This window comes from Emticicia agri, assembly GCF_004168285.1.
GTDB classification, from domain to species: domain Bacteria; phylum Bacteroidota; class Bacteroidia; order Cytophagales; family Spirosomataceae; genus Emticicia; species Emticicia agri.
On sequence record NZ_SEWF01000013.1, the window covers coordinates 1 to 115,343 of the forward strand.

Here is a 115,343-nt window from a genome sequence, read left to right on the forward strand (position 1 = left end):
ACATGAGTCATCCCGAATTTTGGGTAATACTTAAATGAATTAATGCATTCAAACAATTGGAGATGGCTAATCTCAATCTGTAAATCGGTATCGAAGCATTTCGGTACCGATTTCCTGTTCTATGACACCAGTTTTTGAGCAGGATAGGGATAAAACTACTCCAGTTTCTGAGCATCGATAGTAAGAAGTCATAGACAAGTGTCACAATGGCCATTAATTTGAGTCTATTTTCCCAAAACCAAAGTCTGGGTGATTCTAACCCCAATTCTGCTTTCCCTACTCTGAAAGTCTGTTCTATGTTCCATCGATGCATATAAGAATGGAGCATCTGCCAGGCATCTTTGTTGGATAAAACAATACAACAAGTAAGCAGATACATAGGTGCTTGCCGTCCTTTTTTGTCTCTTACTACAATCAGGTAAAGTTCTTTATCAGGGAATTCAGGATGAATCACTGCACAGAAAGCAATACCGATGTGTTTAGTAATTTTACGTTGGGTATCCAATACTACTTTTCTGGCAGAAGATTTTAAATACCGAGCAATCTGATGCGTCTGTTTAGTACCTTTTTGTGGATGAATGAGCAAAATATTCTTTTTCCAACGAACCAGAAAATCCTGTTCAAAGTGCATCATCCATTCAATAGTCCATGCAGAAGCATAGCCTCTGTCAAGTACATGTAAAACCTTTACGATGAGTGACTTGTTGAGTTTTTTGAGCATTCGGAACATGATATTCGAAGCCAATTCCTTGTATTTACCTCTACTGGTCCACCAACTCATTTGACACACCGAGGGGATTTCTCCCAAAGCTGATACCATCGTAGCTGTCCAATGAAAACCTGGTACACAAATCCGACTGGCTGGTGGATGGTAAAAACCTTTCTTGATTTTGGTTAATCGTTTCCCTTTGCTACTTTCTACACTACATAAGCCCTCCATGAACCAAGACTCTGGTTTTTCTATCCGACTATCATCCCACAATAACAGTGGACGAAGACCTCTTGCCTGTAAATCTCTGATGCGTTCTTTGGCCTTTGCAAACAAAAAATTGTCAACTAATTTACTTTCCCATTTCTTACTCCGAAGTAGATTACTGATGCGTTTGGTGCCTGCTGGGGCATGGGCAAAACCACAGATGTAAGCCCCTAACTCGCTTAATAATAAACCCATTTTCTGATTGCGGAAAACCAGTATGGCCATAAATAAATCAAAAAATGTACGGCTTAGACGCTTATCTATTTGAGAATCAAGTTTTGTGAGAATACTTTGAAGATATTGACTGGATTGACTTAGAAGAAAAGCACCTGTCTTATTGTGTGTTTGCTTAGTTTTTGATAATATTGTAAACATAAAAAGGCCTCCTGATTGATTTGTGTTTGTAGTGATTCACAAATTTAACCAGAAGGTTCTTTTTTTTTATTTACCAGTCCCAAAATTCGGGATGACTCATGTTTGTTTTATTTACAGGTATATATATACGTAGTTTCTTCTTTCTGTGTTTCGCCGCCCGATTTTCGCATAGCTGTCATTTTCGATGGAAAACCCTCGGCCGTATAGCCGTAATCATAGGTAGTGGTGACTTCCTCTCCCTGAAAAAATGAAAATGCACTATCACTCAACACATTATTTGTATTAAACAATGAAGTGGTATTTACTCCAAAAAGTGCTCCGATAATTATATGTGGAATATGCGCTTTCGATAAATTGGTGTTCAGAAACGCATTTGATTTATTATCAAATTTTAGATTCTGTACTAATGTATATTTATCCTCTCCATCGTCAAATATTATTTTTGTTATATTGTTATTGGCATCATATTCAAAAAAAAAGTCAAGTGCACCATCTTCTCCTATTGCTTGTACTTTAGTCACCTGACCTTTTGCATTAGTGGTCAGTAAATATTCACTGATATCTATTTCTAATACTCCGCCTTCTGCAAAATATTTTATTTTAGACATATTCCCTTTACTGTCATATTCATACGTAAAAGTTTCAATGCCTGGCGAGTTAAGATTCATTTTAGTGATACGATTGTTGGCATCGTATTCAAAAGATGTTTTGCCGTCTGTTTCATCTCTGCTTTCAAGTAGGTTTTTTGAATTGTAAGTAAATTTTGTCACATAAGACGTGCCATCTTCTGTATTCTTTATTTCACTTACATAACATTTTGGCGTAGTATTAGGATTATTGGGGTTATTCGGATTGCCCGGGTTTCCATTTGGGTCGGAAGAATTAATACCAGCAGGGTTAGCCAACATTCCTCCTTCATCATCACACGATAATAAGGCAAATGTTGATAAAGTTGCAATAATCACAGACAGTAAAGTTTTTTTCATAAGACAATATTCAGTGTTAATTAAATTTCTGACAAAATTACAAAAAAAAATAATCATAGCAACTTTCATTATCACACCCGAAAGATTTGACTATCAACTATTTATTAGTTTATTTACCTTTAAAAACAGCTTTTCTTTTCTGCAAAAATGCCATTACGCCTTCTACAAAATCGTGTGTTCTGCCTAATAAATCCTGATGAACAGCTTCCTGTTCTAATACTTCATTAAGATTACTATTAAGCGACTGGTTCAATACTTTTTTCATGAACCCAATCGATTTGGTTGCCGAGGTTTTATAAATTGCTACCAATTCATCTACTGCCGCATCAAGTGCTTCATAAGCTACTGATTTATTCACAAGACCTAAACTTACGGCTTCTTCCATATATACTTTCCGACCTGTGCTACATAATTCAAAGGCTTTTTGTACCCCGACTATACGTGGCAGAAAAAATAGAGAACCTGCATCAGGCATCAGGCCTATGCCTACAAATAATTCGCTCATATAGGCCTCTTTGTTAGCAATAATTATATCACAAGCCAATGCCAGAGACATACCCGCGCCTGCGGCTATACCATTTAACCGACAGATAACAGGCTTCTCAGCATTTCTGATTGCCTGAATCATAGGGTTGTAGTTTTCTCTGAGCGAATCTCCCAAGGAGGTAAACCCTTTATCTAATCCGGCTTTCAGGTCAGCTCCAGAACAAAATGCCTTATCCCCTACACCAGTCAACACAATTACTCTGATAGTCTCGTCCTGATTTGCCGTTTCAACAGCCTGCGTTATTTCTTTTATTAATTCACTACTTAGCGCATTAAACACTTGAGGCCGATTAAGTGTTATCGTTACAGCACCTTCTGAAACCTGATAGATAATATGAGCATACATAATTGATAGTCAAGTTTTTATTAATTGATAAAATTTATTCGGTCTAAAAATTGTTATATTATTTATAAAATAGACACACAAAATTGACAACTAATGTGACTTTACAAAACATTTTTATTGAATATTTATAGTAATTCACATTGATGCAATATATTTGCAAACTTTTTTTTAAATTTTCTTCAAATGGAAGTGAATCAACCGTTAAACGGTAATGGTAGTGGTCATCACCACCACAATCTCGACAAAATTTCTGCTGCAGGACTTCTTATCGCATTAGGTATTGTTTTCGGTGACATTGGTACATCTCCTCTATACGTATTAAAAGCTATTGCAGGCACAGAAGTAGTAGATGAAGAAATTATCCTCGGCTCACTATCTTGTGTATTCTGGACATTGACCCTTCAAACTACTTTTAAATATGTAGTGCTGATTTTAAAAGCAGACAACCGTGGTGAAGGAGGTATTTTTTCTTTATATACATTGGTACGTCGTCATGCTAAATGGCTAACTATTCCGGCTATTATCGGAGGGAGTACTATGTTGGCCGATAGTGTGATTACCCCACCCATTTCGGTATCGTCTGCTGTTGAAGGTCTTACAAAATTATATCCTGATATTAAGACTGTTCCTATTGTTATCGTTATTTTATCGATTCTATTTTTAGTACAGGCTTTAGGTACCAATGTAGTGGGTAAGGCTTTTGGCCCTATTATGTTGATATGGTTTTTAATGCTGGGTACTTTTGGAATTATAAATGTTGTAAAAGATTTTGAGGTACTAAGAGCCATTAACCCTATGTACGGCCTGAGATTGCTAACACATCATCCGGGTGGGTTTTTCTTGTTAGGCTCGGTTTTCTTATGTACAACAGGAGCAGAAGCCTTGTATTCTGATATGGGACACGTTGGGCGTGCCAATATCCGTATCATGTGGGTTTTTGTTAAAATATGTTTATTACTGAATTACTTCGGGCAAGGTGTATATGTGATGAGCCTAAAAGGCCAGACTATTGATACCCGTAATCCGTTTTACGATATTATGCCTGAGTGGTTTTTACCTTTTGGCATTGGTATTGCCACAATGGCGGCTATTATTGCCAGCCAGGCTATGCTCACAGGTGTATTTACCTTGATTTCAGAAGCCATTCGTTTGAACTTATGGCCTAAAATCAAGATTAACTTCCCATCAGACCAGAAAGGGCAAATCTATGTACCAAGCTTAAATGTATTGTTGTATATAGGTTGTGTAGGCGTAGTATTATATTTTCAGAAATCGTCTTTAATGGAGGCCGCCTATGGTTTAGCTATCGTTCTGACGATGATGATGACTACCTTCCTGTTTAGTTATTATCTCTATGCCAAGAAGGTAAATATGTGGATTATTCTGGGCTATTTCTGTTTATTTATATTTATTGAAAGTTGTTTCCTTATTGCTAATTTACAGAAATTCACCCATGGTGGCTGGGTATCAATGCTCATCGCAACCATTATGATATCAGTAATGTATATCTGGCTGAGTGCTTCTAAAATCAAAGCACGTCTGACTGAATATGAGAAACTGGATAAATATGTAGAGTCTTTGCAGGAACTTAGTAAAGATATAACTGTACCGAAGTATTCAACGCACTTGGTCTTTTTGAGCAATGCTTCACGTGCATCTGAAATTGAAAATAAGATCATCTATTCCATTTTCCAGAAGCGACCTAAACGTGCTGATGTGTACTGGTTTGTGCACGTAGATACTTTAGATGACCCATACACGATGGAATATAAAGTAAAAACCATTGCCCCTGACGATGTTTATAAAGTCAATTTCCGTTTAGGTTTCCGTGTTCCAAATAAAGTAAATCTTTATTTCAAGAAGGTATTGGAAGATATGGTGAAATGTGGAGAGGTGGACATCAGAAGCCGCTATGAGTCTTTGAATAAACACAATGTAATAGGTGATTTCCGCTTTGTTGTATTAGAGAAATTCCTTTCCTATGATAACCAGCTTTCTTTCTTTGAAAACCTGATTATGAAGGCTTATTTCTTCATTAAAGGCTTTACACCATCAGAAGATAAATGGTTTGGATTAGATAGTAGCTCAGTAAAAGTAGAAAAAGTACCTTTAGTAATCCGTCAGGCCGAAAACGTTAATCTAAAGCGTATTCCCTGGCAGAACAACGGTTAATACATTCATAAAACCTCAGATATGCGTATTTTAATCACAGGAGGAGCCGGATTTGTAGGCTCTTCTTTAGCTATTGCGTTAAAACAAAATTATCCTTCTTACGAAATCTTCTGTTTAGATAATCTTAAAAGAAAAGGGTCAGAACTCAACGTAGCCCGTCTGGGCAAACAAGGCATTACTTTTATTCATGGCGATATTCGCAGCAAAGAAGATTTTGATGCTTTACCCAATGTTGACTCTGTGATTGAAGCCTCTGCCGAGCCGTCAGTACTGGCAGGATTAAATGGCTCACCTGATTATCTGATAAATACCAATCTGTTTGGTACAGTAAACTGTCTGAACTATGCCGTGAAATGTAAAGCTAATTTTATCTTTCTTTCCACGAGCCGTATTTATCCGATAAAGACTATTGAAACCTTAGATTTTGTTGAATCTGAAACACGTTTTGAATTAACTAATAATCAGAAAGTAAAAGGAGTTTCATCAAGAGGTATTGCTGAAGATTTCCCTTTAGATAGCGCAAGGTCTTTGTATGGAACCACCAAATTAGCTTCAGAATTAATCATTCAGGAATACAATGAGTTCTATAACCTGAAAACGGTTATCAACCGTTGTGGAGTTTTGACAGGCCCGTGGCAGATGGGAAAAGTTGACCAGGGAGTAATGGTACTCTGGATTGCCAAACATTTTTTTGAACAACAATTGGCTTACATTGGCTATGGTGGCACAGGTAAACAAACCCGTGATATATTGCACGTAGCTGATTTGTACCGTTTGATTGACTGGCAATTACATAATATAGATAAAGTAAATGGCGAGATTCTGAACGCAGGGGGTGGGGTAGAAGTAAGTGTATCGTTGCAGGAGTTGACTAAAATTTGCCAGAAAATAACTGGTAAAACAATCCCTATCAATACAGTTGCTGAAAATCGTCCGGCAGATATTCGCTTATATATCACCGACAATTCTAAAGTAACTGCCTTGACAGGCTGGAAACCGGAAATCGGTGTAGAGCAGATTGTAGAAGAAATTCATGCCTGGCTGGCAGAAAACAGAGAAGCCTTAGAGCCAATTCTTAAATAAGTCTTATCAAGTAGCTAATAAAAAGGGAAAGCCTTTCATATTGTCCTGAAAGGCTTTCCCTTTTTATGCGGAGTAAGTTTTAACCGCCTCAAAGAAACACTTTACTTTCTCAGGGTCTGTATCAGGGTAAACCCCGTGTCCCAGATTGGCTATGTAGTGTTGTGTTCCGAATGCTTTGAGCATTTTCTTGGTTTCCTTTTCAATATCTTTGAATGATGAGTATAAAACACAAGGGTCTAGATTACCTTGCAAGGTTTTATTAGGAATCATCTTTCTGGATTCTTTAATATCCATGTTCCAGTCTAAGCCGACTACATTGCAATTCAACTTAGCCATGTCTTTTCGGGCAAAGAATGCACCTTTGGCAAAAACCGTAACCGGAACTTCATTAATGGCATTACAAATCTGGGCGATATAAGGTAACGAGAACTTTCTGTATTGCTCGGGTGATAAGATGCCTGCCCATGAGTCGAAAATCTGCAATAAATCGGCTCCGTGGCGTGCCTGTGCTTTCAGATAGCTAATTGTACTATCGGTTATCTTTTGAAGCAGCAGATGGGCTAATTTGGGCTGTGAGTACAACATCTTCTTGGCCGCTGAAAAAGTCTTTGAACCTTTGCCCTCAACCATGTAGCAAAAAATAGTAAACGGTGCCCCTGCAAAACCTATCAATGGTACTCTGCCGTTTAGCTCTTTCTTTACTATATCAATAGCCGACAATACATACCCTAAGTCAGTTTCAGGGTCGCTTATCTTTAATAAATCAATGTCTTTTTTTGATTGGATTACTTTTGGGAAGATTGGGCCTTTGGCTTCTATCATTTCGTAGGGTAGTCCCATTGCCTCAGGTACTACTAAAATATCAGAGAAAATAATAGCCGCATCTGTTTTCAGAATATCTACCGGCTGAATGGTTACTTCGGCTGCCAACTCGGGGGTAGTAGCTAATTTAATAAAACTTCCTGCCTGTGCTCTTACGGCACGGTATTCAGGTAAAATTCTACCTGCCTGACGCATCATCCAGACTGGCACACGTTCTACGTGCTCACCCTTTGCCGCACGTAAAAGCAAATCGTTCTGTAATTTCATGCCGCAAAGATAAACACGAAAGGTCGATTCTCCAATGGATACTCCATACATAAAAAAAGCCATGAGTTAAGCTCATGGCAGGTAATCAACCGAAAATTGTTCTTTTTACTAAGGTGTTTTTCGATTCTAATTGTTTACAGCATCTGACGTTATAAAATCCTTTCCTGTGCGGGATTTATTTTTTTCCAGTTCTTTCTTTAAATAGTAGGCCGGAAAAAAGCCTTTATATCTGTTTATGTATTTATTCTTCGAATCTAACAAAACCAGAGTAGGATAAGCATCAATATTATACCTGTCTGCAATATCCATTCCGTCAAAGGTATCAATATTTACCTTATATACCAAGAAGTTTTTGTTAATATATGCGGCAAAATCGGGGTCTGCAAAAGTTTCTTTTTCCATTTTGCGGCAGGGAATACACCAGGTTGCCCAGAAGTCTAAGATGATTGGCTTTTTCAGCTTTTTCGATTCCCGTAGAAGTTCGTCATAAGAGCCATCGTAAAATCTTACTTCACCTGACTCAATTTTTTTATCATTTTTGTAGGAAGCTAACGTAAACAGCGCTATTCCTAAAAGACTCAGCACTTTAAGTTTCATTATTTTATGGGTTTTATTAATAAATGGGGTCTGAAAACACGTGAAAGACCCGAAAACTGATATTTTTTATCAATTACAAATATTAAGCCATTTTTTTCCTGACTTTTGTAAAGTGCTTTATTAACGATTAATTACGATGTGTCATTATGAAAATTTCAGTGATTGGTGCAGGGAATGTAGCCTGGCATTTGAGCATTGCTTTTGAAAATCATCATCATCAGGTTTGTGAAATCTATAGCCGTCAGCTTTCGAAAGCTAAGGCAATTACTTCTATGTTGTATCAGGCTGAGGCTACAACCAGCCTGGACTTTTCTGAAAGCAAAGCCGAACTTTTTATATTGGCAGTTTCTGACGATGCCATTGCTGAAGTTTGTTCAAAATTAGTTTTACCAGAAAATGCTATACTTGCGCATACATCCGGTACCAGGAGTTTAAATGAATTACAGCAATTGATGGTGTCTTATCATGATCTACCTATCAGATGTGCTGTATTCTACCCATTGATGACTTTCAGCATTCAGAAAAGAATACAAATGAAAGAAGTACCATTCTGTATTGAAGCCGATGAAGAAATGGCCGAAAATCAACTGGTAAAATTAGCGCAGGGATTAAGCAAAACTGTTTATCTGATAAGTTCACAAGAGAGAAAAGTGTTGCATGTAGCGGCGGTTTTTGCCTGCAACTTTACCAATCATTTATTAGCCTTAGCCAAAGAAATTACCATTGAAGAAGAGTTAGAGTTTGATTTATTAAAACCTTTAATCAAAGAAACTTTTCAAAAAGCTATGGCTGCCGAACACCCTGCCGATGTGCAGACAGGCCCGGCTGTAAGAGGGGATAACTCAACAATGAATAATCATCTGATTTACCTAAAAGACCGAACAGACTTATTTGAGATATATGAGATTATGAGCGAGAGTATTCAGCAATGGCATGCCTGATAAAATAAAGAAGCCATCAGAGTTTATACTGATGGCTTCCCTATAATTCTTATTGAACAGTTCTTAATAAAGACCTTCGCAACGGTTGATACAATCTAAATCTTCAAAGGCAACTTTCAAACGGCTAATCATGCTTTCTTCACCTTTACGTAACCATACACGTGGATCGTAGTATTTTTTGTTTGGTGAGTCAGCACCTTCAGGGTTTCCTAATTGGCCTTGTAAGTATCCTTCTTTATCTTTATAGTATTTCAGGATACCTTCCCAGGTTGCCCATTGTACGTCTGTATCAATATTCATTTTTACAGCGCCATATTTAATGGCTTCTCTGATTTCTTCACGAGAAGAACCTGAACCACCGTGGAATACAAAGTTTACCGGCAACTCGCCTGTTCCGAAATGTTGTTGGATATAATCCTGAGAATTTTTCAGAATGATTGGCTGTAACTTTACGTTACCCGGTTTATAAACACCGTGTACGTTACCAAACGCAGCCGCAATGGTAAAGTTCGGAGAAATTTTCAATAGCTCTTCGTAAGCAAAAGCTACTTCTGAGGGTTGCGTATATAGTTTTGAACTATCTACGTCTGAATTATCAACCCCATCTTCTTCACCACCTGTTACACCTAATTCAATTTCGAGTGTCATGCCTATTTTAGCCATTCTCTCAAAATATTTTGCACAGATTTCAATATTCTCTTCGATAGGCTCTTCTGATAGGTCGAGCATGTGTGAACTGAATAATGGTTTGCCATGTTGCGCAAAATATTTTTCACCTGCATCTAATAAACCGTCAATCCAGGGTAATAATTTTTTTGCACAGTGATCGGTATGTAAAACTACCGGAATGCCATACATTTCGGCAATCTGGTGTACGTGTATTGCTCCAGAAATGGCTCCCGCAATTGATGCTTCCTGATTTTTGTTTGGTAAAGATTTACCTGCATAAAAAGAGGCACCACCGTTTGAGAATTGTATAATCACTGGTGAGTTAACAGCTTTAGCGGCTTCCATTACACCATTTACTGAATTAGTTCCTACAACATTAACAGCGGGTAGGGCATAATCATTTTCGTTAGCGTGACGTAACAAAGCAGCAAGTGCTTCACCTGTAACTACGCCCGGCTTAATCAAAGATTGACTCATGGTAAGTATTTTGAATTTTAAAAAGAAAAAATATTGTTATAACTGTCAATGAAGTCTGATAATGAATTTTTATGCAAATTAGCTATTTTTGAAGATATTGATATAGAAAGTGCTGAAAATTTGCACCAACGTATATAGTTTTAATCTATTCTGATAATACTGTTACTATAACCTATTCTTACTTTTTCTCATACAAAGCCTTAATGTCTGCCGGCATTTCTACTTCCTTTAAGGTTGTTTTCTTGTTATCTGTTATTCTCCAACGATGTATCCACGGGAAACCTCCTTTAGTGACTACCGTATCTTTGTGTTTATACACTTCATCCTGTAGGGCTTCATCTAAACTGATAAAACTGAATCCTTTATCTGTCATTACTTTACATAGCTCATCAAAATAGTCAGCATTGAGAGCATTGGCATGGCACAGAAAAATATGCTTGATAGGTCGGCCTATTATTTCCTGTGTTAATTTCAGATAATAGTCAAAATAATCACTATTGTGCTTGAGGTACTTTTCTGCAATGGTTTTCATTAAGTCTTTGTTACCTGCCCTCATGGCATCCATATACACTTTATTAAAATACCAGTCGTCAGCTTCTATTGTTACAGGTGCGTTGATATAATTTTGTTCGGCCAGTATTTTTTCAAAGCCGAATTTTTTCAGACTATCCGGCCCTGTATGTAAAAATGGGTAGCGGAAATATTTTTTAGTTTCTCTATATTTTGCGTTGAGTTCTGAAGTGATTACTTCTCCTTTCAATAACTCAGTTTTAAAATCTTCAAGGCTTGTGGTATTGAGGGAAGGGTGGGAGAAGGTATGATTTCCTAACTGATTACCATTGAATAGCCATCTTTCTAACATAGCCACTCTATTATCAATTTCTCCGAGTCTTACTACCGACTTTTCGTTGACAAAACCTACCGCCCGTATATTGTTTTTCTTGATTTTAGCTAATAATTTATCTGTTGACTCCTCTGCATGTTTGAGAGAGAGTTCCTGAACAAAAGGCAGGTCGTCTATTGTAATGGCTATCTGATTTTGCGCATTCGCATTTAATACCAAGAAAAAAGCGAAATTTAAAGTAGTAATTTTTAGTTTTCTCATCATAAAAAGAGCCACCGTTAACTCAGTGGCTAGTCAATTTTGTTATTTTACAATTGCTTTTAATATAAAGTCAGCTACCATCTGATTCCCTGTCTCATTCAGGTGAACACGGTCGGTTGTTAAGATGCCTGACTCTTTATTCTGCGGGTTATTTTTTACATTGTAAGCCACAAATTCTTTTCTTAAATCAACCAATGGACAATCAAATTTTGAGGCAATACCTCTGATAAGATTTGAGTAGTGATTTAAGTCACCATCTTGTGAGTTGCTATTGTCGTTGCGTTCTCCAATAACTGCTGGCGTACAGCAGATTACCTTTATGCCTTTTGATTGTAGTTTCTTAATGATAGCCGTGTAGAAACCTACAAACTTATCAGCATCTGTACCTGTTCCATGACTTGACTTATGCCACACGTCATTTACTCCGATATAGATTACTACTACATCAGGGTTCTGATTCAGCACATCGTCTTCCATACGTAGGAATAAATCATAAACTTTATTTCCACCGATACCTGCACCAATCAATTGATATTTTTCTTTGATGCCTTGTTTTTCGAGTGTTTCCTTCATTTTAGTGATATAGCCTGTAGGGCCAACACCTGCCTGTGTGATAGAATCACCAAATAAAATAACTTTGGTTGGTTTGTCTTGGGTTAGAGAGAACATAAGGACAGAAAGCAAAATAAGGGTAAGCGTTTTCAGGGTGTTTTTCATGTATTTTAAGGTTGAATTGGTTGAAATAAAACAGTCGTTTAAAATTAGTTTTTTTGGTTGTATTGTCAAAATAACATAGGGTAGAGGAGATATTTTTTAATTTGTCAGCAAAAAATCAGACATCAAAAAAATAAAATCCTATTTTTGGGTTTGATATATTTCATCTATAGACTTTTGTATGCTAACAGTCATTGCTAAAATTTTAGTTAAAGCAGATAAGGTAGAAGAAGCCAAGAGTGGTTTATTGGATTTAATCGCACCTACCTTAAAAGAACACGGTTGTATAGATTATGTTTTGCACCAAAGCAACGACAATCCTCAACTGTTTTTCTTCTATGAAAACTGGACAGATAGAGAAAGTTTAGAGAACCATCTGGCTAATGAACACGTAGCAGCCTTTTCGGCAAAAGCTGAAGATTTGTTAGCAGAACCTGCGGAATTGTTTTTTCTTTCGAAAGTTTAATGCTTTTTATATCAACTGCTTCCAGGTACTCTTTATATAATTGTATTTAAGTGTACTTGGTAGTGCTTTCCAGAAGTATTTGTTGATTTCTACAGCAAAAGAAGGTTGCATGTAGCAATTAATTACACAACCTTCGCATTCTTTGAGTTTTCCTTCCAAGGCTACTATTTTCTGTACTTCGGCTGATTGGTATAAATTGTAAAGATTATTGTTGATAGTAAAGCTCTTGGTACCTAAATGATAGCATGGGAGTACCAATTTGTTTTCAGGAGAGATAACTAAAGTGGTAGAAGCAGCTTTGCAAACGGGGTTATCCACATGGTTTCCACCATTCTGTCTAAGGCTGATGAAGGCTTCGTTCAGATAAACATTCTTTTGTTTACCCCACCATAGTAACTGATTAAGCGATTGTTCAGAAAGACTTCCGCCTGTTTGTACACTATTATAGTCGAATACAGGATTGAGTATCAAAACGAGGCCATTGGGTTGCGTAATTTCTTTCCACACCCGTTCTACCTTATCCACATTTTGTTCAAAAACTGTGAATAACACATCCGGTCTTTCACCTAATTTTCTGGCAATGGCTATTGATTCCATCACCTTATCAAAGCATTTTACCCCCCGTGAAAGGTTATGTTCTTCTTCATCAGGTGAATCTAAAGAGAAATGAAGCATATCCACTTTGTCTTTCAGTCGCTCGGCATATTTGGGGTAGAGTAAACAATTAGTCGTAACTGTGGTTATCATACCTGCCTTTTTTGCTTCAGCCAGTAGTATATCTAATTCACGATGCAGGAGAGGTTCGCCTCCGGTAAAGTCAATAACCTTTACCCCTAATTTTTTCAGGTCTCTGAGGTTTTCTCTGAAATTCTGGAGGGTAATATAAGGTGAGGGTTTCTCCCATATATCACAAAAACTACACGTAGCATTGCAGCGATACGTAACATAGTAATTGCATAATACAGGATGCTTGATAAGTCTCATACTTGCTTTATTGGTGATTGATAAGTATGATTTACCCTACTGCTGCTGATAGAAATTAAGCCAGCATTTTTAAAAGACTTGCTAATTTATCTTTTAAATCCTTTCTATCGACAATGAAATCAAGGAAGCCATGCTCTAAGATAAACTCTGCTGTCTGAAAACCTTTTGGCAATTCTTTACCGATGGTTTCTTTAATGACACGCGGCCCTGCAAATCCGATTAATGCCTGTGGTTCAGAGATATTAAAATCGCCTAACATAGCATAAGAAGCGGTTACACCTCCGGTTGTAGGGTCAGTCAATAATGATACATAAGGAATACCTGCTTCGGCTAATTGTGCTAATCGGGCAGAAGTTTTTGCCATCTGCATCAATGAAAAACCTGCTTCCATCATTCTGGCACCTCCCGAACGTGAAATCATCAGGAAAGGAACTTTGTTTTTCAGGGCATATTCTATGGCTCTCGCTATTTTTTCTCCTACTACCGAACCCATAGACCCACCTATAAAACCAAAATCCATACAGGTAATTACAATATTAATATCTGACATTTTTCCGTATGCCGACCGGGCAGCATCTTTTAAACCTGATTTTTTCTCGGTAGAACGTATTCTATCCGGATATGGTTTTGTATCGACAAAATGCAAGGGGTCGCCCGAACGCAGATTAGCGTCTAATTCAGTAAATTTTCCTTCATCGAATAATATAGTAAAATAGGCTTCAGAGCCGATTTTTTCGTGGTAGTTACAATGAATACATGTATAAGCATTATTTTTATGCTCACGCGTATGCATTGCTTTTTTACAGTTCGGACATTGATACCATAAACCATCTGGAGCTTCACGCTTCATTTCGGTTGGTGTCTGAATTCCTTTGACAGTGCGCTTAAACCAAGACATATCAGAAAAAAATCATTTTGAGGGGTCAAAGGTAAATATCTTACGGTCTGATTGACAAGTTTTTTCTTAATTTTTTACAAATCTGATGCTAACCCGATAAAAAAAGCTGAGATTTGTTTATCTCAGCTTTTCAGATTTGTTTTAAAACGTATTGATAATTCGTCCACTGGCATCCCGATAAGTCTTTCTTTCTATGTCATTATCGAAATACGTTTCTTCTTTTCGTCCATCCGGGTACAATCGTAGGGCCCTTCCAGTTTTCTTATTATTTTCTACTTTTACAACCAGGCGCATATTATTATTGTAAATAAAATAACCTCTTTCATCGTTCATCATTCCATTTCTATACCTACCCACATACTTATCACCATTTTTGAAATAGTATGTTCCATTACCCTGATACTTGCCATTCTCAAAATTACCTACGTATTTTTTCTCCCCATCAGCATAATATTCAACTCCTCTGCCGTCACGTTTACCATTTTTCCACTCACCTTCATATCTTTCCTGTGTTCTTGTATTAATCATTTTTCCGAAACCATTTCCACAATCTCCTTCAAGACAAGCCGGATTACGTGAACTTACAGCAGAGTTATCCACAGTATTCGGGTCTATTCTGCCAACTTCAGGTGCTCCACTCATATTCCCATCGGTTCTTCTGATAGGATCAATAGGATTATTCACATTTTTATCCACATTATCCACAATCACTGGTCTTGTTTCAGGTCTTTGTTGTGGTTGTGGTGGATATTGTACCTCAGGTAATTGTTTAGTTGGCGTTGAAGTAATCACACTTCCGTCGTTTTTCTTCACATTCGGGTATAACTCCTGCGCATTTCTGTATCCTTTCTCAATAGATGCTAAACGTCTGGTTCTTGGTGGGTGGGTACCTCCATCATAATCTGAAGTCAGTTTACTGATAGCAGCTTGTGCTTCTTTTAATGAGGCTCCCATCTGATACATCACAAATCCTGAAAATTCATCTGCTTCCAGTTCTTTTTGCGGGTCACTACCCCCTTCAATAATGGTATGTCCTTGTAAATGATGTCCTATTTCGTGGGCAAGTATGCTTAGTGCACCCCAGTCTGTTTTAGAAATATTATTGGCTTTTTGCATAAATGCTCCATCATATACAATTAAACGGGTTTGTCCGTTTACTGCGGCAAAGCAGTTATCTGTATTAGGGCATTCCATCACATAAAAATTCCTTTTTAATCCACTTCTGCGTACTATCTCATCTACTGCTTTCTCTGCTACTTCTTTAGAGCGAAAACTCACCATGTTACAGATAGCCTTTTCGTTGATACGCTGACCATAGTAATTATAGCCAAAAGTTCTTGTTTGTTCAGATTGAGCATTTGCCACATAGGTCAATGTGCATAACATTGTGGACAATGTGAATAACCTACCTTTCATGGTTTGATTTTTTGTTTAGCTTATATAGAAGAATAACGAGGAAAGTTCTTTTCAATAGGTATGTTGAGGTTGACTTAACAATACTTTAACAAATAAGTCTCATAAGCCGGTGGTTATGAGACTTATTCACAGTATTAATGTGGAAAACCCTTAATTTATTGTATCGCCACGTAGATTTCTGAATCTTTTTCTGGCGTCGGCACTGTAGATGCTTCCAGGGAAATTCTGCAGGATTTGTCGGTACAAATCCATTGCTTTATCTTTCTGGCCTAATTTCTCCTGATATATCTTTGCTTCGAGGTATAAAGCATCATCGGCCAGTATATCAAAGTTATAGTTTTTGCGTAATGCCTCTAAATCGTCTAAAGCCTTGTTAGGCTGGTTAATCTTAACATAGGTATTGGCACGTAACCAGAGGATTTCATCCGCTAAACTATGACTTTTGTATTTCTGGAAAGCACTTTCCAGCGCAGCTATTGCTTCCTGGTTTTTATTCTGAAATAGTAATAAATCAATACTGGCATACTCGCGCATAGCGGCTTCAGATGTATCCAGGCCAATGTTATCCTGAATGAGTAAACTTAGTTGCATGGCATCGTTGGCTATTTCACGGGTAGTAGCCTTTTTCAGAATATCCAGTACTTCTTTCGATAAGTCGAAATCACCGTTGTAGTAATGAAGCTTTGCATTTTTCAGTTTAGCTTCTTGTCCGAGCATGTCTTCTTTCTGAGACTTTTCCACTTGCGAATACAATAGGGTTGCCTCCCATGGCTCGTTTCTCAGAATATAAATATCTCCTAAATCAAGTTTACATTTATCTCTGAAATTGCCATCTCCTCCGGCAATACTGATGGCTTTTTCAAGCACGGCAATGGCTGTATCTCTTTCGTTCAGATAAAAAGCATAGAGCTGTGCTGTATTGCGCATAGCTTCCATTGTTTTCTGATTCTGACCTAAATCTATGAAGAGGTTCTGGTAGTCTTTGATAAGCGTTCTGATAGAGGCTAAATCAACGGGATATGTGGTCTTAATGACTTCTTCTTTGCAGAAGATGGCATTACGCCTGGCATAAGGGTAATACTGGCCTTGTGGATACTCTTTCATCACATATTCATACATCTGAATAGCGTTCTTGTAATCCTTATTCACCAGTGCAGTTTGCGCCAATTCAAAAACCCGTTGTCCTTCCAGTTTATATCTTCTGTCTAAAGCCCGGGTTTGCACAAAAGCCTTGTAAAACTCTTTCTGCTGAATCAAATGCCAGATAAGTATATCAGCATAGTATTGCTCGTTCGGAAACTTCTGTACCTTGCTGTAAAGCGTCTTTTCGAGCATATCTATTTCAGCATCGGTTTTCAGATTATCCTGAAATGTTGCTTTTACGTAATCTGTGTTCCCTTCGGTCAGTCCATACTTCAGCATTTCATCAATCATCGGTTCTTTCTGGCCGTTATACAGATAAGCCCGAGCAAAGAAGATGGCGTATTTATTATCGTCTTTGGCATTCTCTCTGCCTTTTTTCAATAACTGAATCACCTGCTCTGTTTTACTATTCCGATACAGAAAATCCTGCATTTCATAAAGTGTCCCATCCGATTTTGCTGCAAGGTCAATCACATTGTTGAATTCTTTCTGAGCTTCGTCAACTTTTCCGGTCATTTCCAACAATAGTGCATAGTCTGCCTTATAAGTAATGATATTATCATTGGCTTTGATTTCACGTTTCAGAAATTTTTCGGCCTCGTCCCAGTTCTTTAATTTATAAAGCGTTTGCAGGTAATTAGTATGCACCAGCCTGACCGTATTTTTATCTTTCGACAACTTCACATAAATCTCTCTGGCTTTTTCATATTCTCCTTGTTTAAAATATTCATTGGCCAATTCAAGGTCTTGCGCCTTTAGACTTACTCCGATGAAAGTCATCACCACAAGTAATAGATACCTCTTCATGTCTTATAAAAAAAATAAAAATTAATTAATGTTTTATTGTTGTTTTAAATTGTTAGCCCTGTGGAAATGTGAATAAATATAACCTGTGGATAATGGGTTTCCAAGTATTCACATAAATAATCTGTTTTTCCACAGTTTTAGTATACTCATCCACACTTATTTTATTGATAATCAATTCTGATACCACTTATTTACATTGGTTAAAAAATATTTGTGTTGATAGCTTTATCTGTTATTCACACCATGTTTCCACGTTAATCCACTTGGTGTGAATTGAGGAAAAAGGCATAGTTTTGAGGTTATTCCACAGTTCTACTATTCTTTCCACGTACCCTGTTGTTTTCTCCACAAGCCATTCCACGTGGTAGTTCACATTCTACCTATCTTATCCACCTATTTGTCCACAGAAATTTTTGGATATTTTTTATTTTGAATTGACCTTTTACTTTTTGTTGAAAGAACATATCCTCTGTGATTTTAATTATGATTCTAATGAGGTATTAGTATGGATGGATGCGTAAAGAAAATGAGGTTTTTAAATGTGTATATTGTATAATTTAGCTTGTAGGTTTGAAAGTATTTGTTTGTCTAAATTACATTAATAGAGGAGTAAAGATTTTATAACCTTATATAAGGCTTAAGAAGTGGATACCCAACTTATGCAATGGTATTCAAAAATTCAGATTGGTTATAATAGTAACGATTAATGGAAGTAGCGTAATTATTAAAAAACGAGTGGCAGTAATATTAGATTAACAAGCGTAAGCAAATGTTATTAGTAATTTGCCTTCCTTTTTCCATCTTAGCCAACCATTGTATTGAGCGTTTTGCGAAAAGCCACAGATAGCTTTTGATTCAATGTAAATCCAATCTCCTTTTATTTCGGTTGCAACAAAAAATAATTCCTCTTCCGAATTTTCGTAACCTAAACTTTTACTGTCTTCAATGGGTGAAACTCTGATAATGTCTTTTTTCGTATGAAAGTCTATCATTGTCCCGACTATGTGTTCTTTCCAGTTTTCAACCTTGAACAAAGTAGTGTCCAGAGATAGTTTTTTTGTAATAGATTTTGCTTCATCAATATAGATTTCAATAAAGTTGTCTTTAGATTGGAGATATTCAAACTGAAAGATATGGTAGTCAGGCCAGAAGCCTTTAGGAGAAAAGTGATGCTTTTGGAAGAATTGTTTACTTTTATCAAAGTCTGACAGTCTGAATTCTTTATTTTGGAAATTTATTGAATCATTAAAAGGCACTATCTTCATAAAATCAGAACCATCACCATTAAAGATTTTAAACCCTTTTCTGATATTATCATCTGTATTTATAAAAGTAACCACTCCATTCGATTGAAAAAATTGACTCAAGGAATCCTTACTTAATATCAGAGCAGTATCTGATTTTAGATTGTCACCAGATAATTGTTGCTGGTTACATGAAACAATAATAACATTCATTAAAATCAGTAGATAGGAGAGTTTCATCTTTAATTGATTTATAACTTATACTTGTCATTTATCAGATATAGGAACTTTAATTCCTCTTAGCTCGAAATTAGCTTTGACCCTTATTACTTCTTCTGAAAAATACACCTTCTCAGGTTCTATATCTTTTTCAACATTTCCATAATCCCATTGGCCATTACCGTTGGTATCTACAATAATTCTGAATAGGTATGCTCCGGGCCTCACATTGATAAAATTGAATTTGTTATCTTTTGTTTTTTGCTCTACTTCTATTGTGTAATTTTCATCTACTAACTGAACGATTTTATTCTCCTGATTTCCGTCAATCACGCCCTCAACAATTCCATAGTCCTCAGGTTTCAGAATTGGATTTCTTAAAACCATTGTCTCGCTTGAATCACCTTTAATATCCATAAATGCCCCTGTAAGAAATTCTAATTTTATTTCTCTTGTGGCCGAAATGTCTTTAATGATTTTTAGTTGGGTTTTATAGGTGTTCCACATGAGTGCTTTGTCGTCTAATGGTTCGTTCTTTATTGTATCACTTAATAATCTGATTTTAGTAAAATCGGTTTTCTCAATAGGTGTATCGAAGTATAAATCAAGAACAAGATTTTTTTCTACTGCTTCTCTCGTTTTAGGGTCTGTCTGAAAAGAGAAGTTATTAGACTTAGTTCTTCGTGTTGTGCGCCTTTCCTGATCTCTGAATTTGATTTTCTGCAAATGGGTCAACTCATTGTTGGCAGAGTCTCTTACAGTGATATTTACTTTAACCGTATCTGTTTTCAGTGGGATGTTGTAGAATTTAATCTCATTTCTTTGTGCCGAGTACGGAAGACTATCAGCAGGATTCACGAAAGAAATTTCATAAGTCTTGATATTTTTATCATAAATTACAGTAAAGTCTTCTACCCGTTGTAAGGTCTTCTGATTCTTCGGTTTATCATTGTTAGCCATATATAAGGCCATGTTAATATTTGATATATTTGAGTCCAGTTTAATCGTATCTTTTATGAAAGCAATCATTTCTGATTTACTATCAAATCGTAGATTACTATTCTTATCTGTATAGGCATATAATCTATACTTTCCCTTTTTGAGGTTTTCGAATTTAAAGTTGCCACTTGAATCAGATTTCAGGAAGTAGTTAGGTTTAGACTTTTTAAGGTCTAAAGAATCTCTTACTTCGTATAAGGAAACCTGAGCATCTAAGATAGGTTGATTGGTGAACAGATTTTTTATATTTCCTTGTAATTCTAATGAATCAATTTTTGGCCCTGTACTAAAGGCTAATTTAAGGTTTTGAACTTCATTACGCTCGTTTAGGTCTTTTACACCTTTTTTAAAGTTGAGTGTATAAGTGGTACTATCTTTAAACGGTTTGTCAAACTTCAGTACTACACTATTGGATTTTGGTTTCACATCAAAATATCCATCCTGTTCAGGAATAACCACTAATTCCTGTCTTAGGCTTGTAACATCTATCAGTTCATCAAAATAGAGTTCTATCTGATTTCCTTTAAAATTGGTCTGCTTGTTGGCCGGAATAGATCTTACCAACTTCGGTGCAATCTCATCTTTCTTCCCTCCGGTTGGTGGTACAAACTGTGCACAACTCAATAATAAATTACAGGTAACTAAAAACGCTACTATTCGATATAGATTTTTCTTTAACATGCTTGTTTGCTTTGAACTTCAAAAATAAAACCCCCAAATAACATTTGAGGGTAATTAAGAAAATTTAATATTTCTTATCGTCCGAGGTGTACCATCAGTACTGATATATCGGCGGGAGAAACTCCACTTATTCGTGAAGCTTGTCCTAATGTCTGCGGTTTCATCTTCTTTAATTTTTGTCTGGCTTCAATAGAAATTGAGGTGAGTTTGTCGTAATCAATAGTAGATACTATATTGAGGTTTTCCAGCTTCGCCATTTTCTCTGCCATTAATAATTCTTTCTCAATATAACTTTCGTATTTCACATGTATTACCGCTTGCTCCAATACCTCCTCATCATAACTATCCATATAGGTTTTTATTTCATCGCTAAGGTTTTTTATATCACCTAATTCTATTTCCGGTCTTTTCAAAATACTGTAATAGGATGATTTTTCTCTTAATCCGGCCGATTCTATTGATTCAAGAAAACCATTCGCCTGGTCTGGAGATATTTTCATTTCTTTCAATGCCTTTACCAGTTTTTCTGACTCCTCTCTTTTCTGAATCATTCTATCTAAACGACCCTGAGAAGCCAAGCCTAAATCATATCCTTTTTGGGTAAGGCGTATATCGGCATTGTCTTGTCTTAGAAGTGTTCGAAACTCTGCTCTTGAAGTAAACATACGATAAGGCTCTTCTGTACCTTTATTTACCAAGTCGTCTATTAGTACGCCGATATATGCTTCATTACGTTTCAAGATAAAAGCCTCTTTTTCTTTTACTTTATTATGTGCATTGATACCTGCTACCAATCCTTGACAAGCCGCCTCTTCATATCCCGTTGTTCCGTTGATTTGTCCGGCAAAGAAAAGGTTTTCAATCAGATGCGTTTCTAAAGTCAGTTTAAGTTGGGTTGGAGGAAAAAAGTCGTATTCTATGGCATATCCCGGTCTGAACATCTTGGCATTTTTAAAGCCTGGTATTAACCGTAATGCTTCATACTGAATATCTTCAGGCAAAGAGGTTGAGAAACCATTGATGTACATTTCAACGGTATTCCACCCTTCTGGTTCCACAAATATCTGGTGACGGTCTTTGTCGGCAAATCGGTTAATTTTATCTTCTACTGATGGGCAGTAACGAGGCCCTAAGCCTTTGATTCTGCCACTAAACATCGGAGACCTGTCAAAGCCTTTTCTGAGTGTTTGGTGTACCTGTTCATTGGTATAGGTTACATAACAACTTCTTTGTTTAGTTAATCTTGGGGTATCTGTATAAGAGAACTTTTCAGGATTTTCATCTCCTTTTTGTTCTTCCATTTCATTCCAGTCTAACGACCTTCCATCTACTCTTGGCGGTGTTCCGGTTTTCATCCTCCCGGATTCGAATCCTAACTCTATCAGTTGTTCGGTGATTCCATAGGCTGCTTTCTCCCCTGTTCTACCACCGCCAAAGGTTTTCTCTCCTATATGTATCTTCCCGTTCAGGAATGTACCATTGGTTAACACTACTGCCTTGCCTTTGATTTCAACGCCCATTGATGTTTTCACACCTATTACCCTTTTATCTTCTACAAGCACGCCAGTAGCCATATCTTGCCAAATATCAAGATTTGGGATACTTTCCAACGTATCTCTCCATTCTTGTGCAAATAGCATTCTATCACTTTGGCATCTTGGGCTCCACATGGCAGGTCCTTTTGAGCGATTTAACATTCTGAACTGAATCATAGTCTTGTCACTAATGATTCCTGAATGGCCGCCTAAAGCGTCTATTTCACGAACTATTTGTCCTTTTGCTACGCCCCCCATTGCCGGGTTACACGACATCTGCGCAATGGTTTGCATATTCATTGTTATCAATAGTGTAGATGAGCCCATAGTGGCTGCTGCAGATGCTGCTTCGCATCCGGCGTGTCCTGCCCCTACTACTATGACATCATATTCTGGAAACATTGTTTAAAATTGTTTATGGTTCCACGTGAAACTTTTGGTTTGTGAAAATTGATTGTGTTCCACGTGAAACAGAAATTTGTTATAAACTTTCGGATAAAAATCTTCCAAACTCAGGCATCGTAAAAAATATAAAACGATGAAAACTGAAAGAAGGTTCTCTGATAAAATAAAAAAAGGACGCTCATTAGAACGCCCTTACAAATTTACGAATAAATACAGTTACTTAATTTTTCTGAAATAATTATCAGTTTGTTTCTTATAGAATGGAGTATAATTAGGCGGAACTGTTCTAATTAACTCCACTTGTTTCACTTTCTCCTGTAAGAATTTCTCCATAGATGGCGGAGCCTGACGATTAAACTGCTGTGCTGTACGAGACTGACGTGTTGGGTCTTCTTCCTGTTGTTTAATAGCTTTCTCTGCTTCGAGCAAACGAGTCTGCAATTCTTTTGTGCGTTTCATCAGCTCAGGATTTACACGTTTGTTCACAAGGTCGGTTTCATTCTCATCCATTTTCTTTTCCAACTCTTTCAGTTCATTGCCCAACTTCTTGCCTGCTTCAGTACCTTTTAAGTCTTCCTGCAATTGCTGAATCATCTTGCGGAGTTTCGCTTGTTCCTGTGCTAATCGAGCAGCTTCTTCCGACATCTGTCTGCCCGACTTATTCCCCTGCCCCATTTTCTCCATGCCTTCATTCAGTTTCTGTTGCATTTCACCTAAAGGCATTTCAGAAGGTTTTTTGCCTTTCTTTCCTTTTTTGCCACTACCCGGCATAGCATTCGCCATCATTTGTTGCATCTGGTTAAAAGTGTCGCTCAACATCAAAGCAAGGTTATTAATGGAGGTCATGGCAAATTGCTGTTTAGCTGAGGCTACATTCAATTTTCTTTCTTTAATAAACTTCACACTTTCGTCCATTGAGTTACGCATAGAAGTAACTTCTTTCGTAATAAACGATTGTATCTGTAATACACGTTTAGCCAACGAATAAAGACTATCCTCGATGATTTTAGCATCATCCTGTAGCTTTAACTGGTCTTGCGAAAGTTTCACGAATCTTGGGTCTGAAACCGTCATATTTCTGAAGTCTTTCATTAAGCCCTCCTGGTCGAAAGAAAGTTTCACAAGGTTCTCTAAAATAGCCCTTAAAGCATCAATATCCTCATCCATTTCTTTCATCTCCTGGCTCTGCATAGATTCAGACATTTGTTGAGCCATCTGCTTCATTTTATTAGCCGCTTTCTTTTGGCTTTTAGAGGCCGAATTCTTCTGGTTCTGGTCTAATTGTTTCTCTGCATTCTTCTGCTCTTTCGAAATCTCTTCCTGATCTTCTTTCTGAGGGTCTAAGTCTTTCTTGAGGTCTTTACTCAATTGCTCAATATCTTTCATTTTCTCCTTCATCTCCTCAAACTCCTTTGTAAGCTTTTCCTGCTCTTTCTTCAGTTCGTCACTCTTCTCTTTATTACCCTCCTGATTCTGGTCTTTATTATCCTTGGAATCGTCTTTTTTACCGTCCTTAGAGTCTTCTTTCTTACCATCTTTAGATTCATCCTTTTTACCGTCTTTAGAGTCGTCTTTTTTGCCATCTTTATTCTGATCTTTATTTTCATCAGATTTATCCTTTTCCTTACCAGCCTGCTCTTTTTCTTTCTCTTGCTCTTTATCCTTGTTGGCAGGGTCCTTTTCTTTCTCTTTATTCAACTGTTCTTGTTTTTGAGTTTCATCGCCTAACTTATCTTGTTTTTCGGCCAGTTTCTCCAATTCTTTTGCAGTCTTTTCTACCTTTTGTTGCAATTGTAATTGTTTAAAGAGTTTCAACGTACGGTCAATCTCTTTGTCCATGTTACGCTCTTTGTTTTTCAACTTCTCTAATTGTTCAATGGTCTTTTCATCCATATCCTTATCAAGGAGTTTTTTCAACTCTTCATACATCTTATTGGTTTCATCGTTCATCAACTCATTCATCAGTTTTTTCAACTGTTGCATTTTCTCCTGCAACTCGGGGCTTTGTTGCTGGAAACGATTAGCCTTCTCCTGCATCTGGTCGAACTGCTCTTGTAAGGTCTTTAGTTCATTATTCAATTCGTCACGTTTGCGAATTAATTCTTCCAATTGTTTCTTCTCCTGAAAATCTAAATCCTTTTTACTCTTTAGACGGTTTTCAATATTATTCAGTTCTGTTTTTAACTTTTTCGATTTCTCATTCAGTTTCTCCAGCATATCTTCTGTTTTCTCAGTCGCTTTTTCAATTTCAGCATCATACATTCGGGCTGATGGCAATGCAAGCGTCATAGTAGGCGTTTTGGTGCTTTTCGAGCCATTTACGCCATCATTGTCCCACAGTTGCAGATAATACTCTACTTTATCGCCCGGATTCAACTGTAAGTCTGCTAAAGGCATCTGATAATAAAAGCTTTGAGATACCTGTGAACGATTAAAGGCTACATCAGCAGAAGCAAATGGCTGATTCTGATTATTGTCTCTGATAGCCTTATAGAAAAGCTTGAATTGAGACAAGCCATAATCATCAGTAATATTTCCACCTAATACTATGTAGTTAAACAAGGTAGAGTCTTTTAATTGCTCTAACAGAATTTGTGGGTAGCGGTCAGGGATTACATTGATATAAAAATCAACGTTTTCACGGTTACTGCTAAATTCATTTTTAAGATGTATCTGGTAAGAAGAAGAATTTTTAAGACGTTTGGCATAAGAAAAATTATCTCCGAATCCATCTTTGGCTAATACTTTACCTTCATTATCAAAACTTAGATACAAAGAGTCAGTATTAACAGCCTTGAAATTCCATTGAACAGTTGTTCCTTCAGGTACTACAAGGTTACCCACATTGTTAAATGCTTCGTTAGCTTTATTCAGGTAAGAAGGATAGTTTAAGCCTACATCAAAAGAAAGTAAGTTAGGGCGACTGATTAACTCCAGTTCAAAAGCATTAGATGTAAAGCCAGAAGCTAAAAAATGAAAATCAACGGCATTCTGCACTTTTGAGAAAGTGAAAGAATAAGTCTTGTTATCAGCCGAATTCATCTTGAACTTCCTGTCATTGGCTACCAAATATACTGCTTCCGGTACAGCATTACCAATGAGTTTAAGATTGAGTATAAAATCTTCATTTTTTACTGCTTTTAGCTCTTCATTAGTAATCTGAAATTTAAAAGGAGCTTCTTCAGCGAAGTCTTTCTGGAAGTACACGATTCTTTCAGTACTGTTTTTGAAAAACTTCGGTGAAACCGCCGCAATCAATAATACTAATACCAAAGGAGGTATAGCGTATTTCAGGTACTTCTTGTTTTCACTGAATTTAATGGCATCAGCAAAACGAACAAATTTTAAATCCTGTGATTTCTGGTTGATACTTGCCTGTAACAAGGCATTTTCTTTTTCAGAGAACTGGGCTAATTGAAGCGTGTTTAATAGCCTGTCCCCTACCTCTGGAAAAAATTTTCCAATTTCGTTTGCTGCTTTTTCATAAGTAAGTGGTTCATTAAAATGCAAAAGGTATAGGATAGGTTTAATCACCCAGAAAACAAGTGAGTAAAGCACTACGCCTATAAATGCAAAAAGTAAAGTACCTCTGATAACAGAGCTAAAACGGCCAAAATACTCAATGGTGTTGAGTAAAAGAAAAGATGATAATAATAAAGCCAAAGTAAACAAAGAACCTTTGATAAGCAGGTTTTTGTAGTACTGACGTTTGTATTCGTCAATCTTCTCAAAAAGAGCTTTAACTGAACTTGACATGATTTTATAAAAGATTAAGGATTTTCAAAGGAAAAAACCTGGTAAGAAATAGTTTAAGTGAAACATTATAAATTAAAAACACCTTCTTTCTGCTATAGTAAATAGAAACATATGGCTGTGGAACACTATTGAAAATTTACGTTTGAGTAAACTTTAAAAACTTATCCGGTAGAAACCTATTCTACCGATAACTCATAAGCCTTTATAGAATACTATTCTAAATTTAACAGAAAGACATTATAATTACTGAAACAACTCGTTATAATCATTTATTTTATCGACCAAAACTCGCAATCAGACTTAGTTCTTTGGTTTTTAAGCAAACTCCAGACAAAGTTCTATCGGACAGTGGTCAGAGAAATATACTTCCGGATAAATGGCGGCACTCTTTAAATGAAGTTGTAATGATTTAGAAGCAAAATGGTAATCGATACGCCAGCCTAAGTTCTTTGCACGAGCTCCCAATCTTAACGACCACCAGGTATAATGATGAGGAGTTTGATTAAAAAACCTGAAAGTATCAATATATCCACTATCAAGAAACCTGCCAACCCATGCCCTTTCTTCGGGTAAAAAGCCTGACGATTTTGCATTTGCCTTCGGGTTATGGATATCTATCTCCTGATGACAGATGTTTACATCACCACTCAATACAAGGTTGGGTATGGTTTTACTGAGTTTTTCAATATAAACGAAAAAATCTTCAACGAATTTCATTTTAATACCCTGACGTTCGTCACCTGACGTACCTGAGGGAAAATAAGTACAAACAAGGGAAAATTTCTCAAAATCGGCACGTATCATTCTTCCCTCAAAATCATATTCTTTAATTCCCATACCATATGCTACATGCAAAGGTTTTACTTTACTGAGAATTGCCACCCCACTATATCCACGCTTCTGGGCGGGGTACCAATAACAGTGATAACCCATTTCTTCAAATTTATGACTCACTAATTCGGTTTCAGAAAGTTTAATTTCCTGAAGACAGATAGCATCAGGCTGGTGGGTTTCAAGCCAGGTTAATAGCCCTTTATTGATGGCGGCACGAATGCCATTTACATTGTAGCTGATAATTTTCATATATGTAGTCCGACTTCTTTTCTGAAATATTCTATAACAAAGTGTTTCAATAGTTTTTCCTGTGATAATAGATCAAAGTTAGGTAAAGGGTTAATCATTTTCCAATGAGGCCAGCCTTCTTCATCTTTACCTTCTAACTCATAATAACCACCATAACTCAGCACCTTGCAGATAGCAATGTGCATTAAATCCTGTTTTTCTTCTTTTGAGAAAAACTTCTTCCCCTGCCCCAATTCCTGTACGCCAATAATGAATAATACACCATTCAGATCCACAGGTTTCTTTCCGAGATTTTGTTTCAGAAACAGTAATAATGTTTGCCAGTTTTCTTTTAATTTGTCTTCTTCTACCATTAGCTGTTTTAATATCTATATACAAACTTAATGAAAGCATATGAAATGGTTTAATCATTTAATAGATATAATCTATCCGAAAACGTGCGAAGCCTGTAGAGAACCACTTTTAGGAGGAGAAAAACTGATTTGTACGCAATGCCTCATTAGTTTACCGAGAACAAATACGCACCTGAATCCTGATGAACTAATACAAAGAAGATTCTGGGGTAAAATTGCTGTTTCACATACATTAGCTTATCTCAGGTTTTCAAAGAAAAGCAAGGTACAACATTTGTTACATCAGCTAAAATATAAAAATAAACCAGAGTTGGGCAGCTTTTTAGGCGAGTTATATGGAACAGATTTAAAGGCAACAGGTTTCGATAAAAAGATAGATTTAATTATCGGCGTACCGCTTCACAGGCAGAAAGAAAAACAAAGAGGTTATAATCAGGCTAATTGTATTGCCGAAGGGCTTTCAAAGGCATTAGAAGTGCCTTACGACCCTACTCTTGTCAAGAAAGTACTCAATACTGCAACACAGACCCGAAAGAGTCGTTTTGAACGCTTTATGAATGTGAAAGACGCTTTTGAAATAGTTGACAAAGAAAAAATAAAAGGTAAGCGTATAGCTATTGTAGATGATGTTTTAACCACAGGCGCAACCATTGAAGCATTTGCCGGAACTTTATTAGAAAATGGCTGTACAGATGTTTCTGTGATAACCATTGCTATTGCAGATTGATGGTCAGAGAATTATCTGCTTGCCAAAAATGTGAAACTCTTTATCAAACAAAAAACCCTCTCAACTGAAAGGGTCTTTCTATAAACTAAGATTTTATATACCTTATAGTTTACGTTTACCTTTAGGCCCAATGGCAATCATGGCACAACGGAAACCGATAGTTGCTGTTGCCGAATCCTGGTCTAAGTAACGACGAGTACCAGGTGATAACCAGTAAGCTACATCATTCCATGAACCACCTTTGTAAACACGTAGTTTATTGTCTATTAAAGAGTTAAACCCTTTTTTATCGTATAAACTTTCTTCATCCAAATAATCGCTGCGACGAATCGGGTTCAAATCGTTTACGTCCTGAAATGAATTCGGACGATATACGTCCCAAACCCACTCATTTACGTTTCCAGCCATATTATAAAGACCAAAGTCATTAGCAGGAAACTCATACACTTCCATAGTAATAATACCACCGTCGTTCTGATGTCCGGCAATACCGGCGAAGTCACCACGACCACGTTTGAAGTTAGCTAACATCGTTCCTTTTTGTCCACCTTTAGGTTTACGCATAGAAGAACCATCCCAAGGATAAATACGCTGACTTGACTGATTTTCATCCATATATTGTGTACCAATCATGGCTTTAGCAGCATATTCCCATTCAGCTTCTGTTGGAAGACGATATCCGGGTAATACATTACCTGTTTCGATAGCTAAACGACCCCCGGTTTTAGCTTGTGGTGCTTCGGTAGTCGGTGCACTTCTGTCTTTTTTAGACGTTTTAGCTTTAGGACCAAAACGAACAGCCATTTCACCATTAACAGCGGCAGTTCTCCATTTACAGTAATCTGATGCCTGTACCCATGAAACACCAACTACAGGATACATCCTGAAACCAGGGTAGCGAAGGTATTGCTCAGTAAACTGGTCATTAAATGATAGTTTATTTACCCAAACCAAAGTGTCTGGTAGTGCTGATTCATAAAATTCTTGCGACGAATCCTTTTGAATACCATGTAAATACTCGAGCCAGTGTAGATTAGTAATTTCCGTTTCATCCATATAGAACGAAGAAACAGTTACAGTTCTTTCAAGGTTATCACGTGAATAGGTTACATCCTCTTCCACAGTTCCCATTGTAAAACGTCCACCCTCAATATATACAAGGTTTGGACCAGCCGGCTGACCTTTAAAGGCGTTTACCTGAAAACCATCAGCTTGTGCAGCTTGTCCTTTTTTAGGTTTTTTACCTTTATTGTCTTTAGAATAGGCAATTCCGGTAGCAGTACTATTGCGACCCGGATCGATACTCGTTCTTTTTTTGCTCGAACAGCCACTCAGGATAAGCGCAAAAGCCAACGCACCCGTAATCGAACTAAAAAGTAATCTTTTCATTTTCGGAATGATTTTTGTTAATAGAATTCGTTTTGCAAAAATAGGTTATTTGATGTAAATATCTTAATGTACTAAGAATCAATAATTTAAGAAAGACTATCTTTCCCGACAAATCCACTCAATAATTTATCTAAATCGTCAATGCTTTGTAAATTTTCTACAGTAAGAAGAAGTTTAGATTTAATTTCCTTTAGCGAGCATCTTTTTGGATTATTTTTAATATAATCAAGAATTCTGCCAAACTTATCTGCCTGAAAATATTCTGTTTTCTCTGAAGAAACGAAAAAGCATTTTAGGATATTGTTTTTTAAAGTTAATTTTTCAAAACCTAATTGTTCTGCTTTCCATCTGATTCTCACCATTTTAACTAAATTTTCTACTTCTTGCGGCATTGGGCCAAATCGGTCGATGATAGATTTCTGAAACTCTTGTAGTTCTGCTTCTTTCTCTATATTATCTAACTGATTATACAACGAGAGCCTTTCTGAAATATTACTGACATAGTTTTCAGGAATAATAATCTGCAAATCAGTTTCAATCTGGCAGTCAGGCAGGTGTAAATCTATGGCAGCTGCCGTCATTTCTTTCATAAATAAGTCCTTAAACTCATTTTCTTTCAGTTCCTGTACTGCCTCATCTAAAATCTTATGATAAGTTTCATACCCTAAGTCATTAATAAAGCCACTTTGCTCTGAACCTAAAAGGTTTCCAGCCCCTCTGATGTCAAGGTCTCTCATGGATACCTTGAAGCCATCGCCCAAATCAGAAAACTCTTCTAAGGTTTGTAAACGCTTACGCCCATCGCTTGATAAAACAGAAGTTGGTGGTGTAAGCAGATAACAGAATGCTTTACGATTTGAACGGCCTACCCTACCACGCATCTGGTGTAAATCAGACATGCCAAAGTTTTGTGCCTGATTAATAATAATAGTATTGGCATTAGGTATATCAAGCCCTGACTCAATAATGTTCGTTGAAACCAATACATCATAATCACCTTCAATAAATTTCATCATTACTTTCTCTAACCTGTCACCCTCCATTTGTCCATGTGCAATACCTATCTTTGCATCTGGTACCAACCTTAATATAATATTGGCAATTGACTCAATGTCGTTTACCCGATTATGCACAAAATACACCTGACCGCCTCGCTTTAATTCGTAGCTGATAGCATCTCTGATGAACTCTTCTTTAAATATGTGTACTTCAGTCGTAACAGGTTGGCGATTGGGTGGAGGTGTAGAAATAACAGATAAATCGCGCGCACCCATCAGCGAGAAATGTAATGTTCGTGGAATCGGGGTAGCTGTCAATGTCAGTACATCTACATTCAGCTTCATTTCTTTCAATCGGTCTTTAGCCTTTACCCCAAACTTCTGCTCTTCGTCAATAATCAACAACCCTAAATCCTTAAACTCAATGTCTTTATTTAATATACGATGTGTACCTATCAGTATATCTATTCTGCCCTCTTTCAGTTTCTTTAGCGTTTCATTAATCTCTTTGGTGCTTCTGAAGCGGCTTATCTCATCCACATTAACCGGGAGTTTAGATAATCGTTCGGCAAAAGTTTTATGATGTTGCATAGCCAGAATAGTGGTAGGTACCAAAACGGCTACCTGCTTACTATCTGCTACTGCTTTAAAAGCTGCCCGAATGGCTACCTCCGTTTTTCCAAAACCTACATCGCCACATACCAGTCTGTCCATAGGGTACGCTTTTTCCATATCATCTTTTACATCGTTGGTAGCTTTAGCCTGGTCGGGGGTATCTTCATAAAAGAAAGAGGACTCCAATTCGGCCTGCATAAAACCATCTCTTGAAAAAGCAAAGCCAGGAGCCATACGGCGTTTGGCATACAAACCAATCAGTTCTTTGGCAATGTCTTTTACTTGTCGCTTGACCCTTGATTTTTTATTCTCCCACTCGGCTGAACCTAACTTACTCATCACCGGAGGTGCGCCCTCTTTACCTGAGTATTTGGCTATCTTATGTAAGGAGTGAATATTCACCAATAGAATGTCATTGTCCCGATAAATTAATCTTACGGCTTCTTGTTCTTTATCACCAACCATTACTTTTTCCAACCCTGCAAAACGCCCGATACCATAATCGATATGTGTTACAAAATCACCTGTCTGTAAGGCTCTCAACTCTTTCATGGTTAAGGCTTTCGACTTGCTGAATTTGTCTCTGACCTTGAAACGATGGTAACGGTCAAATATCTGATGGTCGGTATAAAAAGCTACTTTGGTTTGCTCATCAATAAATCCTCCACGCAAAGACATTTGTAAAGAATTGAATTTGGTGAAAGGGTCAATCTCTTCAAAGATAGCATTGAGGCGGCTCAACTGCTTAACCGACTCAGCCGAGATAATGGTAGTAAAATGCTTCGACTGGTTTTCTTTAATATTATCAATCAGCCGTTTGAAGTCTTTATTAAATGACGGTTGACTTTTACTTTGAAAGATTACTTTTTCGGAATCTTTGTAATAATTTTTTGTGCCGAATTCGATGATTTTAAATTTCTTGAGTTCGTTCTGAAAACCCCTACGTGTTTCAAAAAGCGCATCTGGCGATTCAATGACCTGAATGCCTCCACTTCTACTAACTATCTGCTGGAAATGTTGCTCAACAACGTTAAAACATTCCTCTATAACCTCAAAACAGAAAGATGCGTCTTTTATCCATATATTACTCGTATTGCGAATAAAATTAAAAAAAGTCTCACGTCTTTCCTCTATTAATTTGTTCTGAACGTCGGGTATAATGTTAATTTGGTTAACCGTTTGCATAGATAACTGCGACTCTGGGTTAAACAAACGTATACTGTCTATCTCATCGCCGAAAAGTTCTATACGATACGGATATTCCGAAGCATAAGAGAAGATATCGACGATACCCCCACGAATAGAAAATTGTCCGGGCTCGTAAACAAAGTCAGCTTTTTCAAAATCATAGCCAATGAGCAACTCTGAAATAAAATTGATGTCGAAGTTCTCGCCGACCTTTACCTGAAGAGTATTGGCAATGAGTGATTTCTTGTTAATCACCTTTTCTGATAATGCCTCCGGATAAGTTACAATCATCAGATTGGCCTTATCATTATTCAATTGATTAAGGATTTCTGCCCTCTGAAGCACATTTGCATTATCAATTTCCTCATATTGATAAGGTTTTTTATAAGACATCGGAAAAAGAAATACATTTTCTTCTCCTAAGAGATTCTGCAAGTCGTTGTAAAAATAGGCAGCGTCTTCCTTATCGTTTAATATAAAAAGATTATGCTGTGGATTAATCTGATAGTTGACACTCGCAAAAATGGCATCTAAACTTCCGCTGAATCCTTTGAGTTGTATGGCTGTATTTGCCTTTACGCTCTCAATAGCTGCACAAACAAAGCTATCTTCACTGTAAATTTTTAATAAGTCTTTTACTTCCACCTTTCAGAATTTTATAAATAAGAAAGGGACGCAGAATGATATCCTGCGTCCTGAATTTTACTACAAATTTAAAAAATAAACCCGAATTTGATTTTTCGGGGTATTAATACTTTGTTAATTTACCTCTAAAAGTCAATTTTTAGGGTATCTTATATCGTATTTTGTTAAATATTAGATTTTATAGCGAATATTTAAATTATTGCGATTCAATGATGCTAATTAGGTTTTTAAGCTCTGTATGCCGCTCCGGCGTTGATTCCGGGTAACTCATATTTAACATTTTAAGCTCATGTACAATGGCCTTCGCTACTATCAGCCGCATATTTTTCTTATCATCAGCCGGAATAATATACCAAGGACACTTATGGGTTGAGGTAGCATTAATCAAATCTTCATAGGCCTGTTGGTAGTCATTCCAGAAGCCTCTTTCCTTTACATCCTGCTCATCAAACTTCCAGTTTTTAGTTGAGTCTTGTATCCGCTCTATCAATCTTTCGGCCTGTTCTTCCTTCGAAACATTCAGAAAAAACTTCACCACTCTGATTCCGTTCCGATGCAAATAAGTTTCTAAATTGGTAATATCTTCATATCGATTCTTCCAGAGTTTATCCATATCGTCGGTCAACTCTACCGGAAGCCGCTGGTTTTGCGTGACAATTTCGGGGTGAACTTTTACCACCAGTACCTCTTCATAATACGAACGATTGAAAACGGTAATGGCTCCTCTTTGTGGTAGTTGTAACACCGTGCGCCAGAGAAAATCATGCTCTAATTCTATTTCAGTTGGCCGCTTAAAAGAATACACACTTAGTCCTTGTGGGTTCACACCAGAGAATACCGCTTTCAGAGTACCATCTTTTCCGGCTGCATCCATTGCCTGAAAAATCACTAAAAGACCATATCGGTTATGCGCATACATCATACTTTGAAGTTCGTCCATCTGATTGTTCAGATCGGCTAAAGAATTTTCATACTCTTCTTTGTCTTCATACAAATCTTTAATTTTGGTTTTGGTATCACTAATAGAAAATTTCCCGCTTCCGTCAAATTTGAAATCTTCGATGTCAATTTTTTTCATAAGGTGTTTAAATTTTAAGGCAAGGAATTAAAAATGTAAAGAGTGTAAGTCTGCTATAGATGTCTGATATTTTATATAGAAACAATTTTTGTGAATCATAGTTTTCATTAATCCATTAAATATTCACACCAAGCCCTGCTTTCACTTTGTCCATTACTACATGGGTATAAAATTGTTTTACATCCGGGTTATCCATCAGATACTTTTTAGAGAAATTCTCATAGTGCTTCATGTCTTTGGTATTAACAATAATTACAAAATCATAAGCTCCGGTTACATAATAGCATTGGGTAACTTCATGGCAGTCTGAAATAAGAGATTTAAAAGTGTCAACTACTTTTGAACTTCCTACATGTAATGTTACATCAACAATGCAGGTAATACTGATTCCGACAGCATGTGGAGAAATAACAGAGATGTCGGCCTCTATTACTTTTTCTTCCCTCAACTTCTTTAGTCTTCTTTGCACAGCACTCGTACTAAGGTTTATCATCTGCCCTAATTCCTCGGCTGTTATTCTGTTATTTTTCTGAAGCTGACTCAGAATTTTTTTGTCGCACTCATCCAGCTCTTGCATAATTTACCTGTTTAACGTTTTAAATGTAATTAATTTGTGCGTTCAGGTAATGAAATTTAATCAAAAAATATACCTGACAAGCCTTAATTTTGCAGCGTGTAATAAAAGTACTTGCTATTTTTTACACGTATAATTATGTAAAGCTATTTTAAAATTAAAAGAAAAATGAAAACGCTAATTACAATTATTGCGCTGTGCGCAAGTACTGCCTATGCCCAGCAGGCAACCTCTCAGGCTAATACTTCTACGGTTGAGACCGCAACAAAATCATTAGATAATTTTATAGAGGATAAAGTAAAAGAGTCTGGTATGGTTGGACTTGGAGCGGCTATTATAGTCAATAAAGAAGTAGTATGGATGAAAGGTTATGGGTATGCTGATAAGGAAAGCAATAAGCCTTTTACAACAAATACAATCATGAACATTGGCTCTATCAGCAAAACTTTTACAGGAGTAGCACTGATGCGTGCCGTTGAAGAAAAGAAACTTTCGCTCGATGAAGACATTAATCAATACTTGCCTTTCAAAGTAATTAATCCATATTGCCCAAATGAGAAAATTACTTTAAGACATCTGGCTACACACACATCCGGCATTGCAGATGCTTATCCTACTTACGATAGTGTCTATCATTATGGCGGCGACTCTCCTGTACAATTGGGTAGTTTCTTAAAAAGCTATTTCGAGCCGGGTGGCAAGTTTTATTCAAAAGAAAATTTTCTGAACCATAAGCCAGGTACATACAGAGAATACTCGAATATTGGTGCAGGTCTTGCCGGATATATTGTTGAAATTGTAACAGGTAAAAAATTGAATGTATATACCAAACAGCATATTTTCAAACCGCTGAAAATGAATAATACTGGTTGGTTTTTCTCCGAGATAAACCTGGCTAATCATTCAAAATTATATGACAAAACAACAGATAAACTTAAGCCAATAGAATTGTATGGAGAAATCACTTACCCCGATGGTAGTGTTCGTACATCGGTTTCAGAGTTGTCAAAGTTCTTTATTGCCTTACTTAATGAAGGGCAGTACAAAGGAGTAAGGCTTTTAAAGAAAGCATCAGTAGATGAAATGTTAAGATTCCATTACACGATAGATAATAAACCGGAGAACATAGAATTGAATGAAAAGAATGCCGGAATATTCTGGTCTACCAAGATGAATACAACACGAATTGGCCATGGAGGTTCTGACCCCGGAGTAAAAACCGAAATGCTTGCAGACTTATCGAAAGAAGTAGCCGTTATTATATTTACGAATACGGCATTACCAAATAAAGAGATGGGAAAATACTTTTACGGTATTTATGATGAACTTCATAAGACGGGTGAGAAAATAAAAGACGCACTCACAAAACCTTAATAGTTTCGGGAACTCAATTTTGTTAGAAGATTAAACGATGCTTAAACAACAAATGAGTTGTGAATGAATAGATTTGAATATGGTTGATAAGTAGTATGTTTGTATTTACAAAAAGCTATTTATTGACCATCTTTTATTTAAGCAAACTCAAACCGTTAATAATTCGTTTATTCAATAAAACGTTCAATCAAGAAACTTTGTTAAACAAATGAAGATACAATCAATTATTTTAATGGGAATAGCTATTGGAGTTATTACCTTATCAGGATACAAATTCAACAAAAAAGAAACGATAATGAATCAAGAAACAGAACAAGATAAAGCTGTTGCCACATTCGGGGCAGGGTGCTTCTGGTGTGTAGAAGCAGTGTTCCAAAGATTAGAAGGGGTTACTAAAGTGGAGTCGGGATATATGGGTGGCGCGAGTAAGAACCCAACCTATAAAGAAGTATGTACAGGAATGACCGGGCATGTAGAAGTTGCACAAATTACGTATAACCCTCAGAAAATATCTTTTGAAGAATTACTCGAAGTTTTCTGGAAAACCCATGACCCTACCACTTTGAACCGTCAGGGTAATGATGTAGGAACACAATACCGCTCGGTGGTTTTCTACCATGACGATAAACAAAAAGCATTAGCAGAAAAATATAAAGGCGAGTTAAACACAGCAGGAATTTTCAACTCCCCTATTGTAACAGCCATTGAGCCTGCTCAGACATTTTACAAAGCTGAAAACTACCACCAGGATTATTACAATCTGAACGGCTCACAACCTTATTGCCAGTTGGTAGTAAGACCTAAAGTAGAAAAATTTGAAAAAGTATTTAAAGATAAATTGGCGAAGAAGAATCAATAGTCTTTCTTGAGACTGATATTTAAGAACTCTTCCTGTCTTTGATGATGGGAAGAGTTTTTTGTTTTAATAATCAATTAGGTTTCTTTATTTTCTTCTTGACTGGTGACTTTAACCATCAGCAGTTACTCAGATTTTCATAAATCATAAGAGTAAATAGTTTTACACTTTATAAATAGTAATGGCTCATTGCTTGTAAAATCCTATTGGATTTTGGCGAAGTACAACTTCGCCCCACAGACTAATTTAGGCATTCAATAACTTCAAAAGACTAACAATTGCGAAAACAACAGAAATAAATGGTATTTTTCTTAGAAAGAAGCTAATTTTGCACCCGAATTTTAGTGATAAGTACTTAGCTATCAATATCAAAGCTAAAACTTAGGGCTAAAAGATAAACAATTTTATACTTTTCATTTCAAAAAATCATGTCTGCATTAGTTGAAACAGCGAACCTACTCGCTGACAGAATCAATGCGTTGGAAGAATCAGCCACGCTTGGTATGTCGAAAAAATCGCGCGAATTAGCCGCGCAGGGGCACAAAGTCATTAACTTATCTGTTGGAGAGCCAGATTTTAAAACTCCAAAGCATATTTGTGATGCTGCCAAGGCAGCTATCGACAACGGTTTCCACCACTACACACCAGTAGCCGGTATTCCAGAACTCCGCAAGGCAATTGCAGACAAGCTCAAGCGCGAAAATAATCTGGATTGGAAGCCTGAAAATATTGTTGTTTCTACAGGAGCAAAACATTCATTAGCAAACGTAATACAATGTTTAGTAAATCCGGGCGACGAGGTAGTAATTCTTGCGCCCTACTGGGTGAGCTACTCTGAAATGGTAAAGTTGGCAGAAGGTAAATCTGTAATTGTTGAGGGTTCTTTTGAAAATGATTTCAAAGTAACACCTGAGCAATTAGAAGCAGCTATTACAGACCGCACCAAAGTAGTAATGTATGCCTCACCAAACAACCCGACCGGGTCGGTATATAGTGAAGCAGAACTAAGAGCTTTAGCCAAAGTAATCGGGTATCACGAAAACGTTTTTGTATTGGCTGATGAAATCTACGAATACATTAACTTTACAGAGGAAGGACATTTCAGTATCGGCTCTATTCCTGAAATTAAAGACAGAGTAATTACAGTGAATGGTTTTGCTAAAGGCTTTGCCATGACAGGCTGGCGTTTAGGTTTCATTGCTGCTGCCAAATGGATAGCTGACGGTGTAGAGAAACTACAAGGCCAGGTAACTTCTGGTACAAGCTCTATATCGCAACGTGGGGCAGTAGTGGCATGGGAAGACATGTCGGCACCTGAAATGATGAAGTTAGCTTACCTGCGCCGTAGAGATTTAGTGATTAAATTATTAAGAGATATTCCGGGCGTGAAAGTAAATGTACCTGATGGCGCATTCTATGCTTTTCCTGATATTAGTTTTTACTTCGGAAAATCAGATGGGAATGTAATTATCAAAGATGCAGACCAACTATGTATGTGGTTATTAGAAACCGCACATGTAGCTATGGTAGGTGGTGGTTCTTTCGGAGCACCAAACTGTTTGAGAATTTCAACGGCTGCTTCTGACGAAGCATTAATAGAAGCAATGAACCGAGTAAAAGCAGCTTTGGCTACGCTTAATTAATATTCCTCAATGAGCTGAAAATAGCACCTTTATGCCGGGTGCTATTTTCTTTTATTTTTCATTGAAAAGTATAATACTTTTTAAAAGTAAATTTTTACTCAATAAAATTAATCTAAATAGTTTCTTATTTCCGGAACTCAAAAACCACTCCGAAAGTCCATCTGAAATCATTGTTTTTGCGACCGCTTACTACTACACTTTCATAGGAATTTTCAATAGTGCTTCTGATACCAGTACGTTTGGTAATCTGGTACCGGACACTCAAATTACCATTCCATCGGAAATTTTTCTCTGTGATAGCTGGTTGAAGAAATAAGATATGCGATATATAAAGTTTGCCCTCGTTGAGTGTATACTCTCCAAAGAAGCGGGTAGAGTTACGCCATAGGTTTTTATCAGGAAGATCTGTATTATTAATAAAGTCAGTCCATTCATATAAAAGCACATTCGTAATAGACAAATAGTAAACGCCCTTATCTATCAATTTGTAACCGACCCCTCCTGCTGCTATTAAACGGTTTCCTATTTTTCGAAGGTTACTTCTTTCAAAAGAACCAAAGGCCAGATAGTAAAATCTGTTCTCGGGTAAAACAGTCGTTCGGAAATCAGCAAAAATCTCCCGTTCATTTAATAGCTTATTTTGCTGACCATAAATAAAAGATGGACTACTCGAAAATTTCAGAACCTTACTTAAATTCCAGTCGATACCTGAAGCTAATTGCATAAAGGCTCGATTGATGTTACCCGAAGTATAAGTTCCATCGGCCGATAACCTGAACTTGAATTTAGCGGGTGAATCATCTTTTGGTTCTTCTTCCTTTTTTTCCTCTTCTTCACCTTCCTGTTCTTCTTCCGTAGTACTACTGTCAGGAGACATCTGAACAGGCGGAAGATTTTCAGGCTTAAGGGTATCCGGGTCTGTAGTCTGGGCTTTCACGGTTACGCTTAATAAAGAAAAAAATAAGATTAGCAATTTTAGTTTCATAGGTGTTCGCTTATTTATAAATTTCGCAAAAATTGCATTATCTTTTTGATTTTGCTAAACAAGCAGTCAATTAAAGTGTTAATGCAAATATGGAATCCATACAAAACGCTGATAAGTAATTATCAAAAAATAAAAATAAACAATGGAGGTGGCTAAGTATCTTTCAGTAATTTTTGCAAGCATGATAAAATTTTTCGGCGGGCCTTTAACAGGTCTGGCTCTGAAAATTACATGGGTAGAAACTGCCATTTGCTCGGTAGTAGGCATGATGATAACCGTGGCGTTGATTACGTTTTTTGGCAATTATATTCAAACGTTTTTTACGAGGATTTTTCAACGGGGCAGCGAACCTAAGAAAAAGAAAAAATTTACCCGCTCTAACAGATTAGCTGTAAGAGTAAGAAGAAAGTTTGGCCTGATGGGTATTTCTTTCTTAACGCCGATACTCTTTAGCCCTATAGGCGGAGCAATTTTAGCTTTAGCATTCAGGTATCATAAAAGAGATATTATGTTAAATATGCTTTTAAGTGCCTGTGTATGGGGCATTATCCAAAGTCTGTTTCTTTACTATGCAAAAGACTTTTTTTTCTAAGCAACCATACATGGTTGAAAGTCGTAATTGTACAGACAGTAAAATCCTGAGTTATGTATATAAGACTATTATTTTTCCGGCTCATCTTATAGCTTCACAACCCGAATCCTTTTCAAGACAGTACCTGCTTTGTTGATTTCTAAAATGTAACTTCCGGCTATAATATTAGTATTGCTTAAATTAATATAAGCTACATTATTGATCAGTTTAATACGTTCTTTATTGATAGGTATTTTCTTCCCTCCATTCGTGTGCATCACAAATTCAAGCGCATTAAAATCTTCTTCTAAAGGTAATCTGACATTACAGATATTTTCAAAAGGGTTTGGATAGACTACCCAGTCAGTAATAATATTTTGTGATGAATCGGTAGAGTATTTAACTGTAAACTGAACTGTTTTAAAAGTAATCAAAGTATCTCTCTGATAAGCATTTGCTTTTAGGGTATAAGTACCCACAGGGAACTCTAACCCTCTGCCCTCTCCGAATAAATTATAAGGGGGGCGGTCAGAAATACGTTTGAATTGATAGGGGCCTGTCAGTTCAAAATGAAAGTTCACCGAATCTAAATTACAGCGGGCAAGTACATTCAGTTTTTCTGGCAGGTCTTTTAAGTACAATGTCCGGTTATTGGTTAATAACCCCCACCCTTCTATCGGTACATCAAAGTAATCGGCCTTAATGAGTTCAAAATCAATAGCCGGAGGAATACTCTCTATATACATTTGCGATTCAAGACTCGCTCCTTTATTATCATAAATTTTTAGTTTGATTCTGGTTTTTCCGAGCGACGGTGCTTTACCATAAAAACTAAATTCAAACTTATTAAAGTTTACCCAGTTAGGTGCTTCAGTTATTTCAATGTAAGCAATGTATCCATCGGGGTCTATATAAAGGTTTTCGGGTATTCTGAAAATAAAAGGTTGGTTCACAACTATCTGCTGTGTAAAGTCTTTGAAGTTTTCAATCGGTACTTCGTTAGGCCCTGCCTGTACAGGCGGTTTCGGTGGGTCCGGAACTACCGGGCCTGGTCCGGGACCCGGGTCAGGGTCCGGTCCGGGGTCAGGAATATCGGGCAATGGATTATCGATTACCTGCTTATCATGTACCAGATCTTCATCGTAGATAATCTTTATTTTCTTCTTCCCATTTTCCGACCTTATCCGCCAGTCTTCCACTACTGCTTCTCGGTTATCAATCAACTGCGAAAGGCGGTATTTCATCGAGTCTGCAAATACTATCGGGGGGGTGGGTTTATCCATCCAGTAAACACCCTCCTGCACTGCAGGTAATATTTTCTCAACATCTTTGCCGTTGTCGTAATCAGTATAAAGCAGCACTACCTCACACCCATATTCAATGGCACGGTCTACGTAGTTTCTTAATGCTTCAGGCGTAGAGAGGTCGAAGTGGGCAATCTCGGTATAATATTTTTGCCCTGGTCTTAGGTTACTGATTACTAAATCAGCCTGAATCCCATCTCCTTGAAAAGCATCTACAGAGGTCTTGATAATATCTGCTTTTTCTGTCAGGTTCTTAAACGCAAAAGTCCCTCTTTGTAAAGATAGGTTATCGGCTATTCCGCCAAACTCACAAGCCACTTTATACGATGGGTCAACAGACTTCACGGCATCGGTCATCTGGTCGATATGGCTTTTGAGCAACTGATGTCTGAATAAATACCAGTCTTTTCCCCGCAGCCCTCTGAAAGAGTCTTTAGGGTTAAACCAGTTTACATAGGGTTCTATATCTAAAAACTGCTTATAATTGGTTCCCCAATAACTGTTTAGGGTACGTATGGTCTGATACTTGGTTCTTCCCCATTCTTTCCATTTAATCATCGACCATTTAGAGTGGTCGAAAACGGCAAAATAAGACGGATTGGGATACTGCTGATTTTCATAGGCATAGCCTAACTCTTGTTGTGGCGTATTTACAACCGATATAAAAAGTATCTGCCCACGTGCCTGTAAGTCCTTGTATCGTTGGCATACCTCCTTTACAAAACCAGCCGCTTTGGCAATAGAAGGCTGGTGTGCAAAGCTGAAATGGTTGTTATCATAATAATGCGTCAGGGGTTTTCCCTTAAAATCTGTTACGGCCTCTTCTAAAGCCCAGAAGCCCGGCGTAAAGGCAATATGCCTACCTAAATGTATTCTTATAACAAGCTTTACTTTAAGGTTATTTACAACATGATTTATCTGGTTATCTATCTGTGCCCAATCACCTTTCGAATCAGCCTTGGGGTATATTCTGTCCCACATAACGGTCAAGGCTACCGCATTACACCCGGCTCCTACCATTTTGTTCATGGCACTGATGCCATGATTCATGGTTGCCTCTAAATTTAAAACACCATGAACAATATATCTTTTAGGAGGGGTCTGTGCAAATGAAGAGACCGATAAGTTAAATACTAAGAAAGCCAGTAAACAAAAGTAATGTGAAAGTCTGTTCATAAGTTTTATTTCATTTCGTAGTACACTTGTTCCAACTCAAATTCCTGGGTATATCCGGCACGACCTCTAACAATTTCCTGAATATTGATAGATTTTACACCCTTATTTCTGACAGAAGTAGAATCAAAGAATTGTTTTACATCTTGTACATTATCTATTTTAGAATTAATGATTAAGCCTTTTTCCAATAAAATAGATACACTATTGTAAGACGCCTTTTTTCCGTCTTCCGTTGTAATTGTTACAGCAAAATGGGGAGGTTGAAAAAACAAATTTAATAGTTTACCGAACCAGGTACGTGAAGTTTTTATTTTTAATACCATTAGTGTATTAACTGAACTATCCGCAGGAATGTTATAATCTTGTCCGAATCGTAATTTTTTGCGCTCGCTTTTGATGGGTTTCAGTGTTTTTGTTACGGGTTGTTTGGCTAATAATAAACGGTTATCCCAAATCTTTACAGGTTTATAATGCTGCAAAAGTGCCAGCAATGTCTGCGTTTCATCGCCCCAGGCATATTTATTATCCGTACTTTCAACCCCATAAATTACAAAATCAGGCGCACTGGCTGAAAGATATTTCTCCCGGTTTTTATTATCTAAAAACTCATTATAGGCCTGATAAGACTGAAGCGTAGGGCGAGGATTGTAATTAAGCCTGTTGAAATAAATTTCTGAAATTTCGTTCGGTACAATATCTACACTTTTATTGCCTATAGTATTAATCACATCATTCGGGTATGTTCTTTGAGGTTTATAATCAGGCTTGTAGGTGGAGAAGGCATCTCTAAAGTATTGAGGAAAAATATAAGTTTTTGTGCGTAGGTTATCAGGTATTGAAAAAGTAACCTTTCCAAAGATGGGTTGATAAAATATAAGATAAAAAACAATATTCAAGGCTACCAACACCCAACCGCCAACTCTGAGCCATAAGTTAGTAGCAAAAAAAGGTAAGAGTAAAAGGGGAAGGTTGGCCAGTTTAACAAAAGCCGTAATATGCCCATCATCAGCCCGGACAAAAGCGTATTTAACGAGAATGAAAGCTATGATTACACTACAACCCCATACAAAAAGATTATCGACCAATGGTAAACTCAACTTTCTGTACTGCATAAGATTTTTGACTGCGTATATTATTCCTAACGCAACCAATATAGCCCAGATAACAAAGGCAGCAATTACCAACCGGAGCCTGCTGTCGGGGAAAAGAGACTGTGCCTCGTTATAGCCACTGATTACTTTGATACTTGAATAAAAATATTGCAACAAATCTGTTTTAAGCAGTAGCGACAAAACCCATAAGACAAGCGCACTACTGATAATGTATAAGAGAAACTCTGTAAGCGAAAGACGTTTGGTAAAAAATGAATAAACAGTTAAGACCCCCACAAAGCCCAAACCAATGATGCCATAATTTGCCTTCACAAAAAAAGTAATAATACCCGCTAAAACAGCATAAGAGAGTAGCCAGTGGTTTTTTATTTGCAGAAATCGTATGCCCAAAAAGATAGACGAATAAAACAAAAGAAAATGCACCCACTCACCATACATGGAAGATACAAAAAAGAACACCACAAAATGAGCCACTAACTGATAAAGCCTGAGAGGTTTAGGCAATAATAGAAATAATAAAAGACCTATATTAGCGAAAAAGAAGAGGTCGAACAGGAAAAGTTCAAAGGGGTGCGTAATGATGGCAAACCGTTGTGTTAAGGTACCTAAAGGGCCATAAGTATAAATAATATCCTTCCCGAATGTCAGTCTTTTTTCTTTGGCTAATTCAAGGGCAATTCTCCACGAATTATCAATACCACCTGCCGGATTTTCATAAATCCGATAATAAGGAAATACTAAAATAATCAGCAATAAGACATACAAAAATTTTAACCAGAAACTGTGGATTTCCCACTTCAGAAATTTTACCATTACATTTTATACTTCAAGCCAATTGAAAGGATAGTTACGGGTAAAGAGAGCCTATAGTACAACAAAGGTAGATACACAACGCTAAAAAAAAAGGCTTTCAACCAAGGGTTGAAAGCCTCTATATAGATTAGTATCTATTTACATATCATTTAACTTGCTTTTATTGCGGCTATAAATGAAATAAACAACAAAGCCCAGTAACATCCAGCCAATAGCAAATTTTTGTGCCTTGCTATCAAGTAATGCCATCAAAGCAAAGTTGGTAACGATGCCTAATGGCCCGATAACATATACCATAGGGGTTTTAAATGGTCTTTCACGGTTTGGTTCTCTGTAACGCAAAATCAATACAGCTAAACATACCATAGCAAACGCAAACAGCGTACCAAAGCTCGTCATATCGCTTAATATACCGATAGGTGTGAACGAGGCTACTAAAGAAACTACTAAACCTACTAAAATTGTGCTTTTCCACGGTGTTTGCCATGTCTGATGAACTTCTTTAAAGAAATTAGGTAATAAACCATCTTTCGCCATTCCTAAGAATACACGGGTTTGGCCTAACATCATCACTAGCATTACCGAAATCAGACCGGCGGTTGCAGCAGCAGTAATAATAAATACAGCCCAGGGCTGGCCAACTTTATCAAAAGCCATGGCAACAGGTGCTTTCAGTGCATCACCGGTAATATCTTTATAATTCATCATACCCGTTAGTACCAACGATACAAGAATGTACAGAATAGTACAAATTAAAAGAGAGGCAATGATAGCAAATGGAATATCTTTTTTAGGATTAATGGCTTCGCCGGCAGAGGTAGAAACCACATCAAAACCAATATAAGCGAAGAAGATTGCAGCCGCACCACTAAAAATACCTTTCCAGCCGTAGGCTTCTTTGGCAATACCATCTTCATGCACTACCATTTCCGGTTGAGGGATAAAAGGCTCCCAGTTACTATAATTAACAAAGAAAGCACCTACAATAATCACAAATATAACGGCAGCTACTTTTAGAATCACAATAAGGTTATTGGTGTTAGCTGCTTCTTTAATACCTTTTACCAGAATCCAGGTTACTAACCAGGTGATAAGAAAAGCAGGCAAGTTAAGGGCAAATGAAGGTGCATCAAGCCCATTGGCTTGGGCATAAGTAGTAGCCGACCAAGGGTCGTTGCGTAGGTAAAAAGGAATATCTACACCAAATAAATGAACTAACTTATTGAAATAACCCGACCAACTCACAGCAACCGTCATAGCTCCCATCGCATATTCGAGAATCAAACCCCAACCAATAATCCATGCAAAAAGCTCACCGATTGTACCGTAAGCATAGGCATAAGCCGAGCCTTCAACCGGAAGCATAGAGGCAAACTCAGAATAGCAAAGGGCAGCAAATACACAGCCTATACCTGCTATAATAAATGAAAGTGCTAACGCCGGACCGGCATGGTAGTGAGCAGCAGTACCTGTTAATACAAATATACCCCCTCCGATAATACCACCAATCCCGATAGCGGTAAGACTCCACTTACCCATTATCCTTTTGAGTTGGTTATTCTTAATATCTGCTTCGTAAGCAGACATTGGCTTCTTACGCCAAATACTGTTTTCCATACGTCTTTTTAGAGTTGTTTTTGGTTTGTTTCGAATTATATTGCAATATACTGTAAAAAACACTTGATTTACCAAACCATTTAATCAAAAAACGAAATATTCTTTTATTTTTTGTCTTTTTACTTCAAAAAAGTAGTACGTATATTTATATATATGAAATATTATTTACCGGACTCATCTACCTTTCTATCTTTGTTCTTCATCAGGTCGAATATATAGCTCACTCATGATACCCTGATTAACAGTATCTTTTACCGGAATATGCGGTAAAACACATCATTAAATAAAATTTATTTTAATATAAGTTCTGAACTCCTTTAATTTGCTCCGGTTTAATGTTTTTATTGATTCAGGCATATACAAGTACATTCAATAAACTATTATCAATCACTTTTATCTTATCATTATTACAACACTACTAAGGCTCGCATGACCAAAAAGCAAATTAACTGGGTAGGATTTTTAGTTGGAATTTTACTGTTCAGTATCAGTTTATTCCGTGAAACTTTGTTTATTAATTCTTACTTCGGAATTTATACATTACTATTTCTGAAATCTGCTTCTATATTAGTTTTAGGCTACTTCTTTGCCAGAATCATTGGTGTCAGACCCATCAGGTTTTTAATAGTAGGTATCTGTTTTGAAGCCTTCATACGATTGACAATGCCATTCGCTGGCCCAATCAACGATAGGGTTAAGAAAATATATAAATACCCGACTTTAAAAAATATCATTTTCCCGATAACCGATTATGCCCAGAATATAGCCCGTAATATTGGCTCAGATATGGGCTCGGTTCAGTACTTTGAAACAGGGAGCAGATATGACGAAGAACTCTTTTATACCTTTGAGCCAAGCCAGTTCAGCTTTAAACATATTAATTTCGATAATGAATACAGCATTAATTCAAAAGGTGCAAGAGACGACGAAGCCTCATTGCAGAAGCCGGAGATAATTTTTATTGGTGATTCATTTACTACCGGAATAGGTGTAAATCAGGACGAAACTTTTTCGAGTAAAGTAGAAAAAGCATTGCAGAAGAAAACCCTTAATATTGGAGTACCTTCTTATGGCACAGCAAGAGAGTCATTGTTTCTGAAAAGATTCGATTTAGACTCTTGTAAATATATAGTATTGCAATATTGCAACAATGATGATAATGAGAATAAGGCCTTTGTTGATAATAATTTCAAACTCAATAAAAGGTCTGAAAAAGACTACAAAGACGCCCAGATTTATAATGAATTGGTTTTACATTATTATCCTTTCAGATATACCTATTCATTATTCGCCAAGAAGTTGCTCTATACCTTAGCAGATTTGATGGCTAAAAAAACGACCAGCCAACCGCAGGCAAAAGCAGTGACTAATGACCCAGTTATAAACTTCTTTAAGATTCTTCAAGGCATACAAGCTACTTACCCTGAGAAAAAAATTATCGTTTTTGAATTGGGTTTATTTGCTACGTCAGAAGAGTTTTACAAGGAACTAAAAAAACTGGTAGAAACTCATCAACTTAAGAATGTTGAACTGATAGACACCTCAAAATTCATCAATTGCGATGGATGCTATTATAGCCTTGATTTTCATATCAAACCCAAGGGGCACCAGCTAATGGCTGATACATTGGTGAATTACCTGAAAAAATAAAAAGCCTGATTGTCGGTCAGGCTTTTCAGATATATTTCTAAATCAGAATTTAGGACAAGATAACTCCTTCTTCATTCTTCTGCTTCTTGACCTTTTCTTTTCAATCGGGTCAAACTGATAAGCTATTGAGATTTCGTGCGAACCACCTGTTGAAAACCCTAAGCTTGAAACAGTAATATCGTAGCTATAACCAATAGAAAAATTATCCTGCCGTACCCCAACTAAAAAAATAAGCGCATCATGATTGGTACGTGTAATGTCTTTTTTCTTAATCGGGATACCTCTGTACCAAAGCCCCAGAGTAAGTGGTGAATAAGTAGCATAAAAACCCAAATCCAATTGGTCGAACTTACCTTGTCTTTTATATAAGAATGCAGGCGATACCGAAAACTCTCTATCTACATTAGCTGCATTTGAATACGGATTATTTAATGGGATTCTTAAACCTCCGCTTACGCTTATTTTCATGGGTACAAATGATTGCTCTCCGCCAAGTGCCGAATTGAAAGTAAAAGAAGGCTGAGTCAGATGATGGGTAGATACCCCCAACCAGGATTTACTGTTATAAAATAAGGCTCCGGCACTATAATCTATGTATTGGATGGGTCTGATATTTCTCGGGTCTCTTATCAGAGGGTCATCAGTCGGAAGACCCGTATAGCCTGAATTGGTGTATTGGTCGCCAAAAGTAAGTCCCAAATAATTAAGTGTTTTATTGGCATAAGTTCCTTGTACTCCCAGGCGTAAGAAGTTTTCTTCGTTGATTCTTACCTGATAAGAGTAAATAGCACTGAATTCTGTACTTTTTATTCTGGCCGGACCCTGAGAGTCGTTAGTCGCTAAAATACCGATACCACTATTCAATTTTTCTATATAATGATCAAACGAAAAAGAAGCAGTAACAAAGTTGGCGTCAATAGAAGGCCACTGGTTGCGGTAGTTGGCAATCAATCGGGGTGCATAGGCTCCTCCTGCAAAGGCAGGATTCTGGTATAAAGGGGCTGCATAAAACTGCGAAAACTGGGGGTCTTGTGCCAGGCTATTCAAGCAAACTGTACACAAAAGGACAATTCGTAAATAAAGTTTTTCCATTGCCTATGTTTGATAGGAGATATGATGTTTTTCTAAAGCAAATTTCATTCCAAAGCACGGTTTTAAGTTTTATGAAAAGGTTTTTATACGAAAATACTGTTTTTTGTAACATTTATCTACAAAATAACGTCATAGATATAGTTTTGGTGTAAATCAACTAAAAAATGTAGATTGTTGACCAATAACGAAATGTTTAAGCTCGAATATCAAATATTTTTCTTTTAAATCTCGTTAAAATTTTTAGAAGCAAAGTCTTACAATTTTGATTTATTTTTAATAAGTTTAGTATTTATAATATTTAACGAACTATGTGGGGTGGTATTGGTACTAATCTAAGGATTTTTTTTATTGCAGCCACATTATCTTCTACTTCTATTTTATCCTTTTGTCAGGAGTTCTATGTAGGTGGTAAAAAATGTATAAGTGTTCCTGCTACGCCACCAGGGCCGGGTGGAGGTACTGGTGGGCAGGCGCAGAGTGCAGACTGTAATGAGCCAACCGTTTTTTTTGACACAAATCCGAATACAACCGCCTGGCTATGGGATTTTGGCGACGGTAGTGCTACTGCTACTACCCGTAACCCACAACATAGTTATGCAGCGGTTGGTACTTATACCGTTACATTAACCCGTACAATAGGTGCTGTTGTGCAGCCCCCGGTTACAGAAACCGTAACCATCAGCCAGCCGCCTGTGCAACCCATGTTCTTCAAAAAAATCAGTGCCGATACTACTGTTTGCGATGGCAAGACCGTCACATTAAATCCTTATAAAGATTCAGGCCCTCCGGCAGGTGTAACCTACCTGTGGTTTCCGAAAGGACAAACAACGCCAACCATTGATGTTGATTCGGCAGGCTGTTATTCAGTAGAAGTGTTTGACCCCTCTGGTCAGTGTTCACGCATAGCAAAAATCAATGTAAAATTCTGTTTACAGGAAACCAGTAGCGGAGGCGGTGAAAAATGGTATTTTGGCAAAGGTGCTACGCTTGAGTTTGGGTTAAATCCTGCATCAGTGCTTCCGCCTGATACATTGGCCAATAGTGGAGACCTTTTTGAAGACCCTGAAGAAGAAGACCCGACGTATATACCTGTAGAACCAAGTTCCAGCAATGCGCTTGATACACCCGAGGGCGCTGCTATGGTATATGGTCCTAAAGGCAGTCTGTTGTTCTATACCGATGGGGTAACAATATATGGTAGCAACGATCAGCCATTGGCGTTTGTGCCTCCGCTTACTGATAGTAATTTAGGCGGAACTAATACATCAACGCAATCTTCGCTCATTATTCCAAAGAATTCCTGTAATGAGTGCCCGCATCATCTTTACTATGTTTATACTTTAAATAAGACAACGGGGCTTTTATCTTACAGTGTAGTTGATTTACGCAGAGATGATGGTAAGGGAGCCGTTGTAGAAAAAGATATTCCGGTGAGTTTTACAACCAGCCCGCAGATTGCCACCAGAGTAGCATTTGATGATAGTGGGAATGAGGTAGGCTACTACATCTATTCGCACGATAGTAAAACAAACGAGTTCAGAATACTGAAAGTTGATTCTACGGGTACAACAGAAAAAGTGCAGACCTTAGGAATGATTCCCTCAGATACAACAGGCTATATGCGCATTTCTCCGTCGGGGGACAAGTTAGCAATGGCCATCGTAAAAAATGGGAAAAACTATATTGAAGTATATGATATAAATACCGAGACCGGAGATCTGACACTAAGCCTGACTATTGACCTGAAAACTACTGCGCCCCCCATGGTGTATGGCCTGGAGTTTTCGCAGGATGGTGAGAAACTATATACTACCCTGAGAGGAGACCCCTCTAAAGGCAAGAAATCTTATTTATATCAACTGAATCTGAATCGTAGAGATCCGGTTGTTATCAATAATACAAAAATCAGAATAGATTCGTCAGCAACCGATATTTTTGGTGCCATACAAATGGGGCCTACCAATGCAGGTGGTGGAGGAGCTATCTATATGGCGGTAGATGGTAGCGATAGAGTGCCTTATATTTCGCAGCCCGAAGTAGTGGGTAATGCAAGTGAAGTGGGCTATGTGCCACTTACCGGAGGCTTTGGCGCAGAAGTAAAAGGTACCAGTCGTTACGGATTTCCGAATGTGGTTCATGCCAAACCTATACAGGACGGCGAAGGGTTAAGTGCTACATTTGAAGGTACCTGTCAGGGTCAGCCAACAATATTTAAAACCCAAGGAATATGTAGTCCAATGAAAAACAAAGTCTCTTGGGACTTTGGTGATGGGGCAACCGGCAATGGCACAGAGGTTTCTCATACCTATGAGAAAGAAGGTAGGTATATTATTAAAATGACCGTTGACGTTTTCTCGGAAACCTTCATCAGTAAGAATGTTAATATTCCGATTGTAAGTAATCTTTTAGGTAATGCGCTCAGAGAGAATTGCAATACATTTACGGTAATAGATACCGTTTATATTAAACCTACTCCGGTGATTAACCTCCCTGATTCGGCCTTTGTCTGTGTACTCAAAGGGGCAACTTTACTCTTAGACCCTAAAGCCCAGAGAACCTTTGACCCTCAGTATCTCTGGAGACCGACTTCTGAAACTACTCCAACCATTACCGTCAGTGCTTTGGCAACCTATAGTGTTGAGGTAGCCAATAAGTTTGCTTCAAGAAGTGGTAATGTTTTCTGTCCGGCAAAAGATGAGGTAATAGTAAAAGAGGGGTGTGAACCACTATTATTTGTACCGGAAGCATTTACACCTAATGGAGATGGTATTAATGACAGGTTTGAATTACCCAATGAATTTATCAAAGACTTTGACCTGAAAATTTATAACCGCTGGGGTGAAATAATTTTTGAATCTTTCGATACCGAAAAACTGTGGGACGGTACCTATAAGGGTAAACTAATGGCTCCCATGCTTTATGCCTTTGTGGTGAGTTATAAAAGTCTGTATTTTCCTTACCGACCGAAAATAACCAAAACCGGAGGTATTCTATTAATAAAATAAGATTTCTTCAAAAATACATAGTAGGTCATTTCCTCTGTAAAACCTTTGACAAGATAGTTCAATTAAAATATCAGATACTGATACTTTAAATGGTTTTTCTATAGAAAACACCGAAAATATCGTATATTTGATAAATAAAAAAGAGAGATTTCTCACCGATTTCATGCGACAAGATTATATAAAAGGAGATAGCGAAGGACTCTCACCGATAGAAAAAGAAATAGAAAAAGCCCTGCGACCTCTTTCGTTTGACGACTTTACAGGACAGGATAAAATTCTTGAAAATCTGAAAATCTTTGTTCTGGCTGCTAAACAAAGAAAAGAAGCACTTGACCATGTACTTTTGCATGGCCCTCCGGGTTTAGGCAAAACCACGCTTTCGCATATCATTTCTAACGAGTTAGGTACTAACATTAAAATAACTTCGGGTCCGGTTTTAGACAAGCCCAGCGATCTGGCAGGTTTACTAACCAACCTTGATTCTTTTGATGTTCTTTTTATTGACGAGATTCATCGGCTGAATCCTATTGTGGAAGAGTATCTTTACTCGGCGATGGAAGATTATAAGATAGATATTATGCTTGATTCTGGCCCTAATGCCCGAAGTGTGCAGATTAGCCTGAATCCGTTTACCTTGATTGGAGCTACCACCCGTGCAGGATTATTAACCTCACCCCTCCGTGCCAGGTTCGGTATCAATTCCCGGCTTGAGTATTATGATGCTGAATTGCTGTCTAAAATTATCAAACGCTCTTCTTATATATTAAATACGCCCATCAGCGATGAGGGTGCTTATGAAATTGCCCGACGTAGCCGTGGTACACCCCGTATTGCTAATAACCTACTCAGACGTACCCGGGATTTTGCACAGGTAAAAGGGAACGGAAAAATTACTTTAGAAATTGCAGAAATAGCCCTGACAGCCCTTGATGTTGACCAGGACGGCTTAGACGAAATGGATAACCGTATTCTGCAAACCATTATCGAAAAATTCAAAGGTGGCCCGGTAGGATTATCAACCATTGCTACAGCAGTAGGAGAGGAAGCCGAAACCATTGAAGAGGTTTATGAGCCATTCCTGATTCAGGAAGGGTATCTGAAACGTACCTCACGAGGAAGAGAAGCTACTGAAAAAGCTTACAAGCACCTGAATATTTTGCCTAAGTACCGGATGGGCGAGTTGTTTTAGAAGAATACATCTTCAAATTGCCGGATTTCAAAATTCTGCCCGACAATAATAGCAATAATATCGAAACGTATTTTGCCTCGCCAGTCTTTCTGATAAACATAGTTTTCGGCTGTTTTCATGAGAAGGCTGGCTTTGGCTTTTGAGATTGTCTGTTCAGGAAAACCATAAATGACTTCGGTGCGGGCTCTTACTTCTACAAAAATCAGCCAGTTATCTTTTTCGGCAATAATATCTATTTCTCCTTTGCCAAATACATAGTTTCGTTGAAGAATCTTATATCCTTTTTGTAGCAGAAAATTGACTGCCATTTCTTCTGCTTTATTTCCGGTCTCATTATGTTGTGCCATCGGTTGAGAAATTTGTGGGGCGAACCTTTGGTTCGGCAAAATTCGGCAGGATTTTATAAGCCTTTCCATGCCCCGGTTGTGCAGAGAAATAATATTACCAAACGAACTTTTAAAAGCTATTCAGATAACTAAGCTAACTCCGCAATGACAGTCTCACCACCCACAGGACGGTCATCAATATTTACTAAGATTTTAGCATCAAGCGGTAAGAAAATATCAATTCTTGAACCGAATTTTATAAAACCAAATTCAGTACCTTGCTCTACTTTTTGCCCTTCTTTTACATACCAGCATAAACGACGAGCCAAAGCCCCTGCTATCTGTCTGAAAAGTACTTCTGTACCATTGGCATGTTTTACTACAATGGTTGTTCTTTCGTTATCAGTACTCGATTTCGGATGCCACGCAACCAGGTATTTTCCGGCATGATATTTAAAGTAAGAAACAATACCCGAAATAGGATTGAAATTGATATGCACATTGATAGGCGACATAAAGATAGATACTTGTCGGCGCGGTTCTTTGAAATACTCCGTTTCTACTACTTCCTCAATCACAACCACCTTTCCGTCGGCAGGAGCAATTACGTGCTTTGAATTTACCGTGGTAGTGCGGGTAGGCTTGCGGAAGAATTGAAGAATAATAAACAAAAAAACAATACTGACACCAATGAGTACATTATGCACAAGAGTATTGTCCGGTACGAAGTAGCGCACTAACCCGTTAAGAATTACTAATGCAATAATTGTTAGAGAAATGGTTCCTGTACCCTCTTTATGTAGTGTCATTTTTAATCTGCTGGTTTTTTGAACCACAAATATAATCAACGCAAAGATTTTGCGTTATCTTCACGGCTCAAATATTTATCATATTGTGTGAATAACCTGTGGATAAGTGGGTGTTTCACGTGGAAAACTTTCTAATCTTCTATGTATCAATTGTTTTTTTGGCAGAACTGGTCTAAAACAGAGAAACTCATAAGCGTATGTATTTTACTGATTCTGCTGTTTTCATTGGTGTTTTTAGGCTTCTATTGGTATCATGGTCTTGATAGTGTTATTCACTGGGACGTCTTGAGTGAATTAGATGAAATACCTACAGTTACCAATAGTTTTTCAGACGGGCAATTGAAATACACCATTAACGGAAATGCCTATCTGGTAAAAGAGCGTTTTTTAGCCTCAAAAATGGAAACCAATGTGGGGGCAACTTATATATTCTTAGGTTTATTTGTCATAGGGATTAATCTTTTACTATCGGCCTTTTCGGCTTTGCCCCGCTATTGGTTTTTAGGGGGTATGGTAGCTTTAGCTGGCGTATTCATTACATTCAGATTAGAAAATGTTTTTAATATTACTAATCAGGCAGGCTTTCTGGTGGCGTTTGCAGGCTTTGCAGGGTTAGCTTTTTATTTGAATAATTTTGCCACTAAAGCCAGTTTCATTAAAAGATTTACAGGTTTTCTGCTACTGACTATTATTGCTTTCTGGGTTATTCAGTCTTTCTCAAAAATAAGTCATCCATTCTTAGCACTTGCCTCGTATGGCTTATTGTCTGCTATCGTTTTTACCGTGCTGTTTGTGCTGCTCATCGCGCACGAAATTGTAGCTTCTTTGGTTTGGGTGGTTTCAAATTCAGGTATTAAGGGCAAAAGTTCACTAAATCAGTTCCTGATTGTTTCGAGTATTTACTTATTAAATATCCTGCTGATATTCTTAGAAAGACACCAGTACATTGACTGGAATATTCTTGCTCTCAGCCCCATGGTATTATATATTATTTCAACAGTTCTGGGTATATGGGGTTTCAGAAATGTAAGCGAAGAATCTGATAGTTTCAATTTCAGAACCATCGGTGCCTGGTTATATCTGGGGCTGGCAATTATAGCTACGGCAACTATCAGTTTAGCATTTGCCACAGGTAATGACCCTCTGATTGATGCTTTTCAAAGTTTTATTATAGGTGTACATCTGGTAATGGGTTTTGCCTTTTTCTTGTATGTGATACTTAATTTTATACAAGCCATGCAGAAGGGTTTACCCATACATAGAATACTGTACAGACCACAATTTTTAGAACTGTCTCTCTTTCGTTTAGGGGCATTGGTGGGTATTGTTACATTGTTTTCGCTGAAGAATTTTTATATATACTATCAGGCAAATGCCGGGTACTATAACACGATTGCTGATTTTTATAAGGCAAGTAATGATTTATCTTATGCCGAAGCCTTTTACAAAGAAGCTACCCATAACGATATTCGCAATCATAAGTCAAACTATGCTTTGGCTACTTTGGCTATGGAAGGAAACGATAAAAACAATACAGGAGCATTTCTGAAAAACGCTTTAGAGAAAAACCCAAGCCCTTATGCTTACGCAGGATTAAGTAAGGTTCTGCAGGAAAAGGATATGTTTTTTGATGCCTTGTTTACGCTACAAGAAGGTGTTCGGAAATTCCCGGCTAATCAACAGCTATTAACTAATTTAGCCTGGCTATATGAAAAAACTAAAGTAACAGACTCGACCTTATTTTATCTTAATAAAGCCAAAGAAAACTGTACAGATTGCGATTTGGCTGATGCCAATCTGTTGGCTTATCGTCTGAAATATGCTAAAGCTGATACGCTGAAAAACCAAGCAGAAGAAAAAAACAGTATATCTATTACCCTTTTAGCTAATCAATCAGCTAAAAGGATAAATGAGATAAGTACGGCAACACTAAAATTGGGAAGTGATTCGGCATTGAACGTGAGTCAATTTGCGTTGATTTATAACCATACTACAGCAGCCACCGAAAAGTCGCTTTTGTCGGGCAAAGATTTACAGAAAATTCAACAAAAATCAGCCAATCAGGGCTTTTATGAAGATTTAGAGTTTGCCATTGCTTCTCAGAATTATTACAGAGAAAATAAAATAGAAGGATTGAAGCAGTTAACGATACTTGCCAACGATTCAACCAGAAAAAAGCAATTATACAATCAGGTTGTGGGTATGTGGTATTTGCAACAGGGGGTATTTGATAAAGCCATCGTACACCTGACAAGAGCAGGTGATAAAGCCTCTGCCGAGGTCTTGCAGAAACAGGATTATGTGATTTCTATCCCAGAGTACCAACAGGCACAGGCAGAAGAGTTGTTAAAAAATGCCAGAACCAAAGCGGATTTTGATAAGGCACTTAGCAGAAGCCCTTTGAATCCTGTGCTCATCAGTAAAACATTAGATTTTTATAATACAAAATTGAACAAGCCTAATGAGGCATACAATCTTGTTTTCAATGCCTTGCAGGTAAACGATAACAGTGTTGAACTCTGGAAATTGTATGTATTACAATCTTTAAAAGTCGGGGTAGAAAATTATGCCGAAGAGGGGCTTGAAAAAATTCGTTTACTGGCAAGCGCTACCGATTACCAAGCGTTTCTTTCCACCTATCAAGCCCAAAAAGCATTGATGGAAAAAAGCAAGGTTGGTTTTGAATGATGAAATATATTTGAACTTGAAATAATGAGGCAGTACCTAAATGCCTCATACACTCATGTACTCACTCATTAAGAATTACTAATGAAAATAATTGAGACTACCAATATTTCTAAGCGCTACATTATGGGTAGCGAAATAATTGATGCTTTAAAGTCAGTTACCATTTCAGTCAACAAGGGAGAATACGTGGCATTCATGGGGCCGTCTGGTTCAGGAAAATCTACACTGATGAACATCATCGGTTGTCTGGATTCTCCGACGGGAGGACGTTATGTATTGAATAACCAGGACGTGAGTAGTATGAGTGAGAATGAATTAGCCGAAGTAAGAAATAAAGAAATTGGTTTCGTTTTTCAGACTTTCAATCTTTTGCCTCGTCAATCTGCTTTAGAAAATGTAGCACTACCACTTATTTATGCAGGCTACACCAAATCTCAACGCACCGAGAAAGCCATGCAGACGCTTAAAAACGTAGGTCTGGAAAACAGAGCCCATCACAAACCAAATGAATTATCAGGTGGACAGCGTCAACGTGTGGCTATTGCCAGAGCCTTGGTGAACGACCCCAGTATATTACTGGCCGATGAACCTACTGGTAACCTGGATACAAAAACCTCTTACGAAATCATGGAGTTGTTTGATCAGCTATACTCAAAAGGTAATACGATTGTAATGGTAACGCACGAAGAAGATATAGCCCGGTATTCGCACAGAATTGTTCGGTTACGCGATGGTCTGGTAGAGTCTGATAAGGTGAATGCTACGCCAACTAACCCCCGGGAGATGGCAAAATTGTTTGCTGAAAAGACCAAAGAATAATTTTTAGAGACGTCTTAAACTAATCGGCATTTTTTTTCGTTAATAATCATATATCAAATACCATAACTAATTTAACTTATTACTATGAAAAAAACAGTATTACTACTCTCATTTTTATTCTCAATTACTTCTTTAGTTTTTGCACAAAAAGCGAGTCCACATGTAACTGCTGAAAGCAAAAATGTAAAAGTAACTTATGGACAACCCTCTAAAAAAGGACGTGTAATTTTCGGAGGCTTAGAAAAGTTCGGAACAGTGTGGAGAACGGGAGCAGATGAAGCAACAGAAATTACTTTTGCCAAAGATGTAAAATTTGGTGGTAAAGCAGTAAAAGCAGGTACTTATACACTTTTCTCTAAATTAGGAGAGAAAGAGTGGACAATCATATTAAACAGTGAGTTGAAACAATGGGGTGCTTACGGCTACGAAAAAATCAAAGACAAAAACGTAGCAGAAGTAACAGTACCTGTAAAAACATTGTCAACGCCAGTTGAAAAGCTAACAATCACTACTGATGATAAGGTTTTAACCATCGCCTGGGATACCACTCAAGTGAGTGTTCCCATGGAGTTTTAGGGTTTAGGTAAGTGTAGTGATAAAAAGCAGAGGCATGTGCTTCTGCTTTTTTTGTTGCCTGCTTATATTAATATGGCACGAAACATGTTATTTTTACATAAATTCCAGATGTCAGAAAAAAGAGTAAAATTTTTTTAGACATTGGTCGTTTGTATAGAGAAGTAAAATGGCGTTTAACAAAAATGAGAGTTCTACCAATAATCATCTTAGGAACAGGCCTTTTAACAGGTATTCATGCTGTGGCACAAACCCCGACACCAAGTTCGGTTCCGACTGCTAAGAAAAGAAAGGCAAAAGATATATTAAAAGATGCCGTTGAAATAGGCGGTGGTCCTAAGGTATCGGCTGGTGCTTCTGCGTCCGGAGGTGTTTCTTCTTCTGCTTTGGGCTCTAAAGATGGGTCTGTAGCCTCACCTAACCTGAATATTTCAAGTGTAGATGATGCCAAGAAATTTGCCACAGAAACCTTACCGGATTTGGGATTAAAGATTTCAAAGAGCTTCAAGAAGGTAAAGAAAGAACTGAAAAGTCTTAAAAAAGAATTTAACGGCCGAGATTATGAGGGTTTGAAAGTAGAAAAACAGATTCTGCGGCAGGGAAGCGGTAGCCGACTAACCTATAGTGAGTTTTATACGCTGAAAGAATACAAACAACCCGATTTATACAGCCGTCATTTATTCTGGTTCGATCATAAAGCTAATAGAATAGTAGAAGGTATAGGACGAGACAAAGAAAGAAATGACCTGATGCACGGGCCCTATAAAAAATATTTAGGTGATCTATTGGTAGAAGAGGGGTGGTATTATATGGGTACAAAACACGGCCGCTGGGAGCTATATGATAAAAACAATAACCTGCTTAATAAAGAATATTTTGAGAAAGGCTTCTCTCGTGACGCCACTATCAGTTACTATGATGAGTCAAAACATAAAATCAAAGAAGTGATTCCTAAAAACTATGATAAGGTAACCGGTGAATACTTTCTGTTTAACGAAAGTGGCACACTGGCCGAACAGGGAATGATGGATGATAGTGTGAAAATAGGCCAGTGGGTAGAGTATTATCCTACCGGAAACAGACGTAAAAAAGAAGTTCAGTATGGCAAAGATTGTTTTGATACTACCTTTGAATCATACATAATCAGAGAATATGACGAGCGCGGGAAGATGGTTTTTGAGTCTCCGAAAGTGAAGAAAAATTAAATAATTTGATAGAAGCAAAAGGCTTTTTTCTTAGTTTTTCTCATTTTTTTTCTTATCTTTGTTAGTGCTCTTGCAACGCAAAGAAATGACTACACTATCCGCTGATGATTTAATTTACGGCTATATAAATGGTATTTTTCCGATGGCCGATTCTGATGGAACACTTTATTGGTACTCTCCGGACCCCCGTGCCATTATACCCATAGATACCTACAGACCCCCCAAATCTCTGAAACCAATCATTAATAAAAATTTATTTGAAGTCCGTATCGACTACGATTTTCGGGCGGTAATGGAAGCATGTTCCAAACCACGCAGAGACTCAGAAGATACCTGGATTTCGGAAGAAATTATAGATGCCTATACAAGGCTTCATCAGATTGGATTTGCTCACAGTATAGAGGCTTATCTGGATAATCGTTTAGTAGGCGGGCTCTATGGCGTATCTATAGGGTCGGCGTTTTTTGGTGAGTCTATGTTTTATACCGAACCCAATGCCTCAAAAGTAGCCTTTAATTACCTGATGGAATTGCTCAAAAAACAAAAGTTTGAGCTATTAGACACACAATTCATCAATGACAACGTAAAACGTTTTGGAGCCATAGAAATCAGTAAGGCAGAGTACATGAAAAAACTCAAAAGAGCTACCAGCCGCAAAGCCAGATTTACTGAGGTCGAAGTTGAACATCTGTTTAATCCGCTTACTTCTTGAAATTATTAATTCCTTCGTCTAAGAATTTAATAAAATCTTCTGTTGAACTATAACCAATGGCTTGTTTCACAATCAGCTTGCCATTTGTATCTTCAATGACATAATAAGGCTGTGCATTATTATTATACTTGGTAATTTCAAGATCCATGTTTTTATCGCCAATGGTTTCTTTCAATTCCTCGTCGTATTTCGAGATATATTGTTTTTCTTTTGGTAATGCCTTTTTATCATCCACGTACAACGAAGCAATCACAAACTCGTTTTTAAGTCTTTCTAACACTTCCGGTTTAGGCCATACATTCTCTTCCATCTTGCGGCAATTAGCACAGGCATAACCAGTGAAATCGATAAATATAGGCTTGTTTACTTCTTTGGCATAAGCCAGCGCATCGTCATAGTCATAAAAGCCCTGTAAATCGTGCGGCAAGGCTCTGAGCTTAGAACCATCTGCTACTGTCGTGTTCAGGGCTTTAGGAGGCAATAAACCCGATAAAAGGCTTAATTCTCTGCCTTTAACAAAACCGGAAGCCATATAGGCTGTAAATGCAAAGAAGATAAACGCAAAAACCACACGTTGTACACTGTACTTGGTAACCTTATTGTCTTTAGGCAAACGGATAATTCCTAAAATATATAAGCCAATAGCTGCAAAAATAACAATCCAGATACCCAAGAAAAGATTACGGGAAATCAGGTTGAAATGGTAAGTTAAATCAATATTACTCAGAAATTTCAAAGCTAAAGCAAACTCTAAAATTCCGAAAACGGCTTTCATTTCATTCATCCATCCACCCGATTTCGGCAGGCTTTTCAACCATTGCGGGAACATTGCTAAAGAGGTGAAAACTACGGCAAATGGTAATCCAAAAGCAAGCATTCCCCATAAAGGTCTCCAAACTTCACCTTTAGCCGCTAAAATCAATAAAGAACCTACAAACGGAGCTGTACATGAGAAAGAGACTACTACTAAGGTAAGAGCCATGAAGAATATACCTAAAAAGCCACCTTTTTCTGACATTCTATCAATATTATTCACCATGTTATGTGGCAACACAATCTCAAACGCCCCTAAAAGCGAGATTCCGAAAACGACAAAGATAACAAAGAATATAAGGTTAGGAATCCAGTGTGTGCTGATGAAATTAAGGAAAGGTGCGCCAAAAAGTGTAGCAACCAAACCTATAATAGCAAAGACAAACATAATAGACAAACCATAAAATGTAGCTTTGCTTGTACCTTGTGACTGTTTCGTAAAGAAACTAACCGTCATTGGCATAATCGGATAAATACAAGGCATGAAAATAGAGGCAAAACCCGCTAAAAAAGCAGTCAGTAGAAATCCAATCAGTGTATTACTTTCTTGCATAGAGTAGTTTGTGTTGATGAACTTGTCTAAATTTCACCGACTGAAGTCGGCGGCTAAAATAACAAAGGTCTTTTTCTTACATAAGCGGACTTAAGTCCGCTTTAAATACTAAAATTATTCCTTTGTTTTCTTAGACAGCGAATTCATTCGCTGTATCATATAGAGACAAGTTCAATACCGTTATTAACATTAAACAAAAAACTGCCTGAAAAATTTCATCTCAGGCAGCTTTTAACAAAACTTTTACAAATATTATGCCTCTGTTTCAGTAATGTTGATTTTTTGAATTTTATCTCCCTGACGGATAGCATCAACAATATCAAGACCTTCTACTACTTTCCCGAAACAAGTATGGTTACGGTCAAGGTGAGCCGTATTAGAGCGGTTATGGCAGATAAAGAACTGTGAACCCCCTGTATTACGACCTCTATGAGCCATAGATAGCACGCCTTTATCATGATATTGATTATTACCTGTTAACTCGCAAGGAATAGTATAGCCTGGGCCACCTGCACCTGTTCCGGTTGGGTCTCCACCCTGAATCATGAAGTCAGGAATGACACGGTGGAATTTTAAACCATCGTAAAATCCTTTTTTAGCAAGTGTTACAAAATTATTAACTGCAATCGGAGCATCTTGTTCGTAGAATTCGATAAGCATTGTACCCTTATCGGTAATCATCTCAGCTTTTAACATGTGTTTGGTTTCGTTGCGGCGACCCGTTTGAAAATTTAGAATTATATGGAATAAATTTTAAAACATATTTTTAACCACCAATGGTAGTCATAGATTCAGAAACCAGATTTTTTCGGTTTCTTTCAGCCTCAAAACCATCTAAAGCACGGCTTTGGAGTGCTTCGCTAATCAATAACTTAATTTCATCATCAGAAAGTTTCTGACGCATCATATCACGGATATTAAAAACACCATCATCATATAAACAGGTTTTAAAAACGCCTGTAGGCGTTACCCTGAGACGATTACAAGTACCACAAAAAGTACGGCTGAAAGCAGCAATAACGCCAATGCTTCCTTTAAAGTTCGGAATCTGATAATTATAAGAAGTAGAATTAGGCTCATCTTGTAGACGGTATATTTCAGGATAAGCCGAACGTATTAAATCCATTATCCGGCCATAACTCCAGAAATTCTGTATCTGGTCAGGTCGAAGCCCGGCCCCATTAAACGGCATTTCTTCGATAAACCTTACTGATACGTTCTGGTCTCTTGCCAGTTCTACCATTGATAGAATATCTTCATCATTTTTCCCTGACATTACTACTGTATTAATTTTCACAGGAATATCATGTGCTAAGAGTGTCTCTAATGTCTCCCATACTTTTGGAAATTCATCCCGGCGGGTTATTTCATAAAAGCGTTGGCGGTCGAGAGAGTCTAAACTCAGATTTACTGAATTGACACCTAATTTTTTCAACTCAGGCACGAGCGGAGCGGTCAATACCCCATTAGTTGTAATATTGATTTTATTAATCCCCTCAATCTCTGATAGTTTCCACAGAAACGGCATTATATCTCTTCTCAGAAACGGCTCACCTCCGGTAATACGTACCTTGCTGATACCCATTTCGGCCAATATGGTTACTAATCGAATCATTTCTTCATAGCTCAACAAATGAGGTTTGGGCAGATACTGAATGCCTTCTTCTGGCATACAGTAAAAGCATCGCAGATTACAACGGTCTGTAACTGCTAACCTCAAATAATTGATTGGTCTGCCATGATTGTCTATGAGCATAATGAGCTATTGAGTGATTTTGTGATTTAGTGAATGAGTGATTAGGCTGCTTCGCAGTAATTGTTTTAATTATGAATTGTGAATGGCGAATTAGCGAATAGACTATAATAACTGAATTTATTCGCATAAAGTGCCACAATATATATTTGTAACATAATTATTCACTAATTCGCCATTCACGATTCGCAATTAAAAAGTAATCACTCAATCGCTCATTCACTAAATTCCCCCTAAAATTACTCACAATCCCACAAAAAACAAAAGAGGCATGGAAACCCATGCCTCTTTTAAAGATATGATATAAAATTATGCTACTGCCTCGGCAAGTACCAGAATTTTGTTTTTTACTACTTCTACCACGCCACCATCTACCACAAATGTTTGTTTTTTGCCATTTGCTTCGATCACCAAATCACCTTTGGCAAGTGTACTGACAATAGGAGCATGGTCTTTCAGAACCTGAAAACGACCTTCGCTACCAGGGAAAGAAACTGAGTTTACTTCGCCAGTATAGACTTTTTTATCGGGGGTAATTATCTCTAAATTCATGATTATTGTTTGTTCGCTTCTGCAATCAGTTTTTCTCCTTTCTCAACCGCAGCCTCAATAGTTCCAACAAGGTTGAAAGCTGCTTCAGGAAGACGGTCATGCAAGCCATCCATGATTTCGTTAAAGCCTTTGATTGTGTCGTTAATATCAACCAAAACCCCTTTCAAACCTGTAAACTGTTCAGCTACGAAGAATGGTTGAGACAAGAAACGTTGTACACGACGTGCACGAGACACGATTAATTTATCTTCTTCTGACAACTCTTCCAAACCAAGGATAGCGATAATATCCTGTAACTCTTTGTAACGTTGTAAGATATTTTTTACACGTTGTGCGGTGTTGTAGTGAGCATCGCCCAATACAGCAGCAGAAAGAATACGTGAAGATGAATCAAGAGGGTCCACCGCAGGATAGATACCCAACTCAGAGATTTTTCGGCTCAATACCGTAGTAGCATCTAAGTGGGTAAAGGTTGTTGCAGGAGCAGGGTCGGTTAAGTCATCGGCAGGTACATATACCGCTTGTACCGATGTGATTGAACCACGTTTGGTTGACGCGATACGCTCTTGCATATTACCCATTTCAGTTGCCAATGTTGGTTGGTAACCTACGGCAGATGGCATACGACCTAATAGAGCGGATACCTCAGAACCAGCTTGTGTAAAGCGGAAGATATTATCGATAAAGAAAAGAATATCACGACCTTTGCCTTCGCCATCACCGTCACGGAAGTGTTCCGCAACTGTAAGACCTGATAAGGCTACACGAGCACGTGCTCCCGGAGGCTCATTCATCTGACCGAAGATAAAGGTTGCTTGTGATTCTTTCAAAGCTTCTTTATCTACTACGCTCAAATCCCAGCCACCTTCTTCCATTGAGTGTTTGAATGCGTCACCGTATTTCACGATACCAGACTCAATCATCTCACGAAGTAAGTCATTACCTTCACGTGTACGTTCACCTACACCGGCAAATACCGAAAGACCTGCGTAAGCTTTTGCAATATTGTTAATCAACTCCTGAATCAATACGGTTTTACCTACACCCGCACCACCAAACAAACCGATTTTACCACCTTTTACATAAGGGGCCAAAAGGTCAATTACTTTAATACCGGTAAAAAGAACTTCAGTTGAAGTTGCTAATTCTTCAAATTTCGGTGCCGCGCGGTGGATAGACATACCCGGAGTAGTAACTTGCTCCAATCCGTCAATTGCCTCACCAACTACGTTGAACAAACGACCTTTGATAGCATCGCCTGTTGGCATAGTAATAGGTGATCCTAAGTGTGTAACGTTCATACCACGTTGTAAACCTTCAGTACCGTCCATCGCAATAGTACGTACACGGTCTTCGCCAAGGTGTTGTTGTACTTCTAAGACAACCTTTTGACCATTTGCCTTTTCTACTGACAACGCATCAAGAATAGGGGGGATAAACGAACCTTTGCCCTCAAAACTCACGTCAACCACGGGTCCGATAATCTGTGAGATTTTACCAATATTAGCCATTTATGGAGTATTTTAAAATTTAGATAGATTAAAACGAAATAAAGCCTGAAATAGCAACACCTCGTTTTGGGACGCAAAATTAATACTTCTACTTTGCAAAAGCAAAATCTTACGCAAGGATTTTGTATTTTTTTTAGATAGCTCCCCCGTTTTAGGACATTATTATTAATAAAAGCAAAATATGATTTTGGTAAAAAATTGAGAAATTCTCGTATAAACTGTCGATGAATGCTATAGAAATGTCTTTTGAGCCGTTGAATAAAAAAGTATTAAAGCCGAATTAAAATATGACGTAAAAAAGTTGGAGGTTTCAGAATTAATCGGTTTTCCACTTTTCTTCAATGTCTTGCATTCCCTACTTGATTACCTCAAAGTCTCCTTTTTAAGTATAGGCCTTACAAATAGCAACTATCAAGACAATAGAATGGGGCCTTTCAGCTTGTTGATTTATAAAGTGAAGCCAGAATTAAACACTAATCTTCAGTACCATATAAAGATTTTTGGAGTTCAGCATCCCACCAGGTTTTAAAATAATGAGTTTCATCCTTATAAACAGTTAATACAGCTTTATTCCATTTAGTATATGTAGTATCTTGGATTTCTTTAAGTATTTCCAACATTCCTAATTTTGACATATTAATAGGGTAAAACTCTCCATTAGAAGCTATCTGTAAGCAACATGAACCATTTCCAGGTTCTTTAATGTAATATTCTATAATAAAAGTGGCCACATCCCAATTTTTTTCAGAGTTAATCCGGCTTTTACACTTTTCTACAAGTGTATTTACAATTTCTTCCATTTTATGAAAATTAAATAAATTATCAAAACCTTTATTGACAGGGAAGCTCCTTCTATAGTGTAAGTTCGCTCAAACTTAATAGGTCTTCTACTATTACCAGTTGCAGGACTATATATATGGTGACAGAGCCCTCTCGCTTTGAGCAAACGTATAATACAGGCGAGAGACTATTGGGTCAATAATTAAAATAAACGCAGAAAAACTTATAACCTCTCTAATTAGCTATGCTTCCACTTTTCTTCAATGTCTTCCAGACTCATGCCTTTGGTTTCAAAAACAATAAATCTGGCAAAAAGTAGCCCTAATACTACTACTATAGCGTAGATTCCGAATATACCACCGTTAGTGCCCAAAGAAGTAGCCGCCATAATTGGGAAGGTATAAGCCACGCAAAAATCAAATACCCAGTGATTGAAACTGCCCATACTCGAAGCAAATCCCCTGATTTTTAATGGATAAATCTCCGAAATCAATAACCATCCTAATGGCCCTAAGCTGATGGCAAAGAAAATAATATAGACATAAACCCCACCAACTAACATAATTTGTTGTAATTGAGGATTCAGAGAATCTTTTAGAAAAAATGCTAAACCTACGCTTGATAAACAGATAGCTGTACCAATAAGTCCGGTATAGAGTAATGGTTTACGTCCCCATTTATCCAGAAACATAATGGCAAAAATAGTTGCTAATGAATTGGTAACTCCAACTCCAACCGTAGCTAAAGCGGCCGTGTTACCCTCAGGGAATACGTTTTTGAAAATATCAGTCGAGAAATAGATAATGGCATTAATACCCGAAAACTGTTGAATAAAGAAAATGCCAACAGCAATAAATAGAGGGATACGCAGGCGCTTGCTGAATAGCATTTTCCAACTTGCCTTGTTATGTTTCTCGCTGTCTATCACTCTTTTAGTATTGGCCAGTTCCTGTTGAGCCTGTTCAGGTTCACGTAAGCGATTTAATACTTCTAATGCTTCGGTCTCTCGTCCTTTACTGATTAACCATCTTGGACTTTCAGGTACAAACAACATACCTAAAAACAGAATAGCTGCCGGAACAAAACCCGCCCAGAACATACTTCTCCAACCGTCTTCATGCTCGGCAAAGAAATAGCCTACTACATAAGAAAGCAGAATACCTAAGGTTATAGCTAACTGGAAGAAAGTTACCAGTTGTCCACGCATATTGGTTGGAGCAATTTCTGCCAGATAAAGCGGAACAGTAGATGCCACAATACCAATGGCCAAACCTAAAAATAAGCGACCAATAATGAGAAAAGCGATACTTGGCGCAATGGCAGTAATAATTGAACCCACCACAAAAACTAAAGAAGCCACAATATTAATTTTCTTTCTGCCCAGCACGTCTGTCAATGGTCCACTGATGAATGGCCCGAGCATGCCACCTGCCAATACTGCCCCTACAATCCAGCCTTCTGTTTCAGGGCTTGGATTAAAACGAGCTCTTAGAGAAGGGAGTGCCACATTAATAACGCCTGTATCAAAACCAAATAGAAGTCCGCCGGTAGCAGCTACGGCAGCAATGAAATAAAGAAGGGTATTCTTGTTCATAAATGCATAGGTTAAGTTAAAGTAAGAGTACAAATAAAGTAAAAATTTGCGAAAAATTTCGTAAATTCGTATCACGGATTATTAAGGGGACGCCTAATCTCCGTGGCGTTAAATATTGGTCATTGAAACTTGCAGAATGTTTTTAGAAAAAATCTCTCTCTCTAATTTTAAAAATTACCAGGAAGCCTCCTATACTTTCTCTTCACAAGTAAATTGTATTGTTGGTGAGAATGGTAGTGGAAAAACCAATCTGCTCGATGCCATCTACTTTCTTGCCCTCAGCAAAAGCTCTATTCACCATCAGGATGCGCATAATATTAATCATGACTCAGAGTTCATGCTGATTGACGGGGTTTTCAAGAAAAATAACCGAACACATCAGATTACCTGCTCTATTCAAAGAGGTCAGCGTAAAATATTGATGCACGAAAAGAAACCCTATGAGAAAATTTCAGACCACATAGGACAGTTTCCGGTAGTATTAATTGCCCCGGACGATACAGAACTGATTAAGGAAGGCAGTGATGAGAGAAGACGTTTTTTTGATGGCGTACTATCGCAGATGGACAATGAATATTTGAACGACTATCAGCAATACAATCGGATTTTAGAACAAAGAAACAGCCTGCTGAAAATATTTGCCGACCGGAATTTTGTAGATCAGGATTTATTAGATACTTATTCTGACCCTTTGGTAAAATTAGCTTTACGCATCTATAAACAGAGAAGAAACTTTATAGACAGTTTTCTGCCTATTTTTAAAAAACACTATGCCATTATCAGTGAAGGCCGGGAAGAAGTAGAGATTATTTATGAGTCTGAAGTAGGAAGTGGAGAGTTTCCACAGGAATTCCGGTTAAACAGACAAACCGATGTGCGGGCACAACGCACAACCAAGGGTATCCACAAAGATGATTATATATTTGAAATTGGTACCTATCCCATCAAAAAATTCGGTTCACAAGGGCAACAAAAATCATTTGTGATGGCGCTTCGCCTGGCTCAATTTGAAATGATTGAAACGCTGAAAGAAGCAAAGCCTATGCTGCTATTAGATGATATTTTCGATAAATTAGACGATAGAAGAATCCATAGTCTGGTGGAAAGTATCAACAATCATACCTTCGGGCAGGTATTTATTACAGATGCCCGTCCTGAACGTACCCAGAAGATTTTAGAAGAGGTAAAGGCTGAGGTAAAGTATTTTACGATTACTCCTGAGCATAAGACTGTAAACTCGTAAAAGTGTAGCTATTCCCTTTTCCTTTCTCCGTACTACTTTCTCCAATTTTTATCTCACTTTTTCCATTCTCCGTTCTCCTTTTTCCAAAATTTTTCCCTACCTTTGCACCCGCGTTGAAAAAATCGGCGCATTTTTCGCCCCTTTTCTGAAGCAAATGGTTCTTTCGGAGGGGTTCATCTAAAAATCTTTGAACCAATGTCACAAAAAATCAGAATCAAATTAAAGTCATTTGACCACAACTTGGTGGACAAATCGGCTGAGAGAATTGTGAAGGCTGTAAAATCTACAGGAGCCGTTGTAAGCGGACCAATTCCGTTGCCTACTCGCAAAGAAATCTTCACTGTATTACGTTCTCCGCACGTTAACAAAAAATCACGTGAGCAGTTCCAGTTATGTACTTACAAACGTCTGATCGACATTTACTCGGCAAGCCCGAAAACTGTTGATGCGTTGATGAAACTGGAATTACCAAGTGGTGTTGACGTAGAGATTAAAGTATAGTTATCTCTTAATACTGATGTGAGAGGCCTCTGGATTTGTTCAGAGGCTTTTTTTATGCACACAAAGGCTACCTCAGAGAGTGAAGACAAACAAATGAAATTTGAGCGAAAAAATTCAGAGATGAAATTCTTATTGAATACCTTTCAGCATTTTAAAAAAAGAATCAAGATAGGTCTCACTAATGGGGATAACCTGATTAGCAATCCAGATTCTGTTTTTTTCAATATGGTCTATTTTATCAATAGCAACCAGAAAAGAACGATGCACCCGGGCAAAATCCTTTGAAGGCAGCAATTCTTCCAGTCTGGCAAAATTCAGTAGAGTCATGATTTTTTCCTCAGTGGTATGAATCCGCAGGTAGTCTTTCATCCCCTCTACAAAAAGAATATTACGGATAGCCACTTTCTGAATGCGATGCCCTACTTTCAGAAATATGTACTCCTGTTCATGCTTTGCTTCTGCTTTAACTTCTTTCTTTTCAGGCTGTTTAGGGCTCTGTTCCTGATATAGTCTCAGAACTCCTTTATAAAATCTTTCAAATGAAAAAGGTTTCATCAGATAATCCTTCACTTCCAGTTCAAAGGCTTTCAGAGCATACTGGTCATAGGCCGTAGTCAGAATAATCATAGGTTTAGGATTCAGCATCGGTATAAAACTAAGGCCATCAAGGTCTGGCATATTGATGTCCAGAAACAGAAGGTCGGGTTTGTCCTTTTCCAGAGAACCTGCGGCTTCCAGTGGGCTCATAAAACTACCTTTCAATTCCAGAAAAGAAACCTTTGAGATATACGCTTCCAGTATCTCCTGCGCCAGTGGCTCATCATCAATAATATAGCAGGTAAGCTTATCTTTCATGAGGCTGCAATTGAGTACTGTAAATTTTGAGAACGACAGAAAACGTTTCAACTACATTATGGATTTCCAGCGTGTGCTGACCCGGATAGAGCAAAGTTAGCCTTTTCCGGACATTGGGCAAGCCAATACCACTTGGTTCATCAAGTGTATGAGCCGGATTCTTGCCAATGGGGTTCTGCACACTAAAGGTAAGAACAACATCCTTTATCACTACACTCACCTTTATATCGCCGGGATTTAGCCGTGCCGGACTATGTTTATAGGCATTTTCAAGGAGATGAATAAACAGCAATGGGGCAATATGACAGTTTTCAGTTGCTCCTTCTATTTTCAAGTCCACCACCGGATTCTGTTTATACCGGAGTTGCTGCAAATGGATGTAATCCTGTAAATACTCAATCTCTCTTGTCAGCGGCACAGTAGGGGCGTTCGACTCATATATCATATAACGCATCAGAGAAGCCAGCTGCATCACAGCATCAGGAGCAGCCGGAGCTTGTTTATACACCAACGTATGGATATTATGAAGAGTGTTAAATAGAAAATGCGGGTTAATCTGTGATTTGAGATAATAGAGTTCAGATTCTACAGCCTGTTTCTCTAATTGCTCTTTTCTGATGGTATTAAGTACCAGATTTTCTGTAATCCTTGCCAACCAGCTAAGCAAAATAAAAATCGGCACAATAGATAGCAGAGCCATCATATAGTTATTAATGAAAAGATTCCAGCTATTCTGCTTGAGGTAATGGAAATACGAAAAAAGAAAAGGCCCTGTCAATAAAATTCCTGCCAGCCTGCGCCAATATGCTGTCTTCTTTTTTTTATCTGAATAGTAAGTCAGAAGAAAAAAATGCGTGTAAAAAACATACAAACAGGTCAGGGTAAACCCTATGGTTGTGTTTAACCAGTTAGCATCGCCCTCACCTCCCAGTTGGAGAGCAACCAACAAGGTGAATAGCGTCCAGAGAACAATATGGACTACTGAGAATATGTTTTTAACCCGATTCATCAAACAAAGATAGTCTTTCCTGACATTCTCTAATCATCTTATCGACCGGAGCCTTATAGCAATCTATGAAAGGTCAAATCAGGTCTACCGACATTTTGGCGGAAGCAAATCAGCAACTGGTCGATTCCTTTACTGAATCAGCATATCGCTTTTCGCTTTCTATTCCGGTAATGATTGCTTTGTACTGAGAAAGTATCCTTAAAAGTGCTTCTATCCGAAAGATTAACCGATTAATTCAGAACAAAATTATGAAAAACCAATCCTTTCACTTGTCCATTCGCCATGTCTCCAAAACTTACGCCAACGGAGTTCAGGCATTGAATAATGTATCGCTCGATATTCCTCCGGGCATGTTCGGGCTGTTAGGCCCGAATGGTGCAGGGAAATCAACCCTTATGCGCACGCTTGCTACTCTGCAAGAGCCGGATGAAGGGGAAATATTTTTAGGAAACATTGATGTAGTGAATCAGAAAGAGGAATTGCGTAAGACACTGGGCTACCTTCCGCAAGAGTTTGGCGTTTACCCCAAAGCGAGTGCAGAAGAACTGCTTGACCACTTTGCGGTAATGAAAGGGATTATGAATAGAACTGTGCGAAGGGAAGTTACAGAAAATTTACTCAAACAAACCAATCTCTGGGACAAGCGTAAGCAGAAATTAGGTGGCTATTCAGGTGGTATGCGGCAACGCTTTGGTGTGGCTGTAGCACTACTGAATAACCCCAGACTACTAATAGTAGATGAGCCAACAGCCGGACTTGACCCGGCCGAACGGGTGCGTTTTCTGAATCTTTTAAGCGAATTAGGAGAAAACAGTGTCGTAATTCTTTCTACGCATATCGTGGAAGATGTATCAGAATTATGTACAAATATGGCCATCATCAATAAGGGCCAGATTCTGTTAGAAGCACAGACCTCAGAGGCGGTTGCTGCTCTTAAAGGTTATATCTGGCGCAAACTAATAGATAAAAATACACTGCCTGCCTTAGAACAGGAATACAAGGTTATTTCTGCCAAAATGTTGGGGAGCCGTACTATGGTACACATTTACAGTCAGGAAATACCTGGCAACGGTTTTGAGTCGGTGGAGCCTGATTTAGAAGATTTATATTTTAGTACCATGACAGGCAATTATGTTCAACCCCATGTATCGAAGAAGGAGGGTAAAAAATGAAATTCCTTAAAGTTTTTCGCTTTGAGTTCATCTATCAGTTACGCAATATTGCTACGTGGCTTTACTTTGTAGTTGTATTATGCTTTGCTTTCTTGGTTGTAACAGAGAATTATAGTTATGATGCAAGAGCAGGATATTTCTTACTCAATGCGCCTATTGTCATTGCTACCGTTTCGGTCTTATGTATCGTTCACTGGCTTCCGGTAGGTGCATCTGTGGCGGGAGATGCAGCAGCCCGTGATATACAGACACGCATGCACGCTCTCACTTATACCGTTCCCGTCAGCAAAGCAGAATATCTGGGAGGGCGATTTTTGGCTGCTCTCACACTCAATGTGCTTACTATGCTGGCCATACCTTTGGGCATTCTGTTTGCTATGTATCTCTCTGGCATAGAAACAGAAATTCTGGGCCCATTCCGGTTGGCATCGTATCTCACAGCCTTTTTCTACATCATAGTACCAAACGTTTTTATCGCAACGGCTATTCAGTGCTCGCTGGGGGTACTCACTCGCCGGGCTATGGGAGCTTATCTGGGTGGGGTGGCTCTCTTCGTAACAGCCTACTTATTCGGGATGGTATTTCAGAATAAAGGAGAATGGGTGGATTTGATAGATCCTATGAGTTTCAACCCTATTATGAGGCATCTGAATGATTGGAGTCCAATAGAGAGAAATACCCGCTTGTTTGTATTAGAAGGCTCATTTTTAATAAATCGTCTCCTGTGGATTGGGGTATCAATAGGTATGCTAATGTTCACGTATTTCCGGTTTCGGTTCGTCTTACCGGAAACAAGTGGAAAGCGAAAATCTGTTAAACCCCTAAAACCAGAGGTAGTAACCAGAGAAAAGCTGAACTGGGGAACAGCGTATGCCTTGCCGCAGGTCAGGGGCATTTATGGATTTGCTACGCATGGGTACCAGTTACGCCTTCTTACCTGGAAAGCCTTTCTACAAATTACCAAAAGCGGCGTCGGTCTTCCTCTTTTGGCTGCTTTAGCTTTGATGATGGGATTGGCTGCCCCAGGAAATGGAAATCTAAAGACAAGAGGCGTGCCTTTCATACCCCGAACCGACCAGGTTCTGCATTACCTGACGTCTCCCTTGACAGAACCGAAGTTTTTCTGGATTATTATCGCCTTGCTAACTATTTACTATGCCGGAGAACTGGTGTGGCGAGAACGGGAAACCGGACTAAGCGAGATTGCCAATGCGTCTCCGGTACTGGAATGGACTTTTTTCCTGAGCAATTTTCTGGGGCTAAGTCTGATATTGGTAACGTGGTTGGTTTTTGTAATGATAGCCGGAATAGTAGTGCAAGTGGGTATAGGCGGTGCCAGTGTTGAGATAGGGCTATATTGGCAAGTCCTTTTCGGGTTCCAATTGGTAGATTGCCTGCTTTTCGCTCTATTAGCTCTTTTTGCGCATGTAGTGGTCAATCAGAAATTCGTGGGACATCTATTCGCAATGCTGGTCTATGGTTTCATTGTTTTTGCTGCTAATCTGGGCATTGAGCATAAACTTCTCATTTTCGGCGCCAGCCCGTCATGGGTTTATACAGATATGGGTGGTTTTGGTAATTCTCTTGCACCTTGGCTATGGTTCAAATTATATTGGGTTTCATGGGCATCACTATTAGCTGTGTTGGCAAGGCTGCTTTGGGTGCGGAGCCGTGAGGTAAGTTTTGCTTCAAGACTCCACCTGGCTCGTCGTCGCTTCAAATCTTCTACTATGTTAATTGCTACTATTTCGGTTGGAAGCATCCTGTTATCAGGTGGTTTTATTTTCTACAATACCAATGTGCTGAATGACTATACTACCGCTTCAGATACAATGGAGAAAAGGGCTATGTACGAACAGCACTATGCGAAATACAAGAACCGACCACAACCCCGGTTAACAAAAACTAATCTGAATGTTGAGATTTATCCGAAGCAACGGGAGACAGAAATAAGAGGTATGTATTATTTGTTAAACAATAGTACAGCATCTATCGATTCTATCTACCTATCCATCGCTGAAACAGTTCAGACTACTGATATTGCTTTTGACCGACCAGCAAAGCAGGTACTCGCTGATGAAAATTTAGGTTACCAGATTTATACACTTACTGAACCCCTTCAGCCCGGCGACTCACTACAACTCAGTTTTGAAGTGCGTTATAAAGCCCGAGGCTTTACAAACAGCGGAGCAGAGAACTTTGTAATGGCTAATGGCACCAACTTCCGCAATTATGAATGGTTGCCTGCTATTGGGTATCAATCATACAGAGAACTCAATGATATTGGTCAGAGAAAACAATATAAGCTTTCTTCACGGCCTGAGACTCCCTCACTTTATAACATTGACGCACGCAAAGATGCACCTTTCAGGGAACAAATCTCTTTCGAAGCAGTTGTAGGAACAGATAGTAGCCAGACCGCAGTTGCGCCAGGTTTGTTGCGCCGGACATGGACCAAAGGTGGTCGCCGATATTTCCACTATGCTACCGATGCCCCCATCAGGAACGAATATAATTTCTTTTCGGCTAATTATGCAGTGTATGAAAAGCGATGGAATGATGAGGCTATACAAATCTATTATGACCCGGGTCAAACCGAGAATATAGAACGCATGGCACTGAGTGTACAAGCCTCATTGGCATATTATACCCAACAATTCGGCCCGTACCCACATCGGCTGATTCGGTTTGTTTCGTATCCCGGATACAGCATTAGTAACCACTCGACACCTGCTACTATTACGGCAGAAGAGGGTTTCTTTCTACTGAATCCGAAGGATGACCCACGAGGACTTGATTTGGTAACGGCAGTGATAGCACACGAAATGGCGCATCAGTGGTGGGGAGGTCAGTTAACACCTGCTCGGGTAGAGGGTGCAGGTTTACTCTCAGAAAGCCTGGCTTGGTACTCTGCTTTGGGGGTTGTAGAGGATAAATACGGTGCTGTACATCTCAGGCGCCTCCTGAATTTTTTACGTGAAGAAAATGAAAATCCACGTACCCGTGCCGCTTTACCACTTCTACAGGCTAACGACTGGTATCAGTACTACCGCAAAGGCCCTTTTGCACTGTATGCGCTAAGCCAGTATATTGGTAGAGACAGAGTAAATGGGGCACTTAAAAAATTACTATCCAAACACAGTGCAGGCATACCTCCTTTACCTACTTCGCTGAATCTATACCAAGAATTGAAAGCGGCAACTCCTGATTCGCTCCAGTATATGCTACACGACCTATTTGAGAAGAATACTTTCTGGAAACTGGAGGCAAAGGAAGCTAAAGTAAAGAAAATCAAAACAGGTTTATGGCAGGTAACGATTAATGTACAGGCAAACAAGCATGTAATAGATAGCATCGGAAAAGAAACTAAACTGCCGATGAAAGACTGGGTAGAAATCGGGGTTTTTGCACAGCCCGAGGAGGGAAAAGAAACAGGCAGGCTGCTTTATCTGCAAAAACACTACATCAATTCCAGTGAGCAAACCATTATTGTAACAGTATCGCAAAAACCTGCCCGAGCAGCAATAGACCCTAATTATTTACTGATAGACTGGGAGATAAACGATAATAGTATAGAGGTGAAACCAGATAATTAGTTTCTTAAAAAACAATTAAGTATAGGTTACTGTATCTAAGCAGTACTATTAATGTTTCTATGGTATTGCCATATTTGGGTGGTATTGTAGATTTCTGCTTAGCTTAAAGTAAAAATATTTCTATGTATATTTTAAAAAAAGTGCGATTAAAGGTAACTTTGCCAAGGAAATGAAATCTTTTGATATTATATAAGTTTAGATTTGTTTTACTTATGTTGTACCAATAGATTTGTATTTTATTAAAAAAATGCTTCAAAAGCATAAAAAATAGTGAAAATACAGAGGGTAAATTCAGATACTGAATTTGTTGTCTGCTAAGCAAAATAACATTTTAAATTTTAAGCAAAATAGATTCAGATGGCAGCTACGAAAGAAAAAGCACCAAAGGTAAAATACAGTAAAGAAACATATATGTATTGGTACGAGTCTATGTTTCTTCAAAGAAAATTTGAAGAAAAAGCCGGACAATTATACGGGCAGCAAAAGATTCGTGGGTTTTGTCACTTATATATCGGGCAAGAGGCCTGTTCTTCGGGCGCTGTTTCTGCCTTAACTAAAGACGACAAGTGGATTACAGCTTATAGAGACCACGGCCATCCATTAGCCTTAGGAACAGACCCTAACAAGATTATGGCTGAACTATATGGTAAAGAAACAGGTACAACCAAAGGTAAAGGTGGTTCGATGCACATTTTTGATAAAGAAAAAAACTTTATTGGTGGGCATGGGATTGTAGGGGCGCAGATTCCTTTAGGTGCAGGTATTGCTTTCGCTGAAAAATATAAAGGCACACAAAACCTTTGTATGTGTTATTTTGGCGATGGTGCTGTGCGTCAGGGAGCGTTACACGAAGCCTTCAACATGGCTATGACCTGGAAATTGCCTGTGGTTTTTGTTGTAGAAAATAACGGCTATGCTATGGGTACTTCGGTAGCCCGTACCTCAAACGTAAGAGAACTCTATACTATCGGTGAGTCTTATGATATGCCAGCAGAACCAGTTGATGCCATGGATGTTGAAATGGTACACGAAGCCGTAAAACGTGCCGCAGACCGTGCAAGAGCAGGCGAAGGCCCAACTTTCCTGGAATTTAAAACTTACCGTTTCCGTGGGCACTCAATGTCTGACCCACAAAAATACCGTACGAAAGACGAAGTAGAAGAATGGAAAATGCGTGACCCGGTAGAGTTAATTCGCCACCGTATTTTAACTAACGGCATTGCAACAGAAGCAGAATTGGAAGAAATAGATAACCGTGTAAAAGGAAAAGTAGAAGAAGCAGTGAAATTTGCTGAAGAATCTCCATTTCCTAAACCGGAAACAGCATTCGAAGATATCTATGTGCAATCAGATTATCCTTTCTTGAGAGAGTAACTATATACTCGGGTCACCGAATGGAATTCGTCGGACCGCCGAAGCGGTGGCTAAAACAACAATGGAATAAATTACATATTTGAGCCGGACTTAAAGTCCGGCAATGTATATAGAAAATACCCGCGCGGCGGCCGCTTTGTTATCTTAGGCGGCGAATTTTATTCGCTGTCACTCTCGAAAAATATAGACAAAAGCCAGCTAAAACTGGCTTTTGTCATTTACAATTATATATCCCCCCTTTGCGGACGCATCACAATCTCCTCAATCACAGCACTATCTGATAAATGATAAGCCATCCAGATAGTTTTAGCTACGTCGTCAGCGCTCATAAACCGCTCTGTCGGAATATCCACGCCTGCCCAACTATCAGTCAATACCGCTCCCGGCATAATGGAAGTTACCTTGATATTAAAAGGTTTCATTTCTTCCCGAAGGCATTTGCTAAACCCCAATAAAGCAAATTTAGAAATACTATAAGAGCCTCCATTCGGGTAAGCCATCAGACTTGCTACCGAACACATATTAAATATATGTCCGCTTTTTTGGGCAATCATACCTTTTACTAAACCTCGGGTGAGATGATAAGCACTATACAGATTGGTTTCAATAAGATTTTCTAATACACCATCTTCTTCCTCATAGATATTTCCGGGAATAAAGTTTCCTGCATTGTTAACTAAAATATCAACAGGTCGGTTAAGTGATTCAATAAAACCGGCCAAGCCCATTACCTGTTCTTTCTTAGCTAAATCAGCGGCATAAGTAAAACATTTAACTTTATATTCGGTGTTGATAAAATTTTGCAATTCATTCAAATCTTTTCTTTTTCGGGCTGATGCGACTACATCAAAGCCATTTTTGGCAAATATTTCAATAATTGCTCTGCCAATTCCTCTGGTACCTCCGGTAACAACTATTAATTTCTGGCTCATTTTCTGATTAATTAAGTATTTTTTGTGATTGGATTGGTTTTTGAATATAAATTCACCAACTAAAATGCGTTATTAAACAATTGTTTATCTTTGCAAATATCGTTAAAAACTTAGCTTAAAATTATGTTATCTGTTGTAGGAAGGTATTTAATATTTCTGGGAAAGCTATTTACCAGACGAGAAACATTCAAAGTATATTGGAATAGGTTTTTAGACGAGTGCTTAAATGTGGGTACCAGCTCTATTTTTATTGTGGCTATAGTGGCAGTCTTTATCGGTGCCGTAACCTGTGTACAAACCCGGGCCAACCTGGTAAGTCCATTAGTACCAGTATATATAGTAAGTAATATCGTGCGGGATATGACACTTCTTGAACTTTCTTCAACCTTTATGTGTGTAGTATTGGCCGGAAAAGTAGGGTCTAATATTGCAGGGGAGTTAGGAACCATGAAAATAACCGAGCAGATTGATGCGCTGGAAGTAATGGGTATTAATTCGGCTTCTTATTTAGTATTACCTAAACTATTAGCTTCGATTTTCACTTTTCCTTTATTGGCCATTATCTCTGGGTTCTTAGGTATTTTAGGAGGATATTTAGCAGGTACTTTAACAGGTATTATCACCCCTGAAGATTATATTTATGGTATCCGATACTCTTTTATTCCGTTCAACGTTTTTATTGCTATTATCAAAGCCTTTGTATTCGGGTTTCTTATTTCTACTATCTCGGCGTTTAAAGGATATTACACAAGTGGTGGAGCATTAGAAGTAGGGCAGGCGAGTACCTCTGCTGTAACCAATAGTTGTATAGCTGTTTTAATAGCCGATTATTTATTGGCAGAGTTATTAACATAGAAAAAAGGTTTTCTGATAAGTAAATCACAAAAAGTAGCTTCAATTCCTTACAGCCTGCATACAGGATTAAGAAAATATGATAGAAATTAAACACATTTCGAAATCTTTCAACGACCGTAAAATATTAGATAATGTTAGTGGCGTATTTAAAAAAGGTCAGACAAGCCTTGTAATCGGCGCAAGTGGTACCGGAAAAAGTGTACTTTTAAAATGTATGCTTGATTTGGTACGTCCCGAACATGGAGCTACCCTCTACGATGGTCGTGATTTTTATATAGGCGAAGAAGAAGAAAAGAAAACTATCCGCCGTGAAATGGGTGTATTATTTCAGGGAGGAGCCTTATTTGACTCGCAGACGGTACATCAGAATGTGCAGTTTCCGTTGGATATGCTCACCGAAATGCCGGAAAGTGAAAAACGAGACCGGGTAGAATTCTGTTTGCAACGTGTAGGGTTGGAAGGAACAGGCAACCGGATGCCTTCTGAAATATCGGGCGGGATGAAAAAACGGGTAGGTATTGCAAGGGCTATTGTGATGAACCCTAAATACCTGTTTTGTGATGAGCCAAACTCCGGCCTCGACCCGCTTACCTCTATTAAAATCGACGAATTGATTAAAGAAATTACAGAAGAATATAGCACTACTACTGTCATTATTACGCATGATATGAACTCAGTGCTCTCAATTGGTGATTATATCATGTTTCTGTACAAAGGTAAGAAAGTATGGGAAGGCAATAGCCAGACAATTCTGGATACTAATGTGCCTGAATTAGAAGAGTTTGTTTTTTCCAATAAAGCGCTAATGAAAATGAGAGGCGAAAAACGCTAACCATGCCATGCTTCGGGTTCCATCTTCCATAAGTTCTAATGAATTTGAATCATTAAAGATTCAGGATATGACATTCGTGGCCTATCGAAACAATGTCTATCCGTCTCGCAACGAAATCTTTTTTGAAGAACACGCCATTGTTTATGTATTAGAAGGGGAGAAAAAATTTATCTCTCCAACACAAGATATTCATGTACAAAAAGGTCAGATTCTTTTCTTTCAGCGGGGTTGTTATTCGATGAATGAATCGATTGATACCAATTACCGAAGCCTTGTTTTTTTCTTCCCCGAAAGCCTTTTAAAAGAATTTGTTGCCCAGAACCTCTCTCTATTTGAAGATTCAAACGAAGGTGCTTTTGAACAGATATTAAGTTTAGAAAGCACCGAAAATTTTGACAAATTCGTCGATTCTTTGATTCCTTTCTTTAGTGCCAGAACTAACCTGATGAATCAGTTTCTAAAACTGAAATTCACAGAATTAATGCTGCATCTACTCGAACTTGACCGCAGCAATCAGTTCAAAAGAACATTATTCAAGATATATCAAGGGCAAAAAATAGATTTAGGGTATCTTTTAGAAACCTATTACCTGAAACCATTATCTATTGAAGAATTAGCCCGTATCTCTGGCAGAAGTCTTTCTGTATTCAAAAGAGATTTCGAACAGCAATTTCATGCCTCTCCTGCGTCATGGATAAAAAACAAACGGCTGGAATATGCCTCTTTTCTCCTACAAAACACGTCTAAAAACGTCTCTGAAATCAGCCTTGAAATAGGCTACGAGAGCGTTTCTCACTTCATCAAAGCATTTAAAGAAAAATACGGTTTTACGCCCAAGAAAAACAAATGAACTAAAAACACTATTTTTTGGGCGTATTTCGTTAATCCTTATTGAGATATTCTATTCAATTTTGTATTGTTCAATTCCTTATAAGCAAAGAGAAAATATTAATTGTTATTAATATTTTAAACCACGGAGTTGCACAAAGCGACCGACGCTCGGTTAAATTCAGGGAGTTTCACAGAGTTTTTAGTAGAATCCACCGTGAAACTCCGTGCAAAACTCAGTGAAACTCTGTGGTAAAATATTATTATTACTTACTTATAAGAATGGAATAATGAATTAAAAGAAAAAAACGCTTAAATATAAAATGTCAACACCAAAATCACTATTCGACAAAGTATGGGACTCGCACGTTGTTCGTAAAATCGAAGACGGCCCGGATGTGTTATTTATTGACCGTCACTTTATTCATGAAGTAACCAGCCCCGTAGCTTTTCTTGGCCTCGAAACCAGAGGAATCAATGTATTGTTCCCTGAACGTACATTTGCTACAGCCGATCATAATACACCTACAATTAACCAACACCTTCCGGTAGCAGACCCGCTTTCAGCTAACCAGTTAAAAGCATTGGAAACAAACACCGCAAAATACGGTATTTCTCACTGGGGTTTAGGGCATGCAAAAAACGGTATTGTACACGTAGTAGGGCCAGAAAACGGTATTACGCAACCGGGTATGACAATCGTATGTGGCGACTCTCATACGTCAACACATGGTGCTTTTGGTGCGATTGCCTTTGGTATTGGTACATCAGAGGTAGAAATGGTACTTTCGTCGCAATGTATCATGCAGCCTAAACCTAAGAAAATGCGTGTAACCATCAATGGCAAATTAGGTGCGGCCGTGATGCCGAAAGACGTAACGCTCTATATTATTTCTCAGCTATCTGCTGCAGGTGCAACAGGATACTTTGTAGAATATGCTGGAGAGGTTTTCAGAAATATGTCAATGGAAGGTCGCATGACGGTTTGTAATATGTCTATCGAAATGGGTGCCAGAGGCGGTATGATTGCTCCTGACGAAACGACTTTCGCTTATCTGAAAGGTAGAGAGTTAGCACCAAAAGGTGAGGCTTGGGACAAAGCAGTCGCTTACTGGAAAACCTTACCAACCGAAGAAGGAGCAACATTTGATATAGAATATACATTTGATGCAGCTGATATTGAGCCCCAAATTACTTATGGTACAAACCCGGGTTTAGGCACAGGTATTTCTCAGAATATTCCTTTGGCTAATCAGGTAAAAGATGGTGAAGCGAGCTACAAAAAATCGTTGGGTTATATGGGCTTTACAGAAAACGAGCAGATAGTGGGTAAACCAATCGACTACGTTTTCTTAGGAAGCTGTACCAATGGTCGTATCGAAGATTTCCGTGCTTTTGCTTCTATTGTAAAAGGACGTAAAAAGGCAGCTAACGTAACGGCATGGTTAGTGCCGGGTTCGCACATCGTAGAATCGCAAATCAAAGAAGAAGGTATTTTGGATATTCTGAACGATGCCGGATTTGAATTACGTCAGCCGGGTTGCTCAGCTTGTTTGGCCATGAATGACGACAAGATTCCTGCAGGTAAATATGCAGTATCTACCTCAAACCGTAACTTCGAAGGCCGTCAGGGGCCGGGCGCACGTACGCTTTTGGCAAGTCCATTAGTGGCTGCCGCGGCTGCTGTAACAGGTAAAGTAACCGACCCAAGAGATTTAATCTAACATTAACACCCATTCGCTCAAGACAGAGTGCAAAGCAAACTTTGCCTTGAGCTCAAAAATATTACGACAAATGGCTTACGATAAATTTACAGTGCTTACAAGCACAGCAGTACCTATGCCTATCGAAAACGTAGATACTGACCAGATTATCCCTGCACGTTTCTTGAAAGCAACCAAACGTGAAGGCTTTGGCGATAACTTATTCAGAGACTGGCGTTATAATGGTGACGATACGCCAAAACAGGATTTCGTATTAAATAATCCTATTTATTCAGGTAAAATATTGGTAGGTGGCCGTAACTTCGGAAGTGGTTCAAGCCGTGAGCATGCTGCCTGGGCAATCTACGACTACGGTTTCCGTTGTGTGGTATCCAGTTTCTTTGCTGATATTTTTAAAGGAAATTCTATTAACATTGGTTTATTGCCTGTGCAGGTAAGTCCTGAGTTTCTGGACAAAATCTTCAAGGCCATAGAAGCTGACCCTAAAGCAGAATTGGAAGTAAGTTTACCGGAGCAAACCATTACTATCCTGGCAACAGGCGAAAAAGAAAGCTTTGCTATCAACGGGTACAAAAAGCATAATATGATGAATGGCTTTGATGATATTGATTATCTGCAAGCCATGAAAAGCGAGATAAAAACATTTGCTGAGGAAAGTCTCTATTAATCAGCTAACGATAAAAGAGACAACAAAACCACTGCTTTAAGCACCAGCAAAATGAGATATATAGAAATAATGGATACAACACTCCGTGATGGCGAACAGACCAGCGGAGTGTCTTTTTCTTCCAGTGAGAAACTGACCATTGCGCAGATATTGCTGACAGAAGTAAAAGTTGACCGATTGGAGGTGGCTTCTGCAAGGGTATCTGACGGTGAGTTTCAGGCGGTGAAAAAAATTACTTCATGGGCAGCGGAAAATGGACTATTGGATAAAATAGAAGTACTCACTTTTGTTGATGGAGATACTTCTGTAAAATGGATGCTGGAAGCAGGGGCGAAAGTGATGAACCTGCTTACCAAAGGCTCTTTGAATCATTTGACCCATCAGTTAAAAAAAACGCCCGAACAGCATTTTGAAGAAATTACTCAGGTAATTGCTTTGGCTCAATCAAACGATATACAATGTAATGTTTACCTGGAAGATTGGAGCAATGGCATGAGAAATTCGTCTGACTATGTATTTCAATACCTTGATTTTCTTACCCAACAGCCTGTTAAACGTGTACTTTTACCTGATACGCTGGGTGTATTGACGCCAAAAGAATCTTACGATTTTATACATGCGATTGTTCAGCGTTACCCCAATACGCATTTTGATTTTCATGCACATAACGACTATGATTTAAGCGTAGCCAATGTAATGGAAGCCATTAAAGCAGGTGCAAAAGGATTACATCTGACTGTCAATGGGATGGGCGAAAGAGCGGGCAATGCGCCTTTAGCCAGTACGATTGCTGTACTGAATGACTTTTTCCCTGAGATAAAAACCTCTGTGGTTGAAGAATCGCTGTATTCAATCAGTAAAATTGTAGAGACTTTTTCTGGTTTTGGTGTGCCTGTCAATAAACCGGTAGTAGGGGAGAACGTATTTACTCAAACGGCTGGTATTCATGCAGATGGAGACAACAAAAACAATCTCTACTTCAATGATTTGATGCCTGAACGTTTCGGGCGTAAGCGTAAATATGCTTTAGGTAAAACTTCGGGTAAAGCTAATATTGAAAAGAATCTGCAGGAATTAGGTATTATACTCTCTCAGGCCGACTTAAAGAAAGTTACGCAACGCATTATTGAATTAGGAGATAGAAAAGAGGTAGTTACCAAAGAAGACTTACCTTATATTATATCCGATGTCTTAGATTCTAATGCTATTGAAGAGAGGGTAGAAGTACTTAATTATGTATTGACTCACTCAAAAAATCTTCGTCCATCTACTACTTTAATGGTTAAAATTGATGGGCATATTTTTGAGGAAAATGCACAGGGTGATGGGCAATATGATGCTTTTATGAATGCACTAAAGAAGATTTATGCTAAAAAGAAAGTAATTCTCCCGATGCTGACCGATTATGCCGTACGGATTCCGCCCGGTGGTAAGACAGATGCGCTTTGTGAAACAATCATTACGTGGGCACATAATAATAAAGAGTTCAAAACCCGGGGCTTAGATTCAGACCAGACGGTTTCAGCCATCAAAGCGACCCAAAAAATGCTCAATTTGATTCAGTTTTAAAATAGAGTTTTAACCACGGAGTTTCACTAAGTATGGCACTGAGTTACACGGAGTTGAATGATTTATCGGGTAAGATATTAAAAGCATCTTACGAGGTTCATACTGCTTTGGGACCTGGGCTTTTGGAAAGTGCTTATAAAGAATGCTTGTTTTATAAGTTATTTCAATCAGGTATTATAGCCGAAAAAGAGAAGCCAATGCCATTGATTTTTGAGGAAGTGAAATTAGAATGTGGGTATAGAATTGATATTTTAGTTGAAAGTCAAATTGTATTAGAAATAAAATCAGTAGAAGCTATTAGTGATATTCACCGAGCACAGGTTTTAACCTATATGAGGTTAGGTAAGTATAAGTTAGGCTATCTGATGAATTTTAACACAGTAAGTTTAAAAGAAGGAATAAAAAGATTCGTATTATAAACTCCGTGAAACATCGTGCAAAACTCGGTGTTACTCCGTGGTTAAATTCAATAAACCAAAATAAATGAAAAAACATATCTTAGTTGTTCCCGGAGACGGTATTGGGCAGGAAGTAACAGCCGTTGGAAAAAAAGTAGTAGAAAAAATCGCTGAAAAATTCGGTCATGAATTTACGTATGACGAAGCCCTGATTGGTCATGTAGCCATCGAAGCGACAGGAAGCCCACTACCGGAAGAAACCTTAGTGAAAATGCGTGCTTCTGACGCCGTACTTTTTGGCGCCGTCGGCCACCCGAAATATGACAATGACCCAACTGCTAAAGTTCGTCCGGAACAAGGTTTGTTAAAAATGCGTAAAGAATTAGGCTTGTATGCCAATCTACGCCCGATTAAATTATTTGATGAGCTTTTAGGTGCTTCAAGTATTAAACCTGAAATTCTGAAAGGGTCAGATATTCTGTTTTTCCGTGAACTGACAGGGGATATATATTTTGGCGAAAAAGGTCGTAAAAACGACGGAGATACCGCCTATGATATTGCAGAATATAGCCGCTACGAAGTAGAACGCATTGCCCGCAAAGCCTTTGATGCCGCTATGACCCGTGGTAAAAAAGTAATGTCGGTAGATAAAGCAAACGTATTGGAAACCAGCCGTTTGTGGAGAGAAACCGTACAGAAAGTAGCCAAAGAATATCCGGAAGTAACGGTTGAGCATCAGTTTGTTGATTCAGCAGCGATGTTACTAATCAAAAATCCAAGACAATTTGATGTAGTAGTTACGGCTAACCTTTTTGGTGACATATTAACAGATGAGGCTTCTCAGATTGCCGGGTCAATGGGTATGTTAGCTTCAGCATCAATAGGCGATAGCACAGGCGTTTATGAACCTATTCATGGTTCTGCACATGATATTACAGGCAAAGGCTTAGCTAATCCGATGGCATCGATTTTGTCGGCCGCTTTGATGTTAGATATTTCATTTGGCTTGAAAGCTGAAAGCGAAGCCATCATTTCGGCCGTTGAACAAACGTTAAAAGCAGGTTTCCGTACCGGAGATATTGCAGATGCTTCTACACCAAAAGACATGATTCTGGGTACAGATGCTATCGGCGAAGAGATTTTGAAGAGAATCTAAACATTACTATAGTTTTCTTATTTATCAGACACGCCGGATACTTGTATAAGGCGTGTTCTTTTTTTCATCAGATTTATTAGTTAATTTTGATAAAAAATTATTTAAACACCCCCAATGAAAAAGGTACTTCTTGTTTTAATCGTCGCTCTTATTAGTCAGCTTTCATTTGCTCAGGCTCCTAAATTCGGTTATGTATATGACGATTATGTCATGATAAATCTGAAAGAAATAAAAGATTTACAGAATGAAATAACTACTAAAAGAGAAGAACTAACCAAGCAATTGGAGGCGAAAGGTCAAGTGTATCAGGAAAAATATGCGCTCTATCAGCAGTCGCTAAAAAATATAGCAAACGTAACTACTGAGTCATTAAATGCCGCTTTGAAAGAGGTACAAGATCTGAAAAAAGAAGCGGACGAGTTTCAGGCTAATGCCGATGTAGAGTTACAGACTCTTATAAGAAACAAATATAATGACATTCGTGCTAAAGTAGATGATGCTACCAAAAAAGTAGCGGCCGAAAAGGGGTATAAGTTTGTTTTCAGAAGAAATGCAGATGCCAATAACAGAGAATCGACCCCCATATTATTATACGCCAATGATAACGGTAGAGATAACCTGTCTGATGCTATTATAATAAAAATGGGTAGCACACCACCAAAACCCCAAACTCCGGCTCCTGCTGCATCAACTCCGGCAGCAAAGAAACCTGCGCCTAAAAAATCATAGGTATTGAGTCATGTATAAATAAAAATGGGTGATTGAATTCTCTATCAATCACCCATTTTCAGTTCTATTTCTTCCAGATTTCATCAAAGGCTTCCTGTAGTACTTCTTTATCGTCAAAATGATGTTTTACGCCTTTGATTTCCTGATAGGTTTCATGTCCCTTGCCAGCTACTAATATAATGTCTTGCGGACGGGCTATTTTTACCGCTTCAAATATCGCTTCATGTCTGTCTTCAATGGTTTGTACTTTATTCATGTAAATAGAAGAGACACCTGCTTCCATTTGTCCGAGAATAACCATCGGGTCTTCGTTCCTTGGGTTATCAGAGGTCAAAAATACACGATTGCTGAATTTACAGGCAATCTCTGCCATAATCGGGCGTTTAGTCGCATCTCTGTTGCCACCACAACCCACTACGGTTATAATCTGCTGGTTTCCTTCCTGTAAATCTACGATGGTTTCCAGTACATTTTTTAGTGCATCAGGCGTATGGGCATAATCTACAATACCTACAATATGGTTTTGTGAAACTACCTGCTCAAATCTGCCTGCCGGAGGTTGAATATCAGACAACTGCATCAGTACTTCGTCAGGGTTTTCGCCTAAAAGAACAGCCGCACCATATACACCCAGAAGATTATAGGCATTAAAAGCACCAATGAGTTTAAACCAAACCTCACGGTTATCAATATCCATCTGTAAGCCAAATAAGCCACAAGCCAGTATTTTACCCTTAAAACTGCCAATATTTCTTAATGAATACGATTCTTTTCGGGCAGCGGTATTCTGAATCATGATTTTACCGTTTTTATCGTCGGTATTTACAAGGGCAAATGCTGAGGCCGGTAACTGGTCGAAAAAGCCTTTTTTGGCTCTGATATAATTATCAAAGGTTTCGTGGAAATCGAGGTGATCGTGGGTAATATTGGTAAATATACCTCCTGCAAAATGAAGCCCTGCAATCCGTTCCTGTACAACCGAATGAGAACTTACCTCCATAAAACAGTAAGTAGCACCCTTCTGAACCATTTCATGCAATAATTCATTGATTTTTACCGAGTCTGGTGTGGTATGGGTAGAAGGAATAATTTCGTCATCAATCTGATTCTGTACGGTAGAAAGTAGCCCGCAGCGATACCCTAATTTACGGAATAAACGGAATAGGAGGGTAACTGATGAGGTTTTGCCATTAGTACCTGTTACGCCCACCAATTTTAATTTTTTTGATGGATTTCCATAAAAATTAGCTGCCAGTAAACCCATTGTCCGGGCCGAATTTTCTACTTGCAGATAGGTTATGTTTTCCTGTAATACTTCCGGTAATCGTTCGCAAAGAATAGTTTTTGCCCCCAGCTCTATCGCTTTTTCAATAAAATTATGCCCATCTACCTGGGTGCCACCAATGGCTACAAACAGACTTCCGTTTTTTACCTGACGGGAATCAAAAACAATATTCTCTATTTCAATATCGGTTATGCCCGAAACGGCCTGCAAAGGAACTTTATATAAAATGTCGCTTAGAATCATAGAATTTGTTTGAATAATTTTGTTGGTAATTGCCAACAAATATATTACATATAAAATTTATCTTCTTGCCTATCAATAATATTTCTATTCCACCGAAAATGTATAATTTCCGCTTAAAACCTCAAAAATGGCCTTATTATTCTCAATTTTTACAAAAGTAATACCGGGTATTTTGGCTTTAGAGGCTTTATTGCCTGATAAAATCAACTTTTCAGATTCCTTAACAATAGCATTAGTTTTACCTGATAAAGGCAATTGAATCTGGGCAGAGGCATTGGCAGGGATACTTACCTTTAATACAAACTTTGCGCCTTGCCAATTCCAACCTGAGGCAATAGGGCCATAGCTTGATTCATATTTACTTTCTACCCATTTCAAATCTCCCACAGGCATTGGCGCAATCATAAAATGCTTGAATCCGGCACTTAACGGGTCAAGTTTAATACCTCCTAAATAAGAATAAAACCACTCACCGATAGAGCCATAAGCAAAATGATTACGGGAATTCATACCCTCCGGCTTTTCGGTGTCAGAGTTCCACAACTCCCACATGGTAGTGGCACCTTTTTCAATCATATAGCCCCAGCTTGGGTAGGTTTTTTGTATAGCTACTTTATAGGCTAATTCATGTTCTCCGGCATCACTCAGGGCTGGTAAAAGCATTGCTGTAGAGAGAAATCCGGTGGTTAAGTGGTCGTTTTTAGCTCTTACATTGGCTGCTACATTCTGCGCTACTGCCAAACGATCGGCAGGTTTTGTAATTCCCAGACTCAAAGGTATCAGGTTTGCGCCTTGTGTATTGCCTTCATAGCTTTTGCCTTGTGGGTCAAAATATACCTCATTATATTTATCGGCCACTTTCTGAGCTACATCTGTATATTTCTGAGAATCAGCAGTTTTACCAATTACTTTTGCCATTTCGGCCAATAATTTATTTGAATAAAACTGATAGCTGCCACCAATAGGTTTAGTAGGAGAGTTTTCTACGGGTACCCAGTCGCCATAGCCATAAAAATCGCCTGCCTGAAAATAATAGATGCCGTCTATCTTAGTATTCGGGTGATTGTTCATGTATTCAACCCAGTTTTTCATGGCTTCATAATTCTCTTCAATGATGCGTTTATCGCCATAAAACTGATACATGCGGTAAGGTACAATCACTATGGCATCGCCCCAGGCAGGTTTCGAAGGCCCACCTACCACAATTTTAGGATTTACATCATATACATAGCCCGAAGAATGTTGTGAATCGGCAATGTCTCTCACCCATTTAGCAAAGAATCCATTCATCTGCATGATATAAGAAGCAGTAGGAGCAAATATCTGTGCATCGCCCATCCAACCTAAACGCTCATCTCTTTGTGGGCAGTCTGTAGGTACACTGTGCATATTGCCATGTTGCCCCCAGGTAATATTTTTGTAAATACTATTCAGCAAATCGTTAGAAGTAGTAAAACTTCCTGAAAATGGCACGTTGTTATGAATCACTTTGGCTACCAATGTATTTTCATCCGGTTTTTTAGGTAAACCCTCTACTTCTAAATACCGGAAACCATGATAAGTAAATTTAGGCTCCCATTCTTCTACGCCATAACCTTTCAGAATATATTTGTCAGTAGGTCTGATACTTCGCAGATTGGCCTGGTCGGCTAAACCTTTATCTGTTAGCAACTCGGCAAATTTCATTTCTACTTCCTTGCCTGCTTTACCCTCTACTTTTAAATGCGTGAATCCAACGAGATTCTGACCAAAATCAAAAACATAATGCCCTTTACGTGGCTCGGTGATTTTAACAGCTTTTAATTCCTGCATCACCTGAATCTGTGGTACTACAGATGCAATCAATTTTGTATTTTTTGTGCTGAATGTCTCTGCCTCATCATTACGGTTATCTTCGGGTTTCGGACCAAATAAAGTAGTTTTGTTTTCAGCGTCATCTAATATCGTTGCATTCTCCCAGTCTTTCCCATATTCCAATCGCCCGTCATATACCTCACCATTGTACAGTGAATTAGAAACAATGGGTGAAAGGCGGGTTTTCCAGGTCTCATCTGAGATAACAGTTTGGCGAGAGCCATCATAAAACTCTAATTCCATCTGAAACAACAAACGACAAGGGCCTTCACTGTAAGCAAATTTACCCCCACCCCAGCCTAAGCCACTACTCCACCAACCATTACCCAAAGTAGCCGTAATAAAATTGGTGCCAATCGTCAGGTCTTCGCCATCAATTTCGTAGGTCTGATAATGAATCGTTTTCAGGTAATGCGTCCAACCGGGAGTTAAAATATCTTGTCCGACTTTTTTACCATTAAATATTAAATGATAAGCTCCTAAACCCGTTACATATATTCTTGCCCTTACGGCTCTTTTGGCTAATGAGAATTCCTTTTGTAATTCAACAGCTTTAGGAGGCTTGCCCTCTGTTCCTTTTTTGCCAATCCAATGTGCCGACCAATCGCTTGGCTGTAAAAGTCCCATTTCCCACCACGATGTAGGGCTGTAGGCAGTAGGTTTGTTTTTGTCATTCCAGACTTTTACTTTCCAGAAATATCTCTTGCGAGACTCCAAAGCCTTACCGGCATAGGTAATCCATAAAGACTGGTCTGATTTTACCATACCCGAATTCCACACATTGCCATTATCTTTTTTCAGGTTTTCTTCGGTATCAGCTACTAATATCTGGTAGGCCGTTTGTTTGGCACCACGTGTACCCGAAACCATTTGCCAGGATAAACGGGGTTTCTGGGTATCAAGCCCTAACGGATTATCGAAGTATTCACATCGGAGTTTTTCAATGGTCTGGGCATAAGTAAGGTTAACAACAAGAATAGCAAAAAGGGAAAAAACAAGTTTTTTCATGGGTATAATAATAGGAGTGTATAGTATTGGAAATTGTTAAAATCTAAATCGACTTTTGAAATCATCCAGACATCTGAATACTTCAAAGGTGAGGTCATAATCATTGGCAGTCAGCACAAAATTGTCTGGCAAGTTACAGAATTTCATAAAGTCTTTTAATTGCTGACCCTTCAATTTGGTTACATAAGATACATATTCAGCACTATACCGGTATTCGACTAACAATTTACGGAGGTCTTCCTGTTGCATGGCTTCCAGTTTGCGTCGGGTTTTGCCTTCCTTGCTAAATAGCTGATATAAGCCATCTATTGAGATACCAATGCCACCGCCGGGCGAAGAAGTATTGGTATTAATCAGGTTAGAAATATCTTTCCATTTAAGTTTGGTAGAGGCTTCGGGTGCTGCTAATAAATCATCAATCTGTTGTCTGATTACCTCTAAACGTTTGTCTTTTACAGTAAATTCAGGTAATACAATGGCATCTTGTGGGAGTTCAAGAACAGGCTCTTTATTCATGCCATCCCATTCTATACCTGCATTTTTATAGCCAATTGAAGAAATCTTGATAGAGTCACCTTTGGAGGCTTTTACTAAAAAATTCCCGTTTTCGCTTGTTTTGGTAATCTGCTTGGTGTTTTTGTTAACCACTGTTGCAGAGGCAATAGGCTGTTTGGTAGTTTTATCAATGGCTCGCCCTAATACATAAGATTGTTGAGCAAAAACAGTTGTGTTGGCTAATAGGAAGGATAAAGCGAAAATTGTAATATATTTAAAAGATCCTGTCTCTAACTCTCTCCTAATAGGAGCAACTGTGTACTCAAAAGTTTGTCTTGAGCAATTTCTCCTCCTTAAAAAGGAGGAGTACCCTAAAATAGCCGATTTTTTATCGGTTATTTTAGGGGGAGGTGGTTGTAAAAGGCTGTAAAATAGGTTCAAAAATACTTCATAGATTTTTAACCACCCCGTCAATTTCCTGACTGCGTCAGAGAAATTGCCACCCCTCCTTAAAAAAGGAGGGGAAGTTTGAGAACCAAAACTTGTGGGTATATATTTATCAACCCTATTATTTAATTTGTCCATTCAGAATTACATATTTAACTTCGTTGCCTTTTGTCAACACAAAGTTTGCTTTTTCATCGAGATTTAATTCTTTGTCTTGAATAGCTTCTTTCGATAACGCATACTTCTTTACTAACTCGGGAAAATCGGCTAGGGGCTTTACCTGTAGTCCGGTAGCATCAATTTCCTTGATGCCCCAGAAAGTAGAAAGGTCGCCCATATCTTCAATAACGCTCTTGATTGTAAAACCCGTGGCACTTTTATTGTTTTTTTCAATCAGGTCAATGGCGATGTCTTTAACCACAGCTTTTCCATGATAATTAAACTCGGCATTACGTATTAACAGGTCATACAGATAGCGGTCATTATTAGGCAAGGCTTCATAAGTAGCCAATTGGTAATGCGTATATGATTGCTCTGCTATGGCTTGTAAACCTGTCAGAATAGCCACAAAATTCAGTTTACGGATAAACTGTTTTTCAACATCATCTTTATAACCGCCCGATTCAATCAGTATCAGACTACTGCCCCATTTGGCTATGTTGTCTCCAAAAGCACGGGGTTCATGTTCATCATTCCAACGCCCTAAATGACCGGGAATAAAACTTTGCAAAGCCTCGCTCATGCCGCATATTACCTGCATAGCCTTTGTGCGGGCAGGGTTCCAGTTCCTGTCAAAATCATAAGACGTAGCTAAGAAAGAAACAGTGGCTTGCTTACCACTTTTTCCTGCACTATAACGGGTATTTTTATCATGAAGGTTAAACGAAAACTCCGGTTTTAACTCATCCTGCAATTTCTTTAATAAGGCTCCTTCAGGTGTCTGAAATCGCAGGGCATCACGGTTCATGTCTATTTCGGTAGCCGTGCGTCTTTGGTAACGTTCTGCGCCATCAGGGTTCAGCATCGGTACAAAATAGAGTGTGGTATTAGATAAAATGGTTTGTCTTAATTCATCAAAACCATCATTTTTGGCCTGAAAGAAACGAAAAATATCAAGCAATGCCATAGTTGCGGTAGGCTCATCGCCGTGCATCTGCGACCACAGCAAGACTTTGGTGTTTCCTGTACCTAACTTTATCTGGTAAAGTGCTCTTTCTTCAAACGACTTTCCTGCTACCTGTTTTTCAAAAGGTAATTTCTCAATTAATGGAATCAGGTCTTTGTGTTTGAAACGACGATGAGTGATAGCCTTTTCCTTATAATTTTCGTATTGAGCAAATAAAGCTTTCGAAAAATCCTGTGTTTGTGCAAAACCAGACATACTACATGAAATAAAATAAGCGATAATGACAAAGGTAAGGCGTTTGTGAAGAAGAACCATACAATTGGAATTTTATTGAGTGTAAAGACAAAAATAGACTTATTTTGGTAAGAGTAGGTTTAAATTTTGTTTTTCTGACCGAAAGAATATATTCTAAACATATTCTCATATTCTTACCTTAAAATAAATAGAGCCATTAAAATTAATATCTCACTTTGAAGAGTCGTGTTGTATGCCTATTTTTGCAATTAACACTAAAACAGACCCTATATAACCGACCTCTACCTTTTTTGAAATTTGCCGTTCAAATAGCATTAAGCTTTTTAATGATATTCTTTTGCTTTGACTCTCAAGCACAAGATGTTGCTATTAAAGTTCTTCAACAAGGAATCTCCTATTCAGATTCTTCCTACTATGATATTATCCCTGTAGAAGACAAGTTCTGGATTGGCGGGAAATATGGTACCCTGAAATCTATTGATACTGAGGGAAATCTTACCAATATATCTTATCCAAGTCAGCAGTTAGATATTTATAAATTGGATAAATTTGACGAACAGACCATAATTGCTTGTGGGGACAGGGGGATTATCTATAAACACAACCTACAAACAAAAAACTGGCAAACCATTAAAGTAAAAGGCTATGAAAATGCCTGTTTCTACAATATGGTGGTGGTAAGCGAGTCAGAAATTTATATCTGCGGAGGTTGCTCGGCCATAGCTCATTCAAAAAAGACTGTTCCGAATGGCTTTATACTAAAATCGATTGACGGAGGGATTACCTGGAAAAAAATCTACTCTAATCCGTTCAAAATGGTCTGGTGTGTCAAATACAACCCTTTCAATAAAAAGGTATATGCCTTGATGTACACGCTTAATAAAACGCATTTGTATGAATTAGACGGAGAAAAATGGAAGCCTAAAAACAAGATTGGTAATAGTATCTTTCATGAAATTCAGTTTGTAGATGCCGACAATTATGTAGTAACAGGTGGCTGGATGGGCAAAATGGGCAGAATTTATAGCAATAGCGAGAAAAAAATATTACCAACCTCAGGGCTTATCTGGGGACGTGTAGAAGGCAATAAGTATGATATTTATTCGGCAGGAAACGGGCAGATAGTGGTTGACGATAAGTCAGGTAATTATCAGGTGCATGGCGTAAAACTCAATAAAGCCTTTAATATCTACGAAACAGTTTTTACCTCTGATAATACCGCCATTGCCATTGGCAGTGCACGTACTGTTCTATTGATTAAAATAGCTGACAGAACTAAACTGGTTATGAATCATCTCTGATTATCTCAATTGCGCATACTTCTGAAAGGCCAATGCTACCAATGCCGTTGTATAAGCATCAGAAGTAAAAAAAAGTGTTTTTCGTACCACCGTTCCTCCTGAAAAGAATACACCTCCCTGCCAGTAAGTTTCTTGATTATCAAAACTTCTCTGAGAACGCAGATAATTAATTGATTGATGAATTAATGCTGACGGCACATTCATACCCGCCTCTTTCAGATAAAGTAAACTTAATACCCCATAAGCCGTAGATTGTATCCGGTCGTGCTGATTTACCTTTTTATCACTTTTATAACTGCCGTCTGTTTGTTGGGTTTTAGTCAGGTTATCAAGCAGATATTTTCCTGTTCCGGCTAAAGCAGTATCTCCTGCAGCAAAAGCCCGACTTACAGCATAATGAAAATGAAAGCGATTAGGATAATAAATGCCCATGCGTGCCCATCTGCCACGTCTGGCGTGTTTTTCTATAAATTGGTGTGCTGCATTACTGCCTTTGCTTGCCTGAGTGATTCCACTCTTAGCAAGGTAAGTCAGTACGTTGGCATTTACTACTACATCTACATCATTTGTTCCCCAGGGAATATAAGGTTTATAAGCCTGCGGAAAGCATATACTATACGGAATATAAAAAACCAGATTATGCCACACAGCTTTGGTAATATTCCAGTTATCAAACTGTTCTTCTTCCCCTAACCAGGTCAGGTAAGCACCTGATTTTTTGAAACCATGATAGAGGTAATTGTACCAATGTCTGTTTTTACGGTTTTTATCAATATACCTGTCGAACAAAGCAGGCTTTATGGTTTTTAAGGAATCAATACCAAATATCTTTTGCTGATACCAGATAGCCAGATTGCCCATAGATGTATCGTCGGCATCATTTTCTACATTGGCAGCTTTATTAATAAATCGTTGCTTCAATGGGAAATTAGTAGGTCGCCTGACTAAAGGTACAGGATTCGGCTCCGCTCCCCACAACAAATCCCGGTTAGGAGGTAATTGTTTCCAGAAATTAAATCTTTGGTCGGTAGCATAACTCAACACTTCTGGAAAAACCTTTCTGAGCATAGGCAGAATTTCTTTTCGGGAAGTATCAGCCAGATACATTTCAGCCAGTATATTATGAATCCCGGCCATTGTAAAGCAGTTTGAATCCCGGTAATTACTCTTGCCGCCTAATAATAAGATAAAACCCTCCATACGCATTCGGGCTTCCCATTCGCCTGCATATTGTTTTCCTGCAATGGTTTGTGTGCATTGCTTGGCACTCAGGTATTGTAAACTTGCATCAATATCTGCCTGTATAGAATCAGCCGGAATAGTTTGAGAGAATACATGAAAATGAATAAAAAACAGAAGAAAGGATACTTTATAACGCATACAATTCGGGCAGCTAAGAACAGATAACAAAAGTAGGCATTTTAAAATTGTATAACGATTTTTCAAATCGTTAAAATTCGACAGAATTTCATTAGCCCACTTTCAATGCAGAAGATGAACTCATTCCTGAAATTTACTAAGAGACGATTTAAAAAATCGTGATACAGCCTTCCAACCCCTTTACAGAAAAAAGTATCCTTTATTTAAAGCACACATTTACTAATATCAATTATGAAAAATATTCAATGGTTATTGAGCCTTATATTGCTAATAGGCATGGTTTCTTGCAAACCAAAAGATACTGAGCCAACACCTGATGGCAAAGAAGTAGCATTTGAAGTAAGTGCGACAGAATATGATAGATTGATTGCCGCACGTACCACCCAAACCCGGCATTTTGAAATAAAAGATATCAAACGGGAGAGTGATATACTAAAAATATGGGTAAAAGGCGGTTGCGATAAAAGTAATTATAAAGTAGTATGGGACGGTATTATGCGTAAATCGTACCCCCTGACTGTTTTTCTGGTAGTTACTTTAGAACAGGGAACCGGAATAGAATGTGCGGCAGAATTAGACCACTTATTAGAGATAGATTTGAAGGAGAAATTCGGAACGCTTTACGAGACTGATGAGCTTCATATCTTACTTTCTAATGGCTCTAAGATATTTGATAAAGTAATTGACCCTGCGGGTGCAGTAACCAATAAGTAGCAATCGTGTTTTTTGTTAATAGGACAAAAGTCGCCGAATTTTCGGGGGCTTTTTGTTTATATAGACATAAGAGGTTGAATAAAAGGATTCTCCTTTCATACTTTCTTCGAGTTTACCATTAAATTTACCGCCAAATACAATTCTGAAATTATACCATAGAGCAAGCCATGTCAATAGCTGAAATATACGAGAAGTTTAAGACCTGTACGGGCGTTTCTACAGATACACGGAAGATAGATGAGGGAGTCATGTTTTTTGCACTCAAAGGCGCTCAATTCAATGCCAACGAATTTGCCAGAGAAGCCCTTGAGAAAGGAGCAAAATATGTGGTGATTGACGAAGCACAATACGCAACTGACCCTGCCTGCATTTTAGTAAATGATGTACTTTATACTTTGCAGAAACTCGCCAATTACCATCGTCAGCAGTTTAGTATTCCATTGATTGGCCTGACAGGCTCTAATGGTAAAACTACCTCTAAAGAACTGGTAGCGGCTGTTTTATCAAAAAAATACAAGACTTATTATACAAAAGGCAATCTCAATAACCATATCGGTGTGCCGCTTACAATTTTAGCATTGGATGATAGCTATGAGATAGCAGTAATAGAAATGGGAGCCAATCATCAGGGCGAAATCAGGGATTTGTGTAATATCTGTGAGCCTACGCATGGTTTCATTACTAATGTAGGTAAAGCACATTTAGAAGGCTTCGGTGGTGTAGAAGGTGTAAAAAAAGGTAAAGGTGAATTATATGATTTTTTAGTAAAATCGGGTGCAACTGTTTTCCTGAATGCCAAGAATGAGGCATTGGTAGGCATGGCACAAAGCCGGAAATTCAATCAGACGGTAGAATATCTGAAAGACAATAAAATTGTATTAGTCAAAGATTCTCCCATTGTTGTTTTTTCTACACAAGAGCCAAATCGTGACCCCCACACTTATACAACCAATCTACCAGGCTGGTATAATTTTGAAAATATTGCAGCCGCTTTGGCCATCGGAAATTTCTTTGGCGTATCGGTTAAAGATGCCTCCGAAGCAGTAAGTGCCTATAATCCTGATAATAATCGTTCGCAGATAATTCAGAAGGGTACAAACAGCATTTTGTTAGATGCTTATAATGCTAATCCTTCGTCTATGTCGGCCGCTATACAAAACTTTATCAATCTGAAAACCGACAAGGGAAAAATAGTGATTCTGGGAGATATGTTAGAGTTAGGAGATGAAGCTCCGGCCGAGCATAAAGCCATTGGCGAGTTAGTAGCCAAGGGCGATTTTGCCTTAGTGGTTTTAGCCGGAAAACTCATGGCATCGGCTCTTGAACCGCTCCCGAAAGCCTATTATTTTCCTGATAAGTTTTCGTTACATAACTGGTTGTTGGACAAGCAGATACAAAATTCTTTTATACTTATCAAAGGTTCTCGTGGCATGGGGCTTGAGAGTACCCTGCAATGTTTCGCCTGAACGTTTATAAAGAAAAAAAACCTTTTATCAATTTTAGTTAACAAATGGAAATTTATTTGTTAATTTTTCGTTATAGATTGGATTGATTTTTGAGTCAGGAAAACTTAATGTAACTTTAACTTAACCAGAGGAGATTAAATTTATGAGAAAGCCGCATATTTTGTCTTTAGCTCTTTTAGGTGGCATTATTGGTTCTGTATTTATTGCAGCCATGCCATTAAATGATGACCCACCTACCAAAAACGAAACAATTATACGCACAGTAGGTGCTATGCTCGAACAAGGACACTACAGTCCGAAAAAAATAGACGACGAATTTTCGAAAAAAATATTTGTAGAATATCTGAAACGAATAGACCCAAGCAAAAGGCTTCTATTAGAAAAAGATATTAATAAGTTGCGTAAATACGAAACCAAGATTGACGATGAGGTACATGGGGCATCATTAGATTTCTTTACTGCTTTAGACGAAATATATAAAGCTCGTTTAGTAGAGGCAGAAGATATTTACAAGCAATTGATAGAAAAACCATTTACGTTTGATAAAGACGAAAATATTGAACTCGATTGGGACAAAGTAGCGTTTGCCGGAAATGAAACGGAAAGAAAAGAGCGTTGGAGGAAATATCTGAAATGGCAGACTTTAGAAAGATATAACGACTTACTTGACCAACAGGAGAAAAACAAAACCAAAGCTGATTTTGTAGCCAAAAGTAACGATGTTTTAGAACAGGAAGCACGTGCAAAGGTAAAAAAGGCAATGGATAAGTATTTTGACCGATTGAAGAACAAATTTGATGAAAATCAAAGATTTGCGGTACTGGTAACTACTATTACCAATGAAATGGATCCTCATACTGATTTCTTCCCACCTGTAGAAAAACGTTCTTTTGATGAAAGATTAAGCGGTCGTTTCTTTGGCATCGGTGCTTTGTTGATGCAGGAAGACGATAAAATAAAAATCAGAAGTGTAAGTCCGGGTGGTCCTGCCTGGAAATCGGGTGAGATTCAGGCCAATGATGTTATTTTAAAGGTAACGCAAGCCAATGGGGAGTCGGAAGATATTACTGGTTTCACAACAGACGATGCCGTAAAGGTGATTCGTGGAGCAGAAGGTACAGAGGTGAAACTAACCATTCAGAAACCTGATGGTTCGCAGAAAATAGTGCCAATTATTCGTGCAGAATTGAAATTAGATGAAACATTTGCCAGAAGTGTTGTTATTACCTCTGGAAAACATAAAATCGGACTGATTGATTTACCTGCATTCTATGCCGACTTCCAACGTCCGCAAGCGGCTCGTTGTTCTAAAGACGTAGCGAAAGAAATAGAAAAACTGAAAGCAGAAGGAGTAGAGGGTATCATTATGGATATCAGAGACAATGGTGGCGGTAGCTTACAGGAAGTAGTAAATATGGTAGGTCTGTTTATCAAAACCGGCCCTGTGGTTCAAATCCGCGACCGTGCCGGACGCCCCTCTCAAATGGGAGATAATGACCCATCGGTTCTTTATGATGGCCCGTTGGTAGTTTTGGTAAACGAGCGCAGTGCCTCTGCTTCTGAGATTTTTGCTTCAGCTATTCAGGATTACAAACGTGGTATTGTGGTAGGTTCTTCTTCAACTTTTGGTAAAGGTACTGTACAAAGAGCATTTCCGGTGGGTGGTGCAGGCAATGGTAGTGGTGCAGGCGATTTAGGTGCCGTGCATCTGACCTTACAAAAATACTATCGTATTAACGGTGGTGCTACGCAATTGAAAGGAGTAGAGTCAGACATTGTATTGACAGGCTTGTATGAAGCCTACAAAATGCGTGAAAAAGATTCGCCTAATGCATTGATTTGGGACGAAATGCCTAAAGCAAGTTATCAGACCTGGCAAGCGGCTCCTGATGTAACCCTATTACAACAAAAAAGCAAAGACCGTCTGTCTGCCAATAATGTTTTCAAAGCCATTGAAGACAATACCAATGTTCTGGCCGATAACCGTAAAACATCACGTTCTTTAGACCTGCAAAAATATAAAGTGCAATTGAAAGAGATAAAAGATGTTTCGGGCAAAGTTCGTGATTTAACAAAATTAAAAGACGACTTATCGGTATCAAATCTTCAGGTTGATTTATCGGTAATTAATTCTGATTCGCTGAAAAAAGACCGTAACGATTTCTGGGTTAAATATCTTAAAAAAGATGTTTATCTGAATGAAACAATCAATGTGATGGATGATGTGATTCAGCAAAAAGGAATGGCTGTAAAAAATTAAGTAAGCAAATATAGTTTCATGGATATAGCAGAAGTCAGGTAGAGTAATTTACCTGACTTCTGTTTTTAGGGGATTTATCAAAAGTATCTCTAAAAATACTGCCGGAAATGCTTATTAAGCATCACCATTTACCATTAAGTCATAATAAGTACCTTTGGTTATATTGATTTTAAGGTTGAAATAACAATTCCCTCCGTCAAGAACGATTACAATATCTTTTTTCCAGTTTTCATTAAAGATATCGCAGAAACAATTCACCCATACTTCTTTTTCTCCTTTAGAATTGGTAATAGCAACATACTGTCGTTTATAGACTTTTAAATCAATAATAAAATCTTCTTTTCTTAATGTGTATTCAGGATGCTTTGCCTTGATTTTATTATATCTTTTTTGCTGATGATTATTATAACTATTTATGCGAGACTCTAGTAACTCTTCGATTATTACAAAATCATTATCAGTTAACTCAGCTTGTTTTCCATTTTCAAATGCCCATTTTTCAGTTGAATCATAAGGTAGAATTCCTATTATCGACTTATCAACTATTTTTTCTTTTGATACATTCACTTTGGATGGAGTCTGCCTACAACTAATAATATAAAGAGCAATTAATGTAAATAATAGATACTTCATTTGTATGTGTGATTAATCTGGTTGAATAAGTTTAGAAACAGCCTTTATTAAAAAAACGAACAGAAAAATAAAACCTTCTGCAAGTTCTGAAATAAAAAGAGACGTTTGCCCTATATTTGCAGAAAAAACTACTCTATAGAACTGAATATGACCTACGATGTAATTGTGATTGGTGGAGGAATTGTCGGACTGGCTACTGCTTTGAAAATCAAACAGGGAAATCCGGCATTAAAGCTGTTGATTATAGAAAAAGAAAACAAAGTTGCCCAACACCAGACAGGCCATAATAGTGGGGTTATTCATTCGGGTTTGTATTATAAACCGGGTAGTTTAAAAGCTACAAATTGTATCAGAGGTTACGAAATGCTGCTGGATTTTTGTCGGAAAGAGGACATCAAATATGATTTATGTGGCAAGATTGTAGTAGCCACTCGCCCGGAGCAAATTTCTATTTTAGATGGTTTGTATGAAAGAGGAGCACAAAATGGGTTAGACGGCTTTCAAATGCTGAACGCAGAGCAATTGAAAGAATACGAGCCACATGTAAACGGACTAAAAGGCTTTTTTGTCCCTCAAACCGGAATTACTGACTATACAGAGGTTTCTGAGAAATATCTGGAGAAAACCCGACAATTGGGGGGAGAAATAGTTTTTGGCGAAAAAGTGGAAAGTATTACGGCTAAAGGCAAAACCTCAATAGTGAATACCAATAAAGGTACTTACGAAACTAACCTAATAGTAAACTGTGCAGGTCTTTACTCAGATAAAGTAGGACAAATGACCGATGAGCGAGCCAATAAACTAAAAATTACTCCCTTCAGAGGAGAGTATTTTGAGATAAAACCAGAGAAACAATATCTGGTTAAAAACCTAATCTATCCTGTCCCTGACCCTAATTTCCCATTTTTAGGGGTACATTTCACTCGGATGATACATGGCGGAGTAGAAGCCGGGCCTAATGCTGTTTTAGCGTTCCGTCGGGAAGGATATAAGAAACTGGACATTCATTTCGGAGAATTATTTGAAACCCTCACCTGGAGAGGTTTTCGGAAAGTAGCCGCCAAATACTGGCGCACAGGTTTAGGAGAAATGTATCGCTCATTCTCTAAAAGTGCTTTCACCAAAGCTCTACAGGAACTAATCCCTGAAATTCAGGAAGATGACCTGATTCCGGGTGGCGCAGGCGTAAGAGCGCAGGCTTGCGATTATGATGGCGGCTTATTAGATGATTTTGCTATTTTCGAAAACGAGCGGGCTGTCAATGTCTGCAATGCACCCTCACCAGCAGCCACTTCTTCCTTATCTATCGGGCAGACTGTTAGTGAGTTGGTTTTGAAGCGGTTTTAAATAGGTTTCACGATTTTTCAAATCGTTCAGTTAAAGCCTTGCCACAAAGTACCCTAATTGTGTACATTGTGGCAAAATCATAAAGTAATACATTTAATTGGTATCAAATACATCTGCTTTATTAGTTCTTCAATCAGAAAAAATATTCCCATTCCAACCATTTTTAAATAATAGGTATCTATATCATTGAAAAGGGTACTGAGCCTCAGTCAAAACGATTGTTTACGTCAGGGGAAAAACATTCTCGTTTGTTTATTCCCTTGACCGACTGAGTAACTGACCTTAAATAGCATAGAAATTTGTCAGGAATTCACCTATAAAAATTTAAGAAAATTAATACAATGAAAAAGTTAGTTATTTTGTTGATGGTCAGTGCCTTATACATGACCTCATGCGAAAGTGAAAAAATTGATGCGCCAAATGCGTCGTTCGATGCTTTAAGAGCATCGAGCCTATTGGGACAATGGAAATTCAAAAGTTATGCAGATGGTAAAACATCTAAGTTCGACGTGTCTTTAGAATTTAAAAATGAAGAAGACAAGCTAACCCTCAATGGCAGAAGTTCAGTGAACTTTTATTCTGCTGTGCCAGACGTAGATGAAAGTAAAAAAACAATTCATATTCCGGCAATCGGTTCTACTAAAATAGCAGGTACTCCTGAGGCTAATGCTTTTGAGATGACCTATTACGAGAGCCTGAGAAATGTTGAGAGATATGAATTTAAGGATAAAAATATTCTGGTAATTTATCTTGCTAAACCAGCCAACGAGGCGATGTATTTTGAGAAAAAATAAGAAACTTCTATAACCTGATTTATTTAACCAACCAACGAATATGAAAACTCTTAAAATTGCCATAATAGCCATTGTATGTTCTTTAGCTGCGGCAAGTTGTGATAATAAAAATACAGTAGACCCCAACACCTTAAAGGCAAATAATGAATTAAAGGCTATTCCGGCTGCTTTTGCAGACCAGACAAGCGAGTTTGCTTTTGATTTCTGGAAGAAACATAATGCTATAGAAGAAGCAGATAAAAGCTACTTTGTTTCTCCGCTAAGTCTGCACATTGCTTTAGGTATGTTGTTGAATGGGGCAGATACCCAGACAAAAGAAGAAATTCAGAAAGCTTTGCGGGTATCGGGCGATATGGCTACTACTAATGGTATCTATAAAGATTTGATAGATAATCTGCCTTTAAGCGACCCGAAAGTGAAAAACACCATTGCCAATTCTGTTTGGTATCGTAATACATTTAAGGTAGAGCAGTCTTATTTAGATAACCTGAAAAACTATTTCAACGCCAATGCTTTCGGAGAGAATTTTGACGATAAGGCAACAGTAGGTAAAATTAATAACTGGGCAAGCGATAATACCAACGGTAAAATCAAAAAAGTATTAGACGAAATTAAAGAAGACCAGGTTTTATTCCTGATGAATGCCTTGTATTTCAAGGGAGACTGGAAAACCCAGTTTAAAGAAGCAGATACCAGAAATGAAGACTTTACCGGTACGAAGGGTGTGAAGAGTGTGAAAATGATGAACATGACCGAAAATGTGAAGTACGCCAAACGTGAGGGTTATCAGGCAGTAGAATTACCTTACGGTGATGGGAATTATGTAATGACCGTTATTTTGCCTGAGAAATCAACAGATGCGGCTTTAGCAAGTCTGTCAACAGGTGAATGGCAGGCATTGAATGGTGCATTAAAAGAGCAAAAAGTAATTGTAGGCCTACCAAAATTTACGTTAGAATATGAAGCAGACCTGAAAAAGGTTTTGACCGAAATGGGTATCAATGCGGCTTTCTCAGATGCAGCTGATTTATCAAAAATTGCCAGCCCTGCCGGAAGATTAAAGGTGGGTATGGTTAAACAAAACACTTACGTAGGTATTGACGAGAAAGGTACAGAAGCAGCCGCTGTAACAACCATAGGTGTAGTGCTTACCTCTGTTCCTAATTATCCGCAAGTGGTTTGTAATCGTCCGTTTTTGTTTGTTATCAGTGAAAAACAATCTAATACGATTCTGTTTGCCGGAAAAATAGCAAACCTTTAATCGGTTAAGCTTATGAAAAATCTCCTGATACTTGGTTTCTGTACGATGTTCTTAGGAGCCTGTGAAAAACAAAGTTTCGAGGTGTCGCCGACAACTGAAGTTGATAAGTACCAGACTATAAAAATCTTTACAGAGCAGGAGGGACGCCTCATCAAAGAAAGCGACCAGTTCTCGGTAATTATAACCAAAAACGACTCTGGAGATTTTAACGAGAATGATGCTCTTCACCGCTTTGTAGCAGACAATCTTCCTGCTGAGCTGAAAGAGAAAAAGAAGGTCAAGATTGTATTCAGTGGCGAGTTAAAACAATATCCCTATGCGGCTCAGTCCTTAATGGTTGGAAGACCACTGAAGCTAACTAAAATCAGATTGAAATAAAAGAATATAAAGTCTGTTCCGGTCCATATCAAAGTGTTTTTTATGATTCGTTTCTCTTAACAGGAAACCCTCAAACCTTTAAAACGTATGAAAAATCTCTGGGTGCTTAGTTTCTGTATGATGTTCTTTTTAGCTTGTGATAAAAAAGACATCAATGTTTCACCGGAAAGCGACATTGATAATTTACCAACCCTGCAGACCATCAGCAATAAAGACGGGTATCTGATGAAAGTAAACGATGACCTGACAGTGATTGTAGTAGAAAGTGAGATGGACCCGTTATCATGTGCAGCACAACCTTCACACCGATTCGTAGTAGCTAATCTACCGACTGAATTGAAAGGTAAGCACGAGACCAGAATTGTATTTAGTGGTGAAGTAAAACAATTCGACCAGACAAAGTTGATACTTTATGCAGGAATGCCACTGAAGTTGACTAAAATAAGATTAAAATAAATTTTATCAAGTGCCATGACGTATAAAGATGCTTATCTCTACGCATGGCATTTTTCTATTCTGTTACCTTCTAAAAACTATGAGAAAAAACTACTTCAAACTGCTTGCAGTGGTGCTAAGCCTGGGTGTAGCTTTGGGCAATACTTCATGCACCGACGACTGCGAGACAACCCGCACCTATCGCACAACATCGCCCGTTGTACTTCCGGTAGAACAGATTCGCAATGAAATTGCCTCACAAGGCCCACAGGAATTAATCAATTTAGGTAAAATCTATGTAAAGGATAATTATATATTTATCAATGAGCTAAAGAAAGGCTTGCATATCATAGATAACTCTAATCCGCAGCAACCGCAGAATATCGCTTTTCTGAAAATACCCGGAGTGATAGATATGGCCGTAAAAGATAATATCCTTTACGCCGATAACTACATGGACGTAGTAACTTTTGATATTACAGACCCAAAGAATGTCAAACAAACAGGCAGAGTAAAAGATGTGTTCACTTATGGCACTGCCGATGGTGTTACGTGGGCATATAATCAGCAAAACCAGAGCGTAACCGATTATGAAGCAAAGATTGTCACCGATAAAGTCCGCAGCAGTTGTGGTTTTGAGGTGCTTACTCCAGATCGTATCTACTACTATAATGATATGGCATACTATTCGGGTTCAAAAGGCCCTACAGGCCCGTCAGCCAGTGGTACAGGACAAGGAGGCTCAATGGCAAGGTTTACTATCTACGACGATTTCCTCTATGCCGTTTCACAGAATGATTTACTTCTTTTCAATATCAAGAAACTTACACAACCTGTTCAGGAAAATAAAATCAATTTAGGTTGGGGTATCGAAACTATTTTTCCCTACAAAGACAAATTATTTATTGGCTCAACTACAGGTATGTATATCTTCGATAATAAGAACCCTGCCAAACCGGAGCGTGTAACAATGTTTGAGCATGCCCGTGCCTGCGACCCTGTGGTAGTAGCGAATGATATTGCTTATGTTACTTTGCGCTCGGGTTTATGTGGCGTAGCGCCTAACCGGTTAGATTTAATAGATGTAACCAATATCTATTCTCCAAGATTACTTAAAACCTATGCAATGGATAATCCGGCCGGGTTGGGTATTGATTTCCCGAGTCTGTTCATCTGTGAAGGACAGTATGGCTTAAAGTCTTTTGATGCTACCAGTTCTATGGATATAAAATTGCAACAGCATATCAAACAAATCAATGCATTTGATGTAATTCCTTTAGGGGGTAAACATTTATTAATGGTTGGTAAAGATGGATTATACCAGTACGATACTTCAAACCCAAAAGATATGAAGTTACTCAGTAAAATCTCTGTGAAACCAGTATCATAAGCCTTAAACCTACATCAAAATGAAAAATGTATATATTCATATCAATAAAATCAGCTTGGTTTTCAGTATGCTATTGGTCTGCACCTTTGCCGTAAAAGCACAAGACGAGAAAGAGGGCTTCTTTCGCAAACATAAGTTTGTGAACATGACTGAATTCGGAGGGTTATTCGGAAGAATTAAATATCAGGCAAATTATTATGGAGGGTGGTATCCTTATCCTTATCCTGGTAACTATCCTGACCAGTATCAGATAAAAAATAAAGTAAATCTATCAATGCAGACATTCAACGGCGTTTATATAGACAGTAAAACGGCTGCGGGGATTACCATAGGTGTTGATGGTTATGGAGAAACTGTATTGATGCCTTTGGCTTTAGGCGTACGCCGGACTCTATTACAGAAAAAAGAAGGAGGAAGTAGTTTACAGGCTGGGATAGATGCAGGGTATTCAACAACCTGGCTGAATGAAGACAATACAGGGTTTCATACCAAAGGAGGTCTTTTGGTAAGCCCAACGATAGGCTACAGACTCCCGATGCGAAACGGCTCTGCTTGGTTGATTAATATAGGTTATCGTTTCCAACGGGCTGAATATAAGATGGATAGAAATGGGAATGAGGTGTATTGGACGGAGTCAAACGAAGTAAGAAAATATAAGCGGATGGTGTTGCGATTGGGGATTGAGTTTTAACAACTAAAACAAAAGCCTTAGAAGTACATTCTAAGGCTTTTGCATTTATATACTGACTCCGAATCAAGCTTCGCCCATTGGGCCGCCAAAATTCATTGGAAATGGCACAGGTTCGTTGGTCTGACGGATTGCGCCAAAGTTATCTTCGTATTTTGAAATATTATCCTGTAAAGCATTTAGTAAACGTTGTGCATGTTCTGGTGTCAGAATCACACGCGATTTTACTTTGGCTTTAGGTACACCCGGCATCAGGCGGATAAAGTCTAATATAAACTCTGTATTTGAATGAGCTATCATAGCCAGATTTGCATACACTCCTTCCGCCATTTCTTCTGACAGTTCAATATTAATCTGTTGTTCCGGCTCTTCCTGAGCGTCTTTCTTTTTTGCCATTTGCATTAAAAAAATTAAGTGGTTTGGAGTCATATATCGGCATAATTATAACAAAAATAAAAAATCTTTTCTGAAAAAAAGAAATACAATATCTATTTGTTATTTAATGGCAAATAATACACCCAAAATGAATAAAAATGATGATTTAAGGCCTTAAAAGGCAATTATGAGTTTTTCTTCACTACTTCCTGTATCCTGACGAGTTTCTCTAAAAGCCCTTCTAATTGAGCTAAAGCGAGCATATTGGCACCATCAGATTTAGCCACTGACGGATTCATGTGCGTTTCAATAAAGATTCCATCTGCCCCAACTGCAATGGCTGCTTTGGCAATGGTTTCTATCATGGCCGGGTTACCACCTGTTACGCCTGACGACTGATTAGGTTGTTGCAAAGAGTGCGTACAGTCCATTACAACAGGCACATTGAAGGTCTGCATTTCAACGATATTCCGGTAATCGACCACAATATCAGAGTAGCCGAATGAATTGCCCCGGTCGGTAAGCATTACTTGTACATCAGGATTAACGGCGTTGATTTTTTCAACGGCAAAGCCCATACCTGAGCCGTGCATAAACTGCCCTTTTTTTACATTTACTGCCTTGCCTGTTTGTGCTGCGGCAACCAGTAATTCAGTTTGGCGGCATAAGAACGCCGGAATCTGTAAAATATCTACGTATTGGGCTGCCAGAGCCGCTTCGTCTGACTCATGGATGTCTGTGATGGTAGGCAGGGAGAAAGTCTCGCCTACTTCCTTTAAAATACTCAGGGCGAGTTCATCACCAATACCTGTAAACGAGTTTAGTTTGGTTCTATTGGCTTTTCTGTAGGAGGCCTTAAAAATATAAGGGATTTCCAGACGGTCAGTAATTGCCTTTACTTTTTCAGCAATCTCCAGAGCCATCTCTCGTCCTTCCACAACACAAGGTCCGGCTATAAGGAAAAAATTCCCGGAATTTTGATTTTTTAATTGATTGACTTTCAGCACTTTAATAATTTTTTAAACCTATTAATTCATTGGTTTTATAGAATAAGCTGAATGAATATTTTTATTCTTGAGCTTTTTCCCAAAACTTCTTTCGTATTTATTTGTTTTATTACAAAACAAATACAAAGGTCGGAAGTTTTCTGATACTAAAAAACTTTCGTGTATTTTGTTGTTTTCAGTTAAAACCGTTTTCTTTGCAGTCGTTTTTCACCAAACTACAGTTCAAAATGTCAGCAATTGCATCTAAAGTAACGAAAATTATCGTAGAAAAACTCGGCGTTGATGAGTCAGAAGTAACTCCAGAAGCATCATTTACAAATGATTTAGGAGCAGATTCATTAGACACTGTGGAGTTGATAATGGAATTTGAAAAAGAATTCAATGTATCAATCCCAGACGATCAGGCAGAGAATATCCAGACCGTTGGTCAGGCTATTACTTATCTGGAAGAAAATTCTAAATAATTTTCGGGTTGCAAGTTTCAAGTTTCATGATTTTAGCCTGAAACTTGAAACTTTATAACTTTGAAACTTCAAATCTCATTTTATGGCTTTCAAACGAGTAGTTGTAACAGGATTGGGGGCTATAACGCCTATCGGGAATACGGTAGAAGAATTCTGGCATGGATTATCGAACGGTGTTAGTGGCGCAGCCATTATCACTAAATTTGATGCCAGTAAATTCCGTACGAAATTTGCTTGTGAAGTCAAAAATTTTGACGTAACACAATTTATACCGAGGCAAGATGCCCGTAAAATGGACTTATTCACCCAGTATGCAATGGTAGCGGCTGATGAAGCTGTGAAAGATTCTGGTCTGGATTTAGAACAAATCAATAAAAATAAAGCCGGTGTTATCTGGGGTTCAGGTATTGGCGGGTTGAAAACTTTTGAAGAAGAGGTAATCAATTTTGCCAGTGGCGACGGTACTCCGAAATTTAACCCATTCTTTATTCCCAAAATGATTGCCGACAGTGCCTCGGGTCAAATCTCTATTAAATACGGATTCCGTGGGCCAAACTACATTACTGTATCGGCATGTGCTTCTACCAACAATGCTATTATAGATGCGTTTAATTATATCCGCTTAGGTAGAGTTCAGGTTTGTATTTCAGGAGGTTCAGAGGCTGCCATTACCCAAGCCGGAATCGGTGGTTTTAACGGATTGCGTGCCATGTCTGAAAGAAACGATGACCCAGCCACAGGTTCTCGCCCTTACGATAAAGACCGTGACGGTTTTGTATTGGGCGATGGTGGCGCAGCATTGATTCTGGAAGAATACGAACATGCCATTGCACGTGGAGCCAAAATATATTGTGAAATTGTAGGAGGCGGAATGTCTTCAGACGCTTATCATATTACAGCACCACACCCAGAAGGATTCGGTGCCTTCTTGTCTATGCAGGATGCGTTAGAAGATGCCAATATGAAGCCAGAAGAAGTTGATTACATTAATACGCATGGTACATCAACCCCACTTGGTGACCCGCAGGAAATTAAAGCCATAGAGCAATTGTTTGGCGAACATACTTACCAGATGAGTATCAGTTCAACCAAGTCAATGACGGGCCATTTATTGGGGGCAGCAGGCGCAGTTGAATCGGTAGCCGCTGTTCTCGCCATTCAACATCAGATGGTTCCACCAACCATAAATCTGTTTAATATCGACGAAACAATCGATCCAAGAATAGATTTAACCCCGAATGTAGCGAAATCTAAAAAAATAGATGTAGTTTTGAGTAATTGTTTTGGCTTTGGCGGACATAATGCTACGCTAATATTTAAGAAAATCTAATTTCGAATCGTGTTGTCGGAGGCAAGTAATTTTTGGGGACTATTCAAGTCAGGTTCAAAAGAACGTGAGTTTAGGAAAGCAGTAGAGCAAATTATTGGTGAAAAGCCGAGTAATCCGTTGCTCTATCAGTTAGCCTTTAGACATACCTCTGCCTCAAAGGAGACAAACATTGGGGGTTTCCGTGAATCTAACGAGCGATTGGAATATTTAGGTGATTCTGTACTCGGAATGATAGTGGCCGAATACCTCTTCAAAAAGTATCCTTTCAAAGATGAGGGTTTTCTGACTGAAATCCGTTCAAGAATCGTTAACAGAGAATCTTTAAATCAGGTAGCCCGTAAAATTGGTTTAGAAAAACTGATTCAGTTTGATGGCCAACGTATTGCACATAACCGTACTTCGATGTATGGCGATGCCATGGAAGCCTTGATTGGAGCTATTTATCTAGATAAAGGTTTCCGTTTTACAAGGTCTTTTATTCTCAAAAAACTGATTGCCAATTATTTCGACCTTGATGCGGTTATCCAGACCAATACCAACTATAAGAGTATCCTGTTAAGTTGGGCACAGCAGGAAGGCAAAAAGATTGTTTTTGAAATTGTGCAGGAAAACGGAAAGCATCACCACAAAGAGTTTGTAGCTCAGGTAAAAGTAAACGGCGAAGCCATCAGCACAGGTGGCGGTTGGAATAAGAAAAAAGCCGAACAAGAAGCCGCCCGAAGAGCCTGCGAAAGTTTAGAGATAAAATCAACGCAATAAAGAAAAAAGACGCAATACCATGCGTCTTTTTTCTTTTATAGAGAGAACAACAGTCGAGTAAAAACACAAAATATGCTTTAAGCGCCTTGTACATGCGTCAGTTACCTACCCTTGTTATTAAATTCGGAACAGCCTCTATTACCCAAAGTAATGGCGAGCCGGACGAAACCATTATTGCTGATATAGCTCGTCAGGTATCAGCATTGCACAGCCATTATCATATTGTCATTGTATCTTCGGGAGCGGTTGGTGCAGGTAAACATTTTATTAAGAATTATTCGGGCGAAATAGCTGAACGGAAAGCAGCAGCAGCTATCGGAAACCCGCTTTTATTGAATATTTATTCAAAGTATTTTTCTCAGTACAACATCCAGATTGCGCAGAGTTTATGTGAGCGTCAGCACTTCGGCAATCGAGAACAATTTCTGCAACTAAAAGAAACCTATCAGGAATTATGGGCGAATGGCATTATTCCGATTGCTAATGAGAACGACGTAGTAAGTAACCGTGAGTTAAGATTTTCAGATAATGATGAACTCGCAACGCTGATTGCTACTGGCTTTGGCGCAGAAACGCTCATGATTTGTACATCGGTAGGAGGCTTATTAGACCAGAAGAAAAACATTATCAGAAAAATAGAAGCCATTGATAACCAGATATTGGGATTGGTAGATAATAGTAAATCAGCCTTAGGTTCGGGGGGAATGGCCTCTAAACTGACTTTTACTAAACTGGCTACCCGTATGGGTATCAAGGTAATTATTTTTGGTATGAAGTTGCAGGATGGTATCCTGAAAGCTATGAAAGGTGAAGCAGGAAGTGAGTTTTCGGCACAGACAGCCAATCTTTCAGCCCGTAATAAATGGTTAGCCAGCGGTAGTCTTACCGTTGGTACAATACAAATAGATGCCGGAGCAGTAAAAGCCTTGCAGAAACGCAGTAGTCTGCTTGCAGTAGGTATTAAAAAAGTAAAAGGAGATTTTGAGGCAGGTGAAGTTGTAGAAATAATAGATAGCCACGGAATAATGGTAGGCGTAGCCCGAACCAAAGTACCCTCAAACGAACTGGTTGAAAACCTGAAAACTCAGAATTTTGAAGTAGCCAATGCCAATGATATTGTGTTGATATAGAATTTTGGCGCAAGCCGGGCGACGGTCGCTTCCAATTTGCTGTTTTAATGGAATATTTTAATTAGAGTGTCAGCGACTGAAACGGTCCGCCGTGGCGGTCGCCATCTAAGATAACAAAGGAATATTTATAGTATGTGCCGACTGCGCGGCGTCCGCTCAAGTCGGCACTGTTAGTTTTAAAACAAATTTCGTTTCTTACTTGCCAAAAACCCACAGAAGTCGTAATTTCATAATCAAAACCTTATTATTATGAAAAAGATACTTTTACTACTCCTTATTTCTATCTCTCATCTAACAATGGCACAAACCAAAACTGAACCAACCCTCAAATCAATTTTGTTGGAGCAATTGAAAACAACGCATACCGAGAAAGACTGGTTTGTGCCTGTAAATATTGCTTTACAAGGTTTAACTGCTGAACAAGCCAACTGGAATGACGGGAAAGGGAATCACTCAATCGGGCAATTAGCGCATCATCTGTTATTCTGGAATGGCCGTGTTTTAGCCCAATTTAAAGGACAAGATGTAGCTAAATTTGATGGTAATAATGAAAAAACATTTACTAATTTCGATAAAAAAGGTTGGGAAGATATTGTTAAACGATTAGATGGAGTATTGGTAGATTTAGAAAAATTTGTAGAAACAACTGATGAAGCAAAATTAAAAGAACTGTATTCAACTATAGCCCATATCGGTACTCATAATGCCTATCATACTGGACAGATTATTTATATACGGAAGTTACAAGGCTCTTGGGAAGCAGATAAGGGAGTTAAATAAATACATTTATGGCACAAGCAAAAACAGAAATCATAGAGGCGATTCGTCGCACGGCTGCTAAATTGCAAAACGGTAGCCAGTATATGTGGGGACATATGGGTAGCTGCAATTGCGGCAATCTGGCGCAGGAGATTACACACAGAACCAAAGCGGAGATTCATGCCTATGCCATGCAAGGGCATGGCGACTGGAACGAACAGTTAAACGATTACTGCGAAACCAGTACGATGCCGATTGACCTGATAATTTTCGACCTTTTAACATCGGGCTTTTCTATTGAAGATTTACAGAATCTGGAGAAACTTTCTGATAAAGAAATCTTAATGCGTTTGCCCGTAGAAAAACGGCATTTGCGCCACAATGTTCGAGAAGATGTAATCGTTTATTTATTAGAGTGGGCAAACATGCTTGAAGAACGATTGTTAGAGACCATTAAACTGCCTGATTTTTTACAAGAAACAACAGCATTAACACATGCGTAAAATTTTTTTAACCATTACCCTGTTTATTTGTGCATTCACTGCATTTTCGCAAGAAGAAGAACCCCAAGAGAAAGAAAAACCTGATTTTTTTGAGCAACCTAAACCTGCCTGGAAGGACAAACTACGCTATGGAGGAAATTTCTGGCTTGGCTTTTGGGGTGCGTTCTATATAGATGTTTCTCCAATGGTGGGTTATGAAGTAACCAATAAAGGGACAGTAGTAGGATTAGGGGCTAATATCATCTACCAGGGCGTATTTAATGGTGGTGGTGACTTTATCTATGGCCCTAAACTTTTTGTTCGTCAGCCCATATTCCGGTCTATTTTTGCACATGCTGAATATGAGATGATGAATGCCTACTCTAATAACTTCTATTCTTTTAATGCCAATACACCTGTTACTGACATAAAAAAGAAATGGGAAGGTTCGCCTTTAATTGGCGCAGGTTTCTATCAGGGTCG

General features: G+C 38.3%; 96 protein-coding genes (1 of these 96 running past the window's edge). 49 read left to right on the top strand and 47 right to left on the bottom strand.

The window, feature by feature from the left end:
- Positions 1 to 7: 7 nt before the first annotated feature.
- From EWM59_RS10660 to EWM59_RS10670, 3 genes are all read right to left on the bottom strand, one after another.
- A complete protein-coding gene (locus EWM59_RS10660) occupies positions 8 to 1,201 on the bottom strand; it encodes a transposase (protein WP_229239335.1) in 1,194 nt (397 codons plus the stop codon).
- Positions 1,202 to 1,458: 257 nt separating this feature from the next.
- Positions 1,459 to 2,337, bottom strand: a complete 879-nt coding sequence (locus tag EWM59_RS10665; protein WP_130020960.1) for a hypothetical protein — start codon at positions 2,335 to 2,337, stop codon at positions 1,459 to 1,461.
- A 109-nt stretch (positions 2,338 to 2,446) separates the two neighbouring features.
- Positions 2,447 to 3,229, bottom strand: coding sequence for an enoyl-CoA hydratase/isomerase family protein (locus tag EWM59_RS10670; protein WP_130020961.1), 783 nt, complete (start codon positions 3,227 to 3,229; stop codon positions 2,447 to 2,449).
- Between the two features lie 183 nt (positions 3,230 to 3,412).
- Between EWM59_RS10670 and EWM59_RS10675 the strand changes: the two genes are divergently transcribed.
- Positions 3,413 to 5,401 carry a KUP/HAK/KT family potassium transporter gene (locus EWM59_RS10675; protein WP_130020962.1) on the top strand — a complete coding sequence of 663 codons (1,989 nt, stop codon included), beginning with the start codon at positions 3,413 to 3,415 and terminating at the stop codon, positions 5,399 to 5,401.
- Between the two features lie 21 nt (positions 5,402 to 5,422).
- A complete protein-coding gene (locus EWM59_RS10680; protein ID WP_130020963.1) occupies positions 5,423 to 6,484 on the top strand; it encodes an NAD-dependent epimerase/dehydratase family protein in 1,062 nt (353 codons plus the stop codon).
- Positions 6,485 to 6,547: 63 nt separating this feature from the next.
- Here the strand turns inward: EWM59_RS10680 and hemE are convergent, their stop codons facing one another.
- Both hemE and EWM59_RS10690 read right to left on the bottom strand, forming a co-directional pair.
- Positions 6,548 to 7,573, bottom strand: a complete 1,026-nt coding sequence (gene hemE / locus EWM59_RS10685) for a uroporphyrinogen decarboxylase (RefSeq protein WP_130021067.1) — start codon at positions 7,571 to 7,573, stop codon at positions 6,548 to 6,550.
- 126 nt (positions 7,574 to 7,699) lie between these two features.
- The gene (locus EWM59_RS10690; RefSeq protein WP_130020964.1) at positions 7,700 to 8,170 is read right to left on the bottom strand and encodes a thioredoxin family protein; all 471 of its coding nucleotides are present in this window, start codon (positions 8,168 to 8,170) and stop codon (positions 7,700 to 7,702) included.
- Between the two features lie 146 nt (positions 8,171 to 8,316).
- Between EWM59_RS10690 and EWM59_RS10695 the strand changes: the two genes are divergently transcribed.
- On the top strand, positions 8,317 to 9,111 hold the full coding sequence (locus tag EWM59_RS10695) for a Rossmann-like and DUF2520 domain-containing protein (RefSeq protein ID WP_130020965.1): 795 nt from the start codon (positions 8,317 to 8,319) through the stop codon (positions 9,109 to 9,111).
- Positions 9,112 to 9,174: 63 nt separating this feature from the next.
- On the opposite strand, the gene fbaA is transcribed toward EWM59_RS10695, so the two are convergent.
- The 3 genes from fbaA to EWM59_RS10710 form a co-directional block, all read right to left on the bottom strand.
- The gene (gene fbaA, locus EWM59_RS10700) at positions 9,175 to 10,257 is read right to left on the bottom strand and encodes a class II fructose-bisphosphate aldolase (protein WP_130020966.1); all 1,083 of its coding nucleotides are present in this window, start codon (positions 10,255 to 10,257) and stop codon (positions 9,175 to 9,177) included.
- Between the two features lie 178 nt (positions 10,258 to 10,435).
- Positions 10,436 to 11,365, bottom strand: a complete 930-nt coding sequence (locus EWM59_RS10705) for a polysaccharide deacetylase family protein (protein WP_130020967.1) — start codon at positions 11,363 to 11,365, stop codon at positions 10,436 to 10,438.
- A gap of 39 nt (positions 11,366 to 11,404) precedes the next feature.
- Positions 11,405 to 12,079: an SGNH/GDSL hydrolase family protein gene (locus EWM59_RS10710; protein ID WP_130020968.1), complete on the bottom strand. Its 675-nt coding sequence runs from the start codon at positions 12,077 to 12,079 to the stop codon at positions 11,405 to 11,407.
- A 178-nt stretch (positions 12,080 to 12,257) separates the two neighbouring features.
- On the opposite strand from EWM59_RS10710, the gene EWM59_RS10715 reads away from it, so the two are divergent.
- Entirely contained in the window at positions 12,258 to 12,542 is a 285-nt protein-coding gene (locus tag EWM59_RS10715; protein WP_130020969.1) for a putative quinol monooxygenase, read from the top strand.
- A 6-nt stretch (positions 12,543 to 12,548) separates the two neighbouring features.
- Here the strand turns inward: EWM59_RS10715 and EWM59_RS10720 are convergent, their stop codons facing one another.
- The 10 genes from EWM59_RS10720 to EWM59_RS10765 all read right to left on the bottom strand — a co-directional run bounded on the left by EWM59_RS10720 (position 12,549) and on the right by EWM59_RS10765 (position 28,065).
- Positions 12,549 to 13,526 carry a radical SAM protein gene (locus EWM59_RS10720; RefSeq protein WP_130020970.1) on the bottom strand — a complete coding sequence of 326 codons (978 nt, stop codon included), beginning with the start codon at positions 13,524 to 13,526 and terminating at the stop codon, positions 12,549 to 12,551.
- 55 nt (positions 13,527 to 13,581) lie between these two features.
- Complete coding sequence (gene accD, locus EWM59_RS10725) at positions 13,582 to 14,424, bottom strand: acetyl-CoA carboxylase, carboxyltransferase subunit beta (RefSeq protein WP_130020971.1); 843 nt, start codon at positions 14,422 to 14,424, stop codon at positions 13,582 to 13,584.
- 141 nt (positions 14,425 to 14,565) lie between these two features.
- Positions 14,566 to 15,810 (bottom strand): M48 family metalloprotease, encoded by a 1,245-nt coding sequence (locus EWM59_RS10730; protein WP_165372154.1) that lies wholly within the window; start codon positions 15,808 to 15,810, stop codon positions 14,566 to 14,568.
- A gap of 180 nt (positions 15,811 to 15,990) precedes the next feature.
- Positions 15,991 to 17,790: a tetratricopeptide repeat protein gene (locus EWM59_RS10735; RefSeq protein ID WP_130020973.1), complete on the bottom strand. Its 1,800-nt coding sequence runs from the start codon at positions 17,788 to 17,790 to the stop codon at positions 15,991 to 15,993.
- Positions 17,791 to 18,542: 752 nt separating this feature from the next.
- The gene (locus EWM59_RS10740; protein WP_130020974.1) at positions 18,543 to 19,274 is read right to left on the bottom strand and encodes a hypothetical protein; all 732 of its coding nucleotides are present in this window, start codon (positions 19,272 to 19,274) and stop codon (positions 18,543 to 18,545) included.
- Between the two features lie 27 nt (positions 19,275 to 19,301).
- On the bottom strand, positions 19,302 to 20,933 hold the full coding sequence (locus EWM59_RS10745; RefSeq protein ID WP_130020975.1) for an Ig-like domain-containing domain: 1,632 nt from the start codon (positions 20,931 to 20,933) through the stop codon (positions 19,302 to 19,304).
- 74 nt (positions 20,934 to 21,007) lie between these two features.
- Positions 21,008 to 22,870 carry a tRNA uridine-5-carboxymethylaminomethyl(34) synthesis enzyme MnmG gene (gene mnmG / locus EWM59_RS10750; RefSeq protein WP_130020976.1) on the bottom strand — a complete coding sequence of 621 codons (1,863 nt, stop codon included), beginning with the start codon at positions 22,868 to 22,870 and terminating at the stop codon, positions 21,008 to 21,010.
- A gap of 219 nt (positions 22,871 to 23,089) precedes the next feature.
- Complete coding sequence (locus EWM59_RS10755) at positions 23,090 to 26,629, bottom strand: DUF4175 family protein (protein WP_130020977.1); 3,540 nt, start codon at positions 26,627 to 26,629, stop codon at positions 23,090 to 23,092.
- A 315-nt stretch (positions 26,630 to 26,944) separates the two neighbouring features.
- The gene (locus EWM59_RS10760) at positions 26,945 to 27,712 is read right to left on the bottom strand and encodes an exodeoxyribonuclease III (RefSeq protein WP_130020978.1); all 768 of its coding nucleotides are present in this window, start codon (positions 27,710 to 27,712) and stop codon (positions 26,945 to 26,947) included.
- A complete protein-coding gene (locus EWM59_RS10765; protein ID WP_130020979.1) occupies positions 27,709 to 28,065 on the bottom strand; it encodes a hypothetical protein in 357 nt (118 codons plus the stop codon). The genes EWM59_RS10760 and EWM59_RS10765 overlap by 4 nt, the downstream gene beginning before the upstream one ends.
- Positions 28,066 to 28,105: 40 nt before the next feature.
- On the opposite strand from EWM59_RS10765, the gene EWM59_RS10770 reads away from it, so the two are divergent.
- Positions 28,106 to 28,792, top strand: coding sequence for a ComF family protein (locus EWM59_RS10770; RefSeq protein ID WP_130020980.1), 687 nt, complete (start codon positions 28,106 to 28,108; stop codon positions 28,790 to 28,792).
- Positions 28,793 to 28,894: 102 nt separating this feature from the next.
- Here EWM59_RS10770 and gldJ read toward each other — a convergent pair whose 3' ends face one another.
- From gldJ to EWM59_RS10790, 4 genes are all read right to left on the bottom strand, one after another.
- A complete protein-coding gene (gldJ, locus tag EWM59_RS10775) occupies positions 28,895 to 30,181 on the bottom strand; it encodes a gliding motility lipoprotein GldJ (RefSeq protein WP_130020981.1) in 1,287 nt (428 codons plus the stop codon).
- Between the two features lie 86 nt (positions 30,182 to 30,267).
- Positions 30,268 to 33,627, bottom strand: coding sequence for a transcription-repair coupling factor (gene mfd / locus EWM59_RS10780; protein ID WP_130020982.1), 3,360 nt, complete (start codon positions 33,625 to 33,627; stop codon positions 30,268 to 30,270).
- Between the two features lie 196 nt (positions 33,628 to 33,823).
- On the bottom strand, positions 33,824 to 34,705 hold the full coding sequence (locus tag EWM59_RS10785) for a polyphosphate kinase 2 family protein (RefSeq protein WP_130020983.1): 882 nt from the start codon (positions 34,703 to 34,705) through the stop codon (positions 33,824 to 33,826).
- Positions 34,706 to 34,820: 115 nt separating this feature from the next.
- A complete protein-coding gene (locus EWM59_RS10790) occupies positions 34,821 to 35,282 on the bottom strand; it encodes an Lrp/AsnC family transcriptional regulator (RefSeq protein WP_130020984.1) in 462 nt (153 codons plus the stop codon).
- Between the two features lie 165 nt (positions 35,283 to 35,447).
- On the opposite strand from EWM59_RS10790, the gene EWM59_RS10795 reads away from it, so the two are divergent.
- The 3 genes from EWM59_RS10795 to EWM59_RS10805 all read left to right on the top strand — a co-directional run bounded on the left by EWM59_RS10795 (position 35,448) and on the right by EWM59_RS10805 (position 39,152).
- Complete coding sequence (locus EWM59_RS10795; protein ID WP_130020985.1) at positions 35,448 to 36,653, top strand: serine hydrolase domain-containing protein; 1,206 nt, start codon at positions 35,448 to 35,450, stop codon at positions 36,651 to 36,653.
- 295 nt (positions 36,654 to 36,948) lie between these two features.
- Positions 36,949 to 37,512: a peptide-methionine (S)-S-oxide reductase MsrA gene (msrA, locus tag EWM59_RS10800; protein WP_229239336.1), complete on the top strand. Its 564-nt coding sequence runs from the start codon at positions 36,949 to 36,951 to the stop codon at positions 37,510 to 37,512.
- A gap of 425 nt (positions 37,513 to 37,937) precedes the next feature.
- On the top strand, positions 37,938 to 39,152 hold the full coding sequence (locus EWM59_RS10805) for a pyridoxal phosphate-dependent aminotransferase (RefSeq protein WP_130020987.1): 1,215 nt from the start codon (positions 37,938 to 37,940) through the stop codon (positions 39,150 to 39,152).
- 124 nt (positions 39,153 to 39,276) lie between these two features.
- On the opposite strand, the gene EWM59_RS10810 is transcribed toward EWM59_RS10805, so the two are convergent.
- Positions 39,277 to 40,137, bottom strand: a complete 861-nt coding sequence (locus EWM59_RS10810) for a DUF481 domain-containing protein (RefSeq protein ID WP_130020988.1) — start codon at positions 40,135 to 40,137, stop codon at positions 39,277 to 39,279.
- Positions 40,138 to 40,318: 181 nt separating this feature from the next.
- Here EWM59_RS10810 and EWM59_RS10815 point away from each other — a divergent pair, with 181 nt between their 5' ends.
- Positions 40,319 to 40,729: a small multi-drug export protein gene (locus EWM59_RS10815; protein ID WP_229239337.1), complete on the top strand. Its 411-nt coding sequence runs from the start codon at positions 40,319 to 40,321 to the stop codon at positions 40,727 to 40,729.
- Positions 40,730 to 40,815: 86 nt separating this feature from the next.
- On the opposite strand, the gene EWM59_RS10820 is transcribed toward EWM59_RS10815, so the two are convergent.
- The 3 genes from EWM59_RS10820 to EWM59_RS10830 form a co-directional block, all read right to left on the bottom strand.
- Entirely contained in the window at positions 40,816 to 43,188 is a 2,373-nt protein-coding gene (locus EWM59_RS10820) for a beta-galactosidase (RefSeq protein ID WP_130020990.1), read from the bottom strand.
- A gap of 5 nt (positions 43,189 to 43,193) precedes the next feature.
- Entirely contained in the window at positions 43,194 to 45,113 is a 1,920-nt protein-coding gene (locus EWM59_RS10825; protein ID WP_130020991.1) for a hypothetical protein, read from the bottom strand.
- Positions 45,114 to 45,251: 138 nt separating this feature from the next.
- The gene (locus EWM59_RS10830; RefSeq protein ID WP_130020992.1) at positions 45,252 to 46,730 is read right to left on the bottom strand and encodes an APC family permease; all 1,479 of its coding nucleotides are present in this window, start codon (positions 46,728 to 46,730) and stop codon (positions 45,252 to 45,254) included.
- Positions 46,731 to 47,159: 429 nt separating this feature from the next.
- Between EWM59_RS10830 and EWM59_RS10835 the strand changes: the two genes are divergently transcribed.
- Positions 47,160 to 48,380, top strand: a complete 1,221-nt coding sequence (locus tag EWM59_RS10835; protein ID WP_130020993.1) for an SGNH/GDSL hydrolase family protein — start codon at positions 47,160 to 47,162, stop codon at positions 48,378 to 48,380.
- A gap of 42 nt (positions 48,381 to 48,422) precedes the next feature.
- Here EWM59_RS10835 and EWM59_RS10840 read toward each other — a convergent pair whose 3' ends face one another.
- Positions 48,423 to 49,472, bottom strand: a complete 1,050-nt coding sequence (locus EWM59_RS10840; RefSeq protein WP_130020994.1) for a PorP/SprF family type IX secretion system membrane protein — start codon at positions 49,470 to 49,472, stop codon at positions 48,423 to 48,425.
- Between the two features lie 308 nt (positions 49,473 to 49,780).
- On the opposite strand from EWM59_RS10840, the gene EWM59_RS10845 reads away from it, so the two are divergent.
- Both EWM59_RS10845 and ruvB read left to right on the top strand, forming a co-directional pair.
- Complete coding sequence (locus EWM59_RS10845; protein ID WP_130020995.1) at positions 49,781 to 52,477, top strand: PKD domain-containing protein; 2,697 nt, start codon at positions 49,781 to 49,783, stop codon at positions 52,475 to 52,477.
- A 163-nt stretch (positions 52,478 to 52,640) separates the two neighbouring features.
- Positions 52,641 to 53,666 (top strand): Holliday junction branch migration DNA helicase RuvB, encoded by a 1,026-nt coding sequence (ruvB, locus tag EWM59_RS10850; RefSeq protein ID WP_130020996.1) that lies wholly within the window; start codon positions 52,641 to 52,643, stop codon positions 53,664 to 53,666.
- Here ruvB and EWM59_RS10855 read toward each other — a convergent pair.
- Both EWM59_RS10855 and EWM59_RS10860 read right to left on the bottom strand, forming a co-directional pair.
- Positions 53,663 to 54,013 carry a YraN family protein gene (locus EWM59_RS10855; protein WP_130020997.1) on the bottom strand — a complete coding sequence of 117 codons (351 nt, stop codon included), beginning with the start codon at positions 54,011 to 54,013 and terminating at the stop codon, positions 53,663 to 53,665. The genes ruvB and EWM59_RS10855 overlap by 4 nt on opposite strands.
- Positions 54,014 to 54,141: 128 nt before the next feature.
- Complete coding sequence (locus EWM59_RS10860) at positions 54,142 to 54,801, bottom strand: phosphatidylserine decarboxylase family protein (protein ID WP_130020998.1); 660 nt, start codon at positions 54,799 to 54,801, stop codon at positions 54,142 to 54,144.
- 141 nt (positions 54,802 to 54,942) lie between these two features.
- Between EWM59_RS10860 and EWM59_RS10865 the strand changes: the two genes are divergently transcribed.
- From EWM59_RS10865 to aat, 5 genes are all read left to right on the top strand, one after another.
- The gene (locus EWM59_RS10865) at positions 54,943 to 57,489 is read left to right on the top strand and encodes a tetratricopeptide repeat protein (RefSeq protein WP_130020999.1); all 2,547 of its coding nucleotides are present in this window, start codon (positions 54,943 to 54,945) and stop codon (positions 57,487 to 57,489) included.
- 81 nt (positions 57,490 to 57,570) lie between these two features.
- A complete protein-coding gene (locus tag EWM59_RS10870) occupies positions 57,571 to 58,308 on the top strand; it encodes an ABC transporter ATP-binding protein (protein ID WP_130021000.1) in 738 nt (245 codons plus the stop codon).
- An 84-nt stretch (positions 58,309 to 58,392) separates the two neighbouring features.
- Positions 58,393 to 58,884 carry a DUF2911 domain-containing protein gene (locus EWM59_RS10875; RefSeq protein ID WP_130021001.1) on the top strand — a complete coding sequence of 164 codons (492 nt, stop codon included), beginning with the start codon at positions 58,393 to 58,395 and terminating at the stop codon, positions 58,882 to 58,884.
- A 182-nt stretch (positions 58,885 to 59,066) separates the two neighbouring features.
- On the top strand, positions 59,067 to 60,086 hold the full coding sequence (locus EWM59_RS10880) for a toxin-antitoxin system YwqK family antitoxin (RefSeq protein ID WP_130021002.1): 1,020 nt from the start codon (positions 59,067 to 59,069) through the stop codon (positions 60,084 to 60,086).
- A gap of 85 nt (positions 60,087 to 60,171) precedes the next feature.
- Entirely contained in the window at positions 60,172 to 60,798 is a 627-nt protein-coding gene (gene aat, locus EWM59_RS10885; RefSeq protein ID WP_130021003.1) for a leucyl/phenylalanyl-tRNA--protein transferase, read from the top strand.
- On the opposite strand, the gene EWM59_RS10890 is transcribed toward aat, so the two are convergent.
- From EWM59_RS10890 to EWM59_RS10920, 7 genes are all read right to left on the bottom strand, one after another.
- Complete coding sequence (locus EWM59_RS10890; RefSeq protein ID WP_130021004.1) at positions 60,788 to 62,164, bottom strand: protein-disulfide reductase DsbD family protein; 1,377 nt, start codon at positions 62,162 to 62,164, stop codon at positions 60,788 to 60,790. The two genes, aat and EWM59_RS10890, sit on opposite strands and share 11 nt — an antisense overlap.
- A gap of 252 nt (positions 62,165 to 62,416) precedes the next feature.
- The gene (locus EWM59_RS10895; protein ID WP_130021005.1) at positions 62,417 to 62,860 is read right to left on the bottom strand and encodes a peptidylprolyl isomerase; all 444 of its coding nucleotides are present in this window, start codon (positions 62,858 to 62,860) and stop codon (positions 62,417 to 62,419) included.
- Positions 62,861 to 62,930: 70 nt separating this feature from the next.
- On the bottom strand, positions 62,931 to 63,920 hold the full coding sequence (gene moaA / locus EWM59_RS10900) for a GTP 3',8-cyclase MoaA (protein ID WP_130021006.1): 990 nt from the start codon (positions 63,918 to 63,920) through the stop codon (positions 62,931 to 62,933).
- 306 nt (positions 63,921 to 64,226) lie between these two features.
- A complete protein-coding gene (gene atpC / locus EWM59_RS10905) occupies positions 64,227 to 64,469 on the bottom strand; it encodes an ATP synthase F1 subunit epsilon (RefSeq protein ID WP_130021007.1) in 243 nt (80 codons plus the stop codon).
- 2 nt (positions 64,470 to 64,471) lie between these two features.
- Positions 64,472 to 65,980 carry a F0F1 ATP synthase subunit beta gene (gene atpD, locus EWM59_RS10910; protein ID WP_130021008.1) on the bottom strand — a complete coding sequence of 503 codons (1,509 nt, stop codon included), beginning with the start codon at positions 65,978 to 65,980 and terminating at the stop codon, positions 64,472 to 64,474.
- Between the two features lie 473 nt (positions 65,981 to 66,453).
- Complete coding sequence (locus EWM59_RS10915; RefSeq protein ID WP_130021009.1) at positions 66,454 to 66,780, bottom strand: hypothetical protein; 327 nt, start codon at positions 66,778 to 66,780, stop codon at positions 66,454 to 66,456.
- A 218-nt stretch (positions 66,781 to 66,998) separates the two neighbouring features.
- Positions 66,999 to 68,354, bottom strand: a complete 1,356-nt coding sequence (locus tag EWM59_RS10920; RefSeq protein WP_130021010.1) for a sugar porter family MFS transporter — start codon at positions 68,352 to 68,354, stop codon at positions 66,999 to 67,001.
- A gap of 136 nt (positions 68,355 to 68,490) precedes the next feature.
- Here EWM59_RS10920 and recF point away from each other — a divergent pair, with 136 nt between their 5' ends.
- Both recF and rpsJ read left to right on the top strand, forming a co-directional pair.
- Positions 68,491 to 69,597, top strand: a complete 1,107-nt coding sequence (gene recF / locus EWM59_RS10925; RefSeq protein ID WP_130021011.1) for a DNA replication/repair protein RecF — start codon at positions 68,491 to 68,493, stop codon at positions 69,595 to 69,597.
- A 195-nt stretch (positions 69,598 to 69,792) separates the two neighbouring features.
- A complete protein-coding gene (rpsJ, locus tag EWM59_RS10930; protein WP_101724935.1) occupies positions 69,793 to 70,098 on the top strand; it encodes a 30S ribosomal protein S10 in 306 nt (101 codons plus the stop codon).
- Between the two features lie 129 nt (positions 70,099 to 70,227).
- Here the strand turns inward: rpsJ and EWM59_RS10935 are convergent, their stop codons facing one another.
- Both EWM59_RS10935 and EWM59_RS10940 read right to left on the bottom strand, forming a co-directional pair.
- On the bottom strand, positions 70,228 to 70,953 hold the full coding sequence (locus tag EWM59_RS10935) for a LytR/AlgR family response regulator transcription factor (protein ID WP_130021012.1): 726 nt from the start codon (positions 70,951 to 70,953) through the stop codon (positions 70,228 to 70,230).
- Complete coding sequence (locus EWM59_RS10940) at positions 70,943 to 71,962, bottom strand: sensor histidine kinase (protein ID WP_130021013.1); 1,020 nt, start codon at positions 71,960 to 71,962, stop codon at positions 70,943 to 70,945. Before EWM59_RS10940 ends, EWM59_RS10935 begins: the two co-directional genes overlap by 11 nt.
- 248 nt (positions 71,963 to 72,210) lie before the next feature.
- Here EWM59_RS10940 and EWM59_RS10945 point away from each other — a divergent pair, with 248 nt between their 5' ends.
- The 3 genes from EWM59_RS10945 (at position 72,211) to pdhA (ending at position 78,104) form a co-directional block, all read left to right on the top strand.
- Positions 72,211 to 73,134 carry an ABC transporter ATP-binding protein gene (locus tag EWM59_RS10945; RefSeq protein ID WP_130021014.1) on the top strand — a complete coding sequence of 308 codons (924 nt, stop codon included), beginning with the start codon at positions 72,211 to 72,213 and terminating at the stop codon, positions 73,132 to 73,134.
- Complete coding sequence (locus tag EWM59_RS10950) at positions 73,131 to 76,730, top strand: M1 family aminopeptidase (protein ID WP_130021015.1); 3,600 nt, start codon at positions 73,131 to 73,133, stop codon at positions 76,728 to 76,730. The genes EWM59_RS10945 and EWM59_RS10950 overlap by 4 nt, the downstream gene beginning before the upstream one ends.
- 357 nt (positions 76,731 to 77,087) lie before the next feature.
- Positions 77,088 to 78,104 carry a pyruvate dehydrogenase (acetyl-transferring) E1 component subunit alpha gene (gene pdhA / locus EWM59_RS10955; protein ID WP_130021016.1) on the top strand — a complete coding sequence of 339 codons (1,017 nt, stop codon included), beginning with the start codon at positions 77,088 to 77,090 and terminating at the stop codon, positions 78,102 to 78,104.
- A 224-nt stretch (positions 78,105 to 78,328) separates the two neighbouring features.
- Here the strand turns inward: pdhA and EWM59_RS10960 are convergent, their stop codons facing one another.
- Positions 78,329 to 79,036: an SDR family oxidoreductase gene (locus EWM59_RS10960; protein ID WP_130021017.1), complete on the bottom strand. Its 708-nt coding sequence runs from the start codon at positions 79,034 to 79,036 to the stop codon at positions 78,329 to 78,331.
- A 123-nt stretch (positions 79,037 to 79,159) separates the two neighbouring features.
- On the opposite strand from EWM59_RS10960, the gene EWM59_RS10965 reads away from it, so the two are divergent.
- From EWM59_RS10965 to EWM59_RS11005, 9 genes are all read left to right on the top strand, one after another.
- A complete protein-coding gene (locus EWM59_RS10965; RefSeq protein ID WP_130021018.1) occupies positions 79,160 to 79,891 on the top strand; it encodes an MlaE family ABC transporter permease in 732 nt (243 codons plus the stop codon).
- Positions 79,892 to 79,967: 76 nt separating this feature from the next.
- Positions 79,968 to 80,723, top strand: coding sequence for an ABC transporter ATP-binding protein (locus tag EWM59_RS10970; RefSeq protein WP_130021019.1), 756 nt, complete (start codon positions 79,968 to 79,970; stop codon positions 80,721 to 80,723).
- 7 nt (positions 80,724 to 80,730) lie between these two features.
- The gene (locus EWM59_RS10975; RefSeq protein ID WP_130021020.1) at positions 80,731 to 81,573 is read left to right on the top strand and encodes a helix-turn-helix transcriptional regulator; all 843 of its coding nucleotides are present in this window, start codon (positions 80,731 to 80,733) and stop codon (positions 81,571 to 81,573) included.
- Positions 81,574 to 81,874: 301 nt separating this feature from the next.
- Entirely contained in the window at positions 81,875 to 83,275 is a 1,401-nt protein-coding gene (gene leuC, locus EWM59_RS10980) for a 3-isopropylmalate dehydratase large subunit (RefSeq protein ID WP_130021021.1), read from the top strand.
- Positions 83,276 to 83,345: 70 nt separating this feature from the next.
- Positions 83,346 to 83,942, top strand: coding sequence for a 3-isopropylmalate dehydratase small subunit (gene leuD / locus EWM59_RS10985; RefSeq protein ID WP_130021022.1), 597 nt, complete (start codon positions 83,346 to 83,348; stop codon positions 83,940 to 83,942).
- 51 nt (positions 83,943 to 83,993) lie between these two features.
- Positions 83,994 to 85,511 (top strand): hydroxymethylglutaryl-CoA lyase-like TIM-barrel protein, encoded by a 1,518-nt coding sequence (locus EWM59_RS10990; RefSeq protein WP_130021023.1) that lies wholly within the window; start codon positions 83,994 to 83,996, stop codon positions 85,509 to 85,511.
- 32 nt (positions 85,512 to 85,543) lie between these two features.
- Positions 85,544 to 85,930 (top strand): GxxExxY protein, encoded by a 387-nt coding sequence (locus EWM59_RS10995; protein ID WP_130021024.1) that lies wholly within the window; start codon positions 85,544 to 85,546, stop codon positions 85,928 to 85,930.
- A 64-nt stretch (positions 85,931 to 85,994) separates the two neighbouring features.
- Positions 85,995 to 87,065, top strand: a complete 1,071-nt coding sequence (gene leuB, locus EWM59_RS11000; RefSeq protein ID WP_130021025.1) for a 3-isopropylmalate dehydrogenase — start codon at positions 85,995 to 85,997, stop codon at positions 87,063 to 87,065.
- 114 nt (positions 87,066 to 87,179) lie between these two features.
- Entirely contained in the window at positions 87,180 to 87,794 is a 615-nt protein-coding gene (locus EWM59_RS11005) for an OmpH/Skp family outer membrane protein (RefSeq protein ID WP_130021026.1), read from the top strand.
- A gap of 64 nt (positions 87,795 to 87,858) precedes the next feature.
- On the opposite strand, the gene EWM59_RS11010 is transcribed toward EWM59_RS11005, so the two are convergent.
- The 4 genes from EWM59_RS11010 to EWM59_RS11025 form a co-directional block, all read right to left on the bottom strand.
- The gene (locus EWM59_RS11010) at positions 87,859 to 89,322 is read right to left on the bottom strand and encodes a UDP-N-acetylmuramoyl-L-alanyl-D-glutamate--2,6-diaminopimelate ligase (protein ID WP_130021027.1); all 1,464 of its coding nucleotides are present in this window, start codon (positions 89,320 to 89,322) and stop codon (positions 87,859 to 87,861) included.
- 84 nt (positions 89,323 to 89,406) lie between these two features.
- Complete coding sequence (locus EWM59_RS11015) at positions 89,407 to 92,184, bottom strand: family 78 glycoside hydrolase catalytic domain (protein ID WP_130021028.1); 2,778 nt, start codon at positions 92,182 to 92,184, stop codon at positions 89,407 to 89,409.
- Between the two features lie 36 nt (positions 92,185 to 92,220).
- Positions 92,221 to 93,264: a carboxypeptidase-like regulatory domain-containing protein gene (locus tag EWM59_RS11020; protein ID WP_130021029.1), complete on the bottom strand. Its 1,044-nt coding sequence runs from the start codon at positions 93,262 to 93,264 to the stop codon at positions 92,221 to 92,223.
- Positions 93,248 to 94,567, bottom strand: coding sequence for a M14 family zinc carboxypeptidase (locus tag EWM59_RS11025; protein WP_130021030.1), 1,320 nt, complete (start codon positions 94,565 to 94,567; stop codon positions 93,248 to 93,250). Before EWM59_RS11025 ends, EWM59_RS11020 begins: the two co-directional genes overlap by 17 nt.
- A 266-nt stretch (positions 94,568 to 94,833) precedes the next feature.
- On the opposite strand from EWM59_RS11025, the gene EWM59_RS11030 reads away from it, so the two are divergent.
- Positions 94,834 to 95,808, top strand: a complete 975-nt coding sequence (locus EWM59_RS11030) for a WD40/YVTN/BNR-like repeat-containing protein (protein WP_130021031.1) — start codon at positions 94,834 to 94,836, stop codon at positions 95,806 to 95,808.
- Here EWM59_RS11030 and EWM59_RS11035 read toward each other — a convergent pair whose 3' ends face one another.
- On the bottom strand, positions 95,809 to 97,188 hold the full coding sequence (locus EWM59_RS11035) for a prenyltransferase/squalene oxidase repeat-containing protein (RefSeq protein ID WP_130021032.1): 1,380 nt from the start codon (positions 97,186 to 97,188) through the stop codon (positions 95,809 to 95,811).
- Positions 97,189 to 97,419: 231 nt separating this feature from the next.
- Between EWM59_RS11035 and EWM59_RS11040 the strand changes: the two genes are divergently transcribed.
- The 3 genes from EWM59_RS11040 to EWM59_RS11050 all read left to right on the top strand — a co-directional run bounded on the left by EWM59_RS11040 (position 97,420) and on the right by EWM59_RS11050 (position 101,628).
- Positions 97,420 to 97,902: a hypothetical protein gene (locus tag EWM59_RS11040; protein ID WP_130021033.1), complete on the top strand. Its 483-nt coding sequence runs from the start codon at positions 97,420 to 97,422 to the stop codon at positions 97,900 to 97,902.
- Positions 97,903 to 98,069: 167 nt separating this feature from the next.
- On the top strand, positions 98,070 to 99,368 hold the full coding sequence (locus EWM59_RS11045; RefSeq protein WP_130021034.1) for a UDP-N-acetylmuramoyl-tripeptide--D-alanyl-D-alanine ligase: 1,299 nt from the start codon (positions 98,070 to 98,072) through the stop codon (positions 99,366 to 99,368).
- Between the two features lie 142 nt (positions 99,369 to 99,510).
- Complete coding sequence (locus EWM59_RS11050; protein ID WP_130021035.1) at positions 99,511 to 101,628, top strand: carboxy terminal-processing peptidase; 2,118 nt, start codon at positions 99,511 to 99,513, stop codon at positions 101,626 to 101,628.
- 114 nt (positions 101,629 to 101,742) lie between these two features.
- Here the strand turns inward: EWM59_RS11050 and EWM59_RS11055 are convergent, their stop codons facing one another.
- Positions 101,743 to 102,261: a hypothetical protein gene (locus EWM59_RS11055; protein ID WP_130021036.1), complete on the bottom strand. Its 519-nt coding sequence runs from the start codon at positions 102,259 to 102,261 to the stop codon at positions 101,743 to 101,745.
- Positions 102,262 to 102,408: 147 nt separating this feature from the next.
- Here EWM59_RS11055 and lhgD point away from each other — a divergent pair, with 147 nt between their 5' ends.
- The 7 genes from lhgD to EWM59_RS11090 all read left to right on the top strand — a co-directional run bounded on the left by lhgD (position 102,409) and on the right by EWM59_RS11090 (position 108,557).
- Entirely contained in the window at positions 102,409 to 103,608 is a 1,200-nt protein-coding gene (gene lhgD / locus EWM59_RS11060; protein WP_130021037.1) for an L-2-hydroxyglutarate dehydrogenase, read from the top strand.
- A gap of 341 nt (positions 103,609 to 103,949) precedes the next feature.
- Complete coding sequence (locus EWM59_RS11065; protein ID WP_130021038.1) at positions 103,950 to 104,402, top strand: META domain-containing protein; 453 nt, start codon at positions 103,950 to 103,952, stop codon at positions 104,400 to 104,402.
- Positions 104,403 to 104,442: 40 nt separating this feature from the next.
- Positions 104,443 to 105,663, top strand: a complete 1,221-nt coding sequence (locus EWM59_RS11070; RefSeq protein ID WP_130021039.1) for a serpin family protein — start codon at positions 104,443 to 104,445, stop codon at positions 105,661 to 105,663.
- Positions 105,664 to 105,675: 12 nt separating this feature from the next.
- Positions 105,676 to 106,041 (top strand): hypothetical protein, encoded by a 366-nt coding sequence (locus EWM59_RS11075; protein ID WP_130021040.1) that lies wholly within the window; start codon positions 105,676 to 105,678, stop codon positions 106,039 to 106,041.
- 87 nt (positions 106,042 to 106,128) lie between these two features.
- Positions 106,129 to 106,497 carry a hypothetical protein gene (locus tag EWM59_RS11080; RefSeq protein ID WP_130021041.1) on the top strand — a complete coding sequence of 123 codons (369 nt, stop codon included), beginning with the start codon at positions 106,129 to 106,131 and terminating at the stop codon, positions 106,495 to 106,497.
- Between the two features lie 79 nt (positions 106,498 to 106,576).
- Entirely contained in the window at positions 106,577 to 107,866 is a 1,290-nt protein-coding gene (locus EWM59_RS11085) for an LVIVD repeat-containing protein (RefSeq protein ID WP_130021042.1), read from the top strand.
- Between the two features lie 19 nt (positions 107,867 to 107,885).
- Positions 107,886 to 108,557 (top strand): hypothetical protein, encoded by a 672-nt coding sequence (locus EWM59_RS11090; protein WP_130021043.1) that lies wholly within the window; start codon positions 107,886 to 107,888, stop codon positions 108,555 to 108,557.
- A 63-nt stretch (positions 108,558 to 108,620) separates the two neighbouring features.
- On the opposite strand, the gene EWM59_RS11095 is transcribed toward EWM59_RS11090, so the two are convergent.
- Both EWM59_RS11095 and kdsA read right to left on the bottom strand, forming a co-directional pair.
- Complete coding sequence (locus tag EWM59_RS11095; RefSeq protein WP_130021044.1) at positions 108,621 to 108,950, bottom strand: DUF3467 domain-containing protein; 330 nt, start codon at positions 108,948 to 108,950, stop codon at positions 108,621 to 108,623.
- Between the two features lie 164 nt (positions 108,951 to 109,114).
- Complete coding sequence (gene kdsA / locus EWM59_RS11100) at positions 109,115 to 109,933, bottom strand: 3-deoxy-8-phosphooctulonate synthase (protein ID WP_374755944.1); 819 nt, start codon at positions 109,931 to 109,933, stop codon at positions 109,115 to 109,117.
- 230 nt (positions 109,934 to 110,163) lie between these two features.
- On the opposite strand from kdsA, the gene EWM59_RS11105 reads away from it, so the two are divergent.
- From EWM59_RS11105 to EWM59_RS11135, 7 genes are all read left to right on the top strand, one after another.
- Positions 110,164 to 110,400, top strand: a complete 237-nt coding sequence (locus tag EWM59_RS11105; protein ID WP_116983079.1) for an acyl carrier protein — start codon at positions 110,164 to 110,166, stop codon at positions 110,398 to 110,400.
- 82 nt (positions 110,401 to 110,482) lie between these two features.
- A complete protein-coding gene (gene fabF / locus EWM59_RS11110) occupies positions 110,483 to 111,730 on the top strand; it encodes a beta-ketoacyl-ACP synthase II (protein ID WP_130021046.1) in 1,248 nt (415 codons plus the stop codon).
- A gap of 9 nt (positions 111,731 to 111,739) precedes the next feature.
- Entirely contained in the window at positions 111,740 to 112,489 is a 750-nt protein-coding gene (gene rnc, locus EWM59_RS11115) for a ribonuclease III (protein WP_130021047.1), read from the top strand.
- A gap of 92 nt (positions 112,490 to 112,581) precedes the next feature.
- Entirely contained in the window at positions 112,582 to 113,619 is a 1,038-nt protein-coding gene (gene proB / locus EWM59_RS11120) for a glutamate 5-kinase (protein ID WP_130021048.1), read from the top strand.
- Positions 113,620 to 113,868: 249 nt separating this feature from the next.
- A complete protein-coding gene (locus tag EWM59_RS11125) occupies positions 113,869 to 114,399 on the top strand; it encodes a DinB family protein (RefSeq protein ID WP_130021049.1) in 531 nt (176 codons plus the stop codon).
- Positions 114,400 to 114,407: 8 nt separating this feature from the next.
- Positions 114,408 to 114,881 (top strand): hypothetical protein, encoded by a 474-nt coding sequence (locus EWM59_RS11130; RefSeq protein ID WP_130021050.1) that lies wholly within the window; start codon positions 114,408 to 114,410, stop codon positions 114,879 to 114,881.
- Positions 114,874 to 115,343 carry the 5' portion of a hypothetical protein gene (locus EWM59_RS11135; protein WP_130021051.1) on the top strand. The gene runs 130 nt beyond the window's last position, so the window shows 470 of its 600 coding nt (coding positions 1-470); it begins with the start codon at positions 114,874 to 114,876; its stop codon lies off the right edge, out of view. The genes EWM59_RS11130 and EWM59_RS11135 overlap by 8 nt, the downstream gene beginning before the upstream one ends.

What these genes read in the sequence shown, in the direction of transcription:
- fbaA (WP_130020966.1), bottom strand. Translation starts at nt 10,257, where the DNA reads ATGAGTCAATCTTTGATTAAGCCGGGCGTAGTTACAGGTGAAGCACTT.
- EWM59_RS10995 (WP_130021024.1), top strand. Translation starts at nt 85,544, where the DNA reads ATGGCACTGAGTTACACGGAGTTGAATGATTTATCGGGTAAGATATTA.
- EWM59_RS10760 (WP_130020978.1), bottom strand. Translation starts at nt 27,712, where the DNA reads ATGAAAATTATCAGCTACAATGTAAATGGCATTCGTGCCGCCATCAAT.
- EWM59_RS11090 (WP_130021043.1), top strand. Translation starts at nt 107,886, where the DNA reads ATGAAAAATGTATATATTCATATCAATAAAATCAGCTTGGTTTTCAGT.
- gldJ (WP_130020981.1), bottom strand. Translation starts at nt 30,181, where the DNA reads ATGAAAAGATTACTTTTTAGTTCGATTACGGGTGCGTTGGCTTTTGCG.
- EWM59_RS10715 (WP_130020969.1), top strand. Translation starts at nt 12,258, where the DNA reads ATGCTAACAGTCATTGCTAAAATTTTAGTTAAAGCAGATAAGGTAGAA.
- lhgD (WP_130021037.1), top strand. Translation starts at nt 102,409, where the DNA reads ATGACCTACGATGTAATTGTGATTGGTGGAGGAATTGTCGGACTGGCT.
- EWM59_RS11040 (WP_130021033.1), top strand. Translation starts at nt 97,420, where the DNA reads ATGAAAAATATTCAATGGTTATTGAGCCTTATATTGCTAATAGGCATG.
- EWM59_RS10880 (WP_130021002.1), top strand. Translation starts at nt 59,067, where the DNA reads ATGAGAGTTCTACCAATAATCATCTTAGGAACAGGCCTTTTAACAGGT.
- leuC (WP_130021021.1), top strand. Translation starts at nt 81,875, where the DNA reads ATGTCAACACCAAAATCACTATTCGACAAAGTATGGGACTCGCACGTT.
- EWM59_RS11125 (WP_130021049.1), top strand. Translation starts at nt 113,869, where the DNA reads ATGAAAAAGATACTTTTACTACTCCTTATTTCTATCTCTCATCTAACA.
- rpsJ (WP_101724935.1), top strand. Translation starts at nt 69,793, where the DNA reads ATGTCACAAAAAATCAGAATCAAATTAAAGTCATTTGACCACAACTTG.
- msrA (WP_229239336.1), top strand. Translation starts at nt 36,949, where the DNA reads ATGAATCAAGAAACAGAACAAGATAAAGCTGTTGCCACATTCGGGGCA.
- EWM59_RS10710 (WP_130020968.1), bottom strand. Translation starts at nt 12,079, where the DNA reads ATGAAAAACACCCTGAAAACGCTTACCCTTATTTTGCTTTCTGTCCTT.
- hemE (WP_130021067.1), bottom strand. Translation starts at nt 7,573, where the DNA reads ATGAAATTACAGAACGATTTGCTTTTACGTGCGGCAAAGGGTGAGCAC.
- EWM59_RS10670 (WP_130020961.1), bottom strand. Translation starts at nt 3,229, where the DNA reads ATGTATGCTCATATTATCTATCAGGTTTCAGAAGGTGCTGTAACGATA.
- EWM59_RS10990 (WP_130021023.1), top strand. Translation starts at nt 83,994, where the DNA reads ATGAGATATATAGAAATAATGGATACAACACTCCGTGATGGCGAACAG.
- EWM59_RS11085 (WP_130021042.1), top strand. Translation starts at nt 106,577, where the DNA reads ATGAGAAAAAACTACTTCAAACTGCTTGCAGTGGTGCTAAGCCTGGGT.
- EWM59_RS10815 (WP_229239337.1), top strand. Translation starts at nt 40,319, where the DNA reads ATGATAAAATTTTTCGGCGGGCCTTTAACAGGTCTGGCTCTGAAAATT.
- EWM59_RS10660 (WP_229239335.1), bottom strand. Translation starts at nt 1,201, where the DNA reads ATGGCCATACTGGTTTTCCGCAATCAGAAAATGGGTTTATTATTAAGC.
- EWM59_RS10865 (WP_130020999.1), top strand. Translation starts at nt 54,943, where the DNA reads ATGTATCAATTGTTTTTTTGGCAGAACTGGTCTAAAACAGAGAAACTC.
- fabF (WP_130021046.1), top strand. Translation starts at nt 110,483, where the DNA reads ATGGCTTTCAAACGAGTAGTTGTAACAGGATTGGGGGCTATAACGCCT.
- EWM59_RS10895 (WP_130021005.1), bottom strand. Translation starts at nt 62,860, where the DNA reads ATGTTAAAAGCTGAGATGATTACCGATAAGGGTACAATGCTTATCGAA.
- EWM59_RS11130 (WP_130021050.1), top strand. Translation starts at nt 114,408, where the DNA reads ATGGCACAAGCAAAAACAGAAATCATAGAGGCGATTCGTCGCACGGCT.
- EWM59_RS11070 (WP_130021039.1), top strand. Translation starts at nt 104,443, where the DNA reads ATGAAAACTCTTAAAATTGCCATAATAGCCATTGTATGTTCTTTAGCT.
- EWM59_RS10675 (WP_130020962.1), top strand. Translation starts at nt 3,413, where the DNA reads ATGGAAGTGAATCAACCGTTAAACGGTAATGGTAGTGGTCATCACCAC.
- EWM59_RS11105 (WP_116983079.1), top strand. Translation starts at nt 110,164, where the DNA reads ATGTCAGCAATTGCATCTAAAGTAACGAAAATTATCGTAGAAAAACTC.
- EWM59_RS11055 (WP_130021036.1), bottom strand. Translation starts at nt 102,261, where the DNA reads ATGAAGTATCTATTATTTACATTAATTGCTCTTTATATTATTAGTTGT.
- EWM59_RS10940 (WP_130021013.1), bottom strand. Translation starts at nt 71,962, where the DNA reads ATGAATCGGGTTAAAAACATATTCTCAGTAGTCCATATTGTTCTCTGG.
- recF (WP_130021011.1), top strand. Translation starts at nt 68,491, where the DNA reads ATGTTTTTAGAAAAAATCTCTCTCTCTAATTTTAAAAATTACCAGGAA.
- EWM59_RS11025 (WP_130021030.1), bottom strand. Translation starts at nt 94,567, where the DNA reads ATGGTTCTTCTTCACAAACGCCTTACCTTTGTCATTATCGCTTATTTT.
- EWM59_RS10870 (WP_130021000.1), top strand. Translation starts at nt 57,571, where the DNA reads ATGAAAATAATTGAGACTACCAATATTTCTAAGCGCTACATTATGGGT.
- atpC (WP_130021007.1), bottom strand. Translation starts at nt 64,469, where the DNA reads ATGAATTTAGAGATAATTACCCCCGATAAAAAAGTCTATACTGGCGAA.
- EWM59_RS10970 (WP_130021019.1), top strand. Translation starts at nt 79,968, where the DNA reads ATGATAGAAATTAAACACATTTCGAAATCTTTCAACGACCGTAAAATA.
- EWM59_RS11065 (WP_130021038.1), top strand. Translation starts at nt 103,950, where the DNA reads ATGAAAAAGTTAGTTATTTTGTTGATGGTCAGTGCCTTATACATGACC.
- accD (WP_130020971.1), bottom strand. Translation starts at nt 14,424, where the DNA reads ATGTCTTGGTTTAAGCGCACTGTCAAAGGAATTCAGACACCAACCGAA.
- EWM59_RS10820 (WP_130020990.1), bottom strand. Translation starts at nt 43,188, where the DNA reads ATGAACAGACTTTCACATTACTTTTGTTTACTGGCTTTCTTAGTATTT.
- proB (WP_130021048.1), top strand. Translation starts at nt 112,582, where the DNA reads ATGCGTCAGTTACCTACCCTTGTTATTAAATTCGGAACAGCCTCTATT.
- ruvB (WP_130020996.1), top strand. Translation starts at nt 52,641, where the DNA reads ATGCGACAAGATTATATAAAAGGAGATAGCGAAGGACTCTCACCGATA.
- EWM59_RS10785 (WP_130020983.1), bottom strand. Translation starts at nt 34,705, where the DNA reads ATGAAAAAAATTGACATCGAAGATTTCAAATTTGACGGAAGCGGGAAA.
- EWM59_RS10740 (WP_130020974.1), bottom strand. Translation starts at nt 19,274, where the DNA reads ATGAAACTCTCCTATCTACTGATTTTAATGAATGTTATTATTGTTTCA.
- EWM59_RS11010 (WP_130021027.1), bottom strand. Translation starts at nt 89,322, where the DNA reads ATGATTCTAAGCGACATTTTATATAAAGTTCCTTTGCAGGCCGTTTCG.
- EWM59_RS10795 (WP_130020985.1), top strand. Translation starts at nt 35,448, where the DNA reads ATGAAAACGCTAATTACAATTATTGCGCTGTGCGCAAGTACTGCCTAT.
- EWM59_RS11095 (WP_130021044.1), bottom strand. Translation starts at nt 108,950, where the DNA reads ATGGCAAAAAAGAAAGACGCTCAGGAAGAGCCGGAACAACAGATTAAT.
- EWM59_RS11005 (WP_130021026.1), top strand. Translation starts at nt 87,180, where the DNA reads ATGAAAAAGGTACTTCTTGTTTTAATCGTCGCTCTTATTAGTCAGCTT.
- EWM59_RS10915 (WP_130021009.1), bottom strand. Translation starts at nt 66,780, where the DNA reads ATGGAAGAAATTGTAAATACACTTGTAGAAAAGTGTAAAAGCCGGATT.
- EWM59_RS10975 (WP_130021020.1), top strand. Translation starts at nt 80,731, where the DNA reads ATGCTTCGGGTTCCATCTTCCATAAGTTCTAATGAATTTGAATCATTA.
- EWM59_RS10965 (WP_130021018.1), top strand. Translation starts at nt 79,160, where the DNA reads ATGTTATCTGTTGTAGGAAGGTATTTAATATTTCTGGGAAAGCTATTT.
- EWM59_RS10735 (WP_130020973.1), bottom strand. Translation starts at nt 17,790, where the DNA reads ATGAAGAGGTATCTATTACTTGTGGTGATGACTTTCATCGGAGTAAGT.
- EWM59_RS11020 (WP_130021029.1), bottom strand. Translation starts at nt 93,264, where the DNA reads ATGGACAAATTAAATAATAGGGTTGATAAATATATACCCACAAGTTTT.
- EWM59_RS10755 (WP_130020977.1), bottom strand. Translation starts at nt 26,629, where the DNA reads ATGTCAAGTTCAGTTAAAGCTCTTTTTGAGAAGATTGACGAATACAAA.
- EWM59_RS10840 (WP_130020994.1), bottom strand. Translation starts at nt 49,472, where the DNA reads ATGGAAAAACTTTATTTACGAATTGTCCTTTTGTGTACAGTTTGCTTG.
- atpD (WP_130021008.1), bottom strand. Translation starts at nt 65,980, where the DNA reads ATGGCTAATATTGGTAAAATCTCACAGATTATCGGACCCGTGGTTGAC.
- moaA (WP_130021006.1), bottom strand. Translation starts at nt 63,920, where the DNA reads ATGCTCATAGACAATCATGGCAGACCAATCAATTATTTGAGGTTAGCA.
- EWM59_RS10855 (WP_130020997.1), bottom strand. Translation starts at nt 54,013, where the DNA reads ATGGCACAACATAATGAGACCGGAAATAAAGCAGAAGAAATGGCAGTC.
- EWM59_RS11030 (WP_130021031.1), top strand. Translation starts at nt 94,834, where the DNA reads ATGATATTCTTTTGCTTTGACTCTCAAGCACAAGATGTTGCTATTAAA.
- EWM59_RS10745 (WP_130020975.1), bottom strand. Translation starts at nt 20,933, where the DNA reads ATGTTAAAGAAAAATCTATATCGAATAGTAGCGTTTTTAGTTACCTGT.
- EWM59_RS10920 (WP_130021010.1), bottom strand. Translation starts at nt 68,354, where the DNA reads ATGAACAAGAATACCCTTCTTTATTTCATTGCTGCCGTAGCTGCTACC.
- EWM59_RS10875 (WP_130021001.1), top strand. Translation starts at nt 58,393, where the DNA reads ATGAAAAAAACAGTATTACTACTCTCATTTTTATTCTCAATTACTTCT.
- EWM59_RS10935 (WP_130021012.1), bottom strand. Translation starts at nt 70,953, where the DNA reads ATGAAAGATAAGCTTACCTGCTATATTATTGATGATGAGCCACTGGCG.
- EWM59_RS10695 (WP_130020965.1), top strand. Translation starts at nt 8,317, where the DNA reads ATGAAAATTTCAGTGATTGGTGCAGGGAATGTAGCCTGGCATTTGAGC.
- EWM59_RS10860 (WP_130020998.1), bottom strand. Translation starts at nt 54,801, where the DNA reads ATGACACTACATAAAGAGGGTACAGGAACCATTTCTCTAACAATTATT.
- EWM59_RS10690 (WP_130020964.1), bottom strand. Translation starts at nt 8,170, where the DNA reads ATGAAACTTAAAGTGCTGAGTCTTTTAGGAATAGCGCTGTTTACGTTA.
- EWM59_RS10960 (WP_130021017.1), bottom strand. Translation starts at nt 79,036, where the DNA reads ATGAGCCAGAAATTAATAGTTGTTACCGGAGGTACCAGAGGAATTGGC.
- EWM59_RS10770 (WP_130020980.1), top strand. Translation starts at nt 28,106, where the DNA reads ATGAAATGGTTTAATCATTTAATAGATATAATCTATCCGAAAACGTGC.
- EWM59_RS11080 (WP_130021041.1), top strand. Translation starts at nt 106,129, where the DNA reads ATGAAAAATCTCTGGGTGCTTAGTTTCTGTATGATGTTCTTTTTAGCT.
- EWM59_RS10805 (WP_130020987.1), top strand. Translation starts at nt 37,938, where the DNA reads ATGTCTGCATTAGTTGAAACAGCGAACCTACTCGCTGACAGAATCAAT.
- EWM59_RS11035 (WP_130021032.1), bottom strand. Translation starts at nt 97,188, where the DNA reads ATGCGTTATAAAGTATCCTTTCTTCTGTTTTTTATTCATTTTCATGTA.
- EWM59_RS10665 (WP_130020960.1), bottom strand. Translation starts at nt 2,337, where the DNA reads ATGAAAAAAACTTTACTGTCTGTGATTATTGCAACTTTATCAACATTT.
- EWM59_RS11045 (WP_130021034.1), top strand. Translation starts at nt 98,070, where the DNA reads ATGTCAATAGCTGAAATATACGAGAAGTTTAAGACCTGTACGGGCGTT.
- leuD (WP_130021022.1), top strand. Translation starts at nt 83,346, where the DNA reads ATGGCTTACGATAAATTTACAGTGCTTACAAGCACAGCAGTACCTATG.
- EWM59_RS11050 (WP_130021035.1), top strand. Translation starts at nt 99,511, where the DNA reads ATGAGAAAGCCGCATATTTTGTCTTTAGCTCTTTTAGGTGGCATTATT.
- EWM59_RS10845 (WP_130020995.1), top strand. Translation starts at nt 49,781, where the DNA reads ATGTGGGGTGGTATTGGTACTAATCTAAGGATTTTTTTTATTGCAGCC.
- EWM59_RS10765 (WP_130020979.1), bottom strand. Translation starts at nt 28,065, where the DNA reads ATGGTAGAAGAAGACAAATTAAAAGAAAACTGGCAAACATTATTACTG.
- EWM59_RS10705 (WP_130020967.1), bottom strand. Translation starts at nt 11,365, where the DNA reads ATGATGAGAAAACTAAAAATTACTACTTTAAATTTCGCTTTTTTCTTG.
- EWM59_RS10680 (WP_130020963.1), top strand. Translation starts at nt 5,423, where the DNA reads ATGCGTATTTTAATCACAGGAGGAGCCGGATTTGTAGGCTCTTCTTTA.
- EWM59_RS10790 (WP_130020984.1), bottom strand. Translation starts at nt 35,282, where the DNA reads ATGCAAGAGCTGGATGAGTGCGACAAAAAAATTCTGAGTCAGCTTCAG.
- EWM59_RS11075 (WP_130021040.1), top strand. Translation starts at nt 105,676, where the DNA reads ATGAAAAATCTCCTGATACTTGGTTTCTGTACGATGTTCTTAGGAGCC.
- leuB (WP_130021025.1), top strand. Translation starts at nt 85,995, where the DNA reads ATGAAAAAACATATCTTAGTTGTTCCCGGAGACGGTATTGGGCAGGAA.
- EWM59_RS10950 (WP_130021015.1), top strand. Translation starts at nt 73,131, where the DNA reads ATGAAATTCCTTAAAGTTTTTCGCTTTGAGTTCATCTATCAGTTACGC.
- EWM59_RS10730 (WP_165372154.1), bottom strand. Translation starts at nt 15,810, where the DNA reads ATGTTATGCACATTGACCTATGTGGCAAATGCTCAATCTGAACAAACA.
- pdhA (WP_130021016.1), top strand. Translation starts at nt 77,088, where the DNA reads ATGGCAGCTACGAAAGAAAAAGCACCAAAGGTAAAATACAGTAAAGAA.
- EWM59_RS11015 (WP_130021028.1), bottom strand. Translation starts at nt 92,184, where the DNA reads ATGAAAAAACTTGTTTTTTCCCTTTTTGCTATTCTTGTTGTTAACCTT.
- EWM59_RS10830 (WP_130020992.1), bottom strand. Translation starts at nt 46,730, where the DNA reads ATGGAAAACAGTATTTGGCGTAAGAAGCCAATGTCTGCTTACGAAGCA.
- EWM59_RS10835 (WP_130020993.1), top strand. Translation starts at nt 47,160, where the DNA reads ATGACCAAAAAGCAAATTAACTGGGTAGGATTTTTAGTTGGAATTTTA.
- EWM59_RS10720 (WP_130020970.1), bottom strand. Translation starts at nt 13,526, where the DNA reads ATGAGACTTATCAAGCATCCTGTATTATGCAATTACTATGTTACGTAT.
- EWM59_RS10810 (WP_130020988.1), bottom strand. Translation starts at nt 40,137, where the DNA reads ATGAAACTAAAATTGCTAATCTTATTTTTTTCTTTATTAAGCGTAACC.
- aat (WP_130021003.1), top strand. Translation starts at nt 60,172, where the DNA reads ATGACTACACTATCCGCTGATGATTTAATTTACGGCTATATAAATGGT.
- EWM59_RS10890 (WP_130021004.1), bottom strand. Translation starts at nt 62,164, where the DNA reads ATGCAAGAAAGTAATACACTGATTGGATTTCTACTGACTGCTTTTTTA.
- mnmG (WP_130020976.1), bottom strand. Translation starts at nt 22,870, where the DNA reads ATGTTTCCAGAATATGATGTCATAGTAGTAGGGGCAGGACACGCCGGA.
- EWM59_RS10945 (WP_130021014.1), top strand. Translation starts at nt 72,211, where the DNA reads ATGAAAAACCAATCCTTTCACTTGTCCATTCGCCATGTCTCCAAAACT.
- EWM59_RS10825 (WP_130020991.1), bottom strand. Translation starts at nt 45,113, where the DNA reads ATGGTAAAATTTCTGAAGTGGGAAATCCACAGTTTCTGGTTAAAATTT.